This is a genomic window from Pseudomonas sp. GW821-FHT01D09 (genome assembly GCF_059422465.1).
Genome location: NZ_JBWKWY010000005.1, coordinates 1 through 115,343, shown reverse-complemented (window position 1 = coordinate 115,343; position 115,343 = coordinate 1). Strand labels below are relative to the sequence as shown.

Genomic DNA, 115,343 nt, shown 5'->3' with positions numbered 1-115,343 from the left:
GCGCCATTCTCAATAGCGCGCTGCAATACCCCGCGCGCCGCATCACCCTTAACCTGGCGCCCGCCGACCTGCCCAAGGACGGTGGGCGTTTTGACTTGGCGATTGCCCTGGGGATTCTCGCGGCCAGCGTGCAGGTGCCCGCGCTGGCGCTCGATGACGTGGAATGCCTTGGCGAACTGGCCCTGTCTGGCGAGGTGCGCGCGGTCAAAGGGGTGTTGCCGGCCGCGCTGGCGGCACGCAAGGCCGGGCGCAGCATGATCGTGCCCAGGGCCAATGCCGAGGAAGCGTGCCTGGCCTGCGGGTTGAAGGTGATTGCGGCGGATCATCTGCTGCAAGTGGTGGCGCACCTCAATGGCCTGGTGCCGATCGAGCCTTACACGTCCGACGGGTTGCTGTACCTGAACAAGCCTTACCCGGACCTGAGCGAGGTGCAGGGCCAGCTTGCCGCCAAGCGCGCCCTGCTGATTGCGGCAGCGGGTGCCCACAACTTACTGTTCAGCGGGCCACCCGGCACCGGCAAGACCTTGCTCGCCAGCCGCCTGCCCGGGCTGCTGCCGCCCTTGAGCGAACAGGAGGCACTGGAAGTGGCGGCGATCCAGTCGGTGGTCAGCCTCGCCCCCTTGAGCCACTGGCCCCAGCGGCCCTTTCGCCAGCCGCACCATTCGGCATCCGGGCCGGCGCTGGTGGGTGGCGGCTCGAAACCACAGCCAGGGGAAATCACCCTGGCCCATCACGGGGTGCTGTTTCTCGATGAGCTGCCGGAATTTGATCGCAAGGTGCTGGAGGTGCTGCGCGAACCGTTGGAGTCCGGCCATATCGTGATTTCCCGCGCCCGCGACCGCGTAAGTTTCCCGGCACGCTTTCAACTAGTGGCGGCGATGAACCCCTGCCCCTGCGGCTATATGGGCGAACCCAGCGGGCGCTGTCGGTGCACGCCGGAACAGATCCAGCGCTACCGCAACAAGCTCTCGGGGCCGTTGCTGGACCGGATTGATCTGCACCTGACTGTGGCCCGGGAAAGCACCGCACTGAACCCGGCCAAACAAACCGGCAATGACACGGCCAGCGCATCGACCCTCGTCGCCAACGCACGGGATCGCCAGCAACAACGCCAGGGCTGTGCAAATGCATTCCTCGATCTACCTGGATTGCGGCGCCACTGCGGGCTATCAAAAGCCGATGAAGGCTGGCTGGAAACCGCCTGCGAGCGCCTGACCTTGTCGTTGCGCGCCGCTCATCGGCTACTCAAGGTCGCACGCACCCTGGCAGACCTGGAACAAGCAGACGCCATCGCTCGCCATCATTTGGCCGAAGCCTTGCAGTACCGGCCAGCCGCCGTGAGTTAGAGATCCCTGGGCAAATCCAGCAGCAGCCCCGCCACCTCCATCACCTCATCCAGCACCGCTTGCGCCGATTCGACGGAGGGTTTGAGCAGCAGGTCATCGGTATACCCCATCGTCACGGCAAAGATCTGTCGAGCCGCGCGGCTGGATGAGTCACAGCGGAACACCCCGGCGGCGATCCCTCGCTCGATCACTTCGGCGAGCATGGCTTGCCACTGGGCATTGACCAGCAGATACGCCTGGGCCAGTTCCGCGTCGTGCATCGCTTCATCCCAGGCGTCCAGCCAGAGCGCCCAGCCGGCATCGGCGGTACAGGGCAAGCACCCCCTCAGGAAGCCCACCAAGGCCTCAAGCGGCGGCGCTTCTGCCAATGGTGCGCGCACTTCGTCCAATTGCTCATTGGCAAAGCAGACAAAGGCTTCGCGGCGCAGTTCTTTCCAGTCGCTGAAGTAGTGATACACGTGGCTGCGGGACAAGCCGGCATGCTCCGCCAGATCGCGGGTGGATACATCGGCAAACCCCTTGCTGCGAAACAGCTCCAAGGCAGCGGCGATGATCTGGTCTTTACGGTCGATACGCGACATGGGCCATTCCTTACGGGCACCACCAGATAAGTGGCGCTTGCTTTTTGAGCGACTGCTCAAAGATACTTGAGCGGTCGCTCAATAGTAGCGCCTATTACTCCTTTGGTGCACCCATGCCATCCACAACGCCACACATCCTGATCGAAGAAAGCAAGAAAATCGGCCAGCAATCGGCCAGCCAAACCCTCAAGGCAATTGCCAAGGCTTATCCCGGCAAGCTGTTCTGCACACTGTCATTGGTCGCACTGGAAAACGCACTGCTGCTGGCCTATCCCCTGTTTGCCGGTTTCGCCGTGGACTCGATCCTGCGTGGCGATGCCGGCAGTGCCTTGTTATATGCGGCCGTGGTGATGGCTTTCTGGGTAGTCGGCGCCGCACGCCGGGCGCTGGATACCCGCACCTTCACGCGGATCTACGCCGATCTTGCCGTACCGGTGATTCTCAACCAGCGCCTACAGAACCACAGCACATCAAAGGCCGCCGCGCGGGTGGTGCTGGCGCGGGACTTTGTCGATTTTTTCGAGAAGCATGTGCCGGTGATCGCAACGGCCCTGGTCTCCATCGTTGGCGCGGCAGTGATGCTACTGGTGATTGAACCTTGGGTTGGCCTGGCCTGCTTCGCCGCACTGCTGCTGTGCATCACCCTGCTGCCGCGCTTTGCCCGTCGTAACGAGCAATTGCACGAACGGTTGAATAACCGCCTGGAGAAAGAGATTGGCCTGGTGGAAAAGGTTGGCGCCCAGACGTTGCGACGCCATTACCAACTGCTGTCACACCTGCGCATCTGGCTGTCGGACCGCGAAGCTGCCGCCTATCTGTTTCTCGGCGCGCTGGCAGCGCTGCTGTTCATCGTTGCGATCAGCCAACTGGCCTTGTCGCCAGCGGTCAAGGCAGGCCATGTCTACGCGGTGATGACGTACCTGTGGACCTTCGTCGGCAGCCTCGACGAAGCGCCAGGGATGGTCGATCAACTGGCGCGGCTCAAGGACATCGGCAAACGGGTGGACCCGGGGCTCGGGACTTGATCAGCCTTGCCGAAACCGATCCACCTCCTGCCGTAACCCCGCCGCCAACGTCTCCAGTTCCCTGGCGGTAATCGCCAGGTTCGACACCACTTCACGCTGCTCGCTATTGGCCAGGGCAATGCTCTGCAGGTTGCTGCTGAGCAAGGTCGCTGTGCTGCTCTGCTCCTGGGTCGCGGTGGTAATCGCGGCAAATTGCTGCCCCGCCGAACGGCTTTGTTCGTCGATGCGCGCCAGGGCCGCAGCCACGTCGGCGTTGCGCGACAAGCCTTCCTGCATCAGTTCATTGCCCTGCTCCATGGTGCTGATGGCATTGCCGGTTTCCAGCTGGATGCTCTGGATCATCCCGGAAATCTCGTCGGTGGCCTGGCGGGTGCGCGAGGCCAGGTTGCGCACTTCATCGGCGACTACGGCAAACCCACGCCCCTGTTCCCCGGCCCGTGCCGCCTCGATGGCGGCATTGAGCGCCAGCAGGTTGGTCTGCTCGGCAATCGCGGTGATCACGCCGACGATGCCGCCGATTTCCTGGGAGCGCTGGCCCAGGGTATTGATCACCGTGGCCGTGCTGTTGAGTGCCGTGGCGATATGCTCCAGGGACGACGACGCCTCCTGCATCGAGTGGCGGCCGATGCGGGTCTGCTGGGCATTTTCCTGGGCCAGGCGTTCGGTATTGCCCATGTTGTCGGCAATGTTCAACGAGGTGGCGCTGAACTCCTCCACCGCGCCGGCCATGCTGGTGATCTCGCCGGATTGCTGCTCCATGCCCTCATAAGCGCCTCCCGACAGGCCCGACAGTGCCTGGGCGCGGCTGTTGACCTCCTCGGCCGCCTTGCGGATGTGCGACACCATGGTCGACAGGGCTTCGCCCATCTGGTTGAAACTGCGCGCCAATTGACCGATTTCGTCATGGCTGGACACGTTCAACCGCGCACTCAAATCACCGGCACCCAGGGCCTGCGCCTGGCGCACCAGATCGCCCAGGGGCTGGAGTTTGCTGCGCAGCAACCAGACCGCCGCGCCCACCGCCAACAACATCGCCAGCACACTGCCGATCACCAGGCGGATGCCCACCGCCCAGGTCACCGCACGGATCTCGGCCTTGGGCATGCTCGCCACTACCGACCACGGGCCACCGTCAAACGGCACGGCAACGCTGTAGAAGTCTTCGCCCTGGTCGCTCCAGAAACGTCCCTGGCCGGGCGTCTGCGCCAGCGCCAGGATCAGCGGGACCGCCTGCTCCAGGGCCTGTACGCCGGCGGGCGGCACCAGCCAGTGTTTTTGCTCGTCCAGCAGCGCCAGCGAGCCGGTCTGGCCAATGCGGAAACGCTTGAGGTTGGCGAACTGGGCATTCTGCGCATCGGTGTAGTCAAAACCGATAAACAGCACCGCAATCACCTGGCCGCTGGCATCGCGCACCGGGCTGTATTGGGTCATGTAGGAACGCTCGAACAGCACCGCACGGCCAATGTAGCTCTGCCCGGCAAGCAGACGCTGGTAGGCCGGGCCTTGGCGATCCAGCACGGTGCCGATGGCGCGGTTGCCGTCTTGCTTGGTCAGGGAGGTGCTGATGCGAATAAAGTCTTCGCCGCTGCGCACAAACACCGTGGCCACGCCACCGGACATCTGCTTGAACTCATCGACCTCCTCGAAGTTGTTGTTCAGCACTTGATCGCCCAGGTACAGGCTTGGCGTCTGCACCCCGGCCACACTCACCCGTTGCTCGGGACGCACGCGCAACCCGGCGGCGAAGCGCTGTTCAAACAGCCCGCTCAAACGCTGGGTGCTCTCGCGCAAGGTGCTGTGGAAGGTATTGAGTTGGTCGGCGAGCAAGCGCGCTTCGCTGGCCAGGTGTTCTTCACGGGTCTGCAGGTTGGCTGAATCCAGGGAGCGCAGGGCAAACACGGTACTGCCGCTGATCACGACAGCCAAGATGACCGCCAGGGCAATGCCCAGCTGCGAAGCGATGCGGGCGCGGGGTTGAGACATGACAGCTCCTGGCCGAGGCCCGGATCGTCCTGATCCCATAGCACTAATCGGCGGATTTCTTGGATTGGAGGGCACGCTGAGCCACAACGAATGGCCACTGCGACACACCTACTTCGGCGGCCAGAATCAATACTTGAGCAAATCACAGAGGTATTACTCAAGTGCATTGTTTGCGCAGGCTGCATCGATTCAGTCGAGCTGTTCAACCGCCGGCAAGGCCATGGCCCGGACCTCACTTTGCAAAAAGTCCGACAGCCTGCGCAGGCGCTCGCCGCCGGGGCGAGTCTTGGGCCAGACCAGGTAATAGCTGTCGCCACTGGCCACCGCCGTCGGCCACGGCAGGCTCAAGCGCCCCTGGGCCACATCCTCGGCCACCATCAGCAGGTCGCCCATGGACACACCATAGCCCCGCGCGGCGGCAATCATGCCCAGCTCCAGCGTATCGAACACCTGCCCGCCCTTGATGGCGACGCGGGAGGCCAGCCCAGTGCGCTGCAACCAGCGGCGCCAGTCGCGGCGATCCGGCGTGGGGTGCAGCAGTTCAGCACTGGCCAGGCGTTCCACATCCCAGGGGCCATCATTGAGCAGGTTCGGCGCGCCCACCGGGATCAGCAGTTCAGGGAACAGGTAACTGGCCTCCCAATCCGCAGGAAAATGCCCGTCACTGAGCAGGACCGCGCAATCGAACGGTTCCTGATTGAAATCCACCTCATCGATGCTCATCCAGGCGCTGGTCAACTGCACCTCGTTGCCCGGCTGCAAGTGCCGGAACCGGCTCAGGCGTGCCAGCAACCAGCGCATGGTCAGGGTCGACGGGGCCTTCATGCGCAAGATGTCATCTTCGGCATTCAGGGTATGGCAGGCACGCTCCAGGGCGGCAAAACCCTCGCGCACCCCAGGCAACAGCAACCGCGCCGACTCGGTGAGCTGCAAGGTACGCCCACTGCGCTGGAACAGGCGGCAGGCGAAATGCTCTTCCAGGGTGCGGATATGCCGGCTGACCGCACTTTGGGTAATGGACAGCTCTTCAGCCGCGCGGGTGAACGAGTTGTGCCGCGAGGCGGCTTCAAATGCCCGCAAGGCATACAGCGGAGGAAGGCGACGAGACATGAGGAAAACTCCGACGGCACGATCCCGGAACCCTACCAGAATCATCCTTGTATGAGTTTTAATCATGCAAATGATCGCATTTATCCCTTTGTGCAAAGCGCTGAGAGCGCCGAGAATCAACCCCTCTACCCTTCGTGTAATTATTGAGCGTGATGATCATGCAGCATCCGGCGCGTACCGAACTCTGGGCCATTCTGCGGCTGTCAGGGCCGTTGATTGCCTCACAGTTGGCGCACATGTTGATGGTGCTGACCGACACCCTGATGATGGCTCGCCTGAGCCCCGAAGCCCTGGCCGGCGGCGGGCTGGGCGCGGCAAGCTATTCGTTTGTGTCGATTTTTTGCATCGGCGTGATTGCCGCCGTGGGCACCCTGGTCGCCATTCGCCAGGGCGCCGGCGATATCGAAGGCGCCACCCGCCTGACCCAGGCCGGGCTCTGGCTGGCCTGGCTGATGGCCCTGGTGGCGGGCCTGCTGCTGTGGAACCTCAAGCCGGTGCTGCTGATGTTCGGCCAGACCGAAACCAACGTGCAGTCGGCCGGCCAGTTCCTGATGATCCTGCCGTTCGCCCTGCCCGGCTACCTGACATTCATGGCCCTGCGCGGCTTCACCAGCGCCATCGGCAAGGCCACCCCGGTGATGGTGATCAGCCTGTGCGGCACGGTGGTCAACTACCTGCTCAACCATGCGTTGATCGAGGGCATGTTCGGCCTGCCCAAGCTGGGCCTGATGGGCATCGGCCTGGTCACGGCGATTGTCGCCAACTGCATGGCCCTGGCGCTGTTGTGGTACATCAAATACAACCGCGCCTACGCCGCCTACCCATTGGGCAAGGGCCTGTTGCGGCCCAACCTGCATTACTTGCGCGAGCTGTGGCGCCTGGGCCTGCCGATTGGCGGCACCTATGCGGTGGAAGTCGGCTTGTTTGCCTTCGCGGCGCTGTGCATGGGCACCATGGGCAGCACGCAGTTGGCGGCCCACCAGATCGCCCTGCAAATCGTCTCGGTGGCGTTCATGGTGCCGGCGGGCATGTCCTATGCCGTCACCATGCGCATCGGCTTGCACTACGGCGGCGGGCAACTGCTCGATGCGCGGCTGGCCGGGCGCGTGGGCATTGCCTTCGGCGCGACGGTGATGCTGGGGTTTGCCATGGTGTTCTGGCTGTTCTCCGACCCGCTGATCGGCCTGTTCCTCGACCATGACGACCCGGCCTTTGCCCAGGTGATCAGCCTGGCGGTCAGCCTGTTGGCCGTGGCGGCGTGGTTCGAGCTGTTCGACGGCGTGCAGACCATCGCCATGGGCTGCATCCGCGGGCTCAAGGATGCCAAGACCACGTTCCTCGTCGGCCTGGGTTGCTACTGGCTGATTGGCGCACCGGCGGCCTGGTTGATGGCGTTTACCCTCGACTGGGGGCCAACCGGGGTGTGGTGGGGCTTGGCGCTGGGGCTGGCGTGTGCAGCGATTACCCTGACATGGGCGTTTGAGGCAAAGATGAAGCGGATGATTGCCCAGGAACCGCAAGTCGATGCGCTCCCACAGCCGAACTGAAGCCAGCTCCCACCTTTTTGATTGGGTTTACAGGGCTAGATCACCTCACCCAACAACGCCTGCTGGCTGCTGCCAAATGTCAGGTACTCCACCAGTTCCGCCAGCGGCAGCGGCTTGCTGATCAGGTAACCCTGGGCCTGGTCGCAGCCAAACAGACGCAACAATGCCAGTTGCTCGGGCGTTTCCACGCCTTCGGCCACCACTTCCAGGTTGAGGTTGTGGGCCAGGTTGATCATGGCGTGCACCAGCTTGCGGTTTTCCTCGCGCTCTTCCATGCCGCCGACAAAGCTCTTGTCGATCTTGAGCAAGGCAATCGGCAGGCTGTTGAGGTGCACGAAAGACGAGAAGCCGGTGCCAAAGTCATCCAGGGAGAAGCGCACGCCCAGGCGGCCCAGGGCATCCATGGTCTGCTTGACCAGGTCACTGCGGCGCATCACGGCGGTTTCGGTGAGTTCAAACTCCAGCCATTGCGCCTCCACCCCGCGCTCGGCAATCAGGCGGCTGAGGGTCGACAGCAACTGGCTGTCCTGGAACTGGCGGAACGACAGGTTGACCGCCATGTGCAGCGGCGGCAGGCCGCGTTCGCGCAGGTCCTGCATATCGCGCAGGGCCCGGGAAATCACCCAGTAGCCCAACGGCACGATCAGGCCGCTCTGCTCGGCCAGGGGCACGAACTCGCTCGGCGGCAACAGGCCACGTTCGCCGTGGCGCCAGCGCACCAGGGCTTCGAGGCCGACGATATGCCCATCGTCCAGGTCCAGCCGCGGCTGGTAATGCAGTTCCAGTTCGTCACGGCGCAGCGCCCGGCGCAGTTCGCTTTCCAGGTCGGCGAGGCTGCGGGCGTTGCGGTTGATGCGTTCATTGAAGATATGAAAGGTACAGCCCTGGGTGCTCTTGGCCTGTTGCATGGCGATATGCGCGTGCCACATCAACGGGTCGGCGCCGGCCTTGGCGCGGGCATGGGCTACACCGAGGCTGCAGCCGATCAGCAGGCTCTCGCCATCAACCCAATAGGGCTCGGCCATGGCCTCGGTAATGCGTTCGGCCATCCACTCGGCGCGTTGCGGCGCACGGCGGGTGTCGATCAGCAAGGCGAACTCGTCACTGCCCAGGCGCGCCAGTTGGTCGCCGACCTCCAGCTGGCTCTTGAGCCGCGAGACCACTTGCAGGATCAGCCGGTCGCCCGCCTGGTGGCCAAGGGCATCGTTGGCGTGGCGGAAGTTGTCCAGGTCCAGGTGGCCGAGGGCCAGGCCACGCCCGTCGTTTTCCGCCAGGCGCGCGGCCAGCAGGGTCTGGAAACCCTGGCGGTTGGCGATACCGGTCAGTGGGTCCTGTTCGGCCAGGCGTTGCAGGGTGTTTTCCAGCAGGCCACGCTCGCGCACATGGCGCAGGCAGCGGCGCAGCGTATCCACATTAAACGCGCCGCAGATCAACCAGTCGCTGACGCCCAACGGCGCCACCAGCGGCTCCTGCTCCAACAGCAAGACGGTGGGCAGGCGACAACGCCCAGGGCCGGGTTGCAGGCTGGGGGTGGTCAGCAAGACGGCCGTGCGGTCGTCGTCGAACAGGCTGCTCACCGACTCCCAGTTTGGCGCACTGATCAGCACAGCCCCATCGCCCATCGGCGCCAGGCACTCGCGCAACAACGCTGCCCACATAGGCGTATCGGCCAGTAGCAGCAAACGCAAGGGTTCGACAGGCGTAGACAAGCTAGCTCCCTAGACTTTGCAAAATTTCGTTGGCGGCGGGCATTATGACGTGCAGCCTGATAATGACCAATGATATTGGTTATCAAATACGCGCAGTGCGGCTCTAGATCGAACAATAGACCCAAAAACCCCGCACATCCTGCGGCAAAGTAACAAAACCGGCAAATTTAGATCGAGCGGTACGTCACACTGTCGTTCAGAGGCGGCAGAATCTTGCCAGCCTGTTAAAATGCCCGCCCTTTTCGCTCAAAGACTCCCAAAACCCTGTATGTCCCGACTCAATCCCCGGCAGCAAGAAGCCGTGAACTACGTCGGCGGCCCTCTATTGGTGCTCGCCGGTGCTGGCTCCGGCAAGACCAGCGTGATCACCCGCAAGATCGCGCACCTGATCCAGAACTGCGGCATCCGTGCCCAGTACATTGTCGCCATGACCTTTACCAACAAGGCGGCGCGGGAAATGAAAGAGCGCGTCGGCACCCTGCTCAAGGGTGGCGAAGGCCGTGGCCTCACCGTGTGTACCTTCCACAACCTGGGGCTGAACATCATCCGCAAGGAGCATGTGCGGCTGGGCTACAAGCCGGGCTTCTCGATCTTCGACGAGACCGACGTCAAGGCCCTGATGACCGACATCATGCAGAAGGAATATGCCGGCGACGACGGGGTCGACGAGATCAAGAACATGATCGGCTCGTGGAAAAACGACCTGATCCTGCCGCCCGAGGCCCTGGAAAACGCGCGCAACCCCAAGGAACAGACCGCCGCCATCGTCTACACCCACTACCAGCGCACGCTCAAGGCGTTCAACGCGGTGGACTTCGACGACCTGATCCTGCTGCCGGTCAAGCTGTTCCAGGAACACGCCGATATCCTCGAAAAGTGGCAGAACAAGGTGCGCTACCTGCTGGTGGACGAATACCAGGACACTAACGCCAGCCAATACCTGCTGGTGAAGCTGCTGATCGGCACGCGCAACCAGTTCACCGTGGTCGGCGACGATGACCAGTCGATCTACGCCTGGCGCGGTGCGCGCCCGGAAAACCTGATGCTGCTCAAGGACGACTACCCGTCCCTGAAAGTGGTGATGCTGGAGCAGAACTACCGCTCCACCAGCCGCATCCTGCGCTGTGCCAACGTGCTGATCTCCAACAACCCCCACGAGTTCGAGAAACAACTGTGGAGCGAGATGGGCCATGGCGATGAGATCCGCGTGATCCGCTGCCGCAACGAAGACGCCGAAGCCGAGCGCGTGGCCGTGGAAATCCTCAGCCTGCACTTGCGCACCGACCGGCCCTACAGCGACTTTGCGATCCTGTATCGCGGCAACTACCAGGCCAAGTTGATCGAGCTGAAGTTGCAGCATCACCAGGTGCCGTATCGCCTGTCGGGCGGCAACAGCTTTTTCGGACGCCAGGAAGTAAAGGATCTGATGGCCTACTTCCGGCTGATCGTAAACCCGGACGATGACAACGCCTTCCTGCGCGTGATCAACGTACCGCGCCGGGAAATCGGCTCCACCACTCTGGAAAAGCTCGGCAACTACGCCACCGAACGCAAGATTTCGATGTACGCCGCCACCGACGAAATCGGCCTGGGCGAGCACCTCGACACACGCTTCACCGATCGCCTGTCGCGCTTCAAGCGCTTTATGGACAAGGTGCGCGAGCAATGCGCCGGCGAAGACCCGATCAGCGCCCTGCGCAGCATGGTCATGGATATCGACTATGAAAACTGGCTGCGCACCAACAGCTCCAGCGACAAGGCCGCGGACTACCGCATGGGCAACGTCTGGTTCCTGATCGAGGCGCTGAAGAACACCCTGGAAAAAGACGAAGACGGCGAAATGACCGTCGAGGACGCCATCGGCAAGCTGGTGCTGCGCGACATGCTCGAACGCCAGCAGGAAGAGGAAGATGGCGCCGAAGGTGTGCAGATGATGACCTTGCATGCGTCCAAGGGCCTGGAATTCCCCTACGTGTTCATCATGGGCATGGAAGAGGAAATCCTCCCACATCGTTCCAGTATCGAAGCCGACACCATCGAAGAAGAACGGCGCCTGGCCTACGTGGGCATTACCCGCGCGCGCCAGACCCTGGCCTTCACCTTTGCGGCCAAGCGCAAACAGTACGGCGAGATCATCGACTGCGCCCCGAGCCGGTTCCTCGATGAGCTGCCACCGGACGATCTGGCCTGGGAAGGCAACGACGACACCCCAACTGAAGTCAAGGCGGTACGCGGCAACACCGCCCTGGCGGATATACGCGCGATGCTAAAGCGCTAGAATCGACTACTTTTTAATCTACTTTCGGCGCCCCTTGCGCCACCAGAGGAAGCTTTTGTGGAAGCACTGCACAAGAAAATTCGCGAAGAAGGCATCGTGCTTTCCGACCAGGTACTCAAGGTCGACGCCTTTCTGAACCATCAGATCGACCCGGCGCTGATGAAGCTGATCGGCGACGAGTTCGCCGCGTTGTTCAAGGATTCGGGGATCACCAAGATCGTCACCATCGAAGCCTCGGGCATCGCGCCGGCGATCATGACCGGCCTGAACCTGGGCGTGCCGGTGATCTTCGCCCGCAAGCAACAGTCCCTGACCCTGACGGAAAACCTGCTGTCGGCCACGGTGTATTCCTTCACCAAGAAAGTCGAAAGCACCGTGGCGATCTCCCCGCGCCACCTGACCAGCAGCGACCGCGTGCTGGTCATCGATGACTTCCTGGCCAACGGCAAGGCGTCCCAAGCGCTGATTTCGATCATCAAACAGGCCGGCGCCACCGTGGCGGGCCTGGGGATTGTGATCGAGAAGTCGTTCCAGGGCGGCCGTGCGGAACTGGATGCCCAGGGTTACCGGGTTGAGTCGCTGGCGCGGGTCAAGTCCCTGGCGGGTGGCGTCGTGACCTTCATCGACTGAAGGTGAGCGAGCACAGTTAAAAATGTGGGAGCTGGCTTGCCTGCGATAGCGCAGTGTCAGGCGACAGAGATGTCGACTGTCAGGCCCTCATCGCAGGCAAGCCAGCTCCCACATTTGCCTTGTGTTACCTGTCAGCGTGCGGTGGCCTGTAGGCCAGCAAGCAATAGCCGCTGATACAAATCCTCTTTAAACCCCTCCGGCTTATCCAGGCGCATGCGCACCAGGTGCTCGGCAAACGCCTCAGGCTCCGGGGCATCCAGCGCCGCCTTGCCCAACTCCAGAATCTCCGTCAGCTTGAATTTGCTCTTGAGCCAGTTCAGCGCACGCAACAAATCGCGCTCTTCATCGCTGAAGTCACTGCCCAGCGGGTACTCCGGGAACAGCCTTGTATGCCGCGCCTGCACCGCCTGCAAACGCTCGGGCGTATTGTCGGCAAAACGCTGGGCGAGCTGGAAGTCCTTGGGCAACTTGCCGGCTTTTTGCGCCTGCTCGACCAAGCCGGCCTGGAACCGCGAGTCGGTGATATTGAGCAGCGCCTCGATCACCTTGGCGTCGGTCTGACCGCGCAAGTCAGCGATGCCGTATTCGGTGATCACGATATCGCGCAGGTGCCGGGGAATCGTGCAGTGGCCGTATTCCCAAACGATATTGGAGCTGACCTCACCGCCCGACTCGCGCCAACTGCGTAGGATCAGGATCGAGCGCGCGCCCTCCAGTGCATGGCCCTGGGCCACAAAGTTGTATTGCCCACCCACCCCACTGAGCACACGGCCGTCTTCCAGTTGGTCGGCAACCCCGGCGCCCAACAGCGTCACCATGATCGCGCTGTTGATAAAGCGCGCATCCAGGCGCTGCAAACGCTTGAGTTCTTCCTGCCCGTACAGCTCGTTGATATAGCTGATGCGGGTCATGTTGAATTCCAGGCGCTTGGCGTGGGGCATTTCCTGCAAGCGCTGGTAAAAACTGCGTGGCCCAAGGAAGAAGCCACCGTGGATCGACACGCCATCGGGCTGTGCCCCATCGTCCAGCAGGCCCGCGTTGGCCTGCTGCTGCGTCGCCACATCCGGGTATACCTTGCGCCTCACAATCCCGGCATCGGCCAGCACCAGCAGGCCGTTGACGAACATCTCGCTGCAACCGTAGAGGCCCCGGACGAAGGGCTCGACCCCACCCTCGCGGCTGATCAATGGTGCCCATTGGTACACATCCAGGTCGCTGAGCAACTGCCGGTAGCCTTCGTTATCGGCCTGGCGCGCCAGCAGCGCGGCGGTCAGGGCGTCGCCCATCGAACCGATGCCGATCTGCAAGGTGCCGCCATCACGCACCAGGGTACTGGCGTGCAAACCGATGAAATGGTCCTGCAAACCCACCGGCATATTCGGCGTGGAGAACAGCGTAGTGCGGTCCTTTTCGTCGATCAGGAAATCGAACTGATCCATACCCAGCTCGGCATCCCCGGGCATGTAGGGCAAATCTTCATGCACCTGGCCCACCACCAGGATGGTCTCCCCGGCCGCGCGGCGCTTGGCAATCATCGGTAGCAGGTCGAGGGTGATATCGGGGTTGCAGCTCAAGCTCAGGCGATCCGGGTGTTCGCTGCTGCTGGCCACCAACTGCGCGACCAGGTTCAGGCCGGCGGCGTTGATATCGCGGGCGGCATGGCTGTAGTTGCTGCTGACGTAGTCCTGCTGGGCCGAGGCGCTGTGCAGCAGGCTGCCGGGCTGCATAAAGAACTGCTGCACGTGGATATTGGCCGGCAGGCTGTCCTTGCGCAGAGCGGCGAGGAAATCCAGCTCGGGGTAATCGCCGAACACCCGCTCGATAAACGGTTCCAGAAAGCGCTTTTGCAAACCATCGCCCAACGGCGGGCGGCCCAGGCTCAGGGCGGTGTAGATCGTCAGCGCCCGCTCGGGCAGCTTGGCGATACGCCGGTACAAGGCATTGGCAAACAGATTCGGCTTGCCCAGGCCCAGGGGCATACCCATGTGGATATGCGCAGGCAAGCGCTCCAGTACGTCATCGACCGCTTGTTCGATTGAACACAACTGCACCATCCGACCCTCCTGAACATTCCGTGATTAGGGGTTGGACCGAGCTTGCCGGGTCTTTGCTGCAATGAACAGCCTTGGCCACCAAATTACACCCACAAAAAAGCCGCTGGTCAGCGGCTTTTTGGCGAAGATCGGTTTATTTCAAACCCGACATCTTCTCGATCGCACCCTTGAGGTCGGCATCCGAGCAATCGGCGCAGGTGCCTTTAGGCGGCATGGCGTTGACCCCGGTGATGGCCTTGGCCAGGATGCCGTCGAGGCCGCCCTGGTGGTCGGCGCGCTCTTTCCAGGCGGCGGTATCACCGATTTTCGGTGCGCCCAACAGGCCAGTGCTGTGGCAAGCATTACAGTGTTTGGCGATGATCTCGTCCGGCGTTTTCGCGCCGCCGCCGCCCGCGGCTACCGCGACTTCCATCCCCTTGCATTCTTCGCCCTGGACACAGACTTTCCCCACAGGCTCCAGACGCTCGGCAATGGCATCACTGCTCGTCTTGCTGACAGGGGGCTCAGCTTTCTGCCCACAACCCGCTAGGGCCAATACTATTGCTGGTACGGCCAGCATTTTCATAATTAGGTTCACGCGTTCACCCTCATGGTGGCTATTCACGCCTGCGGCCACGGTTTCGCAGGCGGCGAAAGTATAACGGTTAGGCCGCCTCACTGAAACAACCCTATTATCCAAGGGGGGATTCAGCAGGGCGAAATACAACGATGGGCACCTCTGCAAGGTAGGCAGGGCGCCTCTTCTGTTAAAAGTTCGCGGGTGTGGCTGCGCTGATTAGTCGCGCCGGCACATCGAACGGATTGCGAAAGCGGTGCGGCTTGGTGCTTTCAAAGTAGTAGCTATCGCCGGCTTCGAGCACAAAAGTTTCGACGCCCACGACCAATTCCAGACGACCTTCCAGCAAGATCCCGGTTTCCTCGCCATCATGGGTCAGCATTTCCTCGCCCGTATCGGCGCCCGGCGGGTAGATTTCGTTGAGAAACGCAATCGCCCGGCTGGGATGCGCCCGGCCCACCAGCTTCATGGTCACCGCCCCATCGGAGATGTCGATCAGCTCATTGGCTTTATAGACGATCTGCGTCGGTTTTTCCTGGAGGATCTCCTCGGAAAAGAACTCGACCATCGACATGGGGATGCCGCCCAGCACCTTGCGCAAGGAGCTGATGGAGGGGCTGACACTGTTTTTCTCGATCATCGAAATGGTGCTGTTGGTGACGCCCGCACGCTTGGCGAGTTCACGCTGGGAAAGACCTTTCAGTTTACGGATGGATTGCAGTCGTTCGCCGACGTCCAATGCAGGAGCCTCCTAGGATTCAGGCTTTGTTGTAATTGAGCGTTATCATGGCGACAGCGTTCAGTATTTACAACACTTTGGTCTGAATCCCGCAGGACGTCGTCGACGACCGGCGGCTAGGCGCCGGAATAGAGCCGTGGCACGCGGCGCAGGTTGCAAAAAATCTGGTAGGGGATAGTGTCAGCGGCGGTCGCCACATCGCTGGCGAGGATGTTTTTGCCCCACAACTCGACGGTCGAGCCCAGGCCGGCCTGGGGCACATCGGTCAGGTCGATGCACAGCATGTCCATCGACACCCGCCCCAGCAACTGGCTGCGCTGGCCGGCGACCAGCACCGGCGTGCCGGTCGGCGCGTGGCGTGGATAACCGTCGGCATAGCCCATGGCGACCACGCCGATACGCATCGGTTTGGGCGTCACGAAGCGCGCGCCATAACCCACGGGCTCGCCCGCCGGCAGTTCGCGCACGCAGATGACTTTCGATTCCAGGGTCATCACCGGCTGCAAACGCGCGGCAACCGCCTGGTCTTCGCCAAAAGGCGTCGCGCCGTAGAGCATGATGCCGGGCCGTACCCAATCACTGGAGACGCTCGGCCAGCCCATCACCGACGGCGAGTTGCGTAGGCTGACCTGGGCCGCCAGGCCCTGGCGCGCCGCGTCGAATACTGCGACCTGTTCATCGCTGCTGGTGCAGTCCAGCTCATCGGCACGAGCGAAGTGGCTCATCAGGACGATCTTCGCCACTTTGCCACTGGCCAGCAGGCGCTGGTAGGCGTCGTGATAATCCTTAGGATGCAACCCGACCCGGTGCATGCCCGAATCCAGCTTCAACCACACCGTCAGCGGCTGGCTCAGGCGCGCCTGCTCAATCGCCTCCAGTTGCCACAGCGAATGCACCACGCACCAGAAATCGTGCTCGATGATCAGCGGTAGCTCGTCGGCCTCGAAAAACCCTTCAAGCAACAACACTGGCCCACGCACTCCGGCGGCGCGCAGCTCCAGCGCTTCCTCGATACAGGCCACGGCAAAACCATCGGCCTGGTCTTCCAGGGCCTGGGCCACGCGCACGGCACCATGGCCATAGGCGTCGGCCTTGATCACGGCAAGGGCCTTGGCTCCGGTCAGTTCGCGGGCCAATTGGTAGTTGTGGCGCAGGGCTTGTAGGTCGATCAGGGCACGGGCAGGACGCATGGCGGCAGGCTTCTAGGCGGCGGTGGAAAAAACCGGTACCGGCCAAGAGCGCCGGCACCGCAAGAGGGATCGTCTAAGGCAGAGCGGCCACGACAGACAGCTCGACCAGGATTTCTGGTTCACACAGTTTCGACTCGACCGTGGCACGGGCCGGGGCCACGCCTTTTGGCAGCCACTTGTCCCAGACCGCGTTCATGCCGGCAAAGTCGGCGTCGATGTCCTTGAGGTAGATCGTCACCGACAGCAGCTTGGTTTTGTCGGTGCCGGCCAGATCCAGCAAGCGCTCGATATTGGCCAGGGTTTCACGGGTCTGCTGTTCAATCCCGGCACTCATGTCGTCGCCGACTTGCCCTGCCAGATACACGGTACCGCTGTGGACGACGATCTGGCTCATGCGCTCATTGGTGAGCTGGCGCTGGACTGACATGTTTGGTGGACTCCTGAGGGTTGCCATAACGGGAAATATCGAGGCCGGCGGCACTGATCTGCGGGGTTTTCCTGGCCATCAGGTCCGCCAGCAGGCGACCAGAGCCACAGGCCATGGTCCAGCCGAGGGTGCCGTGGCCGGTGTTCAAGAACAGGTTTTTGAACGGGGTGGCGCCGACGATCGGCGTACCGTCCGGGGTGGTCGGGCGCAGGCCGGTCCAGAAGGTGGCTTCGCTCAAGTCACCGCCCTGAGGATAAAGGTCGTTGACGATCATCTCCAGGGTTTCGCGCCGCCGTGGGTTCAGCGACAGGTCAAAACCGGCTATTTCAGCCATGCCACCGACCCGGATGCGGTTGTCGAAACGGGTGATCGCGACCTTGTAGGTCTCGTCGAGAATGGTCGAGGTCGGGGCCATCGCCGGGTTGGTGATCGGCACGGTCAGGGAGTAGCCCTTGAGCGGATACACCGGCGCCTTGATCCCCAGCGGCTTGAGCAACTGCGGCGAGTAACTGCCCAGGGCCAGCACGTAGTGGTCGGCGGTTTCCAACTGGCCGTCGATCCACACGCCGTTGATGCGGTCGCCGGCGTGGTCCAGACGCTGAATGTCCTGCTCGAAACGGAATTCCACCCCCAACTGCTTGCACATATCGGCCAGGCGGGTGGTGAACATCTGGCAGTCGCCGGTCTGGTCATTGGGCAGGCGCAGGGCACCGGCCAGGATATCCGTGACGCTGGCCAGGGCCGGCTCGACGCGGGCAATGCCGGCGCGGTCGAGCAGCTCGAACGGAACCCCGGACTCCTTCAGCACGGCGATATCCTTGGCCGCACCATCCAGTTGCGCCTGGGTACGGAACAATTGCGTAGTCCCCAGGCTGCGGCCTTCGTAGGCAATGCCGGTTTCGGCGCGCAGTTCGTCGAGGCAGTCGCGGCTGTACTCAGACAGGCGCACCATGCGCTCCTTGTTCACCGCATAACGGTTGGCCGTGCAGTTGCGCAGCATCTGCGCCATCCACAGGTATTGGTCGAGATCGGCGGTGGCCTTGATCGCCAGCGGCGCATGGCGCTGCAGCAGCCACTTGATGGCCTTGAGCGGCACACCCGGCGCGGCCCATGGCGACGCATAGCCGGGCGAGACCTGGCCGGCGTTGGCGAAGCTGGTCTCCATTGCAACGGCCGGCTGACGGTCGACCACGACCACCTCAAACCCGGCACGCGCCAAATAGTAGGCACTGGCCACACCAATGACACCGCTACCCAAGACCAAAACGCGCATTTTTATATCCTCATCGCGGCCTGACCGCTGACGTTTGTTGTTCAGCACAAAGATGCGGGCAGTATAAAAAGCAATGACCAGTGCATTTCACTATATAAGTGCCTATATTTGGCGACAATTCTCGGCAAAAACCCTTTTCACGGAGGAGCATCCCCTATGCGGACCAACACCCAGACCAAGCGGGAGCTGGACAAGATCGACCGCAACATCCTGCGCATCCTGCAGGCCGACGGGCGGATTTCGTTTACCGAGCTGGGGGAGAAGGTCGGGCTGTCGACCACGCCCTGCACCGAACGGGTCCGACGCCTGGAGCGCGAGGGGATCATCATGGGCTACAACGCCCGCCTCAATCCGCAGCACTTGAAGGGTAGCCTACTGGTGTTTGTCGAGATCAGCCTCGACTACAAATCCGGCGACACCTTTGAAGAATTCCGACGTGCCGTGCTGAAACTGCCCCATGTGCTGGAGTGCCACCTGGTCTCAGGGGACTTCGACTACCTGGTGAAGGCGCGAATTTCCGAGATGGCGTCGTACCGCAAACTGCTGGGCGATATCCTGCTCAAGCTGCCCCATGTGCGCGAGTCCAAGAGCTATATCGTGATGGAAGAGGTGAAGGAGAGCCTGAACCTGCCGATCCCGGATTGATCCTGTGGGAGCTGGCTTGCCTGCGATAGCGATCAACCCGCCGCCATTTTCATTGCCTGGCACACCGTCATCGCAGGCAAGCCAGCTCCCACCTTTTGACCGAGTACATCTGTCAGACCAGCACCTGCCGCGTCGTCGCCATGTACTCGTGAATCTGCTTCTCCACCCGAGGGTGAATCAGCTCCACCGGGCCACGGTTGTTGGGGCATGGCAGGCTGGGTGTAGTCCCAAACAGCCTACAGATCAACGGGCGCTCGTCGTACACCGTGCAACCGTTGGGCCCCAGGTGCACGCAGTTCAGCTCATCCATGGCCGCTTCCTGCTCGGCCGCCGTCTTGCGCGGCAGGCGCGACATTTCCTCGGTGGAGGTCGTCACCGGCCCACAGCAATCATGGCAACCCGGCACACACTCGAACGAGGGGATCTGCCGGCGCAGCGCGTTGACTTTCTGGCTGTTGCAACTCATTGAAACCCATACCGAACGGCGAATAGGCGTGGATTTTGCCCTAAAAGCCCCGAGTGAGACAGCTTCACCCGACCGCTGTATCCTGCGTCAAATTTTCCAAACACGGATGCTCCCCATGACCGCCAGCGCCCGGCACACCGCTTCCTACTACGCCGCCAGCAGCCTGCCGCAACCCGATTACCCGGCACTGGCGGGCGAAGTCGTCGCCGATGTGTGCGTGGTGGGCGGCGGGTTTTCCGGGCTGAACACGGCGCTGGAACTGGCCGAGCGCGGCTTTAGCGTGGTGTTGCTGGAGGCGCGCAAGATCGCCTGGGGCGCCAGCGGGCGTAACGGCGGGCAATTGATTCGTGGCGTCGGCCATGGCCTCGATCAGTTTGCCCATGTGGTCGGCACCGAAGGCGTGCGGCAGATGAAGCTGATGGGCCTGGAAGCCGTGGAAATCGTGCGCCAGCGGGTCGAGCGCTTACAGATTGATTGCGACCTGACCTGGGGCTACTGCGACCTGGCCAACAAACCCCGCGACCTGCAAGGCCTGGCCGCCGATGCCGAAGAACTGCGCGAGCTGGGCTATCGCCATGAACTGCGCCTGCTGCAAGCCGGAGAGATGGGCAGCGTGATCGGCTCCGACCGCTATGTGGGCGGCATGATCGACATGGGCTCCGGCCACCTGCACCCGCTGAACCTGGCCCTCGGCGAAGCCGCCGCCGCGCAGCAACTGGGGGTGAGGTTGTTTGAGCAATCGCAAGCGCTACGCATCGACTACGGCCCTGAAGTCAACGTCCACACCGCCCACGGCAACGTGCGCGCCAAGACCCTGGTACTGGGTTGCAATGCCTATCTCAACGACCTCAACCCCCACCTGAGTGGCAAGGTGCTGCCGGCCGGCAGCTACATCATCGCCACCGAACCCTTGAGCCCGGCCCAGGCCGCCGAGCTGCTGCCGCAAAATATGGCGGTGTGCGACCAGCGGGTCACCGTGGACTACTTCCGCCTGTCGGCCGACCGGCGCCTGCTGTTCGGCGGTGCCTGCCACTATTCCGGGCGCGATCCCCAGGACATCGGTGCCTATATGCGGCCGAAGATGCTCAAGGTCTTCCCGCAGTTGGCCGAGGTGAAGATCGACTATCAATGGGGCGGCATGATCGGCATCGGCGCCAACCGCCTGCCGCAAATTGGCCGGCTGGCCGACCAGCCCAATGTGTACTTTGCCCAGGCCTATGCCGGCCATGGCCTGAACGCCACCCACCTGGCCGGCAAGCTGTTGGCCGAAGCCATCAGCGGCCAGCACAGTGGGCGCTTCGATCTGTTTGCCCAGGTGCCACATATCACCTTCCCCGGCGGCAAGCACCTGCGCTCACCGCTGTTGGCCCTGGGCATGCTCTGGCACCGGATGAAAGAACTGCTCTGACTCAACCGCGCCAGAACGGCTTCAAGCCTTCCTGGCGCGCCTGCTCGGCACTCAGGCCGATATCGCGCAGTTGCTCCGGGGTCAGGTCCAGCAGGGCCTGGCGCGTGTGGCAACGACGCCAGAACAGTTCCCAACGGCCTGGGTTGCCAGGCGCCAGCCCGGCCATCTCGCGCCCCTGCCCTGCTTCCAGTTCCTGACTGTGTAACGCCAGCCGCACATCGCTCAAGCCACTCATTGTCTTGCCCCTCATTTGCCTGTTGCCATGAGTGACTAGAATGGACGGCGCGGCAAAACCATTACAGATTCAACCCATCTTTATTAAATCCATACAGATACTGCCAAGCGCGGGCTGAATCCTGTATTTTCCTCCCATCTGTACTGGTCCCCGGGGAGCGACCGCCATGACCCTCTACGTCAACCTTGCCGAACTGCTGGGCACCCGCATCGAACAGGGCTTCTATCGCCCCGGCGACCGCCTGCCCTCGGTACGCGCCCTGAGCGTGGAACACGGGGTCAGCCTGAGCACTGTGCAACAGGCTTACCGGTTACTGGAAGATAACGGCCTGGCAACGCCCAAGCCGAAATCCGGCTACTTCGTGCCCGTCGGGCGCGAGCTGCCGGCGCTGCCCGCCGTGGGTCGACCGGCCCAGCGCCCAGTGGAGATATCCCAGTGGGACCAGGTGCTGGAACTGGTGCGCGCGGTGCCGCGCAAAGATGTCATACAGATGGGCCGCGGCATGCCGGATGTACTGTCACCGACCATCAAGCCGCTGCTGCGCAGCCTGGCCCGGGTCAGCCGGCGCCAGGACCTGCCAGGCCTGTATTACGACAATATCTACGGCTGTATGGAGCTGCGCGAACAAGTCGCCCGTCTGTCATTGGATTCCGGCTGCCAGCTCGACGCCCAGGATATTGTGATCACCACCGGCTGCCATGAGGCACTGTCCGCCAGCATCCGCGCCATATGCGAGCCCGGCGATATCGTCGCCGTCGACTCGCCAAGCTTCCATGGCGCCATGCAAACCCTCAAGGGCCTGGGCATGAAAGCCCTGGAAATCCCCACCGACCCGCTGACCGGCATCAGCCTCGAAGCCCTGGAACTGGCCCTGGAACAATGGCCGATCAAAGTCATCCAGTTGACCCCCAACTGCAACAACCCCCTGGGCTACATCATGCCCGAGGCGCGCAAGCGGGCGCTGCTGACCCTGGCCCAGCGCTTTGACGTGGCAATCATCGAAGACGATGTGTATGGAGAACTGGCCTACAGCTACCCGCGACCACGCACCATCAAATCCTTCGACGAAGATGGCCGCGTCCTGCTCTGCAGTTCCTTCTCCAAGACCCTGGCCCCCGGCCTGCGGATCGGCTGGGTAGCACCTGGCCGCTACCTGGAGCGGGTGCTGCACATGAAATACATCAGCACCGGCTCCACCGCCACCCAACCGCAGATTGCCATTGCCGAGTTCCTCAAGAACGGGCACTTCGAGCCGCACTTGCGGCGCATGCGCAGCCAATACCAGCGCAACCGCGACCTGATGCTCGATTGGGTCAGCCGCTATTTCCCCGCCGGCACCCGCGCCAGCCGGCCCCAGGGCAGCTTTATGCTGTGGGTGGAGCTGCCCGAGGGCTTCGACACCCTCAAGCTCAACCGGGCCCTGGTCGAACAAGGGGTGCAGATTGCCGTGGGCAGCATCTTTTCCGCCTCGGGCAAATACCGTAATTGCCTGCGGATGAACTACGCTGCCAAGCCAACACCCCAGATTGAAGAGGCGGTGCGCAAGGTCGGGGCAACGGCGATCAAGATGCTCGCCGAAGCCGAACAGCATGTGGACTGACCTTTTGCCAGCAATCACCGTCCTATTGCCCACCACCGCCCTGATTCGGAACCTGCCTCTTTGATGAGCCCACGGCTGTTAGCGTTTTTCCTGCTGGGGTTCCTGGGCCTGGGCGGTTGCGCCACCCTGGACCTGCCCCGGGTGCCCAGCGAGGCACTGCCGGCGGCGCAGTCCGCCTTCGGTCGTTCGATCCAGGCCCAGGCTGCGCCCTACCAGGGCCGCTCCGGGTTCCGCCTGCTGCCCAACAGCAGCGAAGCGTTCATGGCCCGCGCCGAATTGATCCGCAATGCCCAGGCCAGCCTCGACCTGCAGTACTACATCGTCCATGACGGCATCAGCACGCGCATGCTGGTGGACGAGCTGCTCACCGCGGCCGACCGTGGCGTGCGGGTCCGCATCCTGCTGGACGACACCACCAGCGACGGCCTGGACCAGATCATCGCCACCCTGGCCGCGCACCCGCAGATCCAGATCCGCCTGTTCAACCCGCTGCACCTGGGCCGCAGTACCGGGGTGACGCGGGCCATGGGGCGGCTGTTCAACCTGTCGCTGCAACACCGGCGCATGCACAACAAGCTGTGGCTCGCGGACAACAGCGTGGCGATTGTCGGCGGGCGCAACCTGGGGGATGAGTATTTCGATGCCGAGCCCAACCTGAACTTCACCGATATCGACATGCTCAGCGTGGGACCGGTGGCCGAACAACTGGGCCACAGCTTTGACCAGTACTGGAACAGTGCGTTGAGCAAACCCATTGCCGACTTCATCTCCAGCGCGCCGTCCTCCCGCGACCTGGCCACGGCGCGCGGGTACCTGGAAACCTCCCTGGCCGAGTCCCGCCAGCAGAACCACGCCCTGTATAACCGCCTGCGGACCTACAAGACCCAGCCGCGCATGGATATCTGGCGCCGGGAACTGATCTGGGCCTGGAACCAGGCACTGTGGGATGCGCCGAGCAAGGTCCTGGCCAGGGGTGATCCCGATCCACGGCTGCTGCTCACCACCCAACTGGCCCCGGAGCTCGAAGGGGTGCACCGCGAACTGATGATGATCTCGGCCTATTTCGTCCCCGGCCAGCACGGCCTGGCGTACCTGACCAGCCGGGCGGATGCGGGCGTGGCGGTGAGCCTCTTGACCAACGCCCTGGAAGCCACTGACGTACCGGCGGTACATGGCGGCTACGCGCCCTATCGCAAGGCGCTGCTGGAGCACGGGGTGAAGTTGTATGAACTGCGCCGCCAACCGGGCGACGGCGGCGGCGGCAGTGGCCCGCACCTGCTGGGCAGCCGCTCGTTGTATGGATCCGATTCCAGCCTGCACAGCAAGGCGATGATCTTCGATCGGCAAAAATCGTTTACCGGCTCGTTCAACTCCGACCAGCGCTCGGTACTGTGGAACACCGAGGTCGGCGTACTGGTGGACAGCCCGGAACTGGCCGAGCATGTGCGCAACCTGGCCCTGCAAGGGATGGCGCCAGCCCTGAGCTATGAGGCGAAACTGCAGGATGGCCAGGTGGTATGGGTCACGGAGGATAACGGCCAGATACACACCCTGACCCGCGAGCCAGGCAGCTGGTGGCGCCGGTTCAATGCCTGGTTCGCCACCACCGTGGGCCTGGAGCGCATGCTCTAAGCACCACCAGCGCCCACAGCTTGGATGCCATTTCCAAGTCAGGCCGGTTGCTCAACGCCAAACGCCCCTTGGCGCAACAACAGAATCACCAGCCCCAAGGCCCCCACCGCCATCAGCAAGGGCAAGGCATGCCCGCTAATCCACTGGCTGCCCGCCCCCGCCACCAGTGGGCCGATCAGGCAACCAATCCCCCACAACTGCGCAATATGGGCATTGGCCCGCACCAGCGCATCGTCCCGGTAGCGCTCGCCGATCAGGATCAACGACAGGGTAAACAACCCCCCGGCGCTGGCACCGAACAGCACCCAGATCGGCCAGATCAGCCAGGTATCGAGTAATGGCGCAATGGCCAGGCTCGACAGCAGCAGCAACACGGCGCAACCGAGAAACAGGGTGCGCCTGGGCAGGTAGTCGGCCAGCGCGCCAATCGGCAATTGCAGCAAGGCATCGCCTACCACCACGGTGCTGACCATCGCCAGCGCCACCTCGGCGGTGAAGCCCTGTTGCAGGCAATACACCGGCAACAGCGTGAGGATCATCGCCTCGAACGCGGCAAACAGCGCCACCGCCCAGGCAATCGCCGGCAGGCCCCGGCAAAAGCCCCACAAGTCGCCGAAGGTCACGCTGAAGGCCTCCGCCGTCGGCGCTCCGCTGCGCCCCAGCAGCAGGAACGGCGCCACGAGCAACAGGCCGACGCCAACCCAGAAGCCATAGTCATGACCGGTGCCCAGCACGCCGAGCAATAACGGCCCCGACAGCTGGCTCAAGGCGTAGGTACAGCCATACAGCGCCACCAGCCGGCCCCGCCATTGCTCTACCACCAGTTGGTTGATCCAGCTTTCGCCGAGGATAAACACGATGGTCAGGATCACCCCGATCATCAACCGCAGCACCAGCCACACCGGGTAGCTGGGCCATACCGCGAGCAAACCGATGGAAACCGCCCCGGCCCACAGGCACAGGCGCATCAGGTTCGCCGTGCCCAGCCAGGAGGCCAGGCGACTGGACACCTTGGCGCCCAACAACACACCGAACGCCGGCATGGCCGCCATAAGGCCGATGGCAAAGTTGCCATAACCCCAGCTTTCCAGGCGCAGGGACACCAGCGGCATGCTCACACCCAGGGCGAGGCCGACGCTGAGTACCGAGGCCAGGACGGCGAAGTAAGTCGCCCAACGCATTGCCACGCTCCTGTGGATTATTTCCAGATCACACAAAACAGTGTGGGAGCGGGCTTGCTCGCGATTGCGCTGGGTCAGTCAATACATGTACCGACTGAAACTCCGCCATCGCGGGCAAGCCCGCTCCCACATTTGGATCTACTGTAGCTGGAGCCCGGGGTTACAGCTTGATCCAGGTCGCCTTCAGCTCGGTGTACTTGTCGAACGCATGCAGCGATTTGTCGCGACCGTTGCCCGACTGCTTGAACCCACCAAACGGTGCAGTCATGTCGCCGCCATCGTATTGGTTGACCCACACGCTACCGGCACGCAGGGCCTTGGCGGTCAGGTGCGCCTTGGAAATATCCGAGGTCCATACCGCAGCGGCCAGGCCATAAGGCGTGTCGTTGGCGATGGCCACGGCTTCTTCAGCGCTGTCGAAGGTCAGCACCGACAACACCGGGCCAAAGATCTCTTCCTGGGCAATCTTCATGGCGTTGGTCACGCCGTCGAAAATCGTCGGCTCGACGTAGGTGCCGCCGGTCTCCTGCAGGGTACGCTTGCCACCGGCCACCAGCTTGGCGCCATCGGCATGCCCGGCTTCGATGTACGACAGCACGGTGTTCATCTGCTGGGTATCCACCAGCGCACCGACATTGGTCGCCGGGTCCAGCGGGTTGCCCGGCTTCCAGCCCTTGAGGGCCTCGATCACCATCGGCAGGAACTTGTCCTTGATCGAACGCTCCACCAGCAGGCGCGAGCCGGCAGTGCAGACTTCGCCCTGGTTGAAGGCGATGGCGCCCGCGGCGGATTCGGCAGCGGCTTGCAGGTCCGGGGCATCAGCAAACACGATGTTCGGGCTCTTGCCGCCCGCTTCCAGCCAGACGCGCTTCATGTTCGATTCGCCGGAGTAGATCATCAGTTGCTTGGCGATCTTGGTCGAACCGGTGAACACCAGGGTGTCGACGTCCATATGCAGCGCCAGGGCCTTGCCCACGGTGTGGCCGTAGCCCGGCAGCACGTTGAGCACGCCTTTGGGGATGCCGGCTTCAACGGCCAGGGCCGCGATGCGGATGGCCGTCAGCGGCGATTTTTCCGATGGCTTGAGCACGACCGAGTTACCGGTGGACAGCGCCGGCCCCAGCTTCCAGCAGGCCATCATCAGCGGGAAGTTCCACGGCACAATGGCCGCCACTACGCCGACGGGCTCGCGGGTCACCAGGCCCAGTTGGTCATGGGGGGTGGCGGCGACTTCGTCGTAAATCTTGTCGATGGCCTCGCCGCTCCAGCTCAGGGCTTGCGCCGCGCCAGGGATGTCGATGCCCAGGGAATCGCCGATGGGCTTGCCCATGTCCAGGGTTTCGAGCAGGGCCAGTTCTTCGGCATTGGCCTTGAGCAGCGCGGCGAAGCGGATCATGGTGGCTTTGCGCTTGGCCGGGGCCAGGCGTGACCAGGCACCGGTGTTGAAGGTGGCGCGGGCGTTTTCCACGGCGCGCTGGGCGTCTGCGACGTCACAGCTGGCAACCGTGCTCAGCAGGCGGCCATCGACCGGGCTGAGGCATTCAAACGTGGCGCCGGAAACTGCGGCGGTGTATTCGCCATTAATGTAGGCGCGACCTTCGATCTTCAGGTCCTTGGCGCGTTGTTCCCAGTCGGCACGGGTCAGGGTGGTCATGCGAGTGTCCTCCTCTTATTAAATATAAGGGCCCGGCGTTATAACCGTTCCCTTCCAAATGCTTGCCCGGCCAGCCAGCTATTCGGTCCGAGGCACCCGCCACCCTAAACCAGCCACAAGGGATGTTTCAATATATTTGACATAACGGCAGCAAACGCCCTTGCGATGTTCATTTTAATAAACATAGACTTTGGCTCTCCAACCCCAGGCCTAGACGGGATACGTGCATGAACATTCAGGATGTCGTCGATTTCAGCCAGGCGAACACCGCCGCCGAACGCTACCGCCCCGCCACAGAAAAAGTCCTCAAGGGCGACCCCCAGCAGACGCTCTACAACCACTACAACAGCCCGTGCGGCCAGATGAACGCCGGAGTGTGGGAAGGTGAAGTCGGGCAATGGAAGGTGAACTACACCGAACACGAGTACTGCGAGATCGTGCAGGGCGTTTCAGTGCTGCGCGATGCCGAGGGCAACGCCAAGACCTTGCGCGCCGGTGATCGCTTCGTCATCCCCGCCGACTTCAGTGGCACCTGGGAGGTGCTGGAGCCGTGCCGCAAGATCTACGTGGTATTTGAAGAAAAGGCCTGATCGGTCGAGCGCGACTTTTTCCAAGGCAAAAAAAACCCGCATCGTGAGATACGGGTTTTTTTCACAAGAAAGAAAACCAATTACTTGATTTTGCCTTCTTTGTAGATCACGTGCTTGCGAACGCGCGGGTCGAACATTTTCTTTTCGAGCTTGTCCGGGGTAGTACGCTTGTTCTTGTCGGTAGTGTAGAAGTGACCAGTACCGGCGCTAGAGATCATTCGAATCAATTCACGCATGATTTAGCTCCTTAGATTTTGCCGTCGCGGCGCAGTTCAGCGAGCACGACAGTGATGCCACGCTTGTCGATGATGCGCATGCCTTTGGCAGATACGCGCAGACGGACAAAACGTTTCTCTTCTTCAACCCAGAAGCGGTGATGCTGCAGGTTTGGCAGGAAACGACGACGGGTTTTGTTGTTTGCGTGGGAAATGTTATTCCCAGTCACCGGACCCTTACCGGTAACTTGACAGACTCTCGACATGCCTCAGCCCTCTAAAACCACATGCCCAACCCGGCATGGGTTGGCCGCTTAATCTCTCAGTCATTTGGCGCCAGGCGCCGCGTTTCTTTAAGGGTCTTACCGGCTACACCTACAGTGAAGGAACCGGGCCCCTAGAAAAGAGCGCTGCTTTATACCAGAAAGACCCATGCGCAACAACAGCCGGTGTGTTTTTCCCGCTGTAAATCTCGCCCGAACAGGGCGCAAGCACTGCCAGGGTGGGCCGCCGTGCTGGCGGACCGCTCGTCGCACCGAATGATTTATCGCCGCAGCCTGTAGGCCACAGGCGCCGGGCAAAATGACCTGAAGTGCCATCAAAACAGTATTTGCCCTAAATGCACAGGCAAAAATGGGCTAGTCATTTGTGAATCAGGCCACTACGGTAGGCGTTTTCCAGACTGCACTCGCAGATGGGCCTCCGATCTGCAAAGGAAACCGACCATGCGCTTCGCTGCCCTGCCGCTCTTGCTCACCCCGCTCTTCTTCACTTCGCTGGCCCAGGCGGCTTCCACGCTGAGCGTCTGCACCGAGGCCAGCCCCGAAGGGTTCGATGTGGTGCAATACAACTCGCTGACCACCACCAACGCCTCGGCGGATGTGCTGATGAACCGCCTGGTGGACTTCGACGCCGCGAGCGGCAAACTGGTGCCGAGCCTGGCCGACAGCTGGGACGTCTCGCCGGACGGCCTGACCTACACCTTTAAATTGCACCCGGACGTCAAGTTCCACCGCACCGCGTATTTCAACCCAAGCCGCAGCCTCACCGCCGAAGACGTGCGCTTTAGCTTCGAGCGCATGCTCGACCCGGCCAACCCCTGGCACCAGGTCGCCCAGAGCGGCTTCCCCCACGCCCAGTCCCTGCAACTGCCGGCGCTGATCAAGAAGATCGACGCCCTGGACCCGCTGACCGTGCGCTTTACCCTGAACCACGCCGACTCCACGTTCCTCGCCGCACTGAGCATGGGCTTTGCCTCGATCTACCCGGCCGAATACGCAGGCAACCTGCTCAAGGCCGGCACCCCGGAAAAGCTCAACAGCCAACCCATCGGCACCGGACCGTTCGTTTTCGGGCGCTTCCAGAAAGATGCGGCCATTCGCTACAAGGCCAACCCGGACTATTTTGCCGGTAAACCTGCTGTGGATAACTTGATCTTTGCCATCACCCCGGACGCCAATGTGCGCCTGCAGAAACTACGCCGCAATGAATGCCAGATCGCCTTGTCCCCCAAGCCTCTGGATATCGGCGAGGCGCAACAGGATCCTGCGCTCAAGGTGGAAAAAACCGCAGCCTTCATGACCGCCTTTGTGGCCATCAACAGCCAGCACCCACCGCTGGACAAGCCGCAAGTGCGCCAGGCGATCAACCTGGCTTTCGACAAGGCCAGCTACCTCAAGGCCGTGTTTGAAGGCACCGCCGAAGCCGCCAGCGGCCCCTACCCGTCCAATACCTGGGGTTTTGCCAAGGAGTTGCCGGGTTATCCACAGGACATCGCCAAGGCCAAGGGGCTGCTGGATCGCGCCGGACTCAAGGACGGTTTCAAGACCACTATCTGGACCCGGCCATCAGGTAGCCTGCTCAACCCCAACCCGAGCCTGGGCGCCCAGCTGTTGCAGGCCGACCTGGCCAAGGTCGGCATCCAGGCCGAGATCCGCGTGATCGAATGGGGCGAACTGATCCGCCGCGCCAAGGCGGGCGAGCACGACCTGCTGTTCATGGGCTGGGCCGGCGACAATGGCGACCCGGATAACTTCCTGACCCCGCAGTTTTCCTGCGCGGCGGTCAAGTCCGGCACCAACTTCGCCCGCTACTGCGACCCGGCGCTGGACAAGCTGATCAGTGCCGGCAAGACCACCCACGAGCAAGGCGTGCGCAGCAAGCTGTACCAGCAGGCGCAGGCGCAGATCCAGCAGCAGGCGCTGTGGTTGCCGCTGGCCCACCCGACGGCCTTTGCCCTGACGCGCAAGAATGTCGAGGGGTATCAGGTTAGTCCGTTTGGGCGGCAGGATTTTTCCAAGGTTGGTGTAAGGCCGTAAGCTGCCCCTCCTATATCCACCCATATTCGGCCATCGACAGCGGGTCTCCCTCACCGACAATGATGTGGTCCAACACCCGCACATCCACCAGCTCCAGGGCCTTTTGCAGCACCTTGGTCAATTTTCGATCAGCGAGGCTGGGTTCGGCATTCCCGGAAGGGTGGTTGTGGCACAGGATCAATGCCGCCGCGTTGTAGTCCAGGGCGCGTTTGACCACATGTCGCGGATACACCGTGGCGTTGTCGATGGTGCCCTGGAACAGTGCCTCAAACCCCAGCACCCGGTGCCTTGAGTCGAGAAACAGGCAGCCGAATATCTCGTGGGGCTCATGGCGCAGCAGTGCCTTGAGGTAGTCACGCACGGCAATCGGGCTGTCCAGCACCGAATCGTGGCGCACCCGTTCGGCCAGGTGGCGCCGGCCCATTTCCAGTACGGCCTGCAACTGGGCGAACTTGGCCGGCCCCAGGCCCAGATGCTGGATAAACACCCCCTGCCGGGCCTCCAGCAGCGCACGCAGGCTGCCAAATTGCCCCAGCAGGTGGCGCGCCAGGTCCACCGCGCTTTTGCCCGAGACACCGGTACGCAGGAAAATCGCCAGCAACTCGGCATCCGAGAGACTCGCCGCCCCCAACTCCAAAAGCTTCTCCCGCGGACGCTCCGCCGCAGGCCAATTGCGAATACTCATGGCACCTCCGTGTGCATGTGCGCCGCTGTTGCATGGCGGACGCTGTGTTATCTTAGCCGCTCTTTTTTGCGCGCGATTTCACCTGGGGAGGGGGGATCGCAACGCCATCACTGAACTGGAAAGGCAAACCAATGCAGCGTCTGTATCGGAAACGCATCGTTCTCGGCGTCGGCGGCGGCATTGCCGCCTACAAGAGCGCAGAGTTGGTTCGCAGGCTCCTGGACCAGGGCGCCGAAGTGCGCGTGGTCATGACCCGTGGCGGCAGTGAATTCATTACCCCGTTGACCATGCAGGCCCTGTCCGGCCACCCGGTGCACCTGGACCTGCTGGACCCGGCGGCCGAAGCCGCCATGGGCCATATCGAACTGGCCAAATGGGCCGACCTGGTGCTGATCGCCCCCGCCACCGCCGACCTTATCGCGCGCCTCGCCCAAGGCATTGCCGACGACCTGCTGACCACACTGGTGCTGGCCACCGACGCCACTGTCGCCATCGCCCCGGCAATGAACCAGGCCATGTGGCGCGACCCGGCCACCCAGGCCAACACCCAACTCCTGCAAAGCCGTGGCCTCAAGGTCTTCGGCCCGGCCTCCGGCAGCCAGGCCTGTGGCGATGTCGGCCTGGGCCGCATGCTCGAAGCCACCGACCTGGCGCTGTGCGCCGCCGAGTGTTTCCAGCACCTGGCCCTGACCGGCAAGCACGTACTGATTACGGCCGGCCCAACCCAGGAAAACATCGACCCGGTGCGCTACATCACCAACCATAGCTCAGGGAAAATGGGCTTTGCCCTGGCTGAAGCGGCGGTTGAGGCAGGCGCACGCGTGACCCTGATCACCGGCCCGGTGCATCTGCCGACCCCCGACCGGGTCACCCGCATCGACGTCGTCAGCGCCCGCGACATGCTCGCTGCCTGTGAGGCGGCGATTCCCTGCGATGTGTTTATCGCTTCGGCGGCGGTTGCAGACTACCGCCCGGAAGTGGTTGCGCCGCAAAAACTCAAGAAAGACCCTACAAGCGGTGACGGCCTGCTCCTGCAAATGGTGCGCAACCCGGACATTCTGGCCACCATCGCCAGCCGCGCCGATCGTCCGTTCAGCGTCGGTTTCGCCGCCGAGACCGAAAACCTGCTGGACTACGCCGCCCGCAAACTGAAAGACAAAAACCTCGACCTGATCGTTGCCAATGATGTCGCCAACCCGAGCATCGGCTTCAACAGCGAGGAAAACGCCTGCAGCGTGATTGACCGCGAGCTGCACGCCACCCTTTTCGCCCAGACCAGCAAGGGCAAGATTGCCCGCCAACTGATCTCTTTTATCGCCCAACGGCTGAACCAGGTTTAATGTCCATGCACGCTTTGCAAGCCAAGATCCTCGACCCCCGCCTCGGCAGTGAATTCCCATTGCCGGCCTACGCCACACCCGGCTCCGCCGGCCTGGACCTGCGCGCCATGCTCAAGCAGGACACCGTCCTTGAGCCGGGCCAGACCCTGCTGATCCCCACCGGCCTGTCGATCTACGTCGGCGACCCCGGCCTGGCCGCGCTGATCCTGCCGCGCTCGGGCCTGGGCCACAAACACGGGATCGTGCTGGGCAACCTGGTGGGCCTGATCGACTCCGACTACCAGGGCGAACTGATGGTCTCGTGCTGGAACCGTGGCCAGACCGCCTTCAACATCGCCGTCGGCGAGCGTATCGCCCAACTGGTGCTGGTGCCGGTGGTGCAGGCGCATTTTGAACTGGTCACCGAGTTCGACGAAACCCAGCGCGGCGCTGGCGGTTTCGGGCATTCCGGCAGCCACTGACTACGCTCAGGCATGCCGGGCCCTGCGTCCGGCATGCCCCGATGGCATTTTCGCACCACGAACTCTAGGGCAAAAACGCCGTCTTACCCTTCAGTTTGAACCTGCCGGTCGCCACATTCAGGCCTGTCCGCCCCGTATCGATGGAGTTTCCCCAGTGATGAGCAACGCAGCCCCAGTCGCACCGACGTTTCCCGACAGCATTTTCCGCGCCTACGACATCCGTGGTGTCGTCCCGAAAACCCTGACCGCCGAAACCGCCTACTGGATCGGCCGTGCCATCGGTTCGCAAAGCCTGGCCCAGGGCGAGCCCCACGTGTCGGTGGGGCGTGACGGTCGCCTGTCCGGCCCCGAACTGGTGGAGCGCCTGATCCAGGGCCTGGCCGACAGTGGCTGCCATGTCAGCGACGTCGGCCTGGTGCCGACCCCGGCGCTGTACTACGCGGCCAACGTACTGGCCGGCAAATCCGGCGTGATGCTCACCGGCAGCCACAACCCATCGGACTACAACGGCTTCAAGATCGTGATTGCTGGCGACACCCTGGCCAACGAACAGATCCAGGCCCTGCACACGCGCCTGAAAACCAATGACCTGACCAGCGGCCAGGGCAGCATCACCCAGGTCGATATCCTCCAGCGCTATTCGGACGAAATCACCCGCGACGTCAAGCTCGCGCGGCGCCTGAAAGTCGTGGTGGACTGCGGCAACGGCGCCGCCGGCGTGATCGCCCCGCAATTGCTCCAAGCCTTGAACTGCGAAGTGATCCCGCTGTTCTGCGAGGTCGACGGCAACTTCCCCAACCATCACCCCGACCCGGGCAAGCCTGAAAACCTGGTGGACCTGATCGCCAAGGTCGCCGAAGTGGGCGCCGATCTGGGCCTGGCCTTCGACGGCGACGGCGACCGCGTGGGCGTGGTGACCAACACCGGCAGCATCGTGTTCCCGGACCGCCTGCTGATGCTGTTCGCCCGCGACGTGGTGGCGCGCAACCCGGGCGCCGAGATCATCTTCGACGTCAAATGCACCCGACGCCTGACGCCGCTGATCAAGGAATACGGCGGCCGCCCACTGATGTGGAAGACCGGCCACTCGTTGATCAAAAAGAAAATGAAAGAAACCGGTGCCCTGCTGGCCGGCGAAATGAGCGGCCATGTGTTCTTCAAGGAACGCTGGTTCGGTTTTGACGACGGCATCTACAGCGCCGCCCGCCTGCTGGAAATCCTCAGCAAGGAGCAATCCAGTGCCGAGGAACTGTTCGAGACCTTCCCGAACGATATTTCGACGCCGGAAATCAATATCCATGTGACCGAAGAGAGCAAATTCAGCATCATTGACGCATTGCACGATGCGCAATGGGGGGCAGGCGCCAACCTGACCACCATTGATGGTGTGCGAGTCGACTATGCCGAAGGCTGGGGCCTGGTTCGCGCGTCCAACACCACGCCGGTGCTGGTCCTGCGTTTCGAGGCGGATACCGAGGCCGAGCTGCAGCGCATCAAGGACGTGTTCCACGCCCAGTTGAAACGTGTTGCCCCTGATCTCCAACTACCGTTCTGATTATTTGCCCCGGAGCCCTGAATGACCCTCGAACGCGACGCCGCCGCCAACACCGCCAAGGTCCTTTCCGAAGCGCTGCCTTACATTCGACGCTACGTCGGCAAGACGCTGGTGATCAAGTACGGCGGCAATGCCATGGAAAGCGACGAGCTGAAAACCGGCTTTGCCCGCGATATCGTGCTGATGAAAGCCGTCGGGATCAACCCGGTGGTGGTGCACGGCGGCGGCCCGCAGATCGGTGACCTGCTCAAGCGCCTGTCCATCGAGAGTCATTTTATCGACGGCATGCGCGTCACCGATGCGCAGACCATGGACGTGGTGGAGATGGTCCTTGGCGGCCAGGTGAACAAAGACATCGTCAACCTGATCAACCGCCACGGCGGCAGCGCCATCGGCCTGACCGGCAAGGACGCCGAGCTGATCCGGGCGAAGAAACTCACCGTGACCCGCAAGACCCCGGAGATGACCCAGCCGGAAATCATCGACATCGGCCAGGTGGGCGAAGTGATCGGCATCAACACCGATTTGCTCAACCTGCTGGTCAAGGGCGACTTCATCCCGGTGATCGCGCCGATCGGCGTGGGGGCCAATGGCGAGTCCTACAACATCAACGCCGACCTGGTGGCCGGCAAGGTGGCCGAGGCCCTGAAGGCCGAGAAGCTGATGCTGCTGACCAACATCGCCGGCCTGATGGACAAGGAAGGCAAGGTCCTGACCGGCCTGACCACCCAGCAGGTCGACGACCTGATCGCCGACGGCACTATCTACGGCGGCATGCTGCCGAAGATCCGCTGCGCACTGGAAGCCGTGCAGGGCGGCGTAGGCAGCTCGCTGATCATCGATGGCCGGGTGCCCAATGCGGTGCTGCTGGAGATCTTCACCGATACCGGCATGGGCACGCTGATCAGCAACCGCAAGCGCCCTTAACAAACAACGCCACAACAAACCCCGCAAACCCTGGCTCGTTGCCAGGGGCGCGGGGTTTTTTATGCCTGCGGCGGCAAGAGTCGCGTCGAGCGCCAGCAAAGGGAGATTGCGCACCTGAAGCCTTGCCGGCCCACCCACGAATGGCAGGGGCTCGTCGCTCGCGGTAGTCTTGTTTCCATAGATAAGAGGATCGAACTGTGGATCTGAATGCCGTAAACATGTTTGTCAGCGTGGTGCAAGCCGGGAGCTTGTCAGCTGCGGCCGACCGCCTGGGGGTGCCGCTGCCTACCCTGAGTCGGCGCGTACGCGAACTGGAGCGGCAGTTAAAGGTGCAGTTGCTGGAGCGCTCCGTCCGCGGCACCCGGCTCACCGACGCCGGGACACGCCTGTACGAACATGCCAGCCGCGGCGTCGAAGCCCTGGCCGAGGGTGAACAAGCCGTCATAAGCGACCAGGCACAACTCAAAGGACGCCTAAGGCTATCGCTGCCCCCGGCGTTCGAGCCGTGGTGGGAATTGCTGGCGGCCTTCCAGCGGCGCTACCCCGATATCCGCGTGCACGCCTACACCACCGAGCGACGGGTCGACCTGGTGGAGGATGGCATTGACGTGGCATTGCGCGTGGGCACCATCACCCACGAAACCATGGTGGCGCGACAACTGCTGAGCTATCGCCACGTACTCGTGGCCAGCCCGTTACTGGTTGAACGATTGGGGATGCCTGATACACCCGAGGCCCTGTACCGGTTTCCCTGTGCAACCTGGAGCACGGGAGCCACCAGCGGGATATGGCGCCTGGGTGGGCAGGTGTTGGAGCCCAAGGCGCTGCTGACCACCAATGACTACGCGCACCTGCGAAGCCGTGCACTGGCGGGGGAAGCCGTCACCGAATTGCCGCCGTTTCTTGCCGCCAAAGCCATTGGCGAGGGGCGGTTGGTCAAACTGTTGCCGGAGCATCCGATGCCAGAACAGCAGATCAACCTGCTTTATCCCTCACATCGTCATCCCTCGGCGATCGTGCGGGCTTACCTGGATTTTTGCCAGAAACATATCACGCAGCTGATGGATACCTAGGCATCGGCTTGTACAGCCCGCGCAACGGGCTGCACAACCGCCCCCATCAGACGCCGAACTGCTCGCGATAGGCCTTGACTGCCGGCAGATGCTGCTTGAGCGCCGGATCATCTTCCAGGAACTGCAACACCTGGCTCAGCGACACGATGCTCACCACGGGAATCCCGAAGTCACGCTCCACTTCCTGGATTGCCGACAATTCACCGTTGCCGCGCTCCTGGCGGTTCAACGCGATCAGCACGCCAGCGGCCTTGGCGCCGTCCTGGGACGCAATGATCTGCATCACTTCACGAATCGCGGTGCCGGCGGTGATCACGTCATCGATGATCAGCACATCGCCGGTCAGCGGCGCGCCGACCAGGCTGCCGCCTTCGCCGTGGGCCTTGGCTTCCTTGCGGTTGAAGCACCATGGCAGATCCCGCCCGTGATGTTCCGCCAGGGCCACGGCAGTGGCGGCGGCCAACGGGATGCCTTTGTAGGCCGGGCCAAACAGCACGTCGAAGGCAATACCGCTTTCAACGATGGCTGCCGCGTAGAAACGACCCAGTTGCGCCAGGGCAGAACCCGAGTTGAACAGGCCGGCATTGAAGAAGTATGGGCTGGTACGCCCGGACTTGAGGGTGAACTCACCGAAGCGCAAAACCCCGCGATCGATGGCAAAACGAATGAAATCGCGTTGATACGCCTGCATGAAAAAAGCCTCAGATACCACGGATTTAGCTAAATAGGTAGACGGCGTGTATCATACACGCACGCGATTTTTGGGGCCATTTATGCGGATCATCAGTGTGAACGTTAATGGTATTCAGGCTGCAGTCGAGCGTGGTTTGCTCAGTTGGCTGCAAGCCCAGAATGCCGACGTCATCTGCCTGCAGGACACCCGCGCCTCCGCCTTTGAACTGGACGACCCAGCCTTCCAACTGGATGGCTACTTCCTTTATGCCTGTGATGCCGAAGTCCCCGCCCAAGGTGGCGTGGCTCTGTACTCACGGTTGCAACCCAAGGCGGTCATCAGCGGCCTCGGCTTCGAGACAGCCGATCGCTACGGGCGCTACCTGCAAGCCGATTTCGACAAAGTCAGTATTGCTACCTTGTTGCTCCCTTCGGGGATGAACGGCGACGAAGACTTGAACCAGAAGTTCAAGCTAATGGACGATTTCGCCCGTTATCTGGATAAACAGCGGCGCAAACGTCGCGAGTACATTTATTGTGGCTCGTTGTACGTGGCGCAACAGAAGCTGGATATCAAGAACTGGCGCGACAGCCAGCAATCCCCGGGTTTCCTGGCGCCGGAACGGGCCTGGATGGACGAGATTGTCGGCAACATGGGTTATGTAGATGCCCTGCGTGAAGTCAGCCGTGAAGGCGACCAGTACAGCTGGTGGCCGGACAACGAACAGGCCGAGATGCTCAACCTGGGCTGGCGTTTTGACTACCAGTTGCTGACCCCCGGCCTGCGCCGGTTTGTCCGCAGCGCACGCTTGCCGCGTCAACCGCGCTTCTCGCAACACGCGCCGTTGATCGTGGACTACGACTGGACCTTGACCATCTGAGGTCAATATCCAGGTACAAAAAAACCGACATCGCTGTCGGTTTTTTTGTGGGCGATCATTATTTGATCAATCGCCAGGTGAACGGGTAACGGTAGGCAATGCCTTTGTTGGCCTTGATCCCGCCGATGATGGTCAACACCAGCGCGGCAATCACCAACACCACCATCAGCAGGAAGCCGATCACCACGAACCCCAGGACAAAACAGACCAGCCAGGCAATGGCCACGGTCAGCTGGAAGTTCAGCGCTTCCTTGCCCTGGTCATCGATCAGCGGGTCCATGTCTTTCTTCACCTGCCATAGGATCAACGGCCCCAGCACACTGCCAAAGGGGAACACCAGGCCCAGGAACGCCGCAAAGTGACAGAGCATGGCCCACTGGCGCACTTCCTTGTTCTGGGCTGACACGGGAAGCTGGTTGTCACTCATGGCGTTGCTCCTTGAGGTCGGTTTCAGTCAGCCAGTGCGGCGTTCTGCAGATCGAAGATTTCGCTCATGCCTTTCTGGGCCAGGGCCAGCATGGCGTTCAGGTCTGCCGGCTGGAATGGCGCGCCTTCGGCGGTGCCCTGCACTTCGATGAACCCACCGGTGCTGGTCATGACCACGTTCAGGTCGGTCTCGGCCGCCGAGTCTTCCAGGTAGTCCAGGTCCAGCACCGGCTCGCCCTGGTACATGCCCACCGATACGGCGGCAATCATCTGCTTGAGCGGGTCGCCGCCTTTCAGGCCGCCGCGTTTCTTGATCACCTTCAGCGCATCGACCAGCGCCACCATGGCGCCGGTGATGGAGGCGGTGCGGGTGCCGCCGTCGGCCTGGATCACATCGCAGTCGACGTACAGGGTCACATCGCCCAGCTTGGACATGTCCAGCGCCGCGCGCAGGGAACGGCCGATCAGGCGCTGGATCTCCAGGGTGCGACCGCCCTGCTTGCCACGGCTGGCTTCACGCTGGTTACGCTCGCCAGTGGCGCGCGGCAACATGCCGTATTCGGCGGTCAACCAGCCCTGGCCCTGGCCCTTGAGGAAACGCGGCACGCCGTTTTCGACGCTGACGGTGCAGATGACCTTGGTATCGCCAAACTCGACCAGTACAGATCCCTCGGCGTGTTTGGTGTAGTTGCGGGTGATGCGGATCGAGCGGAGCTGATCGGCAGCGCGACCACTTGGACGTTTCATAGGGGATACCTGTACTGAGGACGAAAAACTGCCGAGCATTATAGAGCCGCAGGCCGCTTCTCGGCACTGCTAATAAATTCGGTAACGAATGGACAAGCCCTGGCACCCTTTGTCACAGCCCGCATTTGGGGGCGCCCGCCCCGTTGCGCTACAATCCTGCGCCTTCGCAGCCAGTCGGCTTCAATCTACCCACCAGCCCGCCCGTTTGCGGGACTGTATCGCGAGGTACCCCCATGGTGCACAGCATGACCGCCTTCGCCCGCGTCGAAAAAGCCGGGGCCCAGGGCACCCTGAGCTGGGAATTGCGCTCGGTCAACAGCCGCTACCTGGAGCCGCACCTGCGCTTGCCCGAGTCCTTTCGCGACCTGGAGGGCGCCGTACGCGAAGCCCTGCGCGCCGGTATCTCCCGCGGCAAACTGGAGTGCACCCTGCGCTTTACCGAGGAAACCACCGGCAAGCCGCTGCAGGTTGACCGCGAGCGCGCCGCGCAACTGGTCGCCGCCGCCGAGACCATCGCCAGCCTGATCAAGCAGCCAGCGGCCCTGAACCCGCTGGAAGTGTTGGCCTGGCCTGGCGTGCTGGTGGCCGACGCCACTGACCCGCAGGCGCTGAATGCCGAGGCCCTGGCCCTGTTCAACCAGGGCCTCAAGGAGCTCAAGGCCGGCCGCGAGCGCGAAGGCGCCGAGCTGGCCCGGCTGATCAACGAGCGCCTGAACGCCATCGAGGCCGACGTCGTGACCCTGCGCGAGCTGGTGCCGCAAATGCTGGCCACCCAGCGCCAGAAAGTCCTCGACCGCTTCGCCGACATGAAGGCCGACCTCGATCCGCTGCGCCTGGAACAAGAAATGGTCCTGCTCGCGCAAAAAAGCGACGTCGCCGAAGAACTCGACCGCCTGAGCACCCACATTCTGGAAGTGCGCCGCGTGCTCAAGTCGGCGGGTGCCGCTGGTCGGCGCCTGGACTTCCTGATGCAGGAACTCAACCGCGAAGCCAATACACTGGGCTCCAAAGCCTTCGACCCGCGCAGCACCACGGCTGCGGTCAACCTCAAAGTGTTGATCGAGCAAATGCGCGAACAAGTACAGAATATTGAGTAAGGCAACTCCCATGACCCACAGCACCGGCACCCTGTACATCATTTCCGCGCCCTCGGGCGCGGGCAAAAGCAGCCTGGTCAAAGCCCTGACCGACACCAACCCGCAAATCCGCGTCTCGGTCTCCCACACCACCCGCGCCATGCGCCCCGGTGAGGTGAACGGCGTGAACTATCACTTCGTCGAGCGCAGCGAGTTCGTGAAGATGATCGAACACGGTGACTTCCTGGAGCGCGCCGAGGTGTTCGGCAACCTCTACGGCACGTCCCAGAGCCATTTGCAGCAGACCCTCGACGAAGGCCACGACCTGATCCTGGAAATCGACTGGCAGGGCGCCGAACAGGTGCGCCGATTGATGCCCAAGGCACGCTCAGTCTTCATCCTGCCGCCGTCCCTGGAAGCCTTGCACCAGCGCCTGACCAACCGCGGCCAGGACAGCGACGAGATCATCGACGGGCGCATGCGCGAAGCGGTCAGCGAAATGAGCCACTATGTGGACTATGACTACCTGATCATCAACGACGATTTTGCCCACGCCCTGGACGACCTGAAGGCGATTTTCCGCGCCAATCAGCTCCAGCAAAAGCGCCAACAGCAGCGTTTTGGCAAATTGTTGGCCGAACTGCTCGGTTGAATGGCTCTTCCCAAAACCGCTGCAAGGGCCTTACATTGGCCCTTGTAGCGTGTTTGCCGGGGCCTGCGGAAAATCAGCGCTTCCCTAAACGCTGGTGATTTTTTAAACTGTTGAGTCCGCTCGCCCAACCGGGCAGCGCGCATCTTGCATTCGCTCCGAGGAATACCATGGCCCGCGTAACCGTTGAAGACTGCCTAGAACACGTGGATAACCGCTTTGAGCTGGTCATGCTCTCTACCAAGCGTGCCCGTCAATTGGCCACTGGCGGCAAAGAGCCACTGCTCAATTGGGAAAATGACAAGCCTACCGTGATGGCCCTGCGCGAAATCGCGGCCGGCGTGATGAGCTATGACTACATTGCCAGCGCTGAAATCGTTGAAGACGAACCGCTGTTTGCAGCGTTCGAGGACGAGTCCAACGAGGCCGTCTAAGCCTATGCCTGGTCGACGTAGCACGGCGCGGGGTCACAGCCTTCGGCAGGAGTTAATACCTTGCCGAGCATAGACGCCCTCGCCGATCGCTTATCGACCTACCTCGGCACCGACCAGGTCAACCTGGTCCGCCGAGCGTATTTCTACGCCGAACAAGCCCACGACGGCCAACGCCGCCGCAGCGGCGAGGCGTATGTCACCCATCCTCTTGCGGTGGCCAATATTCTTGCCGACATGCACATGGACCATCAGAGCCTGATGGCCGCGATGCTGCATGACGTGATCGAAGACACCGGCATTGCCAAGGAAGCGCTCAGCGCGCAATTTGGCGAAACCGTGGCCGACCTGGTCGACGGGGTCAGCAAGCTGACCCAGATGAACTTCGAGACCAAGGCCGAGGCCCAGGCGGAAAACTTCCAGAAAATGGCCATGGCCATGGCCCGGGATATCCGGGTGATCCTGGTCAAGCTGGCCGACCGGCTGCACAACATGCGCACGCTGGAAGTGCTGTCCGGTGAAAAACGCCGGCGCATCGCCAAGGAAACCCTGGAAATCTACGCGCCCATTGCCAACCGGCTGGGCATGCATGCCATTCGTATCGAATTCGAGGACCTTGGCTTCAAGGCGATGCACCCGATGCGCTCGGCGCGCATCTACCAGGCGGTCAAGCGCGCCCGGGGCAATCGCAAGGAAATCGTCAACAAGATCGAAGAGTCCCTGAGCCATTGCCTGGCAATCGACGAGATTGAAGGCGAGGTCAGCGGCCGGCAGAAGCATATCTACGGCATCTACAAGAAGATGCGCGGCAAGCGCCGGGCCTTCAACGAGATCATGGACGTGTATGCGTTCCGAATCATCGTCGACAAGGTCGATACCTGCTACCGCGTGCTGGGCGCTGTACACAATTTGTACAAACCCCTGCCAGGCCGCTTCAAAGACTACATTGCCATTCCCAAGGCCAACGGCTATCAGTCGCTGCATACCACGCTGTTCGGTATGCATGGGGTGCCGATCGAGATCCAGATCCGCACCCGGGAAATGGAAGAGATGGCCAATAACGGCATCGCCGCCCACTGGCTGTACAAATCCAGTGGCGACGAGCAGCCCAAAGGCACCCATGCCCGCGCCCGCCAATGGGTCAAGGGCGTGCTGGAAATGCAGCAACGTGCCGGCAACTCCCTGGAATTTATCGAAAGCGTGAAGATCGACCTGTTCCCGGACGAGGTCTACGTGTTCACGCCCAAAGGCCGGATCATGGAGCTGCCCAAGGGCTCTACGGCGGTCGACTTTGCCTACGCGGTGCACACCGACGTCGGCAACAGCTGCATCGCCTGCCGGATCAACCGTCGCCTGGCCCCGCTGTCGGAGCCGCTGCAAAGCGGCTCCACCGTGGAGATCGTCAGCGCCCCGGGGGCCCGACCAAACCCGGCCTGGCTCAACTTCGTGGTCACCGGCAAGGCCCGCACCCATATCCGTCATGCCCTGAAGCTGCAACGCCGCTCCGAGTCCATCAGCCTGGGCGAACGCCTGCTGAACAAGGTGCTCAACGGTTTCGACAGCTCCCTGGAGAAAATTCCCAGCGAGCGCGTCCAGGCCATACTCCTTGAGTACCGCCAGGAAGCCATCGAGGACTTGCTCGAAGATATCGGCCTGGGCAACCGCATGGCCTACGTGGTCGCCCGCCGCCTGCTCGGCGAAGGCGAGCAACTGCCGAGCCCTGAAGGCCCGCTGGCCATTCGCGGCACCGAAGGCCTGGTCCTGAGCTACGCCAAGTGCTGCACGCCGATCCCGGGCGACCCGATTGTCGGGCACCTGTCCGCCGGCAAAGGCATGGTGGTGCACCTGGACAACTGCCGCAATATCAGCGAAATCCGCCACAACCCGGAAAAATGCATCCAGCTGTCCTGGGCCAAGGATGTGACCGGCGAATTCAATGTCGAGCTGCGGGTCGAGCTGGAGCACCAGCGTGGCCTGATCGCCCTGCTGGCCAGCAGTGTCAACGCCGCCGACGGCAATATCGAAAAAATCAGCATGGACGAGCGCGATGGTCGCATCAGCGTGGTTCAACTGGTGGTCAGCGTACACGACCGTGTACACCTGGCCCGCGTGATCAAGAAACTGCGTGCCCTGACCGGGGTTATCCGCATCACTCGCATGCGCGCATAACGCCCTCCCTATAGCCCGGACATTACAAGGAGTCATTCATGACCAAGACTGTTATCACCAGCGACAAGGCACCTGCCGCCATCGGTACTTATTCCCAGGCGATCAAGGCGGGCAACACCGTCTACATGTCCGGCCAGATCCCCCTGGACCCAAAGACCATGGAACTGGTTGAAGGCTTTGAAGCCCAGACCGTGCAAGTCTTTGAAAACCTCAAGTCGGTAGCCGAAGCCGCGGGCGGTTCGTTCAAGGACATCGTCAAGCTGAACATCTTCCTTACCGACCTGAGCCACTTCGCCAAGGTCAACGAGATCATGGGCAAGTACTTTGAACAGCCCTACCCAGCCCGTGCCGCCATTGGCGTTGCCGCCCTGCCAAAGGGTTCGCAGGTTGAGATGGACGCGATTCTGGTCATCGAGTAATACATTCGGCGCAACCCACGGGGTTGCGCCGACTTCGTTTTAAAAGGATTTCGTAATGCGCAAAGCGCTCGTTGCCTCCACGCTGCTCGCCCTGCTCCTCGGCGGCTGCGCCAGCAATCCTGCCGCCCGGGATGTGAGCGGCACCTGGATCAACCAGGTCGCCATCGATGCGGCCTCCAAGGGCGGTCCTTTGCGTGAGGCCCTGCAGGCTTATGGCCCGAACCTCGAATGGGAGGTCAACACCCGGGCCAACCAGGCGCGCTACTTCAATGGCTTCGAGCGCCCTGAAGGCAAGTTGGCCGGCGAAAAGTCCGGCACCTGGAACGTTGATTTCTACGGCAGTTCGACCACCGAGCTCAAGCGCAAGGGCAGGCAGCTGCTGCAAGTGGCCAACGACAACGAGCCCGAACAGCTCTTTGGCCGCCCCAAGGACCCTGCCCCCGAAGGTGCGCCCCTGGGTGCCAACTTTGAACGGGCGCTGTACTCGGCCTATATGGGCGGCAGCTGGAAAATCACCAGCGGCAGTGGCCAGGGCGCGACCGTACAGTTCCAGGCCAACGGCCAAGTCACCGGCCTGCCCGGCGCCGACCAGTATTCACTGTGCCTGGCGGGCGACTGCGCCTCCATGAGCGGTGGCTACGACAGCATCTGGTTGCAACAAGGCGGCCAGGGCAACCCATGGATCTTCAGCCGCAATGGCAAGCAACTGGAGATTTTCCAGGCGATCAATACGTCCCAGGCCGACGAAGTGCCTTCGTTTACCCCCGGGCCGCGCCAGTGGTTGCTGGAAAAACAGTAACCTAAATGTGGGAGCAAGCCCGCTCCCACATTTTTGACCGCGTTTCAGCCCTTGAGGATCGCGGTATAGCCTTCGCGATAACTCGGATAGGTTGGTGTCCACCCCAGCGCCCTGGCCCGCGCATTGCTGCACTGCTTACTGCCGGAGCGCCGCACACTGGCGTCTTCGGCCCACTCGGTCACCCCGAGGTATTCACGCAGCCAGCCCACGACTTCAGCCAGCGGTGCCGGCGCATCATCGACGCCGATATAGACCTTGTCCAACACACCGCCCTGCTCCACATGCAGCAACAAAAAGGCCAGCAGCCCCGCGGCATCATCGACATGGATACGGTTGCCATATAAAGGTGGCTCGACCGCCACGCGATAGCCCTGGCGCACCTGGCTCAACAACCACTCACGCCCAGGCCCGTAGATACCGGTCAAGCGCACGGTCGTGGCCGGGATACCGCTGTCGAAAGCCACTTGCTCGGCTTCCAGCATCACCTGCCCGGAATAGCCAATGGCCTGGGTAGGCGACGTCTCATCGACCCATTCGCCGTTTTGCTGCCCATAGACGCTGCTGCTGGACACAAATAGCAACTGCTTGGGCTGCTGGCCGTAGTCATCGAGCCACTCCAACACATGTTGCAAACCTTCGACATAGGCTTTGCGATAGCCCGCTTCGTCATGATCGGTGGCGGCTGCGCAGTACACCAGGTAGTCCACGCCGCCGATCGGCCAGGTGTCGGGGCAGTCCTTTTTGAACAGGTCGCCGGCAATCCCGATCACCCCTTGCGGCAGGCGCGAGACATTGCGTCGCAGGCCATGCACCTCCCATCCGGCAGCCAGCAATTGACTTGCCAGCCGACTACCTACATCACCACAACCGGCAATCACCACAGAAGGCGCAGACATCACAAAACTCCGTTCTCAAAGGTCTAGATTAGCCCTCGCAGGTGACCAGCGGCCAGAAAAAGCACAAATAAAGTTACTGTATTACTTCTGTTAACAAGAATTACTTGCAATAATAACCGCCCATTTGTCCTCGACCCTCTCGCGGTCTGGCAGGACAAGCCCTTATTTTTTCCTCTCAGGTCCGGCCAGCATGACACGCAATAACCTCCCCGCTTCGCCAACCAAGCCTCACAGCCCGTCCCGCGTCTGGCGCGCGATCACTGCGTTGCTGTTCAGCGTCCTGCTGGCTCCGACCGCCGCATTCGCCGATGCCACGGCACCGGCCACCCCGCCTGCCGCTACGGCCCCGGCTGCCGCCGCACCTGAGCAAACCGGCGCAGTACCAGGCGCTCCGGCGGCCGTACCTGCCGCCACCGACCCGGCCGCTGCCGAGGGCGTAGCCCCGACAGATGAAACCGGCCTGGTCCTGGAGGAAGACAACACCCTGGGCATGGCCCACGACCTGTCGCCGTGGGGCATGTACCAAAACGCCGACATCATCGTGAAGATCGTGATGATCGGCCTGGCCATCGCCTCGATCATCACCTGGACCATCTGGATCGCCAAAGGCTTTGAGCTGCTGGGCGCCAAACGCCGCCTGCGCACTGAAATCACCAACCTGAAAAAAGCCACCACCCTCAAGGAAGCCAGCGAAAGCGCGGCCATCAAGGGCACCCTGGCGCACCTGCTGGTACACGACGCGCTGGAAGAAATGCGCCTGTCGGCCAACACCCGGGAAAAGGAAGGCATCAAGGAGCGTGTGAGCTTCCGCCTGGAACGCCTGGTAGCAGCCTGCGGCCGCAACATGAGCAGCGGCACCGGCGTGCTGGCAACCATCGGTTCCACCGCACCATTCGTCGGCCTGTTCGGCACCGTGTGGGGCATCATGAACAGCTTCATCGGCATCGCCAAGACCCAGACCACCAACCTCGCCGTGGTTGCTCCCGGCATCGCCGAAGCCCTGCTGGCAACCGCCCTGGGCCTGGTCGCCGCGATTCCGGCGGTGGTGATCTACAACGTGTTCGCCCGTTCGATCGCCGGCTACAAGGCCCAGGTGTCGGATGCTTCGGCAGAAGTCCTGCTACTGGTCAGCCGTGACCTCGATCACCTGCCTACCGAGCGCAGCTCGCAACCGCACATGGTGAAAGTGGGGTAATCGGCCATGGGCCTGCATTTGAATCAAGGCGACGACGAGCTCGTCGAGAACCACGAAATCAACGTCACGCCGTTTATCGACGTGATGCTGGTGCTGCTGATCATCTTCATGGTGGCAGCCCCCCTGGCCACGGTGGACATCAAGGTCGACCTCCCCGCCTCCAGCGCGAAACCCGCGCCCCGGCCGGAGAAACCGGTGTTCCTCAGCGTCAAGGCTGACCAGCGTCTGTTCCTGGGCGAAGAAGAAGTCAAATCCGAAACCCTCGGTGCGGTGCTCGATGCCCGCACCCAGGGCAAGAAAGACACGACGATCTTCTTCCAGGCCGACAAGGGCGTGGACTATGGCGACCTGATGAGCGTGATGGATGCCCTGCGGGCAGCCGGCTACCTCAAGGTCGGCTTGGTCGGACTTGAGACGGCAGCCAAGAAATGATCACGACGCGCCACAAACTGACGCGTTATGGCACCAGCCTCGCCGTCGTGCTGGGCGTCCACGCCGTCGCGATCATCCTCGCGCTCCAGTGGTCGGCGCCACAGATGGTGCAGTTGCCACCGGCTGCCATGGTCATCGACCTGGCGCCGATGCCGGCACCACCGCCTCCGGCCCCGCCGAAGGTGGTGACGCCACCGCAACCGCCGGCACCGGTGGAAGAGTTGCCCTTGCCGAAACTGGCCGAGGCACCCAAACCCACGATTTCCGTGCCCAAGCCGGTCAAGCCAAAACCCAAGCCGCAGCCGCCCAAGCCTGAGAAAAAGGTCGAGCCGCCCAAGGAGAAACCTTCCGAGGACCCGCCGAGCGAAAGCCCTCAGAACAACGCGCCTTCGGAAAAGTCCGCGCAGCCGCAACCCGGCCCGTCGCCGGCGCAGGTCGCGGCCAAGGCCACCTGGGAAAGCACGCTGCTCGGCCACCTGGCGAAGTACAAGAAATACCCGCCAGGCGCCCAGGCCCGTGGCAAGGAAGGCTTGAACCGCTTGCGGTTCGTGGTGGATGCCGAAGGCAAGGTGCTGTCCTATGAACTGGTGGGCCGCTCCGGCAACGCCGACCTGGACCGCGCCACCCTGGAGATGATCCGTCGCGCCCAGCCGCTGCCCAAGCCACCGGCCGATATGTTGAAAAACGGCAGCATTGAAATCGTTGCGCCGTTTGTCTACAACATCGAGAAGCGCCGCCGCTGATCCCTGTAGGAGCGGGCTTGTGTGGGAGCGGGCTTGCCCGCGATAACGGTGTAACAGTCAACATCCACAGTGACTGACACACCGCCATCGCGAGCAAGCCCACCCACACACACAAAGCTGCCAACGCCATTAAGCAAAATCCCCCGCACAAACCCCTCAATCCTCAATCTAGTTCTGATAACGTGCGCCTCTCGATTGCAGCCGGTATGCTTGGCCCGCAACCTCATGGACGCCCGCTATGACTCTTACAGAATTACGCTACATCGTGACCCTCGCCCAAGAGCAACACTTCGGCCATGCCGCCGAACGTTGCCATGTCAGCCAGCCGACGCTGTCGGTGGGTGTGAAGAAGCTTGAAGACGAACTCGGTGTGCTGATTTTCGAGCGCAGCAAAAGCGCCGTGCGCCTCACCCCGGTCGGCGAAGGCATTGTGGCCCAGGCCCAGAAGGTGCTGGAGCAGGCCCAGAGCATTCGTGAACTGGCCCAGGCCGGCAAGAACCAGCTGACCGCCCCGCTGAAAGTCGGCGCGATCTACACCGTCGGCCCGTACCTGTTCCCGCACCTGATCCCGCAACTGCACCGCGTCGCGCCGCAGATGCCGTTGTATATCGAAGAAAACTTCACCCACGTCCTGCGCGACAAGCTGCGCAACGGTGAGTTGGACGCGATCATCATCGCCCTGCCGTTCAACGAAGCCGACGTGCTGACATTGCCGCTCTACGACGAGCCGTTCTACGTGCTGATGCCCGCCTCCCACCCGTGGACGCAAAAAGACACCATCGACGCCAGCCTGCTCAACGACAAGAGCCTGCTGCTGCTCGGCGAAGGCCACTGCTTCCGCGACCAGGTACTGGAAGCCTGCCCGACCCTGACCAAGGGCAACGACGGCGCCAAGCACACCACCGTGGAATCCAGCTCCCTGGAGACCATCCGCCATATGGTCGCGTCCGGCCTGGGCATCTCGATCCTGCCGCTGTCGGCCGTGGACAGCCATCACTACGCCGCCGGCGTGATCGAAGTGCGTCCGCTCACCCCACCCGTGCCGTTCCGCACCGTGGCGATTGCCTGGCGCGCCAGCTTCCCACGCCCGAAAGCCATTGAGATCCTCGCCGACTCGATCCGCCTGTGCTCGGTGGCCAAGCCGCCTGCCGCGAGCTAAGTGCGTGTATGACTGAGCTGTCGCAGGTGTCGGTGACTGCACTCAAGGGTGTCGGTGAAGCCATGGCCGAGAAACTGGCCAAGGTCGGCCTGGAAAACCTCCAGGACGTGCTCTTTCACCTGCCCCTGCGCTACCAGGACCGCACCCGCGTGGTGCCCATCGGCCATCTACGCCCTGGGCAGGATGCCGTGGTCGAAGGCACTGTCAGCGGTGCCGATGTGGTGATGGGCAAGCGTCGCAGCCTGGTGGTACGCCTGCAGGACGGCACCGGTGGCCTGAGCCTGCGTTTCTACCATTTCAGCAATGCGCAAAAGGAAGGCCTCAAGCGCGGCACTCGCGTGCGTTGCTACGGTGAAGCGCGGCCAGGGGCATCGGGCCTGGAAATCTACCACCCGGAATACCGCGCCATTACCGGCGACGAGCCGCCGCCGGTAGACACCACCCTCACCCCGATCTACCCGCTCACCGAAGGCCTGACGCAACAGCGCCTGCGCCAGCTGTGCATGCAGACCCTGACCCTGCTCGGCCCGCAAAGCCTGCCCGACTGGCTGCCGCAGGAGCTGGCCCGCGACTACCAGCTGGCGCCCCTGGCGGACGCGATCCGCTACCTGCACCATCCACCGGCCGATGCCGATGTCGACGAACTGGCCCTGGGTCATCACTGGGCCCAGCATCGCCTGGCCTTTGAAGAACTGCTGACCCATCAACTGTCCCAGCAACGCCTGCGCGAAAGCATGCGTTCCCTGCGCGCCCCGGCGATGCCCAAGGCCACGCGCCTGCCCGCGCAATACCTGGCCAACCTCGGCTTTGCGCCGACCGGCGCGCAGCAGCGCGTCGGCAATGAAATCGCCTACGACTTGAGCCAGAAAGAGCCCATGCTGCGCCTGATCCAGGGCGATGTCGGCGCTGGCAAGACCGTGGTCGCCGCCCTGGCCGCGCTGCAGGCCCTGGAGGCCGGTTACCAGGTGGCGTTGATGGCGCCGACCGAGATCCTCGCCGAGCAGCACTTCATCACCTTCAAGCGCTGGCTCGAACCCCTGGGCCTGGAAGTCGCGTGGCTGGCGGGCAAGCTCAAGGGCAAGAACCGCACGGCCGCCCTGGAGCAGATCGCCGCCGGCGCCCCGATGGTGGTGGGCACCCATGCGCTGTTCCAGGACGAGGTTAAATTCAAGAACCTGGCCCTGGTGATCATCGACGAACAGCACCGCTTCGGCGTGCAACAACGCCTGGCCCTGCGCGAAAAAGGCGTGGGCGGGCGGATGAACCCGCACCAGTTGATCATGACCGCTACCCCGATCCCGCGCACGCTGGCCATGAGTGCCTACGCCGACCTCGACACCTCGATCCTCGACGAGCTGCCACCGGGCCGAACCCCGGTCAATACGGTGCTGGTCACCGACACCCGGCGGATCGAAGTGATCGAGCGGGTGCGCGGCGCCTGTGCCGAAGGGCGCCAGGCGTATTGGGTGTGCACGCTGATCGAAGAGTCCGAAGAGCTGACCTGCCAGGCCGCCGAAACCACCTATGAAGACCTCACCAGCGCCCTGGGCGAGCTCAAGGTCGGGCTGATCCACGGGCGCATGAAGCCTGCGGAAAAAGCCGCGGTGATGGCCGAATTCAAGGCCGGCCACCTGCAATTGCTGGTGGCCACCACCGTGATCGAGGTCGGCGTGGACGTGCCCAACGCCAGCCTGATGATCATCGAAAACCCCGAGCGCCTGGGCCTGGCACAGTTGCACCAACTACGCGGGCGGGTCGGCCGGGGCAGTGCCGCCAGCCACTGCGTGCTGCTCTACCATCCGCCGCTGTCGCAGATTGGCCGCCAGCGCCTGGGGATCATGCGCGAGACCAACGACGGCTTCGTGATCGCCGAAAAAGACCTGGAACTGCGCGGCCCCGGCGAGATGCTCGGCACCCGCCAGACCGGCCTGCTGCAATTCAAGGTGGCTGACCTGATGCGCGATGCCGACCTGCTGCCCGCCGTGCGCGATGCGGCCCAGGCCCTGCTGGAACGCTGGCCGCACCACGTCAGCCCGCTGCTGGATCGCTGGCTGCGCCACGGCCAACAATACGGCCAGGTCTGACCCGCCCCCATCACAAACCGCAGTTAGACCCCCTCAGCCGGACCAAGCTGGTTATACTCCAAGCAAATGTAGGAAATTGGATCCGGCCATGTCAGAAGTTGCCCACGCCACAGCCCCACCGACCGCACCCTCGGTCATTCGGGACCTGCTCGCAAAACTCGCCGTCAACTACACGGAAGTCACCGACCACCCAGGCCTGAACCCGGCCCGAAAGGTTCAGGCGGTACTGGTCGATGACGCGGTGGGCGCCCTGATGGTGCTGTTCCCCCAGAGCCAGTTGCTGGACCTCAACCGCCTTACCGAGCTGACCGGCCGCAACCTGACCGCCGTGGCACCGGAGCGCCTGGAGCGCATGCTCGGCAAACACCGCCTGAGCCTGCTGCCCGGCCTGCCGCCGCTGACCAGCTCGCCGTGCCTGTACGAAGAAAGCCTGCTGCGCGAGCCGACCCTGCTGGTGCACTCGGGCGAAGCCAGCGTGTTGCTGGAAATCGCCAGCGATGACTTCAAGCGCATGTTGAGCAAAGCCAGTGCCGCCCACTTCGGCGAGCCCCTGAGCAGCATCCGCCCCAACTTCGACCGCCCTGCCGACGACCGTGATGAGATCACCCAGGCGATGCAGGCGTTTACCGCGCGCCGTATCCAGCAACGCCTGGAAGCCACCATCGAGATCCCGCCGCTGGCCGACACCGCGCAAAAGATCATCAAGCTGCGGGTCGATCCCAACGCGACCATCGACGACATCACCGGCGTGGTTGAAACCGACCCGGCCCTGGCCGCGCAAGTGGTGAGCTGGGCGGCCTCGCCGTACTACGCCTCGCCGGGCAAGATCCGCTCGGTGGAAGATGCGATTGTGCGTGTGCTGGGCTTCGACCTGGTGATCAACCTGGCCCTGGGCCTGGCGCTGGGCAAGACCTTGAGCCTGCCCAAGGACCATCCGCAACAGGCCACGCCCTACTGGCACCAGTCGATCTACACGGCGGCGGTGATCGAAGGCCTGACCCGCGCCATGCCCCGCGCCCAGCGCCCGGAAGCCGGCCTGACCTACCTGGCGGGCCTGCTGCACAACTTTGGCTACCTGTTGCTGGCCCACGTCTTCCCGCCGCACTTCTCACTGATCTGCCGGCACCTGGAGGTCAACCCGCACTTGTGCCACAGCTATGTCGAGCAACACTTGCTGGGCATCAGCCGCGAGCAGATCGGCGCCTGGCTGATGCGTTACTGGGATATGCCGCAAGAGCTGTCCACGGCCCTGCGCTTCCAGCATGACCCGAGCTACGACGGCCAATACGCCGAATACCCGAACCTGGTGTGCCTGGCCGTGCGCTTGCTGCGCGGGCGGGGGATTGGCTCCGGGCCTGAAGCCGAGATTCCGGACGAGTTGCTGGAGCGCCTGGGCCTGAGCCGCGACAAGGCCGAGGACGTGGTGAGCAAGGTGCTGGATGCCGAGGTGTTGTTGCGGGAATTGGCATCGCAGTTCAGCCAGGGGTAAATTCGGCGCCTGTTGCACCGCTATCGCAGGCAAGCCAGCTCCCACATTCGACTGCATTCCAACGTTGGAACTCGGTCAAATGTGGGAGCGGGCTTGCTCGCGATGAATTCAACTCGGTCTGACTGAACAGCCTCAGGCCTTCTTTTTCTTCGGCTTCAAATACTTGGTCAAGCCCTGGAACCACATCACCAGGGCCGGGTTGCCCTTGATCTGGATCGACTTGTCCTGAATCCCCGTCATGAACGCCAGTTGCTTGTTCTTCGCCTGCATCGTGGCGAAGCCATAGGCGGCGTCTTTAAAAGCGATGGCAAACGCCGGCTCCGGGTGCACACCCGAGTGGCTGGTGATGCGCTGGTCTTTGACGATGAAGTGACGGGCAACCTTGCCGTCGAGGGTCTGCAACTGGAACGCCAGGTCCTTGTCACCCAACTGTTGCTGGAACGCGGGGTTGTTGCGGCTGGCTTTGGCCATCATCAGGCCCAGCACCCACAGGAGAAAACGAAATTTCATGCACACGGCCTCAGTGTAATTATTGGGTGGCCGCAGCAGTTTAACGATTTGTGCGCAGAACGCTACCGATCTCCCGCGTTAGCAGGAGATCGGCTGGCGTTTACCGCTTATAGCAACAACTTGGCTTAAACGTTAGGGCAAGGCACCGGTGCCCAGTCGGCCAGGTTCGGATCGCGGCAAGTGCCTTCGATCTGTGCTTTGCCGGCATTGGCCACTTGATTGCTTTCAGTCTGCTTGACCTTGGCGGTGCGGATGCTCCTTTCGGTGCTCACCGCTTCTGACGGCACCTTGGGCAGTGGCGGACGCTTGGTCACGACTTTGCTCTTCTTGTCTTTTTTCGCCGCAGCCGCAGCCGAGGTGGTCTCAGCAGTAGCCACAGTCACCACATCGTTACGCTGTACGCCCACTTGTTGCAGGTCTTTCTCGTAGGCCTGGGTGTAGTTGTTCAGGTCTTCGCTGGCCTTGCCGTTGACCGCGACGATCAGGTCGTTGGATTCCTTCAGGCCCGCAACGATTTCCGCCAGGCGCTTGCGACCTTCGGTGTCATTGACGGTCTTGGCCTTGCGGTCGGCCACCAGCTTGGTGAATGCGCTCTGGTAGCACTGCTGGGACGCCTTGGCGTACGCGGTGCTGCGGTCGATGTCGGAGGCGCTTTTATTGAAGTCGGTGGCGTAGGAGGCGATGCGCTGGTTGTCATCGCTGATCTGCTTCTGGCGCTCGGTGTAGTAACCCGCCGCGCCGCCCGCCAGGGCACCGCCCGCCGCACCAATCGCCGCATTGCGCCCGCGCTTGTCCGAGTCACCGGTCAGGGCGCCCAGCAGCGCGCCACCGGCCGCGCCAAGGGCGGCGCCGGTAACGACCGACTTGGTCATGTCCGAATCGGTGGCACGCAGGTGCTGCACCGGCTCGTAGCAATTAGGGTAGTACTCGACCTTGGTGCTCGACGCGACCTTGGAGGCCGGCGACGTGGCGCAACCGGTCAGCACAGTGCTGAAACCAGCCGCAATCAGCAGCAAGTGACGCTTGGAAACCGCCTTACGGGAAAAAAGCATAGGTGTGTTCTCTTTTAAGTTTGACTTGCCCAGCACGGCCCATGCCGCCTGAGTCCCTTCCAAGCTCGCCAGCCTGCGAGCGATCAAGACCGCTGACCGCTTGCTGCGAGCAATTCCTTCAAAATCGTTGCCGGGTCGGCTCGCTGTTGTTTGCGATAGTTGCCGACATGGCGAACGAATAACGTCGCGCGCGTCACCAGGCTCTTGCCCAGCACCGGCTTGCGCTCCAACTCTTGCTGGATCCGTTGAAACTGCGCCTGGATCACCGCATCGGTGTAGCGCGTGCCGGTGGCCAGGTTGTCGATATAGATCGCCACTGCGCCGTCCAGCGCGCTGCGGCCATTGGCGATGGCCGTGGCGAACAACTGCGCGCTGGCCTCGTCCTTGGCGTCCAGGGACTGCTGGCGACTCTTGTGCAGATTGATCAGGCGGATGTTGTAGTTATTGATGGTCTCGGCCACCAGGGCGGCAGACTGGATCAGGTTGCCGGCCGCTTCCTCGCGCTGCTGGGCGATCAGCGATACGTTGCGCTTGAGCTCTTCATTGACCAGTCCCAACTCGGCTTGCAGCCGTGGGTCGACGCTGGCGGCGATGATGCTGTCCAGGCGCTTGGTCGGGTCCTGGGCATCGTCGATGGCATCGGTCAACGCGGCCAGGCGCCCCTCTTTCTGCCACTGCGCGAACAGTTCGTTGTAGCGCGAACGCGGTGCCGACAGCGCGCCAATCGCCACCCTGAAGCCTGTGGTCTCGTTGCTTTGCTCGGTGCCGTCGGCGCCGAACAGCGGGTATTCCCGGCGCATGCCGCTAAACAACGTGCCCTCGCCCTCCAGGTAGTTGCCGCCCTTGACGATAAAGCCGCCATAGGTGCCCTGGCGGCGGCCGGCGTGGACCAGCTGGAATGACTCCTGGACCATCTCGGCAGCGTTGCCGATCACATCGAACAGGCCGATGGGGTTCGGCAACTTGGTGCCGATAGGCATCAGCCGCGCCGCCTGGCCAGTGCCGCCGGCGACCTGGTTAAACACCGCCCAATCGCCCAGCGGGCCGTCGCTGTCGCTGCCCTCGATACGCCGGGGGAACAAGCGGCCTTCCAGATCCTGGCGGCTCACTGCCTGGCCGCCGCGCGCGGCGAACTCCCATTCCACTTCGGTAGGCAGCCGCACAAACCCCAGGCCGCCATCTTGCGCCGAAGCACCGCGGCCACTGACCGGCAGCAAGTCGCGGTGATATTTCATCAACCAGGCGCTGTAGACCGCCGAGAAACGCTCGGCTTCAAAGCGCGACAGCTTGACCTTGGGCAAGCGCCCGGCCATGCCCTCAGGCACCTCGCACGCTGGCGCCGGCTCACCACTGGCCAGGGACTGGGCCTGGGACATGACCTGGGCGTATTGGCGCGCGGTGACTTCGTACTTGCCGATAAAGTAGAGCATCGGCTTGAGCGGGGTCTTGGCGTCGGTCTTGGGCATCAGCGGCGCAATCACCTTGTTCCAGCCCTTGGGCAAATCCTTAAGAGTGAATTGGCCGTTGATAAAGTCGCGGCGATAGCCGGAGATAAACGACTGCTTGTAGCCCGCCTCACCTTCGCTGAACGGGTAGCCGAGGCTGACCTCCCGGTCGTCCAGGGTGCCCTGGGCCAGGACATAGGCGTAGCGAAACACCATGTTGCCCTCGCACGGCAGCGGCAGGCTGACGTCATCGGCCAACGGCTTGGGGTTGTCCAGCTTATCGCTGGCCTCGTCGGCCCAGGCCGCAGTGGCCAGGCTCAGCGCCACGGCGGCGCCCAATAATCTATACATCTCTGATGCCCTCAGAAGCCTGGATACGCGCCACCCGCCACCCCCCGCACGCGGCCGCCACGGCGCTGACGCCGAGCACCGCGACCAGGGCCAGGGCGTAATGCCGCGCCAGCAGGTGGCTGGCGTATTCGCCCGGCACCTGCACGAATAATTGATTCAAGCCCGCCTCGGCCAGGCCATACAGCCCGGCGCTGAGCACGGCGGCGAAACCCGCGCTGTAGAGCGCCTGCATCACCACAAACAGCAGCAGCGCGCCAGTGGAAAACCCCAGCAGGCGCAATACCGACAACTCCCGGCGCTTGCGCGCCACAGCGGCCAACGCGCCGGCGAAGATCGCCGCAAACGCCCCCGCCAAGGCCAGGCCAGCGATGATCCAGAACACGATCGACAAATTGCGGCTCAACGACTGCACCTGGGCGATGCTCAGCGCCTGGGTCGAGACCAACAGGTTCTGCCCGGCGAAATACACCCGCAGCGGCTCTACATCGGTAAGGCTGCGCGCATATAGACGAAACGCCGGGTACACCCGCTGCTCGCTCCCCCCCACTGCATCACCGTCCCAACCCAGCGCCGGTACTGCCCGGCCATCGCGGTAATCTTCCGCCGCTTCCAGCAGGCTCAAGCCGGCAAACAAACCGTCCCGGGCGAACGCCTCCAGGGGCAGCACTGCCAGCACCTGCAAGCGCGTACCCTGGGCCTCGACACGCCCGGCCACTTGCCGCGCAAAGCGGGTTTGCAACCAATCCCCCGGTCGCGCCGCCAGCTTCTCGGCAGCGGTGTGGCTCAGCACGATCTGGTCCAGGCCCACCGGAATAGGCAGGCCGCCCAGCAATGGGTCACCCGGTGCGGTGGGCAACATTTCCAGGCTCAATGCCCCCACCTGGGCCGTGGCCGCGATCTGCCGCGTACGTGGGATGGCAAACGCCACATCGCTGCGCTGGCCGAGATGCTCGACAAACGCACGGCTGAATCGCCCCCCGCCCAACGGGATGATTTCCCGAGTCGCCGGGTCATTCTCCAGGCGCTCGGTCAAACTGCCGACCAGGCCGAATTTCAGGCCGAACAACACCAGCAACGGCGCGATCACCGCCACCAGCGCCAGCACCGCACAGGCCGACAGCCAGCCATCGTTGCGGTAGTCCTGCCACGCGAGGGAAGCCACCAGGGGGATGCGCATCAGCACGCCTCCCCAAGGGTCGCCGTAACGCCACCGTCGCTGTCGCGCCGGCAACTGATGCGCCGCACCTGCAAGCCACTGGCGCGGGCCAGGGGCTCGTCATGGGTGGCGATCACGCAGGCGGCGCGGTACTCACGGGCCTGGGCCAGCAGCGCCTGCATCACACGCTCGGCGTTAAGCGGGTCCAGGGACGCGGTCGGCTCATCGGCCAGCACCAATTGCGGGGCATGGGCCAGGGCACGGGCGCAACTGACGCGCTGGCGCTGACCCACCGACAACGCGCCAGGCTTCTTGGCCAACTGGTCGCTGATGTGCAACTGCGCAGCCAGCCGCGCAACGCTGCCATCGTCCTTCAAGCCCAGCAGTTGCCGGGACAGCGCGATATTGCTGCGCACATCGAGAAAGCCCAGCAGGCCGCCGGTTTGCAGCACGTAACCCAGATGCCGGCTACGCAACCCGGCCAAGGTGGATTGCTGATGGGCACGCCACAGCCCGTCGATATCCAGCTGGTTGAATTCAAACCGGCCGACCTGGTCCGGTGCCAGGACCAACGCCAACAGGTCGAGCAAGGTACTTTTGCCGCAGCCACTGGGCCCGACAATCGCCAACTGCTCACCCGCGCCCACGTGCAGCGCCGGGATCACCAGGCTATAGCGCTGGCTACCGAGGCCCCGGCTCTTGTGCACCGCGCTCAGGTTCAGCATCAGGGCAGCGTCGACAGCGGCACGCGGTACAACGCATCGCCCGGTTCGGCATCACCGAAACGGACCCAGTTGGCCACATCGTTATGGAAGGTTTCATACAGGCGGATCTTCGAGTCCAGCTCGTCGATAAAGTCTTCCTGTTCAGCCACGCTCAACGACAACCACAGGTCCTGGGTCATGTTCAGCGACTTGCTGCGGTACGGCAGGCCTTCCAGGTATTCACCGAGAATGCCGCCGTCGGCGAGGTTGCCACCCTTGCGCAGGGCCTGTGGGTCGCGGCTCATATAGGCCGAGGCGCTGGCGATTTCCTGGAAGAAATCCCCGGGCGACGTCTGGGTCTTGCGTGCCGCATCGACGATCAGTTTCAGCGATTGCTGCAAGTCGTTGAGCTGCAACTTGGTCAGCATCACGCACACCTGGAACGCCGGCAGTGCCGGGTTGGTCAGGTCGCGGTCGGCGGTCCAGGCGCTGACCAGTTGCGGTGCCTGGCTCGCGCTTTTATGGCCGAGGAAGTCCATGTGCATGGCATAGCCGACGGCAGCGGATTTGTCCGCCAGGCTCGGCGCGCTGCTGAGCAACGGCACCGACTGCGGGGTGTTGCTGCGCACCTGGTGCACCAGGTTGGCGAACACCGTGCCGATCTCATCGACCCGCTCGCCCAGCTTGCGCACATCACCGCCCGGCACCGCCGTATACAGGTCGCCGATCCGCGGGTTGGCGTCGGCGGTCAGGATGCGGTACTGGGATTCGGCGCCGCCGTGGGTTTTCTTGCCGGCGTCGGTGCGCAGGTGCAGGGCATAGATCTTGATCTGCTTACCCAGGGCGGCCTGGCGCACTTCGGCTTCGTTCATCTGGGTCGCGGCGAACGGGTCGTTCTTGCGCAGGGCCCCGGCATCGGTCACCAGCAGGATCAGGCGCCCGCCGTAGCCGGACCAGTCCATGCCTTCCACCGCCTGCATCACCCCGGCAAACGCGTCTTCGTTGAACGAATGGCTGGAAACACTGGAGGCCTTGACCTGCCGCGCCATGTCGAGAAACCGCTGGGGGTCGCGGCCCTGGTCGAGGGTGATCAGGGTCTTGGCCACGTATTCCAGGCCAGGGGTTTTCTTGACGCTGCTGCGAAAGCCGACCATGCCGAAACTGACGCTGTCCAACTCGCCACGTTCGGCAATGCGGGTTTGCAGCTCGTGGACCACGTCGCGCACCTGGTCGATATAGGGCTGCATCGACACCGTGGTATCCACCACCAACACCACGGCGGTACGGAATGCATCGGCGTTAGCGCTGATCAGCGGGGTCGCCGGCTTGGCAGCGGCGCTGCCGGGGTCGATGGACGCCACATTGAGCAACTGCACCGGCTGGCCATTCTCGTCGAAGCTCTCTTTGGCGTCGAAAATCGGCAACAGGTAGAACTGGTTCTGCGGCACGGCACTGGCGGCGGGTTCCAGGGCCAGGACCTGTTGATTGTCGTCGGGGTTTTTCTGCGCCTTGAGCAGCAGGTTTTTCGCCGCTGCCGGGTCAGCCAGGAGTTTTTCCACCTCGCCGGGCTGGCGCAGGAACATCACCGGCGCACGCCCCGAACGTTCGGTGAACTTGAGCACCAGGCTCTGCTTCCAGTCGCTGACTTGCGCGGCCGGCAACCAACCGTCGCTGCGGCCGTCGCTGGCAGTGCCAATGCGCAGCCATGGGCTGCCATCGACATCCTTGCGCTGGTACACATAAAGCACCGAAAACGCGGGCAAGGCCTCGCCCGGTGCACCACCCGCCGCGCTGGAGAGCTTGGCGCCGGGCTTGCTCAAGACACGCTGGAACAGGGTTTTCTTGCCCGCCATCAGCAAGGGGCGCTGGCCGCCGTCGCTATCAGCGGCCACCGGTTTAACCCCAGCCGGTGTAACGGGCACAACCGCAGCAGGCGGCGGCGCAGGGGCATCGTCACTCAGCCACCAGTAACTGGCGCCACCGATGGCCAGCGCAACCGCCACGGCCACGGCGGCCAATGCCAGGACCGGGCCACGCCGCTGCTCGGAAACGGCGTGAGGCTGCGTAGGGCTCACCACCGGCTGGCGCACCGCTTGTGGCTGCGGTGTGGCAGTGGGGATTTCGATGGACACCGGGGTCAGCCCGGCCAGGTCACTACCGGCCGGCGTCACGGCGGGGCGAATCAAGGTCGCTTCCAACGCGTCTTTTGGCGCCTCCAGTGGCAGCCGATCCAGGGCCAGCAACAGCGCAGCGGCATCCGGGAAACGCTCTGCGGGGTCCTTGGCCAGGAGTTTTTTCAGCACCTCTTGATAACGGCCATGGTGCAGCGGCAATTCCGGCAAAGGCTCGGTCAGGTGCGCCAGGGCAGTGGAAAGTGCATCGGTGCCGTTGTAAGGCAGCTTGCCGACGAGGATTTCGTAGAGCACCACCCCCAGGGCGTACAGGTCGGCGCGGCCGTCGATTTCCTGGCCGCGCGCCTGTTCCGGGCTCATGTAGCTGGGGGTGCCCACGGCAAACCCGGCCTGGGTGAACTGGGTGCGGTCATCCAGGGACTTGGCGATCCCGAAATCCGACAGCACCGCCGTGCCATCGGCGCGAAACAGGATGTTCGCCGGCTTAACGTCGCGGTGCACCAGGCCCTGGGCATGGGCGTAACCCAGGGCCGAGGCGATCTGGCGGATATACACCAGCCCCTGCTCCGGCGTCAGGCCGGCGGCGATGCGCTCCTTGAGCGTGCCGTTGGGCAGGTACTCCATGGCCATGTAATACAGCTCGCCGACATTGCCGATGTCGTGGATGGTCACCGTGTGCGGGTGCGACAGCCGCGCCAGGGTCTTGCCCTCGCGCAGGAAACGTTCGCAAAAGCTTGGGTCGGCGGCCAGCGCAGCGGCCATGACTTTCAGCGCCACCTTGCGCTCCAGCGAACGCTGGGTTGCCAGGTACACGCTGGCCATGGCGCCTTCGCCGATTTCGCCGTCGATGTCGTAGCCGGGGATGATCAGGCTCATGGCGACACCTTCACGACGAGGGTGGTGATATTGTCGGGCGCTCCACGGTTGAGCCCCAGGTGCACCAGGCTGCGGGCGATTTCGTCAGGCTCGGCATGGCTCAGCACATCGCGGATCTCGTGGTCTTCGACGGTCTTGTTCAGGCCATCGCTGCACAGCAGGTAGCTGTCACCGGGGGCGATCAACAGGTCGACCACCGACAGCTCCAATTGCGCCTCCACGCCAATGGCGCGGGTGACGATATTGGCCCGTGGATGCACCCGCGCGTCGGCCTCGCTGAGCAGGCCACTGTCTTGCAGGTCCTGGACGTAGCTGTGGTCGCGGGAGATACGTTCCAGCTCGCCGTCGCGCAGGCGATACAAGCGGCTGTCGCCGGCCCACAGGCATACACCGCGCAGGCCACGAGCCGCCAGCAGCACCACGGTGCTGCCCATCATGGTCACGCCACGGTTGGCGGTTTCTTCACGTACGGCGGCGTTGACCCGGGTCAGTTCAGTGCGCAGCGCCGCCGTGTATTCGTCCAGGGACCGCCCCACGGGCAGGCTGCGCAGGCTGTCGACGATCAAGCTGCTGACATAGTCGCCGGCCGCATGCCCGCCCATGCCATCGGCCACCACCCACAGGCGGTTTTCCGGGAGGTCCAGGCACGCGTCTTCATTGACCTGGCGCACCATGCCCACATGGGTTTTGCTCGCGGATTTGTACGTCGACCCCATCTACACCACACCTTCTTGTCCGAGCAAAAATTGCGCAAAATCGCCGGCGGCAGGCAAGCCCTGGCACCGCAATAAACCGGGGGAAATACGTTGCGAACCACGGCCCCACCACAGGCTCGCCCCTTCGCAGGCCTGTTCGGCGAGGGCGGTCATGCGCCCATGGGGCACGGTGGCGGCGACCCGCTGCAGGCCGGCGAAACGGCTGTCCAGCGCACGCGGTTCACTCGCCGGCACACCCAGGCGCTCAAGGCCATCGCTGAACCCCTCGAACGTGGCGCCGGCATCCAAGGTGCCAAGCAGTAACTCCTCGGCCTGCTCGAACCAGGCGTCCGGGCCACCCACCAGAGACGCTGGGTTGGTGTCGTGATCCAACAACGCGACCACCGCCAGCGGGAAATACCGCCCGACCCGATCAATGCTCGGCATCACCACCCCCGCCGCCGCATCCGGCCCGCACACCCCCGGCGCCAGTACAAAACGCCACAGCGGGCTGACCAGGTACACGTTGAGCCAGTTGTCGCCCAGGCTGTGCTGGCTGGCGAGCAAGCCAGCGGCCAGCCAACTGTCCCAGGGCCCGATAAAGCTCTGGGGCAAGGCGCGGCTGACAAAGTCCCCGCGGCTGGCCAACTTGCCGTAGAACCCCAGGGTGGTCATAACCGCTCCGGCAGGCTGAACCCACTGAGCACGCGGCTCTTGAAGGGGTTGAAGGCGCTGTTGGCGCGCAACTCATAGGCGATGCTCGCGCCATCGACCCGCAGGCGCAGGTTGAAACGGTCCGGCGAATTGCCGGCAGACAGCTCCGACTGCTCCAGCAGGCGGAACCACGCCCATGGGCCATCCAGGGTGACCCCGGAGCGCCCGCTGGCCGCTGGCGGCATGATCGAGATGCGCACCCCGCCACTGCTGCCGGGGTTCGGCCATTGCATTGCCACTGGGCGGCTCGGGCCATGGTCGTAGCTCAGTTGCTGGCCGTCCAGGTCCAGCAGGAACTGGGTGATGGTCGCGTCCATCGCCACCGGCTTGAGCTCGAAACGCACGATGGGCTGGGTCCCACCGGCACGGAAGAACGCATCCCGAATAGTCGCCGCGCGCTGGAAGGTTTGCAGCACGCCCGGCGCGATGCCGAGCTTCTGCGCTGCCCCCGGCTGCCAGCGCCAGGTCTGCGCCGACGTATCGACGTAGGGCTGCAGGTATTTGCGGAAGTAGTTGTCCATCACCCCGCCCACCCCGAAGAACTGGCCGAAGTCATCCAGGGTGGCGTCGCGAGCGCTGCCCGGGGACATCGGATAACGCCCGGCCAGGGACTGGCGATACACATTGACCACCTCACTGACCCAGGCTGCATTCAGCTGATTGCGCACCCCGCCCATCATGCTGTTGGTGGTGGAGTTGACCACCGACTTGACCATGCCCTGCACCAGCGGCGGCTGGCGTTCGGCATTCAGGCTGACCCGGGTGGCCGCCGCCGCGGCCTGGTTCTTGGCTTCGCCGAGCAAGGCATCGCCACTGGCGCCGACCATGGCGCTGACCTGCACATACAGCGCATTCATGTCCGCCAACAGGCCGTCGATGGCCGCCGGCTCGCCTTCGTTCTTGGCAACGATGCTGTTGAGTTCGGCAAAGTGCGCAGTCACCGGGTCTTCCGTGAGGGCCGGGGCGCTGGCCGTCGGCTGGGCCTCGCCGAGCAGGCTGCCGAGGCGTTCCTTGAGCTTGTCCACACCGCCTTCCACCGGCACGCCCTTGGCCGCCAGTTGGCGTTCTTCAGCTTGCAGGTCGGTTTCCTTGGCCACCGCCACCAGCAGCTTTTTCAGCGGCGAGGTCGGGCCGGAGATCACGCGCAACACATCCGCCGCCTGGGCCACGCTGGTGATGGGCACAAAGTCGATATCCGCCAGCAAGGCATCCCACTGGCGCTGATAGTCCTGGAAGTACAGGCGCCGCACATCGGCAGCAAGGCTGGCGACATTCTGCTGATCCGCCGGTGCATGGCCCAAGACCCACTGCTCTTCGGCCAGGGTGCCGGCCTGGTTCAGGCTGGTCAGCAAAAAGCCCTGGCGATAGCCCTTGGCGGTAAACAAGCCACTCAACGGCTCGCCCAGCGGCTTGCCACTTTTGCGGCTGAACACCAGGGCGGCATCCCGCCCGGCAGCTTCGTTGATACGGAAATCGGTCACCCCATCGGGCAGCTTCTGGCGCTTGACCCGGTCGTACACGCGCTGGGCCACCGGCAGTTGTTGCAATTGTCGGCGCAAGTCATCGATCAGCCGTGGGTCGAGGCGCGCATTCGGCGGATGGCGGTCGAACAGCGCCTGCAAGTGACCGGTCAGCGCCTGGCGCTGGTCGGCGGGCAGGTCGCGCGGCAGGTTGCGGTCCCAGTCCAGGGCGATCCAGGCCTTGATAAAGTCCGGGTCGTAATGCTCGCTGTCCGCCAGCATCAGGTAGGCCTTCAAGCCTTCGTAGAGGAAGTCGGAATTGCCGCCACCGTGCAGTTGCTCTTCGATGCGCGTTACCAGGCGCGGGGCGAATACCGCGATCAGCAGCTTGCGGTAGACACTGGCGGACTCGGCTTCGAGCATGTCGCCCTGATACAGGCCCAGGCCCTCGGACCAGCCTGGCGAATCGCCCGCCAGGTTTTTCACCGCGTTGAGCAGCGGCAACACCGCCAGCACATCGCGCTGCGCCGGGCTCAGGCTCTGCACGGCCTGGCCCAGGGGCGCGACCTTGTGGTCGACCTGGGCGATATACGCCTGGTTGGCGCGGTAACTCAGCCACCACAGGCTGCTGACCACCAGCACCAGCGCGACCGTCGCCGCGAGTACGCCACGGGCCAGCCATTTACGGCGGCGCTCGACCTTCGGGTTGACCCCCACCAGGCCACGCTCGGCAAAAGCCACGGCACTGAACAGTTTTTCGATGAAGTAACTGCGCCCGGTGCCGCTCTGGCGCGCCAGGTGCTGGCGGTCAAGGTTCATGCTCTGGGCCATGGCGCCGATCAGTCGATCAATCGGGCTGCCTTCCTGGGTGCCGCTAGTGAAATACACGCCGCGCAGCAGCACACGCTCTTCAAACGCATTGGGCTTGAATACGCCTTCGAGGAAGCCTTGCAGGCAATCCTTCAGCGCTCCGAACTGCTGCGGGAAACCGTAGATCAGATCGCGCCGCGCCGGGTCGCGTTCCTGTTGCAGGCGTTCCACCAACCGTTCGTTGAGGCGCTGCTCCAGGCCGGCGAATTCGCTTTGCAGATGGGCCAGCGGGCTGTCGCTGTGTTTGCCGTCGTCCAGGGCAAAGGTCATGCCCCACACCTGGGCGCGGTCTTCCTTGCTCAGGTTGTCGAAAAACTCCATGAAGCCCGGCACCAGGTCGAGCTTGGTGAGCATCAGGTAGATCGGGAAACGCACCCCCAGCTGGGTGTACAACTCCTGGATGCGCAAGCGGATCGCCGCCGCATGGGCAGCACGCTCGGCGTCAGTGCCCAGCAGCAGGTCCGACAGGCTGATGGCGATAAAGGCGCCGTCAATCGGGCGGCGCGCGCGCTGTTTTTTCAGCAGGTCGAGAAAGCCCAGCCAAGCGGCTTTATCCACCGTGGAGTTGCTGTCCTGGGTGGTGTAGCGCCCGGCGGTGTCCAGCAGCACGGCTTGATCGGTAAACCACCAATCGCAATTGCGCGTACCGCCCACGCCACGCACCGCGCCGGCACCCAACTGGGCAGCCAGGGGGAAATGCAGCCCGGAGTTGACCAGCGCGGTGGTCTTGCCCGAACCCGGCGGGCCGATGATCACATACCACGGCAACTCGTAGAGGTTACGCCGCTCGTCACCGCCCAGCCTGGCCTTTTTCAGCAGCGTCAGGGCTTCGTCCATGCGCTGGCGCAGGGTGGCCAGCTCTTCGGCAGTGGCGACACTGTTGGGGTCGGCCGGGGTTTCGGCGGCCAGGCTGCGCATCACTTCGGCGGCCTGGCGGCTGGCCTGGATAATGCGAAACACGCGGTAGGCGATCCACACTGCGAACACCAGGATAATCAGGGCCCAGCGCCGACCTTCCGGCACCAGCACGTCGAGCAATGGCCCGACGAACCAGATGATCAGGCCCAGGGCGATCAGGCCCAGCACGGGGATCACCCAGCGAATCATAAAACTGAAAAACGCCTTCACTCGACGCCCTCCGCCAATACGGTGATTTCAACCCGACGATTGCGGGCACGGCCTTCGGCTGTGGCGTTAGTCGCCACTGGCTCGGTGTCGCTGCGGCCCTCGGCGCTGAAGCGCTCGCCCTGGCCGGTCTTGGCCGCGAGAATTTCCAGCACCGACTTGGCCCGCGCTTCGGACAAGGCCCAGTTGGACGGGAAGCGCAGGGTGGCAATCGGGCGGTTGTCGCTGTGCCCGGTCACCCGCACCTGGCCCTTGACCTTGCGGATGGCGTCGGCGATGCGCAGCATCAGGGGCTGGTAGTCATCGACAATGCTGGAGCTGGCCGAGGCGAACAGCTCATCGCCCCGGATCGTCACCACGGAACGGTCAACGGCATCTTCCACCGCCACCCGGCCCGCCTTGATGTCTTCGACCAAAAAGCCCGCCAGGCGTGGACGCTCGATGATTTTCGGCTGCGCCACCGGACGGTCGATCGCCTGCACCGGGATTTCACCCAGGGCATGGATGTTCTTGAACACCGGCTCGGCATCCGACGCCAGCTTCATCCGCAAGCCAAGCAGCAGGGCCAGCAACAAGGCCAGGCCGATGGCCACGGCGATCCACGGCGGCATGAATTGCGCCAGGCGATCGCGGGCCACGGTCACGCCGCGCCAATGGGGCGACAGCTCGCGCTCATGCTCGCCACGGGCACTGCGGATCGCCGCTGCCGTGCGCTCGCGCAGGGTTTCCAACTGGCTGCGGCCGTCGTTCATCACGCGGTAGCGGCCCTCGAAACCCAGGCACATGCACAGGTACAACAGCTCCAGCAGGTACAGGCGTTCACGCGGGCTTTGCAGGCAATGGTCCAGCAGTTGGAAGACCTTTTCCCCACCCCAGGCTTCGTTGTGCACGGTGATCAGCAGGCTCTGCTTGCCCCAGTCACTGGCGCTGCCCCAGGGCGTGCTCAGCACCGCTTCGTCGAGGGCGGTGCACAGTGCGTAGCGCGCCAGCAGCACCTCGTTACGGGCCACGCCGGCGGCCTCGGCGCGCTCTTCAAACTGGCGCAGGTAGGCCAGCAACTGCGCACGTAGGCTTGCGGGCGCGGGATGGGCGATGGTGTTGCGCAAGCGCGTCAACAGCGCCAACAACGGGCCGGCAGCACTTTCCAGGGGGTTGAGGCCCTGGCTTTTGCCGGTGAGGATCGGCGCCGCCGGCATCGACAAAGGCGCCGGTTCCGCGCGGGCAGGCTCCGGCGCACGGCCACCCGGGCGCGGCATGAACTGGGTGCGGTCGTCATCATTGGGGTGCATCGCGGATTATCCTCGGATCGCCCAGAAGGCCAGGTTCAAGCCCGGGAACTGCCCGGCGATATGGAAGGCAAAGCCGCCGGAGTGGATCAACTGCTGCCAGTGCTCGCTGCCGCGGTCCAGCTCGTAGTAGGTGGAGCCGGCGTGATACGGGATCTGCCGTGGCGCCACCGGCAACGGCAGCAGGCCGATGCCCGGCAGTTGCAGGTTGACCAGGTCGCGGATGTGCTCCACCGAGCCGACCTTGCTCTGCTGGCCGAAGCGCGCGCGCAGGGTTTCGCCCGGTACATCGGCACGCACCACGAGGATGAAGCTGGCGCTGTCGATCAGGGTTTTATCCGCCAGCATCGCCACATGCACGCCGTAGGCTTTCTCGACAATCGGGATCGGCGTGGCCTTGCTGTCGATCAGCATCGACAGCGCTTCACGCAGGGCCTGCATCACCGGGGCGAAGCTCAGCGCCAGGTCGTCGTGCTGGTAGCGCGGGTATTCTTCGGGGCGCCGGCCCGAGGTGGAGAAGGTTGAGAACTCGCCGGCCAGGCTGACCAGTTCACTGAACAAGCGCTCCGGGTGCAGCGGGCTCAACTGGCTCAGGTGCTGGATCAGCGGCTGGGCGCGGTTGACCAGTTGCAGCAGCATGAAGTCGGCGATCTCCGAGGCGCCCCCGGCGCCCGAGGCCACCACCCGCCCGGCCAGGGCTTCGCCACGCTGGTGCAGCAGGCCCAGCAGTTCACTGCGAAACGCCGTCAGCGGCTTGCTCGCCGCCACATCGAGCACCGGCGGGATGTAGCTGTCATCCAGCACCAGGGCGCGGTCGGCGCGTTTTTCCTTGATGCGCACCAGGCCGATGGCGGCGTAGTCGCTGACGCCATCGGCGGCAGTCAGCAAGCGCAAGGCCCGGGAGCCGACGGCCACCGGCGCGCGGTTCTCGAAGGGTGCGTTGTCATCCCGCACCTCGCGCACCTGGCTCAGGTAACGCGCAGCGCCCAGGGGCTCGCCTTCGTCCACCGTATCGCGGGCACCGGCACGCTTGAGGGGCAAGGCCAGGTACACCAGGCCGTCACGCAGGTTGTCGTCGATATTCAGCGGGCTCGGCGCCAGGTCGTCCTGGGGAATATTGAACGGGGTGCCATCGGGCAACAAGCCACGGGCCGAGACAATGGCCAGCTTGCCCTGGGCCAGCAGGCCCTGGTCGAGCAGCAGTTCGCAAAACCCCCAGGCACCGGCCGCCAGCGGGCGGCTGCGGGCATCGATCAGGTTTTCCAGGTAACGGTCATGCTGCTGGAAGTGCTGCGTTCCGATGAACATGCCTTCCGACCAGACCACGCGATTGTTCCAGGACATGGGGGCTCCGATTGCTTCTTATTGGGCAGGGCTGGATGGGGAAACGCTGAGGTGCGCACGTACGGCGCGCACATCAAGGCTGATCTGGTATTGGCTGGCCTGGCGCGGCGTCACGCTGAACACCGTGCGCCATTGCGCGCGGTCCAGTTCGCGATAGCCCACCAGCAAGCCGATCTGCCGGGTGGCCGGGTCAAGGTCGCGCTGGATGCTCAGTTGCTGGCCAGGCTGGATCACCACTTCATCCTGGTCCAGCAGGTCCAGGCCGAGGGTCGGCTGGGCGCGATCGGCCAGGGCGAAGTAGTCGGCACGGCTGAAGGCTGCGGCGTTTTTCAGCTCGAAAATCCGTACCCGCACCGGGGCTGGCTGGCCCGTGGTGCCGGGGTTGAGCCCAGCGATGGCATGGAAGTGCAGTTCGACGCGGGTGCTGTCGATGTGTGCCTCTGGCGCCTGGGGCGGCGCGACATCCTTGGCACAGGCCGTCAGCAGCAACAGGCTGGCGGCTGCGAGTAAAAACCTGGAAATCATCCTGCGTCCTCAATGACGTATGTGGCTGTCCGTTGTTCCAGTTTCAGCGCCGCTGTCGTGCGCTGTGTGCTTCATAGGCCCGGCTGAATTCACGGCCGAACAGGTCCTGGAAGTCCTCCTGGGCCTCACGGGAAATACTGTTGTAGAGCTCGGTGAACTGTTGCCAGTACTGGGCCTGGCGCGAACCGTTGAACAGGCTCGACAGCCCGCCGGGCTTGCCCATGCGCGTTTCCAACTGCGCGGGCTCAAAGCGCGTCAGCAGATGTTGGATGGCCGCCTCGACACCGGCCATTACCGCCAGTTGGTGGGCACGCAGGTCGTCGAAACTGTCGCGCACCGCCAGGTCCGGCGCCATAAACGCCTGGTTGCCGTGACGAAGCAGCAGCAGTAACGCTTCGTCGGCATTCGGTGCGAATTTCAACGGGTTGTTTTCCACCGGCTGGATCGTCGTCTGCTGCATGCGGAACTCGCCCTTGAGGCTGCTGCGCGCACGCAATACGTCGATCAGGCCTTCGACCATCAGCCGGTAGCTGCGGCCAATGCTTTCCATCTGCGCCTCGGCCTGGGCCTTGTCCAGGCGCAGTTGATCCAGACCGGCACCGCGCAGGAAGGCTTGTAGCAAATCGGTTGGGTTGGCATCTGCCACGGGGAGCGGGGGCTCGACCACAGGTGGCGCGGGGGGAGGCTCAGGCGGTGCGCTGATTGGCGGCGCGGGTGTTGTCCCCAACAGATCCCAGTCTTCTGGAATCACCGAACCCGCAGTCACCGGCTGCTCGGGCGCAGGCACGCTAACGGCGATGGGCGGGCGAAAATCATGCTGTTCAGCCGGCACATGGTCAGGCTGGGTGGCCGGTGGCACGGCCGTGGGCGCGAGGAAATCGAACAGGTCCGGCAGCGTGTCCATCGACGACGCGCCCTGGAACTGCGGGGCAATCACCGGGGTCGGCAGCGGCGTGGCCACGGCTCCACTGTGTCGCCCCATCAGCGCTTCAAAACTGTTGGAGGCGTCACCGGCGAAAGGCAGGCTGCCTGTCACATTCACGCCGGAATCAATCCGTGCCTGGATTTCGTAATCGCCGATCCGAATCAACTCACCGTCTTGCAATGGCTCGCTATTTCCCCGGCGCAGACGAATACCGGCATTAACCAATTCCACACCGTTGGTACTGTTATCGGTCAGGTAGTAACGACCATCTTTGTATTGAATAACGCAATGTTGCGCGGAGACCAATCGCTCGGGATCGGGCAATATCCAGTCGTTTTCACTGGAGCGGCCAATTGCCATCACTCCATTATCCATGGACTTTTCCGGGCATTGACCTGGGGTGATCTTGTGATAACTAGTGATAGTCAAACACAGCGACATCTTGCCTCCTTGCTGAACCTCGCGCACGGCCGACCCAAGGGAAACACCTTCCCAAGCACCACCCGCCAAATCCTTGAAACAACCTATAAAAGCCATCTTTATCAGCATGATCACTGATTTTAACTGGCTCTTGTGACAAAAAACCTCCAGCGGTGCCTGTATTGACTCATGGGTCGCACAGGTTGTTAAGCACCGCACATCTGTCACATGGGACGAATAGCTTACCTTGACAACGCCTAACTACTACACCAAAAATGCACAACTTCTTGAAGATAAGTAGTGGCACATTGAAATCAATGCGCTGAGCCGACCAAGAAACCATGCCGATAAAGTGCGCAACTAGCTGCGCAACTAACGCATGAACTGCCCGAGACTAACTGGGCGATATGGAGATCGAATTTAGTGGATGTGCCGTTGCTGCTCGCCGCTGTTTGCGCGACTTCGCCGTGTGGCGAAGACTTGGAATATGACGCGGATTTCCTGCAATTGGAACGTGCTGCCCAGGGTCAACCCGAGCGCAGCATGGGCGATGCCATTTTGCCCGCCGAGCCACCCGAGTGGCGTAGTATCCAGCAACAAAGCCTGGACCTGCTGCAACGCAGCAAAGACCTGCGCATCACCCATTTCCTGCTGCAAAGCTCCCTCGCCCTGCAAGGCGTCGGCGGGCTGGCCAGCGCCCTGACCCTGATCAGCGAACTGCTCCAGCAGTACTGGGCCGAGCTGCATCCGCGCCTGGATGCCGATGACGACAACGACCCCACCGTGCGCATCAACGCCCTCGCCGGCTTGACCTGCGACACGAACATCCGCCTGCTGCGCGAAAGCGTCCTCACGCGCTCGCGAGCGTTCGGCCCCGTGAGCCTGCGTGGTGCCCTGAACGCCAGCGGCCTGCAAGGGTTTCCCGGCGAAAGCCTCGGTGCCGAGCAACTGGCCGGGGCCTTTCTCGACAGCGACCCAGAGCAGCTGCAAGCCACCCACGCCGCCCTCGTCGAGGCCCGTGCGGCCTGTGAAACCATTGAAAAATATGTCAGCGAGCAAGTCGGTTCCGCCCAGGGCGTGGACCTCGGCCCGCTCAAGCAGTTGCTCAAGCAGGCCCTGCAGATTTTCAGCCAGTTCGCAGCGCAAAGCGGCGACAGCCGTGAACCCGAGGTGGTCAGTGACGACAGCCACGCCTCGGTCGGACACGCTGGCGCCCCTGCCGCACCCCGCAATACTGGCGAGATCGCCAGCCGCGACGAGGTGCTGCGCGAGCTGGACCGGATCCTGGCGTACTACACCCGGCACGAGCCTTCCAGCCCGCTGCCGGTGCTGTTGAACCGGGCGAAAAACCTGGTGCACGCCGATTTTGCGGCCATCGTGCGCAATCTGATTCCCGACGGCATGTCCCAATTTGAAAACCTGCGCGGCCCGGACGGCGAGTAAGTCGCCAGGCTTTGCAGTAACAACACCGTCGCTCAAGCGACCAGGAGCAGCAACGTGGCGAAGCAAAGTTCTCAGAAATTCATCGCGCGCAACCGCGCGCCTCGAGTGCAGATCGAGTACGACGTCGAGCTTTACGGCGCCGAGAAAAAGGTCCAGCTGCCCTTCGTGATGGGTGTGATGGCCGACCTCGCCGGCAAGCCCGCCGAGCCTCTGGCTCCGGTGGCAGACCGCAAGTTCCTTGAAGTGGACGTCGACAACTTCGACTCACGCCTCAAGGCCATGCAGCCGCGCGTGGCATTCCACGTACCCAACGAACTGACCGGCGAAGGCAACCTGAGCCTGGACATCACCTTTGAAAGCATGGACGACTTCAGCCCGGCTGCCGTAGCGCGCAAGGTCGACTCGCTGAACAAGCTGCTCGAAGCCCGTACCCAGCTGGCCAACCTGCTGACCTACATGGACGGCAAGACTGGCGCTGAAGAAATCATCATGAAGGCGATCAAGGACCCGGCATTGCTGCAGGCCCTTGCGAGCGCGCCCAAACCTGCTGGGGACCAGTAATCATGAGCGAGAATACCGCCCGCGAAGGCGCACAGAACCTGGGCGCCACCGAAGAAACCAGCGAGTTCGCCTCGCTGTTGCTGCAAGAATTCAAGCCCAAGACCGAGCGTGCCCGCGAAGCCGTCGAGACCGCCGTGCGCACCCTGGCCGAGCAGGCCCTGGCGCAGACGGACCTGGTGTCCAACGACGCGATCAAGTCGATTGAATCGATCATCGCCGCCATCGACGCCAAGCTCACCGCCCAGGTCAACCAGGTCATCCATCACCCGGATTTCCAACAGCTGGAAAGCGCCTGGCGCGGCCTGCACTACCTGGTCAACAACACCGAGAGCGATGAGCAACTGAAGATTCGCGTGCTCAATATCTCCAAGACCGACCTGCACAAGACCCTGAAGAAATTCAAGGGCACCGCGTGGGACCAGAGCCCGATCTTCAAGAAGATGTACGAGGAAGAGTACGGCCAGTTCGGCGGCGAACCATACGGTTGCCTGGTGGGCGATTACTACTTCGACCAGTCGCCACCCGATGTGGAACTGCTGGGCGAGCTGTCGAAAGTCTGCGCCGCCATGCACTCGCCGTTCATCGCCGCCGCGTCGCCGACCGTGATGGGCATGGGCTCGTGGCAGGAACTGTCGAACCCGCGCGACCTGACCAAGATCTTCACCACCCCGGAATACGCCGGCTGGCGCTCGCTGCGTGAGTCGGAAGACGCGCGCTATATCGGCCTGACCATGCCGCGCTTCCTTGCGCGCCTGCCGTATGGCGCCAAGACCGACCCGGTGGAAGCCTTCGCCTTTGAAGAAAACACCGACGGTGCCGACAGCTCCAAGTACACCTGGGCCAACGCCGCGTACGCGATGGCGGTGAACATCAACCGTTCGTTCAAACACTTCGGCTGGTGCTCGCGCATTCGTGGCGTGGAGTCCGGCGGTGAAGTGGAAAACCTGCCGGCCCACACCTTCCCTACCGATGACGGTGGTGTGGACATGAAGTGCCCGACCGAAATCGCCATCAGCGACCGCCGTGAAGCGGAACTGGCGAAGAACGGTTTCATGCCGCTGCTGCACAAGAAAAACACCGACTTCGCCGCGTTCATCGGCGCCCAGTCGTTGCAGAAACCGGCCGAATACGACGACCCGGACGCCACCGCCAACGCCAACCTGGCCGCGCGCCTGCCGTACCTGTTCGCCACCTGCCGTTTCGCTCACTACTTGAAGTGCATCGTGCGCGACAAGATCGGTTCCTTCAAAGAGAAGGACGAGATGCAGCGCTGGTTGCAGGACTGGATCCTCAACTACGTCGACGGGGATCCTGCGCACTCCACCGAAACCACCAAGGCCCAGCACCCGTTGGCCGCCGCCGAGGTGATCGTGGAAGACGTCGAGGGCAACCCGGGGTATTACAACTCCAAGTTCTACCTGCGCCCGCACTACCAGCTCGAAGGGCTGACCGTGTCGTTGCGCCTGGTATCGAAACTGCCTTCGGCAAAAAGCGCGTAAGCAATTCGCTCGTTCCCACGCTCCGCGTGGGAATGCCGCCCGGGATGCTCTGCGTCCCAGTGACGCAGAGCGTCACAGGATGCGTTACCACGCAGAGCGTGGGAACGATCACCCAATCAAGTGGCATCGGCCACACAGGGAGAAAACATGGCTGTTGATATTTTCATCAAGATCGGCGACATCAAGGGCGAGTCCATGGACAAGGCCCACAAGGACGAAATCGACGTGCTGAACTGGAGCTGGGGCATGGCCCAGTCCGGCAACATGCACGTTGGCAGTGGCGGCGGCGCGGGCAAGGTGAATATCCAGGACCTGTCGCTGACCAAGTACGTGGACAAGGCTTCGCCCAACCTGATGATGCATTGCGCCAGCGGCAAGCACATCGACAAGGTCAAGCTGACCGTGCGCAAGGCCGGCGGCGAAAGCCAGGTCGAGTACATGATCATCAACCTCGAAGAAGTGCTGATCACGTCCCTGAGCACCGGCGGTTCGGGCAGCGATGATCGCCTGACCGAAAACGTCACCCTGAACTTTGCCCAGGTGATGGTCGACTACCAGCCGCAGAAAGCCGACGGCACCAAGGACGGCGGCCCGATCAAGTTCGGCTGGAATATCCGTTCCAACACCAAGCGTTGATACGAAGACCCCCGGCGCCACACGCCGGGGGTTTTTGGTGCTTGCTCGAATTTCGACCTTCCTCTTTTCGGTATCTGAGTCATGGCCAAACCTTCGTTTATTAATTTGTGGAAGGCGTATTCCGATATTTTGGTAGCGCATCCAGACGCCAAACCTTGCGACGGTCCTTGGGACAACCAATGCGCCATCCGCATGAGTATTACCCTCAACGCAGAGCTGACTATCAAGGTCAACAAATCCACCTATACCGAACCCAAATGCTCCCATGGACACGCGCGAGGTGCTGAGTCCCTGGCAAACTGGTTGTGGAAGCATCACTTGGGGCGCCCAACTATCCTTGGAGGCAGCTCAGAAGAACGCCGCAAGTTGATGGATAAAAAAGGCCTGGTTTTCTTCAAGGATTGCTTCCAACAACTGGGCGAGTCTCCCGACAGCCGCACTGGCGATCACATCGACCTTTGGAACCGTGGCATCACCGCTAGCCGGTATGACGATCCCGCCTACCGATCAAGAGCCATCTGGTTCTGGGAGCTCGTATGATCAGAGTTCATCATTTTGCGTTTATTGGCTGCTTATTAAGCCTCTCTGCATGTGCCGAGCCCCAAGATCAAACAGCGACGCCATCCGTTGCCGCGGACCAGGTCGTCTCAATGGGCGGGCAACTCCTGACCCTGGAAAACGACCAGCAGCGCTGCGTATTGCGCAAACCAGACCAAAGCATGTTGCCACTCGACATGCCATGGCCCTGCCAATTTACGGTCGACCGACAAGGCAAATCGCATGTCGAGACCTTCGGCAAGGTTCCCATTGTGATCGTTATTCATACAGCGAAAGATCCTGAGAACACTGACCAGTGTCGCTCTGAGTACCGCGCCATACGCCAGATCAATGGCCAACTCGAACCGTCAATAATTGCTCGTGGCGGTAGTTGTATGGTTGGCACAGGTGATCAGAAAAATTACACGGGCCTATTCATTTGGTAACCGAAATCGCCACCCGCGACCGCCTGCAACCGTCCCTATTGGACCGGTTGACCGACGACGAGCCGAGCAATCCCAAGGAAAGCGCGGACAAGCGCGTGCTGTCCCTGACCCAGCTCAAAGCCTCGGTGCTGCGGGACCTGGCGTGGCTGCTCAATACCACCTCGCTGCTCAACGCCGATGCCACGCTGCACACCCCGGCCGGGACGTCAGTGGTCAATTACGGGCTGCCGGCGCTGGCGGGCAACAGTGCGTCGAGCGTCGATATCAATGCCCTGGAAGCTCTGATCTACCAGGCGATTGCCACCTTTGAGCCGCGCATCCTGCGCCACACCCTGCGGGTCAAGGCGCGGGTGGCCCATGGCGAGATGAATCACAACGCCCTGAGTTTCGAGATCGAAGGCGACCTGTGGGCGCAGCCGGTGCCCTTGCGCCTGTTGCTGCAAACCGATCTGGACCTGGAGTCCGGCCATGTGCGCGTGGTCAACGCCGACCAGCGGAGGCGCCCATGAACCCGCGCCTGCTGGAGCTGTATAACCAGGAACTGCACCACGTGCGCGAGAGCGCGGCGGAGTTCGCCAAGGAATACCCGAAGATCGCCAGTCGGCTGACCCTGTCCGGCATGGACTGTGCCGACCCGTACGTCGAGCGTTTGCTCGAAGGCTTCGCTTATCTCACCGCCCGGGTGCAGCTCAAGCTCGATGCCGAGTACCCGACCTTCACCCACAATCTGCTGGAAATCGCCTACCCGCACTACCTGGCGCCGACCCCGTCGATGACCGTGGTGCAATTGCAGGCCGATCCCGATGAGGGCTCGCTGGCCAGCGGTTTCCCATTGCCCCGCGATACCGTGCTGCGCGCCGCCCTGGGCCGCGAAACCCAGACCTGCTGCGAGTACCGCACCGCGCACCCGGTGATGTTGTGGCCGTTGCAGGTCAGCCAGGCCGATTACTTCGGCAACCCATCCGCCGTGCTCGGGCGCCTGGCCGCCAGCGAACCCAAAGCCAAGGCCGGTTTGCGCCTGACCCTGCGCACCGGCGCCGAGCTGCCCTTCAACAGCCTGGCCCTGGACAACCTGCCGCTGTACCTGAGCGGCGCCGATGAGCAGCCGTTCCGCCTCTACGAGCAATTGCTGGGCAATGTGTGCGCGGTGTTTGCGCGCCAGCCCGGCGGTGACTGGGTGGAGCGCCTGCCGCAGGACGCCCTGCGTCCGCGTGGGTTCGACGACGCCGAGGCGGCGATGCCAGTGGTATCGCGGGCGTTCCAGGGTTATCGCCTGTTGCAGGAATACTTCGCCCTGCCCCATCGCTATCTGTTCGTCGAATTCGCCGAGCTGAGCCGCGCCGTACAGCGCTGCGATGGCCAGGAGCTGGAGTTGGTCGTGCTGTTCGACCGCCACGACCCAAGCCTGGAAGGCAGTGTGGGCGCCGCGCAATTTGTGCCGTTCTGTACCCCGGCGATCAACCTGTTCCCCAAGCGCGTGGACCGGATTCACTTGTCCGAACGGGTCAACGAACACCATGTGATTGCCGACCGCACCCGGCCCATGGACTTCGAGATCCACTCCCTGAGCGGCATCACCGGCCATGGCAGCGGGCCGGAACAAGCCTTTTTGCCGTTCTATGCCGTGCGTGATCCATCGCGCTACGGTCGCGACCAGTCTTACTACAGCGTGCGCCGCGAGCCACGGGTGCTGTCCAGCGACCAGCGGCGCAATGGCCCGCGCTCCACCTATGTGGGCAGCGAGACCTTTGTCAGCCTGGTGGACAGCCAGCAGGCGCCTTACCGTCACGACCTGCGCCAATTGGGCGTGACTGCGCTGTGCACCAACCGCGACCTGCCACTGTTCATGAGCGTGGGCAACGGCAAGACCGACTTCACCCTGGCCGACAGCGCCCCGGTGCTGGCAGTGCGTTGCGTCGCCGGGCCCAGCCGCCCGCGCGCCAGCCACGCCCATGATGCCAAGGCCTGGCGCCTGATCAGCCAGTTGTCGCTCAACTACCTGTCCCTCAGCGAGGGCCAGGGTGCCGCCGCGCTGCGTGAACTGCTGCGCCTGTACGGCGACAGCAACGACGCCGCCCTGCAATTGCAGATCGAAGGCCTGCGCGAGGTCAGCAGCAAAGCGGTGACCCGCCGTCTGCCGATGCCCGGCCCGATCGTGTTTGGTCGTGGCCTGGAGATCACCCTGGAATTTGATGAAAACGCGTTTCGCGGCACCGGGGTGTTCCTGCTCGGTGCGGTGCTGGAACGGTTCCTGGCGCGTTACGTGTCGATCAACAGTTTTACCGAGACGGTGATCCGTACCACCGAACGCGGCGAGATCATGCGATGGAAAGCCAAGCCCGGACGACGTCCGACCCTGTGAGTACCCTGGAAGCGATGCACCAGGAGCCCTGGGAATATGACTTCTTCCAGGCGCTGCGCCGTATCGAGTGCGAATCGCCCCACCTGCCGCGCCTGGGGCATTCCCTACGTCTGGCCGATGACCCGTTGCGCCTCGGGCAACAGGCTGACTGCACGTTCGCCCCGGCCACCCTGGCCTCGGTGAGCCCTGGCGGCGACGGCACACCTGCGCGCCTGGAGCAGTTCTTTTTCGGCCTCGGCGGCCCCAACGGCCCGCTGCCGCTGCACATCACCGAGTACGTGCGCGAACGCCAGCGCAACAACGCCGACAGCACCAGCAAGCGCTTCCTGGATGTGTTCCACCACCGCCTGCTGACCCTGTTCTACCGGGCCTGGGCCGAAGCGCGGCCAACCGTCAGCCATGACCGGCCCGACGATGACTACTGGTCCGCGCGCCTCGCCGCCTTGAGTGGCCGGGGTATGCCCAGCCTGCTTGAGCAGGGCCTGATCCCGGACACGGCGAAGCTGCACTACAGCGGCCATCTCTCGGCGCAAACCCGCTACCCGGACGGCCTGAAGGCGATTCTCGGCGAGTATTTCGGCCTGCCGGTGGAGATTGAAGAGTACGTCGGCCAATGGCTGGAGCTGCCCGAACGCAGCCGGGTCAGCGTCAGCGCCAATCAGTTGGGGGTGGACTTTTGCCTGGGCAGCCATGTGTGGGACCGCCAGCACAAATTCCGCATCCGCCTGGGCCCGCTCACGCTGGATGACTACATGGGCATGTTGCCCGGCAGCCAGCCGTTCAATGAGCTGGTGGCCTGGGTAGCCGAGTACCTGGGCCATGAACTGGACTGGGACCTGAACCTGATTCTTCAACAACCGCAAGTGCCGTCGTTGCAACTCAACGGGCAGTTCCGGTTGGGTTTCAACACCTGGCTCGGCCAACCCGGGCAGGACGCCAACGACCTAATCCTGGCCCGGCATTACGCCGATCAGGCCACCACCTCAAGGAATCCAGAGCATGGGTGAAATCAGTCGCGCCGCACTGTTCGGCAAACTCAACAGCGTGGCCTACAAGGCCATCGAAGCCGCCACGGTGTTCTGCAAATTGCGCGGTAACCCCTACGTGGAGCTGGCCCACTGGTTTCACCAGTTGCTGCAACTGCAGGACTCGGACCTGCATCGCCTCATCCGCCAGTTCAACCTCGAGCCGGCGCGCCTGGCCCGTGACCTGACTGAGGCCCTGGACCGCCTGCCCCGGGGCTCGACCTCGATCACCGACCTGTCGTCCCACGTGGAAGAAGCCGTAGAGCGTGGCTGGGTGTACGGCAGCCTGATGTTTGGCGAAAGCCAGGTGCGCACCGGCTACCTGGTGCTGGGCATTTTGAAGACGCCAAGCCTGCGGCATGCGCTGCTGGGTTTGTCGTCCGAGTTCGACAAGATCAAGGCCGAGGCCCTGAGCGAGCGTTTTGACGAATACGTCGGCGATTCGCCGGAAAATGCCCTGAGTGCCAGCGACGGTTTCAACGCCGGAGCCGTGCCGGGCGAAGCCAGCGGCGCCATGGCCCCGAGTGCCATGGGCAAGCAGGAAGCCCTCAAGCGTTTCACCGTGGACCTGACCGAGCAGGCGCGCAGCGGCAAGCTCGACCCGATCGTGGGCCGTGATGAAGAGATCCGCCAACTGGTGGATATCCTGATGCGTCGGCGCCAGAACAACCCAATCCTCACCGGCGAGGCCGGGGTGGGCAAGACAGCGGTGGTCGAAGGCTTTGCCCTGCGCATCGTCGCCGGCGACGTGCCGCCAGCCCTGAAAGATGTAGAACTGCGCAGCCTGGATGTGGGCCTGCTGCAAGCCGGCGCCAGCATGAAAGGCGAATTTGAACAGCGCCTGCGCCAGGTCATCGAAGACGTCCAGGCCTCGCCAAAACCGATCATCCTGTTTATCGACGAGGCCCACACCCTGGTGGGTGCCGGTGGCGCCGCCGGCACCGGTGATGCGGCCAACCTGCTCAAGCCGGCCCTGGCCCGTGGCACCTTGCGCACGGTGGCGGCCACCACCTGGGCCGAGTACAAGAAGCACATCGAGAAAGACCCGGCCCTGACCCGCCGCTTCCAGGTGGTGCAGGTGGCCGAGCCGTCGGAAGACAAGGCGCTGCTGATGATGCGCGGCGTGGCCTCGACCATGGAAAAACACCACCAGGTGCAGATCCTTGATGAAGCCCTGGAAGCCTCGGTGAAGCTGTCCCACCGCTATATTCCGGCGCGCCAGTTGCCGGATAAATCCGTGAGCCTGCTGGACACCGCCTGCGCCCGCGTCGCCATCAGCCTGCACGCGGTGCCGGCCGAGGTGGACGACAGTCGCCGCCGTATCGAAGCCCTGGAAACCGAGCTGCAAATCATCGCCCGCGAGCATGCCATCGGTATTGCCATTGGCACTCGTCAAACCCACAGCGAAGCCTTGCTGACGGCCGAGCGCGAGCGCCTGGCAACCCTGGAAAGCCGCTGGGCCGACGAGAAAACCCTGGTGGACGAGCTGCTCGCCACCCGGGCGACCCTGCGCGAGAAGGCTGGCGTTGTCGACAGCGGCAACGACGCCTTACGCGCACAACTGGTGGACCTGCAACAACGCCTCAGCGCCCTGCAAGGTGAAACTCCGTTGATCCTGCCGACCGTGGATTACCAGGCCGTGGCCTCGGTGGTTGCCGACTGGACCGGCATCCCGGTGGGCCGTATGGCACGCAATGAACTGGAGACGGTGCTCAACCTCGACCAGCACCTGAAAAAGCGCATCATCGGCCAGGACCATGCGTTGCAGATGATCGCCAAGCGCATCCAGACCTCCCGCGCCGGCCTCGACAACCCGAGCAAGCCGATTGGCGTGTTCATGCTGGCCGGCACCTCGGGCGTGGGCAAGACCGAAACCGCCCTGGCCCTGGCCGAAGCCATGTACGGCGGCGAGCAGAACGTGATCACCATCAACATGAGCGAGTTCCAGGAAGCCCATACCGTGTCCACCCTCAAGGGCGCGCCACCGGGCTATATCGGCTATGGCGAAGGCGGCGTGCTGACCGAAGCCGTGCGGCGCAAACCCTACAGCGTGGTGCTGCTGGACGAGGTGGAAAAAGCCCACCCGGACGTGCATGAGATTTTCTTCCAGGTGTTCGACAAGGGCGTGATGGAGGACGGCGAAGGCCGGGTGATCGACTTCAAGAACACCTTGATCCTGCTGACCACCAACGCCGGCACCGAGCTGATTTCCCACGTCTGCAAAGACCCGGCAAACGTGCCCGACCCGGAAGACATCGCCAAGGCCCTGCGCCAGCCGCTGCTGAAGATCTTCCCGCCGGCCCTGCTCGGGCGCCTGGTGACGATTCCGTATTACCCGCTCAGCGACGTGATGCTCAAGGCGATCACCCGCCTGCAACTGGACCGCATCAAGAAGCGTGTAGAGAACACCCACAAAGTCGCGTTCGACTACGACGACGGGGTGATCGACCTGATCGTCTCGCGCTGCACCGAAACCGAAAGCGGCGGACGGATGATCGACACCATCCTCACCAACAGCCTGCTGCCGGACATGAGCCGCGAGTTCCTTACGCGCATGCTCGAAGGCAAGGCGCTGGCGGGGGTGCGGATCGGCACGCGGGATAACGAATTGCACTACACCTTCAGCGACGCCGGATAACGACTGCTGGAATGTGCTCAATGTGGGAGCTGGCTTGCCTGCTCCCACATAGAACCAGCTCCTACAGTTGATTCGGTTTCGTCAGTAAAGACGACACTTACGGGACAACCGATGCTTTTCAACCAAGCCTCACGCCTGGCCAAGATCACCAGCCCCCTGGGGCCGGATGTGCTGCTGCTCAATGAAATGGGCGGCGGCGAAGAGTTGGGACGGCTGTTCAACTACGAGCTGCAACTCAACTCGCTGGACGCCAACATCGACCTCAACCAGCTGCTGGGCAAACCGATGAGCGTCAGCCTGCAACTGGCGGACGGCGGCGAGCGGTATTTCCATGGGCTCGTCGCCCGTTGCAGCCAGAACATCGACCAGGGCCAGTTCGCCAGTTACCAGGTGACATTGCGCCCATGGCTGTGGCTGCTGAGCCGTACCTCCGACTGCCGGATTTTCCAGAACCTGAGCATCCCGCAGATCATCAAGCAGGTGTTCCGCGACCTGGGCTTTTCCGACTTTGAAGACGCCCTGAGCCGGCCGTATCGCGAGTGGGAATACTGCGTGCAGTACCGCGAGACCAGCTTCGATTTCGTCAGCCGCCTGATGGAACAGGAAGGCATCTACTACTTCTTCCGCCACGAGCAGGACCGCCATGTGCTGGTGCTGGCCGACGCCTATGGCGCCCACGCCACGGTGCCCGGCTACACCTCGGTGCCTTACTACCCCAAGGACGAGCAGCAGCGCGAACGCGACCATATGCACAACTGGCACCTGGCGCAGGAAGTGCAGCCCGGCTCCCTGGAGCTCAACGACTACGATTTCCAGCGCCCCAGCGCCAGCATCGACGTGCGCTCGGCCATGCCACGCCCGCACACCGCCGGCGACTACCCGCTGTACGACTACCCCGGCACCTACGTCAAAAGCGAAGACGGCGAACACTACGCACGCACCCGCATCGAAGCCCTGCAAACCCTGCACGAACAAGTGGAGTTCAGCGGTAACGCACGGGGCCTGGGCTCCGGCCATCTGTTCAGCCTCACCGGCTTCAGCCGCCGCGACCAGAACCGCGAATACTTGATCCTCGGCGCCCGCTACTACATCACCCAGGAACGCCTGGAGTCCGGTGGCGGCGCGGCGTCGGCGCAGTTCGACAGCAGCCTGACCTGCATCGACGCGCAACAGAGCTTCCGCCCACTGGCCAATACCCATCGCCCCATCGTCAAAGGCCCGCAGACCGCGCTGGTGGTCGGGCCCAAGGGCGAGGAAATCTGGACCGACCAATATGGCCGGGTGAAGGTGCATTTTTATTGGGACCGCCACGACCAGTCCAATGAAAACAGCTCCTGCTGGATTCGCGTCTCGCAGTCCTGGGCCGGCAAGAACTGGGGCTCGATGCAGATCCCACGCATTGGCCAGGAAGTGATTGTGAGCTTCCTGGAAGGCGACCCGGACCGGCCGATCATTACCGGGCGGGTGTACAACGCCGAACAGACGGTGCCCTACGACCTGCCGGAAAACGCCACCCAGAGCGGGATGAAAAGCCGTTCCAGCAAGGGTGGCAGCCCGGCGAACTTCAATGAAATCCGCATGGAAGACAAGAAGGGCCTGGAGCAGTTGTACATCCATGCCGAGCGCAATCAGGACATCGTGGTGGAAGTGGATGAAAGCCACTCGGTGGGGCATGACCGCAACAAGAGCATTGGGCATAACGAGACGGTGACCATCGGCAACAACCGCCTGCGCATCGTCAAGCAGGAAGACATCCTCTCCGTTGGCCAGAAAAAAACCGACAGCATCAGCCAGAGCTATGTCATCGAGGTCGGCGAAAACCTGCGCCTGGTGTGCGGGGAAAGCATCCTCGAATTGAACGCCAGCGGGCAGATCAACCTCACGGGCGTGCAAATCAGCTTCTACGCCAGCGGCGACGCCGAATTCAACACCGGCGGCGTGCTGCACCTGAACAACGGCGGCGGGCCTGGCGCCACACCGGATGGCCAAGGCATAAAAACCAGCATCGACGCCAATATCAAAGCCGCATTCCCCGCGCCTAAAAGCTCCTGACGAGACCTGTTTGCCATGACGTACCGCATCAACGAATTCCAGTTTCAACTGCCCGCCGGCGAGCTGCAGGACGCGACGATCAATATCCTCAAGTTCCCGGAACTGGGGACCTCCCTGATCGTCAGCCGCAGCCTGCTGGCAGAAGGCGAAACCTTGCACAGCAACTTCGACGACCAGCTCAAGCGCCTGGAAAAACAAGTGCAGGACCTGCGCTGCCTGCCCAGCGTGCCGGTACGCCTGGGTGCCGCCCAGGAGGTCGAAGGGATCGAGCTGCGTAGCCAGTTCAACAAGGGCAACGACAAGGTGTTCCAGTACCAGTTGGCCCTGGTGCTGCCGGGGACGCGCAAGATGCTCGCCTTGAGTTATGTGAAGGCGGACAAGCTGGGTGATGCCGAGGCGGCGCATTGGGCGACCATCAAGAACTCGTTGTCGTTCGACGTGCCTGCGTGATGGGCCTCCTGCATGTCTGACACGTTATGGGCCGCTCGCCTGGGCGATGCCATGGACCACACGTCGATGATGGCCGATATTCTCGGCGGCGTGCTGGAGGTGGCGGCGAATATCGCGATTACGGCGCTGGCCACCGCTGCAGTAGTCGCCGCCACCGGGATCACGGTGGTCACGGGCGGACTGGGGTGCTTCCTCCTCGGCGCGGTGGTGGGCGTGGTCGTGGGCCTTGCAATGAGCAAGAGCGGGGCCGACAAGGGCCTGAGCAATTTATGCGAGGGCATCGGCAACGCGCTGTTCCCACCCACGGTGCAGGCCAATATCCTCACCGGTTCCTTCGACACGTTTACCAATAACATCCCCTCGGCCCGTGCGGCCGGGGCGGTTGTTTCCCATGTGGCACCGGCCGGCACCGAGCTGGAAATGCAGGCGCCGGAAGAAGAAGCCAGCTACCTGGACATGGCAGGCGAGTTCTTCTCACAGATGTGGCGCCCCACCGTGGCTTCGCCTGCGCCAGGCACAGAGACCAAGCCCGAAGACCTGGTGCTTTGCATGAAGCACCCACCGATGCCGCCGCAGTTCATGGCCGAAGGCTCGGCCAAGGTGACCATCAACGGCCAGCCCGCCGTGCGCAGCGGTGACCGCAGCACCTGCGATGCGAAGGTGGTGTCCTCCGGGCTGATCTCCCCCGACGTCACCATCGGCGGCGGTTCAGTGGTGGTGCGCGAAATTCGCAGCGGCAAGACCCCGGGGGTTGGGCTGGCCGTGACGGTGCTGTTGATGCTCAAGGGCGGCAAGGGCAAGTTCTTCAGCAAATTGCCGTGCATGCTGGTTGGCGGGGCGGCGTCGATGGCCGTCAGCAGTGCCATGGGCGCGGCGGCCAACGCCGCCATGGGCTCGTCGAACCCGGTCCATGCGGCCACCGGGGCCAAGGTGCTCGGCGGCGATGATGATCTGGATTTCGTCCTGCCCGGCCTGTTGCCGATTGACTGGCAGCGCGTCTACAACAGCCGCGACGAACGCCGTGGCAGCCTGTTCGGCACTGGCTGGAGCGTGCCGTATGAGGTGTGTGTCGAGATCCAGCCTCATCCCGAGGGCGGCGACACCCTGATCTACACCGACGAACAGGGCAGGCCCATCGACATGGGCACCATCCCCTTGGGCGGCGCGGTGTTCAGTGCCGGTGAAGGGCTTGCTGTACGACGCCACCGCGATGGGCCGTTGCTGATTGAAAGCGACGATGGTGTGTACCGCTTGTTCGAGCCCACCCCGGCAAACCCGTCGCGGCTGCGCCTGAGCCAGCTCGGTGATCGCAATGACAACCGCATCCATCTCGACTACGACGATGCCGGATGCCTGGTTCGTCTGCGCGATACGTTTGATCTCGTGCAGGTTGAGCTGATCCGTGATCAAGGCCATCTGACCCACATCGAACGCTTGTACCCGGATCAACGCCGTGAAGTGCTGGTCAGCTATGACTATGACGCTGCGGGTAACCTGGCGCAGGTGCGCGACGCAACCGGCCAGGTACAACGGCGCTTTGCCTATGATTCCGGGCGCCGTATGGTCGAGCACCAGCTGCCGACAGGATTACGCTGCTTCTATGACTGGGCGTTGATTGAAGACCTGGAATGGCGAGTGGTGAGGCACTGGACCGATGAAGGCGATGCATACCAGTTCGACTATGACCTGCAGGCCGGCACCACACGCATTACCGACAGCTTGCAGCGTGTCAGCATCCGGCACTGGAACAGCCAGTACCAGATCACCCGCTACAGCGACAACCTCGGCCAGACCTGGCTGTTCGACTGGAACGACGAACGCCAATTGCTCAACGCCACCGACCCGCAGGGCGGCCGCTATGAATACAGCTACGACGAGGCCGGCAACCTCATCGGCGAAACCGACCCCCTAGGGCGCAGCGACTCGACGTTGTGGCTGGAACACTGGGCCCTGCCGTTGGTGCAAACCGACGCCGCCGGCAACAGCTGGCGCTACCGATATGATCAGCGCGGCAACTGCACCGTCGCCATTGACCCACTGGGCCATGTCACCCGCTATCGCTATGACGCCCATGGCCAAGTCGTCGAGATCATCGACGCCACGGGCAAAAGCAAAAAACTGCGCTGGAACCCGTTTGGGCAACTGCTCGAACACATCGACTGCTCGGGTTACCCGACACGGTTCAGCTACAACGAGCGGGGCTATTTACAGGTCATCACCGATGCCCTCGGTGAACGCACGCAGTTCAGTTATGACGCACAGGGGCGCCTGCTCAGCAGCCAATTACCCGACGGCCGTAGCGAGCAGTACCAGCGAGATATCAGCGGCCAACTGACGGCTTACACCGACCCGGCCGGCCACACCACACGCTATCAACACAACCGTCGCGGCCAGGTGCGCCAGCGCACCGATGCCCATGGCCGGCAGGTGCAGTTCGGGTATGACAGCTTTGGTCGGCTGCAGGCGCTGATCAACGAGAACGGCGAACGTTATCGGTTTGCCTGGGATGATGGGGATCGGTTGACGGAGCAGTGCAACCTTGATGGCAGCGCGAAACGTTATACATACGATGCCCTAGATAACGTAAACCGCGTCGAGACCCACGTAGCGATACGAAGTGGTCAGCAGGCCAACGAAAAAACTATCGTCCAGCATCTACAACGGGATGCTATGGGCCGACTGACAACCCGAACCACACCTGATGGACAGTTCTGCTTCCACTACAGCCCGTTGAACCAATTGATCGAAGCTATCGCTATCGATAACGACGGCAACCAACAACGAGTGGGCTTTGCGTATGACGCACGCGGTTATCTCACTGAAGAAAAGAGCGCCGCCGGGACTCTGAGGCATCATTATGATGAGCTCGGCAATTTGATCCAGACGGAACTGCCGGATGGCCGCTGGCTCAATCGCTTGTATTACGGTAGCGACCATCTGCATCAGATCAACCTCAACGGCCATGTGATAAGCGACTTCGAGCATGATCGACTGTATCGAGAAGTCATTCGGACACAAGGCCACATTAGTACGCGAAGCGAATATGACCGCAGCGGCCGCCTACGCACTCGCCAACACCGGCATGCCAGCCTTCCGGTTTTGATGCCTGCGCCTGAAAAAATACATTTTGAGTTCGATCCCAGTGATCATCTTGTGGGGCGTTCCGAACGGAACCCACAAGGACAACAACACCAACTGCTCCACTACGATATGACAGGACGGATCCGTGCAACCCAGGGAGGTCGCCAAGGGCAGAACGAATCATTTTGCTTCGATGCCGCAGCCAATCTTCTCGACATCTCATCCGGTTCTACAGGGCAGGTGACGCATAACCAACTGATGACTTATCAGGATAAGCGGTACCGCTACGACGGTTTTGGGAGAGTGATTGAAAAATCCAGCAAACGACATGGTTTGCAGCATTTTCGCTATGACACTGATCACCGATTGATCGAAGTCCGCACACAAAAGGCGCAGGGAGAAAGCGTAGTCAGAATGCGCTATGACCCGCTGGGACGACGGATTGAGAAAACCGAACATGACGGCAAAGGACAGCTCATCGGACACACCCGCTTCGACTGGGATGGCCTGCAATTACTCAAAGAGCATAAAAATAGCCAAACCAGCCTGTATCTCTACCTCAATAATGGTCACGAGCCCCTGGCAAGAGTCGATGGTCTTGGTGAAACTCAACGAATTCGTTACTACCACAATGATCCCAATGGGCTGCCCCATGCCTTAACGGAAAGTGACGGTAACCTTCTATGGCATGCAGAGTTTCAGGTGTGGGGCAACACGATTAATGAGACCCGCGAGCCCTACTTTATTGAGGAACAGAACCTGCGTTTCCAGGGACAGTACCTGGACCGGGAAACAGGCTTGCATTACAACACTTTTCGTTTCTATGACCCAGATATAGGACGCTTCACCAGCCCTGACCCATTGGGATTGACGGGAAGCCTCAATCTTTACCGCTACGCACCAAATCCATTCACTTGGATAGATCCGCTGGGGCTGAAAGAAGACGAGATCATTCGCTACATGGGCAAGAGTGAAACTGTCGCCTCTAAGGCTGCCAACGGCGGTAAAGGCGGCTTGGTTCCGAATATTAGGGGTGAAAAAGCCATCTGGGTCAATCATGACAGCAACCCCGGCTTCAACCCTGGAAAGGAACAGTATCGGGTAGTGGCCACAGTCAACAATGAAGGGGTCAGCATGCTCAACAATCATAAGGATATTTCTGACGTTGACTATAAAGAGACAGGGCTGAAAGATGGCGTGCTGTCAAAAACGAATGAACCCAAGGCAAAAGGAATCGGTAACCGATTGCTCGACAAATTCAATAAAACCATTACCTCCTTTCGAGTCGAGAAAAAAGGCCCGAACGGAAAGTGGAAGACATGCGGATAGCGGAAAATGGACCTGTTCAATCTCCTTTCATACAAGCTTGAAAATTTCCTGAACATCCGGCCATGCCCGACAGAGTTCGGTGATGTTTTTTACCAAGAAGATGAGCCTTCTCTACTCTCTGTCGCCGCCAGAAAGCTCAATGGGACTACGCTTTATGTGAGCCGCTGGCATGACCTGTTTTCCATCAGTACCTTCGAAAAAGCCATGTCGAAGCTCGGCTTCACAGAACCGGACTGTTATGCCCTCCTGTCAGTCCTATCACGCTTCGGTTATTTACTTGAAATAGACAACCGTCAACGGACCAATAAAGACTACTTTATCTTCTTCTATATAATTCAATTGATCACTTTGAAAAACAATCAGATCGATGCGAATGAACAATTCAGAAACCACATACTCAAATTCCTGCTTTTCGAACTGAGCATTGAAGACGAAACTTATAAGCGCTTCAGCATCGAAAACAATAAACTGATAATAAATGCAGATATTTTAGGGCCAACCCCCCTACTGGATGTTATTGACCTGATTTATCAGGCAATCAAGGCCGATGACCGAAAAGAAAATGTACTTTTTAGCGTCTTAAAAGACTACCAAAAAAGTATCGTTACACTACTGACAAAGCCCAACGATACGAATTATCGTTTCCGCTTTAATGATTGCCACAGCGAATTCATGTATCCAGATGTATTTCTGCATGCTTACGCTAACGACAGGAAACCGTTATTTGACGCTATCGTTGATACGGTCAACCCACTTCAATCCACACATAATCTTTTTGTTTCCAACATCATCCTGATGAACTACGCTTTTTATATTATTAAAAACAAACCTCGAGAAATACTGAGACTTAAAAAGCATACCCGTGATAAAGCCGTGTTTGAAAAACTGGTGCAAGCAATCGTCTCTCGCCGAATGTCTGTCAAAAAAGAATGCTTCAGGAATATCCTGACAGATCACGATCTTTCCTCGATAAACGATAGCCCAACCGAGTTCTACAACATTTTATATTCGCTATAGCCGCTACGCCGTCAAGGCCATTGGATTGTCTGGGCGATCCTATCCTGATCAAGCGCCTGAGGACCGCATTGACCTGTATGCCTTAAAACACAAGGATCCTGTGACTATGGAAGGTAACCTGCTAAACACCGACTGGCCCAGCAGAGCAGTCTATGTCTGACGCGTTATGGGCCGCCCGCATGGGCGATGCCATGGACCACACCTCGATGATGGCCGACATTCTCGGCGGCGTGCTGGAGGTGGCGGCGAATATCGCGATTACGGCGCTGGCCACCGCTGCGGTCGTTGCCGCCACCGGGATCACGGTGGTCACGGGCGGACTGGGGTGCTTCCTCCTCGGCGCAGTCGTGGGCGTGGTTGTGGGGCTTGCGATGAGCAAGAGCGGGGCCGACAAGGGCCTGAGCAATTTATGCGAGGGCATCGGCAACGCGCTGTTCCCACCCACGGTGCAGGCCAATATCCTCACTGGTTCCTTCGACACGTTTACCAATAACATCCCCTCGGCCCGTGCGGCCGGGGCGGTTGTTTCCCATGTGGCACCGGCCGGCACCGAGCTGGAAATGCAGGCGCCGGAAGAAGAAGCCAGCTACCTGGACATGGCAGGCGAGTTCTTCTCACAGATGTGGCGCCCCACCGTGGCTTCGCCTGCGCCAGGCACAGAGACCAAGCCCGAAGACCTGGTGCTTTGCATGAAGCACCCACCGATGCCGCCGCAGTTCATGGCCGAAGGCTCGGCTAAGGTGACCATCAATGGCCAGCCCGCCGTGCGCAGCGGTGACCGCAGCACCTGTGATGCGAAGGTGGTGTCCTCCGGGCTGATCTCCCCCGACGTCACCATCGGCGGCGGTTCAGTGGTGGTGCGCGAGATTCGCAGCGGCAAGACCCCGGGGGTCGGGCTGGCCGTGACGGTGCTGCTGATGCTCAAGGGCGGCAAGGGCAAGTTCTTCAGCAAATTGCCGTGCATGCTGGTTGGCGGGGCGGCGTCGATGGCCGTCAGCAGTGCCATGGGCGCTGCAGCCAACGCGGCGATGGGCTCGTCGAACCCGGTCCATGCGGCCACCGGGGCCAAGGTGCTCGGCGGCGATGATGATCTGGATTTCGTCCTGCCCGGCCTGCTGCCGATTGACTGGCAGCGCGTCTACAACAGCCGCGACGAACGCCGTGGCAGCCTGTTCGGCGCTGGCTGGAGCGTGCCGTATGAGGTGTCTGTCGAGATCCAGCCTCATCCCGAGGGCGGCGACACCCTGATCTACACCGACGAACAGGGCCGCCCCATCGACATGGGCACCATCCCCTTGGGCGGCGCGGTGTTCAGTGCCGGTGAAGGGCTTGCTGTACGACGCCACCGCGATGGACCGTTACTGATTGAAAGCGACGATGGTGTGTACCGCTTGTTCGAGCCCACCCCAGCAAACCCGTCGCGGCTGCGCCTGAGCCAGCTCGGTGATCGCAATGACAACCGCATCCATCTCGACTACGACGATGCCGGATGCCTGGTTCGTCTGCGCGATACGTTTGATCTCGTGCAGGTTGAGCTGATCCGTGATCAAGGCCATCTGACCCACATCGAACGCTTGTACCCGGATCAACGCCGTGAAGTGCTGGTCAGCTATGACTATGACGCTGCGGGTAACCTGGCGCAGGTGCGCGACGCAACCGGCCAGGTACAACGGCGCTTCGCTTACGACGCTGGGCGCCGCATGGTGGAACACCAGTTGCCCACCGGCTTGCACTGCTTTTACGAGTGGGCCCTGATGGATGGCCAGGAATGGCGGGTGATCAAGCACTGGACCAACGAAGGCGATGCTTACCAGTTCGACTATGACCTGCAGGCCGGCACCACACGCATTACCGACAGCTTGCAGCGTGTCAGCATCCGGCACTGGAACAGCCAGTACCAGATCACCCGCTACAGCGACAACCTCGGCCAGACCTGGCTGTTCGACTGGAACGACGAACGCCAATTGCTCAACGCCACCGACCCGCAGGGCGGCCGCTATGAATACAGCTACGACGAGGCCGGCAACCTCATCGGCGAAACCGACCCGCTGGGGCGCAGCGACTCGACGTTATGGCTCGAGCACTGGGCCCTGCCGTTGGTGCAAACCGACGCCGCCGGCAACAGCTGGCGCTACCGCTATGATCAGCGCGGCAACTGCACCGTCGCCATTGACCCGCTGGGCCATGTCACCCGTTATCGCTATGACGCCCATGGCCAGGTCGTCGAGATCATCGACGCCACGGGCAAAAGCAAAAAACTGCGCTGGAACCCGTTCGGGCAGTTAGTCGAGCATATCGACTGCTCGGGTTACCCGACGCGGTTCAGCTACAACGAGCGGGGCTATTTACAGGTCATCACCGATGCCCTCGGTGAACGCACGCAGTTCAGTTATGACGCACAGGGGCGCCTGCTCAGCAACCAATTGCCGGATGGCCGCACCGAGCAATACCAGCGCGATGCCAGTGGGCAGTTGGTAGGCTATACCGATCCCGCCGGGCACACCACGCTCTATCAAAACAACCGGCGGGGCCAGGTGCGCCAGCGCACAGACGCCCATGGTCGGCAGGTGCAGTTCGGCTACGACAGCTACGGGCGGCTGCAAGCGCTGGTCAATGAGAACGGTGAAAGCTATCGGTTTGCGTGGGACGCAGGGGATCGGCTGACTGAACAGCAAGACCTCGATGGCAGCGCTAAGCGCTACGACTACGACTTGCTCGACAACATCACGGCGGTGACTGCGATTCCAGCGCCTTACGGCAATGGCCTGGCGGTGGTCCCGAAGACGCTGCCGACGCCCATCGTTCACCGACTGGAGCGCGATGCGGTCGGCCGACTGGTCGCCAAAACCACCGACGATGGCCGCACCGACTACAGCTACGATGCAGTCGATCAGCTCACAGCCGTCACCTTCACCGACTTGCAGGGCAAAGCCCAGGCCTTGGCTTTCGCCTACGACGCTGTCGGCCAGTTGCTTGCCGAACAGAGTGCCAGTGGCAACCTGCAACACCATTACGACGAACTCGGCAACCTGATCCAGACCCAACTACCGGACGGCCGCTGGCTCAACCGCCTGTACTACGGCAGCGGCCACCTGCATCAGATCAACCTCGACGGCCAGGTCATCAGCGACTTCGAGCGTGACCGCCTGCACCGCGAAGTGCTGCGCACCCAAGGCCAGATCAGCACCCGCAGCGAATACGACCGCAGCGGTCGATTGCGCTCACGCCAACGCCGCCTTAACAGCCAGCCATCGTTGATGCCCGCAGCTGCGCAAAAGCAGTTCGAGTACGACCCCGCCGACAACCTGATCGGCAAACTCGACCAGCAGCCCTCCACGCAGCATCGCCAACTGCTGCACTACGACGCCACCGGCCGCATTATCGCCAGCCAAGACAGCCTGCACGGCCAGCGCGAAACTTTCGCCTACGACGCCGCCGCCAACCTGCTGGACGGCCCACAGGCAGGCGCCGGGCTGGTGGTGCATAACAAGCTGCTGACCTATCAGGACAAACGCTACCGCTACGATGCCTTTGGCCGGATGATCGAAAAGCGTAGCGGCGCCCGTGGCGTACAACACTTTGCGTACGACGCCGAAAGCCGGCTGATTGAAGTGCGCAATGCAGGCGGCAGCGTGGTGCGCATGGCCTACGACCCGCTGGGCCGACGCATCGCCAAGACCGAACATGGCAGCAATGGCTATCCACTGGGCGAAACCCAATTCATGTGGGACGGTTTACGCCTGTTACAGGAGCAAAAGCACAGCCAGACCAGCCTCTACCTCTATGAAGACGAAGGCTACCAACCCCTGGCCCGCGTCGATGGCATCGGGGCGCTGCAAAAAATTCGCTACTACCACAACAACCTCAACGGCCTGCCAGAGCAACTGACCGAGGCTGATGGGCACACCCTGTGGCAGGCGACTTATCGGGTGTGGGGCAATACCCTGGAGGAGGTGCGAGAGCCTTACTTTATTGAAGAGCAGAACCTGCGGTTTCAGGGACAGTACCTGGATCGGGAGACGGGGCTGCATTTTAATACGTTCAGGTTTTATGATCCGGATGTGGGGCGGTTTACTACGCCGGATCCGATTGGGTTACTAGGAGGATTTAACCTCTATCAATACGCTGAAAATCCATTTGGCTGGATAGATCCGCTCGGACTCAAAACCTGTGGCAACGGACCGAAATGGACGAAAAAAGGTTGGAAACATGTTTACGAACGGCACTATAGGTCCCCAGGTGCACGCTGGTCACACAAAAGTAAATTTAACGTCGGTAACGAGCAGACGCTAAGAAAAATGGTGAACAAAACGGTTACAAAAGGTACTGCCACTTATCAAAAAGATAAGCAAGGCAACACCAAATATGAGTACGATTTTGGCAAGCCTGTAGGTTCTCGGACCAATAAACAAACAGGCGTTGTAGAGCACCAAAACAAAATGACTGTTATCCTTAACAAGCACGGAGAGGTTGTGACAGCCTTTCCGTCCTGACATGGAAATTTTTATGCCTCTTGACTTTATGGCAGCAGAAAATCAGAAAGACATTAATGAAAACACTCCCGTTTTTTGCTTGAGTGAATCTACCCATGGCGCTCTTATGGACGCATCAGCACCAGGAAAAGATTTCCCAAAGACGCACAAATTTTCTGATTATTACGCCGACACAAGTATTCTATTCGGCGAAATTCTACCTTTAGTGACTGAAATCGAAAAAGCGATAAAATTAAAAAAATTAAACTCCAGCGAATTGAAAGATCTAGTCAAGTTTCTTCAAAGTGCTTATAGCAAAAAACTGAATGTTTTTATTTATTGCGACTAACCCAATTCATGACGGCTCTGACAGCACCCAAGCCCGGCGATTTATTTTATATCCCGGCTCTCAATGCTAACGATGAACCCGGCTTCGTGCTCGCACGCTACATTGAGCTCATACCACCTGCGCTCGGCCATTTGATCGAGGTGTTCGCCCATTTTTATACAAAGATCCCCGCCTCTATCGAGGAAGTAGACACATCGCGCCGATTATTCAGGCCGATATTCTGCAGCATGCGTTTTTCGGGTATTCCACGCTGGAAAGTACTTTTCAGTGACCCGGGGTATAAAAAATCCGACTCCCATTACGACAAAATCCAATTCGCCTTTGAAAGGCGAATCTGGATGGGTGGTACCAGCCATCCAGCGACCACAGAACAACTTTCGGGGATAGAGCCGTCCATTTGCTGGCGAATGGACCATGTTGTTTTTCGCGTTATTGCTCATCTACGAGGAGCCATCGGGGAAAACGAATGCATGGGGCACTTTGATTTACCGGAAGACTTGCGAGTTGATAGCAACATTGCACTTGACCGTGTAAACAAGGCAGCGCACAGCATGCAGTTGCTGTTTAAGAGTAAATAACAATGGGCGACTGGAATGTACAACCATGGGCCAACGATGAAGCCGCAGACTGGTTTCACAGTTTTTGGGAGAACCATGATTTCGCTGTTCTGATTGATGAAATCAATGATTTTGATCCCAACGAAGAACGTTACGACAGTGTCAGGGCCGCCAGCTATCTTTTACAAACCCTGGGGATCGCCTATGTGTGGCCGTCCGCACATCTGGAGACCCTCAAACCACTGCTGGTGAAAGCCATATCGATCCTGTCCAACATGATAAATCCCCCTGATGAGACCTGGGGCTTCCTAGATATGTGGGGTAATTCCCCTGACGTGATTGAGAGCGTGAGAATGCAAATAGAAGCGCTTGAGGCCCGTCTGGGGGCCTTGGCTACATAAAAAAGAGGCACGGACTACTTTAATCGCCAAGAACCTGCCCCAACAAAAATGGGCACCCAACCCAATTGGCGTGCCCATTTTTCATACCTCCCCGCCTCCCTTCGAGACGGTATCGCGTTTACGGGTTGACGCTATCTTTGAGCGACTTGCCCGGCTTGAACGCCACGGTGTTGCTCGCCTTGATTTTCACCGGCTCGCCGGTTTGCGGGTTTTTGCCGGTGCGGGCGCCGCGGTGGCGTTGCAGGAAGGTGCCGAAGCCAACCAGGGTGACGCTGTCCTTGCGGTGCAAGGCGCCAGTGATTTCTTCAAGAACGGCGTTGAGGACGCGGTTGGCCTGTTCTTTGGTCAGGTCTGCTTTTTCTGCAATGGCGGCTGCGAGTTCTGGTTTACGCATAGGTGAAGCCTCTTTGACGGTTTTTTGTTGTTATGTCCGTGCTGCTCTCTGCTGGAGCAGCGCCAAGGCGCCGCAGGCTCTACTCTGCGGCAGACGGGAGTGAGGATGGCATGCCATTGGTGCCTGCGCCAGTCTCGTGGCGACCTTTCTAGGGGGAAAAAGGTGCTTATTCCGACAGAACGACCAGTATTTACGCCAGCAGTGGCGGAAGTTCCTTATTCAAGGCCAGTTTTTCCATGACCGCCGTGCCCGTCAGCGCATAGCCCAGCAGGCGCCCGCTGGGATCGCGGCACAAAGCCTTGATGTCGGCGCCCTGCCCTTCGACGCTCCACACGCCTTCAGTGCCCCGTGGCGGTGGCGAAACCACCAGCGGGCACGCCGGGGTTTTCACCGTGACCGGCATCGGCCCGTAGTTGACCGCCGTGGCGTTGCCCGCCAGGGTCTGGGCCAGGGCGCGGGCGCTGCTCATCAGGGGCATGACATACAGCAGGTTCAGGCCATCGACCTCGGCGCAGTCGCCCAGGGCGTAGATATTGGCATGGGAGGTCTTGAGGTGGCGGTCAACCATGATTCCACGGTTGGTTTGCAGGCCGGCCGCAGCCGCCAGGTCCACCCGTGGGCGCAAGCCAATGGCGGAGACCACCAGGTCGCATTCGATCACGGTGCCATCGGACAAGTGGGCTTCCAGGCCTTCAGCCGTGCGTTGCAGGCGGTTGAGCACCGGGCCCAGGTGGAAACGTGCCCCCAGGCCTTCCAGCCCGGCCTGCACCGCTGCAGCCGCTGCCGGGTGCAGCAGGGTCGGCATGACTTGCTCGCACGGTGCCACCAGGTCGACAGTGTAGCCGCCCAGGATCAGGTCGTTGGCAAACTCACAGCCGATCAGGCCCACGCCCAACAGCAGCACACGGCGCTTGCCGGCCGCGGCGTGGCGAAAGCGCGCGTAGTCTTCCAGGTCGTTGATCGGAAAAATCAGTTCAGCGGCATCGCCCTCGACCGGGACCTGTACCGTCTGGGCGCCCCAGGCCAGAATCAGGTCGCGATAGGCCAGCGCTTCCTCGCCGATCCACAGGCGCTTGTGGCCAGGGTCGATGCCACTGACTCGGGTATGGGTGCGCACCTCGGCCTTGAGTTGCTCGGCCATGGTGCCCGGGGTCGCCATGCTCAGGCCATCGGCATTCTTGTTCTTGCCAAAACCGGTGGAGAGCATGGGCTTGGAGTAGGAACGCCCGTCATCCGCAGTGATCAGCAACAGCGGGGTTTCGCTGTCGAGCTTGCGAAACTCCCGAGCCAGGTTGTAACCGGCCAAGCCTGTACCGATGATCACGACAGGTGCGCTCATTCCATTCTCCTTGTAGTACGTTTCTTAAATTCAGCGAATCAACCGATTTCGATCATTTCAAAATCCATTTTGCCGACGCCGCAGTCCGGGCACAGCCAGTCTTCCGGGACGTCCTGCCACAGGGTGCCGGGGGCGATCCCGTCATCCGGCCATCCGTCCGCTTCGTTGTAGATCAGGCCACAGACTACACATTGCCACTTCTTCATTACTTGCTTCCTCAGGGTCCAGGCGTACTGGCCGACAGTCGATAGATCCAGCATTGCCGTGCGGCTCAGGGCGTTTTGTACTGATCGGGGCGCCCAGATGCAAGCACGTTCGCCCCAATGTCCCGCCGCACCCCGGCAACAATCCAGGCGGCCATGGTAAGCTCGGCGCCTCATTAACTGCCAATAATGACTCCCCGTGCCGCATTCGATTGCTGTTCCCGATGCCTGCCAATGGCTGAACCAGAGCCTTCTGCACCCTTTGCCCGCGCCTCCTACCCTCGACTGGCTGTTCGATGAGGGGTCACTGACCCGCCGTCTGACGCACCTGTCCCACGATGGTTTCAGTGTCACGCCGTTGTACGAAGGCTGGCAGCCCCTGCGAGACGACGAATGCGCCGCCCTCGACCTGCCAGTCGCCAGTATTGGCTGGGTGCGCGAGGTGTATTTGCGCGGTCACGGCCAGGCCTGGGTGTTTGCCCGCAGCGTCGCGGCGCGCAGTGCCTTGCAGGGCGATGGCTTGCATATGGATGAGTTGGGCAGCCGTTCCCTGGGCGAACTGCTGTTTTGTGACCAGGCCTTCACCCGCCAGGCCATCGAAGTCTGCCATTACCCACGCGCCTGGCTGCCGAAGGCGGATCAGGCCCATGGCTTGTGGGCGCGGCGCTCGCGCTTTGATCGCGGCGCGTTGAGCGTCTTGGTGGCAGAGGTGTTCCTGCCGAGCCTGTGGCAAGCCGTGCACCCATCTGCGGAGAACTGCTGATGTACCAGCGCCTGCTCCACTCCCTGAACCGCCTGCACCCACGGGCCTGGGACTTCGTACAACTGACGCGGATGGACAAGCCCATCGGCATCTATCTGCTGCTGTGGCCCACCTTGTGGGCACTATGGATTGCCGGCAAGGGCTCGCCGTCGTTGAGCAATATCGTGATTTTTGTCCTCGGCGTGACCCTGACCCGGGCCGCCGGTTGCGTGATCAATGACTGGGCGGACCGCAAGGTCGACGGTCATGTGAAGCGTACCGCGCAACGCCCGTTGGCGAACGGCAAGATCAGCTCCAAAGAGGCTCTGGTGTTCTTTGCGGTGCTGATGGCCATCAGTTTCCTGCTGGTGCTGCTGACCAACGCCGCCACCATCTGGCTGTCCCTGGGCGGCCTGGCGCTGGCGGTCAGTTACCCCTTTATGAAGCGCTACACCTATTACCCGCAGGTGGTGCTGGGCGCGGCGTTTTCCTGGGGCATACCCATGACGTTTACCGCCGAGACCGGCAGCCTGCCGGCCATTGCGTGGTTGCTGTATATCGCCAACCTGCTGTGGACGGTGGCCTACGACACCTATTACGCGATGACCGACCGCGATGACGATTTGAAAATCGGCGTCAAATCCACCGCAATCCTGTTTGGCGATGCCGACCGGATCATCATCCTTACCTTGCAGGGGTTGGCGCTGCTGTGCCTGCTGCTGGCGGGCTCGCGCTTTGAGCTGGGCGGCTGGTTCCACCTGGGGTTGGTGGCAGCTGCGGGTTGCTTTGCCTGGGAGTTCTGGTACACCCGGGATCGGGACCGGATGAAGTGCTTCAAGGCGTTTTTGCACAACCATTGGGCGGGGTTGGCGATTTTTGTCGGGATTGTGGCGGACTACGCCTTTCGATAAGACGGGATGAGAGGGCTTGCCACAACAAGCCCCCATCACAGTAGTGGCCTAGGGCTTGGCGACCTTCCAGGCGCCATCCATTTTGCCATCACCCGTCGCAACGCCGCCCTTCTTGTCGGCAATGAAGGTGTACAACGGCTTACCGTCATAAGCCCACTGACTGGTGTTGTCGTCACGGGTGATGACGGTCCACTTGCCCATCGGCTTATCGGTGGACTCGGCCTTCAACGGCGGCCAGTTGGTCGCGCACTTGTCATTGCACATAGACTTGCCGTCGGCATCCTTGGCAAAGGTATAAAGCGCCATGCCCTTGTGGTCCACCAACATCCCGTCTTTAGTCATGGCGGGGTCTGCCGCGACAGCCAGTGCTGGCAGCGTCAACGCCACCGTGACCAGCAGGGCTTTCCAGGAAAAAGTACGTTGACTCATCGGAACCTTCCTTTTGCGGTTGCCAGGATTCGGACCCAAAGCGTAGTTCAGGACCCGGCCGATTGCGCAGGCCAGTAAAATACTGTCACACGACTGCAATAATTCCGTTATCTAATGCGGCGCAAGACAGTTAAATGACAAGAGGACTTAGCATGGTTGGCAGGAGCATTCTGATCGTTGACGACGAAGCGCCCATTCGCGAAATGATCGCCGTTGCGTTGGAAATGGCCGGCTATGACTGCCTGGAGGCAGAGAACTCCCAGCAGGCCCACGCCATTATCGTCGACCGCAAGCCGGACCTGATCCTGCTGGACTGGATGCTGCCCGGCACCTCCGGTATCGAATTGGCCCGACGCCTCAAGCGCGATGAGCTGACCGGGGATATCCCGATCATCATGCTCACCGCCAAGGGCGAAGAGGACAACAAGATCCAGGGCCTGGAAGTCGGTGCCGATGACTACATCACCAAGCCATTTTCCCCACGGGAACTGGTTGCACGCCTGAAGGCCGTATTGCGCCGCGCCGGCCCGACCGATGGCGAGGCCCCGATTGAAGTCGGCGGCCTGGTGCTGGACCCCATCAGCCACCGCGTGACCATCGACGGCACGCCGGCCGAGATGGGCCCCACCGAATACCGCCTGTTGCAGTTTTTCATGACCCACCAGGAACGCGCCTATACCCGTGGGCAATTACTGGACCAAGTGTGGGGCGGCAACGTGTATGTCGAGGAGCGCACCGTGGACGTGCATATCCGCCGCCTGCGCAAAGCCTTGGGCGATGCCTATGAGAACCTGGTACAAACCGTGCGCGGCACCGGGTATCGGTTTTCAACCAAAGGTTGAGCCAACCCTACCCAGACTTAACAGCCGACAAGGACGCATGTTCAAGTGAACCAAAACTGGCATGGCACCCTGATCCGCCACATGCTCCTGCTGGTCACCGGCTGCCTGTTGGTGGGCCTGATCAGCGGCTATTACGGCTGGAGCCTGGCCATTGGCCTGGGCCTCTACCTGGGCTGGACCCTCAAGCAATTGCTGCGCCTGCACGACTGGCTGCGCCAGCATAAACCCGATGAAGCGCCACCCGACGGCTATGGCCTGTGGGGCGAGGTGTTCGACAGCATCTATCACCTGCAACGCCGCGACCAGCGGGTGCGTGGCCGCCTGCAGGCGGTGATCGACCGGGTCCAGGAGTCGACCGCCGCGCTCAAGGACGCGGTGATCATGCTCGACAGCGACGGCAACCTGGAATGGTGGAACCGCGCCGCCGAGACCCTGCTGGGCCTCAAGACGCCCCAGGACAGCGGCCAGCCGGTGACCAACCTGGTACGCCATCCGCGCTTCAAGGAATACTTCGAGCAGGACAACTACGAGGAAGCCCTGGAAATCCCGTCGCCCACCAATGACCGGGTGCGCATCCAGCTGTACCTCACGCGCTATGGCAACAACGAACACTTGATGCTGGTGCGCGACGTGACCCGCATCCATCAGTTGGAACAGATGCGCAAGGATTTCGTCGCCAACGTCTCTCACGAGTTGCGCACGCCCTTGACGGTGATCTGCGGCTACCTGGAAACGCTGCTGGACAACGTCGAAGAGGTCAACCCGCGCTGGAGCCGTGCCTTGCAGCAGATGCAGCAACAAGGCTCACGCATGCAGACCCTGCTCAACGACCTGCTGCTGCTGGCCAAGCTGGAAGCCACCGACTACCCCTCGGACAACCACCCCGTGGCCGTACAGAGCCTGCTGCAGACCATCAAGAACGATGCCCAGGCCCTGTCCGGCGAGCGCGGCCAGCACATCACCCTGGAAGCCGACCCGACGGTGCTGCTTAAGGGCAGCGAGGGCGAGTTGCGCAGCGCCTTTTCCAACCTGGTGTTCAACGCCGTGAAGTACACCCAGGACAAAGGCACGATCCGCATCCGCTGGTGGGCCGACCAGCAGGGCGCGCACCTGAGCGTGCAGGATTCGGGGATGGGTATCGACAGCAAGCACTTGCCGCGCCTTACCGAGCGTTTCTACCGCGTCGACTCCAGCCGCAACTCCAACACCGGCGGCACCGGGCTGGGCCTGGCGATCGTCAAGCATGTGCTGTTGCGCCACCGGGCCCGCCTGGAAATCAGCAGCGTACTGGGCCACGGCAGCACCTTTACCTGCCACTTTGCGCCGATCCAGGTCAGCCGTTCGCAAGCCATTGCGGTGAAGGATTAATCTGAAAATACCCCCCCACCTCCTGTGGGAGCTGGCTTGCCTGCGATAGCATCACCTCGGTGCATCTGTAAGACCTAGGCGCCTGCATCGCAGGCAAGCCAGCTCCCACATAAGCCCAATGCAGCAGGCATTCACGGATCCACCCGGCAGCCGCCACTAGGCAAGCGCCCCGTCAGCCGCTACATTGCCTGACTTGTGCCCGCCCTTGAGGCACTGCCATCACCCCTTTTTGAACACACGGAACCCGCAAAACCCCATCATGGACCCTTCCCCTGGTATCACCCTCGCGACACTCTTCGCCGATTTCGGCATGATTCTTTTTGCACTGATCCTGGTACTGCTCAACGGTTTCTTCGTTGCGGCGGAATTTGCCATGGTCAAACTGCGCGCCACCCGGGTCGAGGCGATCGCCCACACCAATGGCTGGCGCGGGCAGATCCTGCGCACCGTCCACAGCCAGCTCGACGCCTACCTGTCGGCGTGCCAGCTGGGTATCACCCTCGCCTCCCTGGGCCTGGGCTGGGTCGGTGAGCCGGCCTTCGCGCACATCCTGGAGCCGCTGCTGGGCGCCATGGGCGTCGAATCGGCCGAAGTGATCAAGGGCGTGTCGTTCTTTGCCGCCTTCTTCGTGATTTCCTACCTGCACATCGTGGTCGGCGAGCTGGCGCCCAAGTCCTGGGCCATTCGCAAGCCCGAGTTGCTGTCGCTGTGGACGGCGGTGCCGCTGTACCTGTTCTACTGGGCCATGTACCCGGCGATCTACCTGCTCAACGCCAGCGCCAACGCGATCCTGCGCATCGCCGGCCAGGGCGAGCCCGGCCCGCACCACGAGCACCATTACAGCCGCGAAGAACTCAAGCTGATCCTGCACTCCAGCCGTGGCCAGGACCCCAGCGACCAAGGCATGCGCGTGCTGGCCTCGGCCGTGGAAATGGGCGAGCTGGAAGTGGTGGACTGGGCCAACTCCCGGGAAGACCTGGTGACCCTGGACTTCAACGCCCCGCTCAAGGAAATCCTCGCGCTGTTCCGCCGCCACAAATTTAGCCGCTACCCGGTGTACGACGCCGTGCGCGGTGAGTTTGTCGGCCTGCTGCATATCAAGGATTTGCTGCTGGAACTGGCGGCCCTGGACCATATCCCCGAGTCGTTCAACCTGGCCGAGCTGACCCGCCCGCTGGAGCGCGTGTCACGGCACATGCCGCTGTCGCAATTGCTGGAGCAGTTCCGCAAGGGCGGCGCGCACTTTGCCCTGGTGGAGGAAGCCGACGGCAATATCATCGGCTACCTGACCATGGAAGACGTGCTGGAAGTGCTGGTGGGCGATATCCAGGACGAACACCGCAAGGCCGAACGCGGCATCCTCGCCTACCAGCCGGGCAAGCTGCTGGTGCGTGGCGACACGCCGCTGTTCAAGATCGAGCGCCTGCTGGGCATCGACCTGGACCACATCGAGGCCGAAACCCTCGCCGGCTTGATCTACGACACCCTGAACCGGGTGCCGGAAGAGGAAGAAGTCCTGGAAGTCGAAGGCCTGCGGATCATCATCAAGAAGATGAAAGGCCCGAAAATCGTGCTGGCCAAGGTGCTGATGCTCGACTAAGCCCTTTGTAGGCGTCGGCTTGCCGGCGCCTACAGGCCCGACGCAAAGTTGGGCAAGGCCTGTACCGGCTGCGTGAACTCATACGGAATCGATACCCACCCCGCCCCCGTATCGCGCTGCACCACAAAATGCAGGTGTGGCCCGCTGCTGTTGCCGGTATTGCCCGACAGCGCCAGCGGGCTGCCCACGCCCACCCGCTGCCCGTCCCTGACGCTGACCGAACCCTGCTTGAGGTGCAGATACACGCCCTGGGTGCCGTCATCGTGCAGCACCCGCACAAAGTTGCCCGACGGGTCACTGCCACGTCCCGATTGGCTGTTCTCGGTCTTCACCACCACCCCGCCCCGTGCCGCGATGATCGGCGTGCCCTCGGGCATGGCAATGTCCATGGCGTAGCGGCTCTTGACGTCAGAATGACTGAACGTGCCGCCAGGGCCCTGGGTCAGGCGGAACGGACCGCCGCGCCAGGGCAAGGGATAGCTCTGGAACTGCAGATGACGGGCAGGCTGGGGATCAAGCCCCTGGCGCTTCTGCGGCGCGACCCGGCGCTCCTGGAACACAAACGCCTGGGCGCCGGGGGTCTTCTGGTCACTGAAAAACACCACGCCACGGGCATCGGTGGAACGATAGAGGGTCATGGCCAGGGTCGATGAGGCGACCGTACACAGGCCACAAAACAGCAAAAAACGCACAAGCATGGGAGAAACCTGCCGGGTATGACTGAACGGCAGACTAGCAAGGGTTCATGACAATGTTGTGTGGACCGGCTTCTACAGTTGATCGTGGTGTGCTGCGCTACGCACCCGGCACAAAATGCTTCTGCGCCGTACCCCGGGCGATCAGGCGGGAGATGTAGTCGAGCTTCTGCGCATCCTGGTCGACAAAGCGGAAGGTCAGTTGCAGCCAGTCGCTGTCGGGGCGTGGTTCATAGGCGACAATGGCATGCAGGTAGCCATTGAGGCGGGCGGTCTCGGCGTTCTCGCCTTGCTCAAGGTCCAGCACCGCGCTTTCCAGCACCTGGGGCAGGACGTCGCCACGGCGCACCACCAGCAACGCCTCCTTGATGCTCAGGGCCTTGATCACACATTGCTGGGTGCCACTGGACAGGCGCAACTGGCCCTGGCCCCGACCGCTGGTGGCCGAGGGGGCTGCCGCAGCCTGCACAGGCGGGGTGCTGAGCAAGCCTTTGCTCGGCGCGGCCACCGGGGCCGGCTTGACCGCTTCGGGCTTGCCGCCGGTCAGGGCGCTGAGGGAGTCGTTGCCAAAGGCCGAGTTCATCTTGGTCGGCGCGCTGGCCAGCAAGGCGTCGAGGCGACCGATCTTGTTCAGGGCCTGCTTGACCTTGTTCAGCAACTGTTCGTTGGTGAAAGGCTTGCTGACGTAGCCGGAAACGCCGGCCTGGATGGCCTGGACTACGTTTTCCTTGTCGCCGCGGCTGGTGACCATGACAAACGGCATGGTTTTGAGTTGCGGTTGCTCACGGCACCAGGTCAACAATTCCAGGCCGGACATTTCCGGCATTTCCCAGTCGCACAGCACCATGTCGAAGGTTTCGCGCATCAGGATGGCCTGGGCCTTTTTGCCGTTTACCGCATCTTCAATCCTGATGCCGGGGAAGTAGTTACGCAGGCACTTCTTCACCAGGTCGCGAATAAACGAGGCGTCATCCACCACCAATACACTGACTTTACTCATCGACCCTTCATCCTCTCAAAACCCCGGCAAGCAAAATGCTTAACTGATGGCATCTTGCCAAAAACTTGTCAGTCACGCCGGGACTTTATGGCAGCCCGCAGCGCAAAACTCTACGCCACAAACGCAAACGCCCGACCAGAGGTCGGGCGTTTATTTCTCGGGCAATCTTACTTATCGTCAGATTCGGCCGGAACATTAGGGATTTGATCGGCCGTGCCTTCAACTTCGGCCTTCATGCGCTTGAGGCCCATGTGCCGTACGTCGGTGCCGCGCACCAGGTAAATCACCAATTCCGAGATATTGCGTGCGTGGTCGCCGATCCGCTCCAGGGAGCGCAGCACCCAGATGATGCTCAAGACCCGCGAGATAGAGCGCGGGTCTTCCATCATGTAGGTCGCCAGCTCACGCAGGGCGGTCTTGTACTCGCGGTCGATGATCTTGTCGTACTGGGCCACCGACAACGCCAGGTCGGCGTCGAAGCGCGCAAAGGCATCCAGCGCGTCGCGCACCATGTTGCGCACCTGGTCGCCGATGTGGCGCACTTCGACATAACCGCGCGGCGCTTCGCCTTCTTCGCACAACTGGATGGCGCGACGGGCGATCTTGGTGGCTTCGTCGCCGATACGCTCCAAATCGATCACCGACTTGGAAATGCTGATGATCAAACGCAGGTCGGACGCCGCCGGCTGGCGACGGGCGAGGATGCGCAGGCATTCCTCGTCGATATTGCGTTCCATCTGGTTGATCTGCTCATCGATCTCGCGCACTTGCTGGGCCAGGCCCGAGTCGGCCTCGATCAGCGCGGTCACCGCATCGTTGACTTGCTTCTCCACCAGCCCGCCCATGGCCAGGAGGTGGCTGCGCACTTCCTCAAGCTCGGCGTTGAACTGCGCGGAGATGTGGTGGGTAAGGCCTTCTTTGCTAATCATGTTGGCGTCCTTGGAGCGTCCGGTAAGGTGCGGAGAACCGCAGCGTCAGTGCAATCAGAACCACAGCTTCCTAGCCGTAGCGACCGGTGATGTAGTCTTCGGTCTGCTTCTTCGCCGGATTGGTGAACAGGGTGTCGGTATCGCCGAACTCCACCAGTTTGCCCATGTACATGAACGCGGTGTAGTCGGAAACCCGCGCCGCCTGTTGCATGTTGTGGGTCACGATGACGATGGTGAACTTGGACTTGAGTTCGTAGATCAGCTCTTCGACTTTCAGCGTCGAGATCGGGTCGAGTGCCGAGCACGGTTCGTCGAGCAGCAGCACTTCCGGCTCCACGGCGATGGTCCGGGCAATCACCAGACGCTGCTGCTGGCCGCCGGACAGGCCGAGGGCCGACTCGTGCAGGCGGTCCTTGACCTCGTCCCACAGCGCCGCGCCTTTAAGGGCCCACTCGACCGCTTCGTCGAGGATGCGCTTTTTGTTGATGCCCTGGATGCGCAGGCCATAGACCACGTTTTCGTAGATGGTCTTGGGGAACGGGTTGGGCTTCTGGAACACCATGCCCACCCGGCGACGCAGCTCGGCCACGTCTTCGCCCTTGCGGTAGATGTTGCTGCCGTAGAGGTTGATCGCGCCTTCCACACGGCAACCGTCCACCAGGTCGTTCATGCGGTTGAAGGTGCGCAGCAGCGTGGACTTGCCGCAGCCCGACGGGCCGATAAAGGCGGTCACGCGTTGCTTGGGGATGTTCATGCTGACGTCGAACAGTGCCTGTTTCTCACCGTAGTACAGGCTCAGGCCCGGGACTTCGATGGCCACGGTTTCTTCAGCCAGGCTCAGGCTCTGCTTGTCGCGACCCAGGGCTGACATGTTGATGCCGTGGGAATGGGTTTCATGTTGCATGGGATGCTCCCTGTGCTACCAATTCGTTGTGTGGGAGGGGGCTTGCTCCCGATAGCGGTGTATCAGAAACACATGTGCTGGCTGGCACACCGCTATCGGGAGCAAGCCCCCTCCCACATTTAATCCGCGTTCACTTCAATTAACTGTCCAGTGCCTTGTACTTTTCGCGCAGGTGGTTACGAATCCATACCGCCGACAGGTTCAGCGTGGCGATCACCAGCACCAGCAGGAACGCGGTGGCGTACACCAGCGGACGTGCCGCCTCGACGTTGGGGCTCTGGAAGCCGACGTCGTAGATATGGAAGCCCAGGTGCATGATCTTCTGGTCCAGGTGCAAGTACGGGTAGTTGCCGTCCAGCGGCAGCGACGGCGCCAGTTTCACCACACCCACCAGCATCAGCGGCGCCACTTCACCGGCGGCGCGGGCCACGGCCAGGATCATGCCGGTCATCATCGCCGGGCTGGCCATGGGCAGGACGATTTTCCACAGCGTTTCCGCCTTGGTCGCACCCAGGGCCAGGGAACCTTCACGCACGGTGCGTGGGATGCGCGCCAGGCCTTCTTCGGTGGCCACGATCACCACCGGCACCGCCAGTAGCGCCAGGGTCAGCGAGGCCCACAACAGACCCGGCGTACCGAAGGTCGGTGCCGGCAGGGCTTCGGGGAAGAACAGGCGGTCCACCGAACCACCCAGCACGTACACAAAGAAGCCCAGGCCGAACACGCCGTAGACAATCGCCGGGACGCCCGCCAGGTTGTTCACCGCGATACGGATGACACGGGTCAACGTGTTCTGCTTGGCGTATTCACGCAGGTAGACCGCCGCCAGCACGCCGAACGGGGTCACGATCATCGCCATGATCAGGGTCATCATCACGGTGCCGAAGATCGCCGGGAAGATCCCGCCTTCGGTGTTGGCTTCCCGTGGGTCGTCGCTGAGGAACTCCCAGACCTTGCTGACATAGAACCCCATCTTGGTCAGGGTGCCCATGGCGTTCGGCTGGTAGGCGTGCACCACATGGCCGATATTGATCTCAAGCTCTTTGCCGTTGGCATCGCGGGCCGTGAGGCTGTCGCGGTTGAACTGGGCATGCAGGTCGGTCAGGCGCGCCTCGACGGCCTGGTAACGCGCATTCAGCTCGGCGCGCTCGGCATCCATATCGGCCTGGGCGGCGGCGTCGAGCTGGCCGCTGAGTTCCAGTTTGCGGCCGTGCAGGCGGATCCGCTCAAGGCCCGCGTTGATCGCGCCAATATCGCGCTTCTCAAGAGTCTTGAGATCGGCCGCCAGCCTGTTCACCCGCTCAACCCGCGCCTGCAGCTCCGGCCAGGCCGCCTCGCCTTCGGCGATGACCTTGCCGTCCTGCTTGACGTTGACCAGGGTGCCGTAGAAGTTGCCCCACTCACGACGCTCAATGGCCATCAGCTCAGCAGGCGTGGTCTGGTTGGTCAGCCATTCGCCGACGATCCACGTGAAGTCATTGCCGTTCAAGTCACGGTTGCCGACCTTGATCAGCTCGCGGGTCATGAACTCCGGGCCAGCCTCCGGCACTGGCAGGCCTGCGCTTTTCAGGCGCTCGCGTGGCACTTGTTCTTTCTGTACCACTTCGCCGATGACGATGTGGTTGGCCTGGCCCGGCACGTTGTAGTTGGCTTGGATCAGGTCGGCCGGCCAGAAGTGACCCAGGCCACGCACGGCAATCACAGCCAGCAAACCAATGGTCATGATGACCGCGATGGCCACCGCGCCACCGCTGATCCAGACGCCAGGGGCGCCGCTCTTGAACCATCCATTCAGGGAGTTCTGTTTCACAGACTTCTACCTTTCTTAAAGCGACGAGTATTTCTTGCGCAGACGCTGACGGATCAGCTCGGCGAGGGTGTTCATGATGAAGGTGAACAGCAGCAGCACCAGCGCCGAGAGGAACAACACCCGGTAATGACTGCCGCCCACTTCCGACTCGGGCATTTCCACCGCGACGTTGGCTGCCAGGGTGCGCAGGCCTTCAAACAGGTTCATTTCCATGACCGGGGTGTTACCCGTGGCCATCAGCACGATCATGGTCTCGCCCACCGCACGGCCCATGCCGATCATCAGCGCCGAGAAAATCCCGGGGCTGGCAGTCAGCAACACCACGCGGGTCATGGTCTGCCATGGCGTAGCACCCAGGGCCAGGGAGCCCAGGGTCAGGCCACGGGGCACGCTGAACACGGCGTCTTCGGCGATGGAGTAGATGTTCGGGATCACCGCAAAACCCATGGCCAGGCCGACGACCAGGGCGTTGCGCTGGTCATAGGTGATGCCCAGGTCGTGGGAGATCCACATGCGCATGTCACCACCGAAGAACCAGGTTTCCAGGTACGGGCTCATGTACAGCGAGAGCCAGCCCACAAACAGGATCACCGGGATCAGGATCGCGCTTTCCCAGCCATCCGGCACCCGCAGGCGGATCGACTCAGGCAGGCGGCTGAAGACAAAGCCGGCGACGAGGATGCCAATCGGCAACAGCATCAGCAGGCTGAAAATCCCCGGCAGGTGCCCTTCGACATACGGCGCCAGGAACAGGCCGGCGAAGAAGCCGAGGATCACCGTCGGCATCGCTTCCATCAGCTCGATCACCGGCTTGACCTTGCGGCGCAGGCTCGGGGCCATGAAGTAGGCGGTGTAGATCGCCGCGGCAATGGCCAGGGGGGCGGCCAGCAGCATGGCGTAGAACGCGGCCTTGAGCGTACCGAAGGTCAGTGGCGCCAGGCTCATCTTGGGTTCAAAGTCGCTGTTGGCAGCGGTCGATTGCCAGACGTATTTAGGCTCGTCGTAGTTTTCGTACCAGACCTTGCTCCACAACGCGCTCCAGGACACTTCCGGGTGCGGGTTGTCGAGGGTCAAGGGCTGCAGCTTGCCGCCGGCTTCGACGATCACACGGTTGGCCCGTGGCGACATGCCGAAGAGGCCCTGGCCTTCGACCACCGGGTCCACCAGCAGGGTGCGGTGCGCGGTGCTGTGGAACACCCCGAACTGGCCAGCGGCATCCAGGGCGGTAAAGCCTTTGCGCCGCTCTTCCGCGGTGATTTCCACCACCGGCGTGGTGCCCATCTGGAAGGTACGGATCTGCTTGAGGTGTTGCTCGCCATCCGGGTCGCGGGCCATGAACCACTGGGCCAGGCCACCCTTGGAGTCACCGACGATCAGCGAAATACCGCCCACCAGCTGGGTGCTGGCGGTGATTTCGGCGCTGCCATCTTCCAACAATTTGTATCGACCGTTGAGGCTGTTGTCCCGCAGGCTGAACACATCGGCCAGGGCGCGACCGTTGATCACATACAGCCATTGCTGGCGCGGATCGACAAAGATCGCTTTAACAGGCTCGGTCATCTGCGGCAGGTCGATGCGCTTCTGCTCGCTGACCACTTCGCCGGTCATCATGTTTTCTTCGCGGCTCACCGACAGCACGTTCAGGTGCGAGCCGGCGGAACCGGCAACGATCAGCGAGGTGTCGGTGGCATTGAGGGCCACGTGCTCCAGCGGCCGACCGGCTTCATCGAGCACCATCGGCGCTTCGCCGTAAGGGTATTCGATCTCGGGCGAAATGGTCTTCTTGCCGTCCGGGTAGGACACTTTATAAGAGTGGCGGAACACCAGGGACTGGCCATTGGACAGGCCAAGGATCACCAGCGGGCTGCCTGGCTGGTCTTTACCGATGGACACCACGCTGGCGCCGGCCGGCAGGGCCAGGTCGACACGCTTGAGTTCCACGCCGCTGTCGACACTGAAGAACAACGCCTGACCTTTGTCGGAAACCCGCATGGCGACCTGGTTCTGTTCTTCCAGGGAGATCAGCAACGGCTTGCCGGCATCCTGCATCCAGGCTGGGGTCAGGGCGTCGTCCTTGGTCAGGCTGGCACCCTGGAACAGCGGCGCGACCACATAGGCCAGGAAGAAAAAAATCAGCGTGATAGCGCCGAGGACGGCAAGACCGCCGACCAGTACGTACCAACGGGTCAGGCGGTCCTTGAGCGCGCGGATGCGGCGCTTGCGTTGCAGCTCAGGCGTATTGAAGTCAATGCGCTTGGGAGGAGAAGTCGTCGTCATGGTGGAATTGGCCAGATCATTCATGCGCACACCCTAGCGATCCTGTATGACAGAAAGATGACAATGCAGTGACGCAAAAAATCCGCCGCGTAGCAGAGCTGGCAGCGGACCGAAAAATTAGCGGTGTAGGCCGCTTGTTGTGGAAGCGGGCTGGCCCGCGATGGCATCAACGCGATTTCAATTTAAACCGTGTCGCCAGCATCGCGGGCCAGCCCGCTCCCACACAAGAGCATGCCTCTACACCAGGTAGTGCAGGCTTATTTGCCTTCTTTCAGACCCAGGTCAGCCAGTGCCTTGGCGGCAACTTTGGCTGGCAGTGGGATGTAGCCATCCTTGACGACAACTTCCTGGCCCTGTTTGGACAGAACCAGCTTCACGAACTCGGCTTCCAGCGGGGCCAGAGGCTTGTTCGGGGCTTTGTTGATGTACACGTAGAGGAAGCGCGACAGCGGGTACTTGCCGTTCAGGGCGTTCTCTTCGGTGTCTTCGACGAACTCGCCGCCTTCTTTCTTGGCCAGGGCCACGGTTTTCACGCTGGCGGTCTTGTAGCCGATGCCCGAGTAACCAATGCCGTTCAGCGAAGAGCTGATGGACTGCACGACCGAAGCCGAGCCTGGTTGTTCGTTGACGTTTGGCTTGAAGTCACCTTTGCACAGGGCTTCTTCCTTGAAGTAGCCGTAGGTGCCGGATACCGAGTTACGACCGAACAGTTGCACTGGCTTGTTGGCCAGGTCGCCGGTCACGCCCAGGTCGCCCCAGGTCTTGGCATCAGCCTTGGCGCCGCACAGGCGAGTCGACGAGAACACGGCGTCGACCTGGGCCATGGTCAGGTGCTTGATCGGGTTGTCTTTGTGCACGAACACCGCCAGGGCGTCTACGGCCACCGGGATAGCTGTCGGCTTGTAGCCGTACTTCTGCTCGAAAGCCTGCAGTTCGTTGTCCTTCATCTTGCGGCTCATCGGGCCCAGGTTGGCAGTGCCTTCGGTGAGTGCAGGCGGCGCGGTGGAGGAACCGGCGGCTTGAATCTGGATGTTTACGTTCGGGTATTCTTTCTTGTAGTTCTCGGCCCACAAGGTCATCAGGTTGGCCAGGGTATCGGAACCGACGCTGGACAAGTTGCCCGATACACCAGTGGTCTTGGTATAGGCCGGAATTGCCGGGTCAACACCAGCGGCCACCGCGTGGGCAGTCGCAACGCCAGCAGCGACAAAAGTCATTGCCGCCATCAAACGCTTCAGTTTCATGCCTTACTCCTAGCAGATAGGGATAGTTGGATCGGGGCCAAGTATCGGTAGGCCGTGTGAACACTCTATGTCTGGAATATGACAATTAGATGAAAGGCCAGTATTGGCAGAAAAAGCAGATGCGCAAGAGAAGCTGAGTAAATGCGGGGCGAAACGAGGAGTTGCGGTCATTCAGAAATACTCTGTAAACGTTGTAGGAACCGGCAAGCCGGTTCCTACAGGGGACTTAGCAGGTTCAGCGCCCCCGCTTCCACAGGTAGGCACCCACCAACATCCCCATGGTGCAGATCACCGCCACGTAGTACGCCGGGCCCATCGGGCTTTCTTTCATCAGCAGCGAGACCACCAGCGGCGTCAAGCCACCGAACACCGCGTAGGCGACGTTGTAGGAGAACGACAGGCCACTGAAACGCACCACCGGCGGGAAGGCCTTGACCATCACGTAGGGCACCACACCGACCACGCCGACGAACAGGCCGGTGAGGGTGTACAGCGGGAACAGCCAGCCCGGGTGGTCCAGCAGGCTGTGATACAGCGTCCATGAGGTCGCGAGCAGCAACGCGCAACCGGCGATCAGCACGCGCCCGGCACCGAAGCGGTCAGCCAGTGCGCCAGAGAGGATGCAGCCCAGGCTCAGGGTGACGATCGCCAGGCTGTTGGCCTGCAACGAGACGGTCGGGCTGAAGTGGTAGATGGTCTGCAACACGGTCGGGGTCATCAGGATCACCACGACAATGCCGGCCGACAGCAGCCAGGTCAGCAGCATCGACAGCACGATGGCGCCACGGTGATCCCGCAGGACCGCACGCAATGGCAGCTCGGCGGCCAGGGTCTTGCGCTGCTGCATTTCGGCAAAGATCGGGGTTTCGTGCAGCCAACGGCGCAGGTACACCGAGAACAGGCCGAACACACCGCCCAGCAGGAACGGGATCCGCCAGGCGTAATCCGAGACCTGCTCCGGGGTGTAGATCGTATTGATCGCGGTGGCCACCAGCGAACCCAGGAGGATCCCGGCGGTCAGGCCGCTGGTCAGGGTGCCGCAGGCGTAGCCGATATGGCGTGGCGGTACATGCTCTGAAACAAAAACCCACGCCCCCGGCACTTCGCCACCAATCGCCGCGCCCTGGATCACGCGCATCAGCAGCAACAGGATCGGGGCCCACAGGCCGATCTGCGCATAGGTCGGCAACAGGCCCATGATCAGGGTCGGCACGGCCATCATGAAGATGCTCAGGGTGAACATCTTCTTGCGCCCCAGCAGGTCGCCGAAATGCGCCATGATGATCCCGCCCAGTGGCCGCGCCAGGTAGCCGGCGGCGAAGATGCCGAAGGTCTGCATCAGGCGCAGCCATTCGGGCATATCAGCAGGGAAGAACAGCTTGCCGACCACCGTGGCGAAGAACACGAAGATGATGAAGTCGTAGAACTCCAGCGCGCCACCCAGGGCGGACAGCGACAGGGTTTTGTAGTCGTTGCGGTTCAGCGGGCGGGCGGGCGGCGCAATGCTTGAAGGCACTGTGGTCATGGCAAGGCTTCTCTTATTAGGTCAGATCAGGAATCCGCAACGGCGTGGGTTTGGCCTGGCAGGTCGGGCAAGATAACAAATTGCCCGCAAAAGCACAGTCTAAACACCTGTACAGCGGTGGGCGCCGCCCCGCAGGCAGGCTGCCTGGCGAGGTCCGCCCTTCCCTCTTTGAATTATTATCGGGGACCAGAAACACCCGCAAATACTGGGGTGCCGGGTTCAAAAGAAACAATGGTCAAACCCCTCAAGTTGCATGACTGTTTTGGCCATTTCCCTGGCGCCTGTAACGCGGTGTAGATAGATGTACAAATATAGGAAACCGAAGGTCGTCGTGCAGGCTATCGACCGATATACTGCCCAGCTTGCACCTGCTTATCAGTGGAAGTTGCGCGAAAACGTCGTTGGCACCGGCCAGCCGATTTCGCAGAGTTTCCCTCAAGGCGCCTTTCGAAAAACGTGACGAACGTAGTATGTTCGGGGCTGAATCGTTTTTCCAAGACGGCTATTCACCGATTACATAGTCCAAGAGTCACGGGTCAGAGGCACCCCCGGCATGATCGAACTCGAACAAGAAGATCCTATCCCGCAAGGCGATCTCGCCCTGCAAATCACCGCGCTGCCCCGTGAGACCAACGGTTTTGGCGATATTTTCGGCGGCTGGCTGGTCGCGCAGATGGACCTGGCCGGCACGGCAATGGCCAGCAAGGTCGCCGGTGGCCGCGTGGCCACCGTAGCGATCGATCGCATGGCCTTCCTGGTTCCGGTGGCGGTGGGCGCGCAGTTGTCCTTCTACACCCAGGCCCTGGAAATCGGCCGCAGCTCGATCCAGATGATGGTCGAAGTGTGGAGCGATGACCCGCTGTCCAGCGAATGGCGCAAAGTCACCGAGGCGGTGTTTGTATTCGTCGCCATTGATGGCAGCGGGCGCACCCGGTCGGTTCCGTCGCGAGCGCGTTAAACCTCGCGGCGGTTTGGCGGTCCATTGCCCCATTGCCTGTGATTCAAGAGAGCCTTGTATGCCTACGCCCCACGTTGAAACCGTGAAAATGGATGAGCTGGACTGCTGGCGCATCCGCCACAACGGCGCCCAAGTGCTGGTGGCCCAACAGGGGGCGCACCTGTTCAGTTACCAGCCCGCTGGCGCAAAACCGGTGATCTGGCCCAATGACCAGGCGGTGTTCAAGGCCGGCAAAGGCATCCGCACTGGCGTACCCGTATGCTGGCCGTGGTTTGGCGTGTTCGAGCGCAACCCGCAAAGCGTCAAGGCGATGCGCCAGAGCGACCAGCCAGCGGGCGCCCATGGTTTCGCGCGCACGGCCATCTGGACCTTGGCCGGCGCCGAAGACAACCGGGTTGAGCTGGTGCTACCGGCACCGGCGGGCGGTTTCCCGGGCTGGCCGCACCAGGTCGATCTGAAAATGAGCATCCTGTTGGATGAGCAACTGCATATCAGCCTGAGCAGCCACAACCGTGGCGCCGACACGGTGACGATCAGCCAGGCGCTGCACAGCTACTTCGCCGTCAGCGACGTGCGCAAGGTGCAGGTCGCAGGCCTGGATGGGCTGGACTACATCGATACCGCCGACGGCTGGGCGACCAAAAAGCAAGCCGGCCTCCTGCACTTTACTGCCGAGACGGACCGCATCTACCTCGACACCCCGGCACAATTGAACATCGTTGATAACGACTGGCAACGCCGGATCCAGCTCACCAGCCAAGGATCAAAATCGACGGTGATCTGGAACCCCTGGACTGAACGCGCCAAGGCGTTCGATGACATGGCCGACGATGGCTGGCAGGGCATGCTGTGCATCGAAACGGCCAATGTGCTGGACGATGTGGTGGTGCTGGCACCGGGCGCAAGCCATACCATGGGTGTGAGCATGGCCAGCCTGCCCCTGTAGACCTAACCAAAATGTGGGAGCGGGCTTGCCCGCGATGGCGGTGTTTCAGCCGATACATTCGGCGACTGATACACCGCCATCG

The 115,343-nt window shown here is 62.1% G+C and carries 99 protein-coding genes and 2 pseudogenes (1 of these 101 running past the window's edge); 54 read left to right on the top strand and 47 right to left on the bottom strand.

The annotated features are described in order from the left end of the window. On the top strand, positions 1–1,346 hold the 3' portion of the coding sequence (locus AC07W7_RS07670; protein ID WP_495039038.1) for a YifB family Mg chelatase-like AAA ATPase. It extends 151 nt beyond the left edge of the window; 1,346 of the gene's 1,497 nt are visible here — the last part of the coding sequence; the start codon falls outside the window, past its left edge; it ends in the stop codon at positions 1,344–1,346. Here AC07W7_RS07670 and AC07W7_RS07665 read toward each other — a convergent pair. Beyond that, positions 1,343–1,927, bottom strand: coding sequence for a TetR/AcrR family transcriptional regulator (locus tag AC07W7_RS07665; RefSeq protein WP_076963411.1), 585 nt, complete (start codon positions 1,925–1,927; stop codon positions 1,343–1,345). The genes AC07W7_RS07670 and AC07W7_RS07665 overlap by 4 nt on opposite strands. Positions 1,928–2,040: 113 nt before the next feature. Here AC07W7_RS07665 and AC07W7_RS07660 point away from each other — a divergent pair, with 113 nt between their 5' ends. Then, entirely contained in the window at positions 2,041–2,952 is a 912-nt protein-coding gene (locus AC07W7_RS07660) for an ABC transporter six-transmembrane domain-containing protein (protein WP_169866298.1), read from the top strand. Here the strand turns inward: AC07W7_RS07660 and AC07W7_RS07655 are convergent, their stop codons facing one another. From AC07W7_RS07655 to AC07W7_RS07645, 3 genes and pseudogenes are all read right to left on the bottom strand, one after another. After that, entirely contained in the window at positions 2,953–3,681 is a 729-nt protein-coding gene (locus AC07W7_RS07655) for a methyl-accepting chemotaxis protein (protein ID WP_373562131.1), read from the bottom strand. A 180-nt stretch (positions 3,682–3,861) separates the two neighbouring features. Beyond that, positions 3,862–4,935, bottom strand: a pseudogene (locus AC07W7_RS07650) (Cache 3/Cache 2 fusion domain-containing protein); the annotation flags it as partial. A gap of 189 nt (positions 4,936–5,124) precedes the next feature. Further along, positions 5,125–6,045, bottom strand: a complete 921-nt coding sequence (locus AC07W7_RS07645) for a LysR substrate-binding domain-containing protein (protein ID WP_076963414.1) — start codon at positions 6,043–6,045, stop codon at positions 5,125–5,127. Positions 6,046–6,197: 152 nt separating this feature from the next. Between AC07W7_RS07645 and AC07W7_RS07640 the strand changes: the two genes are divergently transcribed. Then, on the top strand, positions 6,198–7,592 hold the full coding sequence (locus tag AC07W7_RS07640) for a NorM family multidrug efflux MATE transporter (RefSeq protein WP_495039037.1): 1,395 nt from the start codon (positions 6,198–6,200) through the stop codon (positions 7,590–7,592). 35 nt (positions 7,593–7,627) lie between these two features. Here the strand turns inward: AC07W7_RS07640 and AC07W7_RS07635 are convergent, their stop codons facing one another. Beyond that, a complete protein-coding gene (locus tag AC07W7_RS07635) occupies positions 7,628–9,301 on the bottom strand; it encodes a putative bifunctional diguanylate cyclase/phosphodiesterase (RefSeq protein WP_495039036.1) in 1,674 nt (557 codons plus the stop codon). Positions 9,302–9,569: 268 nt separating this feature from the next. Between AC07W7_RS07635 and rep the strand changes: the two genes are divergently transcribed. Both rep and AC07W7_RS07625 read left to right on the top strand, forming a co-directional pair. Further along, positions 9,570–11,579, top strand: a complete 2,010-nt coding sequence (gene rep / locus AC07W7_RS07630; protein ID WP_076963417.1) for a DNA helicase Rep — start codon at positions 9,570–9,572, stop codon at positions 11,577–11,579. A 57-nt stretch (positions 11,580–11,636) separates the two neighbouring features. Further along, a complete protein-coding gene (locus AC07W7_RS07625) occupies positions 11,637–12,209 on the top strand; it encodes a xanthine phosphoribosyltransferase (RefSeq protein ID WP_029289761.1) in 573 nt (190 codons plus the stop codon). A gap of 131 nt (positions 12,210–12,340) precedes the next feature. On the opposite strand, the gene AC07W7_RS07620 is transcribed toward AC07W7_RS07625, so the two are convergent. From AC07W7_RS07620 to dadA, 6 genes are all read right to left on the bottom strand, one after another. After that, positions 12,341–14,263, bottom strand: coding sequence for an acetyl-CoA hydrolase/transferase C-terminal domain-containing protein (locus AC07W7_RS07620; protein WP_495039035.1), 1,923 nt, complete (start codon positions 14,261–14,263; stop codon positions 12,341–12,343). A gap of 133 nt (positions 14,264–14,396) precedes the next feature. Further along, a complete protein-coding gene (locus AC07W7_RS07615; RefSeq protein WP_076963474.1) occupies positions 14,397–14,828 on the bottom strand; it encodes a c-type cytochrome in 432 nt (143 codons plus the stop codon). 181 nt (positions 14,829–15,009) lie between these two features. After that, positions 15,010–15,558 (bottom strand): cupin domain-containing protein, encoded by a 549-nt coding sequence (locus AC07W7_RS07610; RefSeq protein WP_029289768.1) that lies wholly within the window; start codon positions 15,556–15,558, stop codon positions 15,010–15,012. Positions 15,559–15,674: 116 nt separating this feature from the next. Next, positions 15,675–16,748: an alanine racemase gene (gene alr, locus AC07W7_RS07605; RefSeq protein ID WP_076963421.1), complete on the bottom strand. Its 1,074-nt coding sequence runs from the start codon at positions 16,746–16,748 to the stop codon at positions 15,675–15,677. Between the two features lie 73 nt (positions 16,749–16,821). Beyond that, entirely contained in the window at positions 16,822–17,175 is a 354-nt protein-coding gene (locus AC07W7_RS07600; RefSeq protein WP_236309362.1) for a RidA family protein, read from the bottom strand. After that, positions 17,147–18,448 carry a D-amino acid dehydrogenase gene (gene dadA, locus AC07W7_RS07595; RefSeq protein ID WP_236309361.1) on the bottom strand — a complete coding sequence of 434 codons (1,302 nt, stop codon included), beginning with the start codon at positions 18,446–18,448 and terminating at the stop codon, positions 17,147–17,149. Before dadA ends, AC07W7_RS07600 begins: the two co-directional genes overlap by 29 nt. Before the next feature lie 156 nt (positions 18,449–18,604). Here dadA and AC07W7_RS07590 point away from each other — a divergent pair, with 156 nt between their 5' ends. Further along, entirely contained in the window at positions 18,605–19,093 is a 489-nt protein-coding gene (locus AC07W7_RS07590; RefSeq protein ID WP_003206849.1) for an Lrp/AsnC ligand binding domain-containing protein, read from the top strand. A gap of 112 nt (positions 19,094–19,205) precedes the next feature. Here AC07W7_RS07590 and AC07W7_RS07585 read toward each other — a convergent pair whose 3' ends face one another. Then, entirely contained in the window at positions 19,206–19,559 is a 354-nt protein-coding gene (locus AC07W7_RS07585) for a YkgJ family cysteine cluster protein (RefSeq protein WP_029289779.1), read from the bottom strand. 115 nt (positions 19,560–19,674) lie between these two features. Here AC07W7_RS07585 and AC07W7_RS07580 point away from each other — a divergent pair, with 115 nt between their 5' ends. Next, a complete protein-coding gene (locus AC07W7_RS07580; protein ID WP_495039034.1) occupies positions 19,675–20,967 on the top strand; it encodes an NAD(P)/FAD-dependent oxidoreductase in 1,293 nt (430 codons plus the stop codon). Between the two features lies 1 nt (position 20,968). Here the strand turns inward: AC07W7_RS07580 and AC07W7_RS07575 are convergent, their stop codons facing one another. Further along, complete coding sequence (locus tag AC07W7_RS07575) at positions 20,969–21,202, bottom strand: DUF1127 domain-containing protein (protein ID WP_495039033.1); 234 nt, start codon at positions 21,200–21,202, stop codon at positions 20,969–20,971. A 166-nt stretch (positions 21,203–21,368) separates the two neighbouring features. On the opposite strand from AC07W7_RS07575, the gene AC07W7_RS07570 reads away from it, so the two are divergent. Beyond that, entirely contained in the window at positions 21,369–22,802 is a 1,434-nt protein-coding gene (locus AC07W7_RS07570) for an aminotransferase-like domain-containing protein (RefSeq protein WP_495039032.1), read from the top strand. Between the two features lie 63 nt (positions 22,803–22,865). Beyond that, a complete protein-coding gene (locus AC07W7_RS07565; protein ID WP_495039031.1) occupies positions 22,866–24,434 on the top strand; it encodes a phospholipase D family protein in 1,569 nt (522 codons plus the stop codon). Between the two features lie 38 nt (positions 24,435–24,472). Here the strand turns inward: AC07W7_RS07565 and AC07W7_RS07560 are convergent, their stop codons facing one another. Both AC07W7_RS07560 and AC07W7_RS07555 read right to left on the bottom strand, forming a co-directional pair. Beyond that, a complete protein-coding gene (locus tag AC07W7_RS07560) occupies positions 24,473–25,615 on the bottom strand; it encodes an MFS transporter (protein WP_076963427.1) in 1,143 nt (380 codons plus the stop codon). A gap of 160 nt (positions 25,616–25,775) precedes the next feature. Beyond that, positions 25,776–27,269, bottom strand: a complete 1,494-nt coding sequence (locus AC07W7_RS07555; protein ID WP_495039030.1) for an aldehyde dehydrogenase — start codon at positions 27,267–27,269, stop codon at positions 25,776–25,778. Positions 27,270–27,496: 227 nt separating this feature from the next. Between AC07W7_RS07555 and AC07W7_RS07550 the strand changes: the two genes are divergently transcribed. Next, positions 27,497–27,859 carry a cupin domain-containing protein gene (locus tag AC07W7_RS07550; RefSeq protein WP_495039029.1) on the top strand — a complete coding sequence of 121 codons (363 nt, stop codon included), beginning with the start codon at positions 27,497–27,499 and terminating at the stop codon, positions 27,857–27,859. A gap of 80 nt (positions 27,860–27,939) precedes the next feature. On the opposite strand, the gene rpmG is transcribed toward AC07W7_RS07550, so the two are convergent. Further along, the gene (rpmG, locus tag AC07W7_RS07545; protein ID WP_003176906.1) at positions 27,940–28,095 is read right to left on the bottom strand and encodes a 50S ribosomal protein L33; all 156 of its coding nucleotides are present in this window, start codon (positions 28,093–28,095) and stop codon (positions 27,940–27,942) included. 11 nt (positions 28,096–28,106) lie between these two features. Then, complete coding sequence (gene rpmB / locus AC07W7_RS07540; protein WP_007920377.1) at positions 28,107–28,340, bottom strand: 50S ribosomal protein L28; 234 nt, start codon at positions 28,338–28,340, stop codon at positions 28,107–28,109. 459 nt (positions 28,341–28,799) lie between these two features. On the opposite strand from rpmB, the gene AC07W7_RS07535 reads away from it, so the two are divergent. After that, complete coding sequence (locus AC07W7_RS07535; RefSeq protein ID WP_495039028.1) at positions 28,800–30,392, top strand: ABC transporter substrate-binding protein; 1,593 nt, start codon at positions 28,800–28,802, stop codon at positions 30,390–30,392. Between the two features lie 10 nt (positions 30,393–30,402). Here the strand turns inward: AC07W7_RS07535 and radC are convergent, their stop codons facing one another. Next, entirely contained in the window at positions 30,403–31,077 is a 675-nt protein-coding gene (radC, locus tag AC07W7_RS07530; protein WP_076963431.1) for a RadC family protein, read from the bottom strand. 131 nt (positions 31,078–31,208) lie between these two features. Here radC and coaBC point away from each other — a divergent pair, with 131 nt between their 5' ends. From coaBC to AC07W7_RS07505, 5 genes and pseudogenes are all read left to right on the top strand, one after another. Beyond that, positions 31,209–32,417: a bifunctional phosphopantothenoylcysteine decarboxylase/phosphopantothenate--cysteine ligase CoaBC gene (gene coaBC, locus AC07W7_RS07525; RefSeq protein ID WP_076963432.1), complete on the top strand. Its 1,209-nt coding sequence runs from the start codon at positions 31,209–31,211 to the stop codon at positions 32,415–32,417. A gap of 5 nt (positions 32,418–32,422) precedes the next feature. Then, complete coding sequence (gene dut, locus AC07W7_RS07520) at positions 32,423–32,878, top strand: dUTP diphosphatase (RefSeq protein WP_076963475.1); 456 nt, start codon at positions 32,423–32,425, stop codon at positions 32,876–32,878. 148 nt (positions 32,879–33,026) lie between these two features. Further along, positions 33,027–34,433, top strand: a pseudogene (locus AC07W7_RS07515) (phosphomannomutase/phosphoglucomutase); the annotation flags it as partial. 21 nt (positions 34,434–34,454) lie between these two features. Then, the gene (gene argB, locus AC07W7_RS07510; RefSeq protein WP_076963434.1) at positions 34,455–35,360 is read left to right on the top strand and encodes an acetylglutamate kinase; all 906 of its coding nucleotides are present in this window, start codon (positions 34,455–34,457) and stop codon (positions 35,358–35,360) included. A gap of 197 nt (positions 35,361–35,557) precedes the next feature. Then, positions 35,558–36,433, top strand: a complete 876-nt coding sequence (locus AC07W7_RS07505) for a LysR family transcriptional regulator (protein WP_495039027.1) — start codon at positions 35,558–35,560, stop codon at positions 36,431–36,433. 46 nt (positions 36,434–36,479) lie between these two features. On the opposite strand, the gene pyrE is transcribed toward AC07W7_RS07505, so the two are convergent. Then, on the bottom strand, positions 36,480–37,124 hold the full coding sequence (gene pyrE, locus AC07W7_RS07500) for an orotate phosphoribosyltransferase (RefSeq protein WP_076963436.1): 645 nt from the start codon (positions 37,122–37,124) through the stop codon (positions 36,480–36,482). Positions 37,125–37,206: 82 nt separating this feature from the next. Here pyrE and crc point away from each other — a divergent pair, with 82 nt between their 5' ends. After that, positions 37,207–37,986, top strand: a complete 780-nt coding sequence (gene crc / locus AC07W7_RS07495) for a catabolite repression control protein Crc (RefSeq protein ID WP_029289816.1) — start codon at positions 37,207–37,209, stop codon at positions 37,984–37,986. A 58-nt stretch (positions 37,987–38,044) separates the two neighbouring features. Here the strand turns inward: crc and AC07W7_RS07490 are convergent, their stop codons facing one another. After that, on the bottom strand, positions 38,045–38,413 hold the full coding sequence (locus AC07W7_RS07490; protein WP_169866288.1) for a DUF4870 domain-containing protein: 369 nt from the start codon (positions 38,411–38,413) through the stop codon (positions 38,045–38,047). A gap of 23 nt (positions 38,414–38,436) precedes the next feature. After that, entirely contained in the window at positions 38,437–39,159 is a 723-nt protein-coding gene (gene rph, locus AC07W7_RS07485; protein WP_076963438.1) for a ribonuclease PH, read from the bottom strand. Positions 39,160–39,392: 233 nt separating this feature from the next. On the opposite strand from rph, the gene AC07W7_RS07480 reads away from it, so the two are divergent. From AC07W7_RS07480 to AC07W7_RS07455, 6 genes are all read left to right on the top strand, one after another. Continuing rightward, positions 39,393–40,256 (top strand): YicC/YloC family endoribonuclease, encoded by an 864-nt coding sequence (locus tag AC07W7_RS07480; protein ID WP_169897400.1) that lies wholly within the window; start codon positions 39,393–39,395, stop codon positions 40,254–40,256. Between the two features lie 10 nt (positions 40,257–40,266). Next, the gene (gmk, locus tag AC07W7_RS07475; RefSeq protein WP_076963440.1) at positions 40,267–40,887 is read left to right on the top strand and encodes a guanylate kinase; all 621 of its coding nucleotides are present in this window, start codon (positions 40,267–40,269) and stop codon (positions 40,885–40,887) included. Between the two features lie 167 nt (positions 40,888–41,054). Then, positions 41,055–41,318 (top strand): DNA-directed RNA polymerase subunit omega, encoded by a 264-nt coding sequence (rpoZ, locus tag AC07W7_RS07470; protein WP_032856811.1) that lies wholly within the window; start codon positions 41,055–41,057, stop codon positions 41,316–41,318. Between the two features lie 60 nt (positions 41,319–41,378). Continuing rightward, on the top strand, positions 41,379–43,484 hold the full coding sequence (gene spoT / locus AC07W7_RS07465) for a bifunctional GTP diphosphokinase/guanosine-3',5'-bis pyrophosphate 3'-pyrophosphohydrolase (RefSeq protein ID WP_076963441.1): 2,106 nt from the start codon (positions 41,379–41,381) through the stop codon (positions 43,482–43,484). A 38-nt stretch (positions 43,485–43,522) separates the two neighbouring features. Then, positions 43,523–43,903 carry a RidA family protein gene (locus AC07W7_RS07460; protein WP_025130815.1) on the top strand — a complete coding sequence of 127 codons (381 nt, stop codon included), beginning with the start codon at positions 43,523–43,525 and terminating at the stop codon, positions 43,901–43,903. Between the two features lie 55 nt (positions 43,904–43,958). Further along, positions 43,959–44,702, top strand: coding sequence for a hypothetical protein (locus AC07W7_RS07455; RefSeq protein WP_076963442.1), 744 nt, complete (start codon positions 43,959–43,961; stop codon positions 44,700–44,702). Positions 44,703–44,746: 44 nt separating this feature from the next. Here AC07W7_RS07455 and AC07W7_RS07450 read toward each other — a convergent pair whose 3' ends face one another. Continuing rightward, the gene (locus AC07W7_RS07450) at positions 44,747–45,598 is read right to left on the bottom strand and encodes an NAD-dependent epimerase/dehydratase family protein (protein WP_495039026.1); all 852 of its coding nucleotides are present in this window, start codon (positions 45,596–45,598) and stop codon (positions 44,747–44,749) included. Between the two features lie 190 nt (positions 45,599–45,788). Between AC07W7_RS07450 and exbB the strand changes: the two genes are divergently transcribed. The 6 genes from exbB to AC07W7_RS07420 all read left to right on the top strand — a co-directional run bounded on the left by exbB (position 45,789) and on the right by AC07W7_RS07420 (position 52,700). Further along, positions 45,789–46,793 (top strand): tonB-system energizer ExbB, encoded by a 1,005-nt coding sequence (gene exbB / locus AC07W7_RS07445; protein ID WP_076963444.1) that lies wholly within the window; start codon positions 45,789–45,791, stop codon positions 46,791–46,793. 6 nt (positions 46,794–46,799) lie between these two features. After that, positions 46,800–47,225 carry a TonB system transport protein ExbD gene (exbD, locus tag AC07W7_RS07440; RefSeq protein ID WP_029289838.1) on the top strand — a complete coding sequence of 142 codons (426 nt, stop codon included), beginning with the start codon at positions 46,800–46,802 and terminating at the stop codon, positions 47,223–47,225. After that, entirely contained in the window at positions 47,222–47,968 is a 747-nt protein-coding gene (locus AC07W7_RS07435; RefSeq protein ID WP_495039025.1) for a TonB family protein, read from the top strand. Before exbD ends, AC07W7_RS07435 begins: the two co-directional genes overlap by 4 nt. Before the next feature lie 238 nt (positions 47,969–48,206). After that, positions 48,207–49,127, top strand: a complete 921-nt coding sequence (locus tag AC07W7_RS07430; protein WP_076963446.1) for a hydrogen peroxide-inducible genes activator — start codon at positions 48,207–48,209, stop codon at positions 49,125–49,127. 8 nt (positions 49,128–49,135) lie between these two features. Next, positions 49,136–51,211: an ATP-dependent DNA helicase RecG gene (gene recG / locus AC07W7_RS07425; protein ID WP_495039024.1), complete on the top strand. Its 2,076-nt coding sequence runs from the start codon at positions 49,136–49,138 to the stop codon at positions 51,209–51,211. Positions 51,212–51,299: 88 nt separating this feature from the next. Next, on the top strand, positions 51,300–52,700 hold the full coding sequence (locus AC07W7_RS07420; protein WP_495039023.1) for an aminoacyl-tRNA deacylase and HDOD domain-containing protein: 1,401 nt from the start codon (positions 51,300–51,302) through the stop codon (positions 52,698–52,700). Positions 52,701–52,832: 132 nt separating this feature from the next. Here AC07W7_RS07420 and AC07W7_RS07415 read toward each other — a convergent pair whose 3' ends face one another. The 13 genes from AC07W7_RS07415 to tagH form a co-directional block, all read right to left on the bottom strand. Next, a complete protein-coding gene (locus tag AC07W7_RS07415; protein WP_057961011.1) occupies positions 52,833–53,210 on the bottom strand; it encodes an SCP2 sterol-binding domain-containing protein in 378 nt (125 codons plus the stop codon). A gap of 125 nt (positions 53,211–53,335) precedes the next feature. Next, a complete protein-coding gene (tagQ, locus tag AC07W7_RS07410; RefSeq protein ID WP_076963449.1) occupies positions 53,336–54,262 on the bottom strand; it encodes a type VI secretion system-associated lipoprotein TagQ in 927 nt (308 codons plus the stop codon). A gap of 83 nt (positions 54,263–54,345) precedes the next feature. Then, positions 54,346–56,058 carry a formylglycine-generating enzyme family protein gene (locus AC07W7_RS07405; RefSeq protein ID WP_495039022.1) on the bottom strand — a complete coding sequence of 571 codons (1,713 nt, stop codon included), beginning with the start codon at positions 56,056–56,058 and terminating at the stop codon, positions 54,346–54,348. Beyond that, positions 56,051–57,235, bottom strand: a complete 1,185-nt coding sequence (locus AC07W7_RS07400) for an ABC transporter permease family protein (RefSeq protein WP_495039021.1) — start codon at positions 57,233–57,235, stop codon at positions 56,051–56,053. The genes AC07W7_RS07405 and AC07W7_RS07400 overlap by 8 nt, the downstream gene beginning before the upstream one ends. Then, positions 57,235–57,939 carry an ABC transporter ATP-binding protein gene (locus AC07W7_RS07395; RefSeq protein ID WP_495039020.1) on the bottom strand — a complete coding sequence of 235 codons (705 nt, stop codon included), beginning with the start codon at positions 57,937–57,939 and terminating at the stop codon, positions 57,235–57,237. The genes AC07W7_RS07400 and AC07W7_RS07395 overlap by 1 nt, the downstream gene beginning before the upstream one ends. Further along, positions 57,939–60,926, bottom strand: a complete 2,988-nt coding sequence (locus tag AC07W7_RS07390; protein ID WP_495039019.1) for a serine/threonine-protein kinase — start codon at positions 60,924–60,926, stop codon at positions 57,939–57,941. Before AC07W7_RS07390 ends, AC07W7_RS07395 begins: the two co-directional genes overlap by 1 nt. After that, positions 60,923–61,642: a PP2C family protein-serine/threonine phosphatase gene (locus tag AC07W7_RS07385; protein WP_076963454.1), complete on the bottom strand. Its 720-nt coding sequence runs from the start codon at positions 61,640–61,642 to the stop codon at positions 60,923–60,925. The genes AC07W7_RS07390 and AC07W7_RS07385 overlap by 4 nt, the downstream gene beginning before the upstream one ends. Continuing rightward, a complete protein-coding gene (tagF, locus tag AC07W7_RS07380) occupies positions 61,643–62,296 on the bottom strand; it encodes a type VI secretion system-associated protein TagF (protein WP_495039018.1) in 654 nt (217 codons plus the stop codon). Then, positions 62,293–65,793, bottom strand: a complete 3,501-nt coding sequence (gene tssM, locus AC07W7_RS07375; RefSeq protein WP_495039017.1) for a type VI secretion system membrane subunit TssM — start codon at positions 65,791–65,793, stop codon at positions 62,293–62,295. The genes tagF and tssM overlap by 4 nt, the downstream gene beginning before the upstream one ends. Beyond that, positions 65,790–67,079 (bottom strand): DotU family type VI secretion system protein, encoded by a 1,290-nt coding sequence (locus AC07W7_RS07370; RefSeq protein ID WP_495039016.1) that lies wholly within the window; start codon positions 67,077–67,079, stop codon positions 65,790–65,792. The genes tssM and AC07W7_RS07370 overlap by 4 nt, the downstream gene beginning before the upstream one ends. Positions 67,080–67,085: 6 nt before the next feature. Further along, positions 67,086–68,420, bottom strand: a complete 1,335-nt coding sequence (gene tssK, locus AC07W7_RS07365; protein WP_099169063.1) for a type VI secretion system baseplate subunit TssK — start codon at positions 68,418–68,420, stop codon at positions 67,086–67,088. Positions 68,421–68,438: 18 nt separating this feature from the next. Beyond that, complete coding sequence (tssJ, locus tag AC07W7_RS07360; protein WP_495039015.1) at positions 68,439–68,945, bottom strand: type VI secretion system lipoprotein TssJ; 507 nt, start codon at positions 68,943–68,945, stop codon at positions 68,439–68,441. Positions 68,946–68,988: 43 nt separating this feature from the next. Continuing rightward, the gene (gene tagH, locus AC07W7_RS07355) at positions 68,989–70,311 is read right to left on the bottom strand and encodes a type VI secretion system-associated FHA domain protein TagH (protein ID WP_495039014.1); all 1,323 of its coding nucleotides are present in this window, start codon (positions 70,309–70,311) and stop codon (positions 68,989–68,991) included. A 402-nt stretch (positions 70,312–70,713) separates the two neighbouring features. On the opposite strand from tagH, the gene tssA reads away from it, so the two are divergent. The 18 genes from tssA to AC07W7_RS07265 all read left to right on the top strand — a co-directional run bounded on the left by tssA (position 70,714) and on the right by AC07W7_RS07265 (position 95,145). Continuing rightward, a complete protein-coding gene (gene tssA / locus AC07W7_RS07350) occupies positions 70,714–71,733 on the top strand; it encodes a type VI secretion system protein TssA (RefSeq protein WP_169897410.1) in 1,020 nt (339 codons plus the stop codon). Between the two features lie 54 nt (positions 71,734–71,787). Continuing rightward, a complete protein-coding gene (tssB, locus tag AC07W7_RS07345; protein WP_010168268.1) occupies positions 71,788–72,294 on the top strand; it encodes a type VI secretion system contractile sheath small subunit in 507 nt (168 codons plus the stop codon). A 2-nt stretch (positions 72,295–72,296) separates the two neighbouring features. Next, positions 72,297–73,793, top strand: coding sequence for a type VI secretion system contractile sheath large subunit (tssC, locus tag AC07W7_RS07340; RefSeq protein WP_169866524.1), 1,497 nt, complete (start codon positions 72,297–72,299; stop codon positions 73,791–73,793). Between the two features lie 147 nt (positions 73,794–73,940). Continuing rightward, entirely contained in the window at positions 73,941–74,429 is a 489-nt protein-coding gene (locus tag AC07W7_RS07335) for an Hcp family type VI secretion system effector (protein ID WP_029289879.1), read from the top strand. 81 nt (positions 74,430–74,510) lie between these two features. Continuing rightward, entirely contained in the window at positions 74,511–74,969 is a 459-nt protein-coding gene (locus tag AC07W7_RS07330) for a type VI secretion system amidase effector protein Tae4 (protein ID WP_495039013.1), read from the top strand. Next, the gene (locus tag AC07W7_RS07325) at positions 74,966–75,412 is read left to right on the top strand and encodes a hypothetical protein (protein ID WP_495039012.1); all 447 of its coding nucleotides are present in this window, start codon (positions 74,966–74,968) and stop codon (positions 75,410–75,412) included. Before AC07W7_RS07330 ends, AC07W7_RS07325 begins: the two co-directional genes overlap by 4 nt. Then, entirely contained in the window at positions 75,406–75,921 is a 516-nt protein-coding gene (tssE, locus tag AC07W7_RS07320) for a type VI secretion system baseplate subunit TssE (RefSeq protein ID WP_032856764.1), read from the top strand. The genes AC07W7_RS07325 and tssE overlap by 7 nt, the downstream gene beginning before the upstream one ends. Continuing rightward, positions 75,918–77,774, top strand: coding sequence for a type VI secretion system baseplate subunit TssF (gene tssF, locus AC07W7_RS07315; protein WP_169866526.1), 1,857 nt, complete (start codon positions 75,918–75,920; stop codon positions 77,772–77,774). The genes tssE and tssF overlap by 4 nt, the downstream gene beginning before the upstream one ends. Then, positions 77,738–78,781: a type VI secretion system baseplate subunit TssG gene (gene tssG / locus AC07W7_RS07310; RefSeq protein WP_495039011.1), complete on the top strand. Its 1,044-nt coding sequence runs from the start codon at positions 77,738–77,740 to the stop codon at positions 78,779–78,781. Before tssF ends, tssG begins: the two co-directional genes overlap by 37 nt. Beyond that, positions 78,774–81,437: a type VI secretion system ATPase TssH gene (tssH, locus tag AC07W7_RS07305; RefSeq protein ID WP_495039010.1), complete on the top strand. Its 2,664-nt coding sequence runs from the start codon at positions 78,774–78,776 to the stop codon at positions 81,435–81,437. Before tssG ends, tssH begins: the two co-directional genes overlap by 8 nt. 111 nt (positions 81,438–81,548) lie before the next feature. Beyond that, positions 81,549–83,489 carry a type VI secretion system Vgr family protein gene (locus AC07W7_RS07300; RefSeq protein WP_495039009.1) on the top strand — a complete coding sequence of 647 codons (1,941 nt, stop codon included), beginning with the start codon at positions 81,549–81,551 and terminating at the stop codon, positions 83,487–83,489. 15 nt (positions 83,490–83,504) lie between these two features. Continuing rightward, entirely contained in the window at positions 83,505–83,939 is a 435-nt protein-coding gene (locus tag AC07W7_RS07295; protein WP_169866530.1) for a DcrB-related protein, read from the top strand. 12 nt (positions 83,940–83,951) lie between these two features. After that, positions 83,952–88,349 (top strand): RHS repeat-associated core domain-containing protein, encoded by a 4,398-nt coding sequence (locus AC07W7_RS07290; protein ID WP_495039008.1) that lies wholly within the window; start codon positions 83,952–83,954, stop codon positions 88,347–88,349. A gap of 6 nt (positions 88,350–88,355) precedes the next feature. Next, positions 88,356–89,366 carry a hypothetical protein gene (locus tag AC07W7_RS07285; RefSeq protein WP_236310287.1) on the top strand — a complete coding sequence of 337 codons (1,011 nt, stop codon included), beginning with the start codon at positions 88,356–88,358 and terminating at the stop codon, positions 89,364–89,366. A gap of 152 nt (positions 89,367–89,518) precedes the next feature. Next, positions 89,519–93,859 carry an RHS repeat-associated core domain-containing protein gene (locus tag AC07W7_RS07280; RefSeq protein ID WP_495039007.1) on the top strand — a complete coding sequence of 1,447 codons (4,341 nt, stop codon included), beginning with the start codon at positions 89,519–89,521 and terminating at the stop codon, positions 93,857–93,859. A 13-nt stretch (positions 93,860–93,872) separates the two neighbouring features. Continuing rightward, the gene (locus AC07W7_RS07275; protein WP_169897417.1) at positions 93,873–94,187 is read left to right on the top strand and encodes a hypothetical protein; all 315 of its coding nucleotides are present in this window, start codon (positions 93,873–93,875) and stop codon (positions 94,185–94,187) included. Positions 94,188–94,195: 8 nt separating this feature from the next. Further along, positions 94,196–94,765, top strand: coding sequence for an Imm26 family immunity protein (locus tag AC07W7_RS07270; RefSeq protein ID WP_495039006.1), 570 nt, complete (start codon positions 94,196–94,198; stop codon positions 94,763–94,765). Positions 94,766–94,767: 2 nt separating this feature from the next. Beyond that, complete coding sequence (locus tag AC07W7_RS07265) at positions 94,768–95,145, top strand: hypothetical protein (protein WP_169866531.1); 378 nt, start codon at positions 94,768–94,770, stop codon at positions 95,143–95,145. Positions 95,146–95,263: 118 nt separating this feature from the next. On the opposite strand, the gene AC07W7_RS07260 is transcribed toward AC07W7_RS07265, so the two are convergent. From AC07W7_RS07260 to AC07W7_RS07250, 3 genes are all read right to left on the bottom strand, one after another. Further along, complete coding sequence (locus AC07W7_RS07260) at positions 95,264–95,539, bottom strand: HU family DNA-binding protein (RefSeq protein WP_003213368.1); 276 nt, start codon at positions 95,537–95,539, stop codon at positions 95,264–95,266. A gap of 190 nt (positions 95,540–95,729) precedes the next feature. Then, the gene (locus tag AC07W7_RS07255; RefSeq protein ID WP_495039005.1) at positions 95,730–96,878 is read right to left on the bottom strand and encodes an NAD(P)/FAD-dependent oxidoreductase; all 1,149 of its coding nucleotides are present in this window, start codon (positions 96,876–96,878) and stop codon (positions 95,730–95,732) included. Between the two features lie 38 nt (positions 96,879–96,916). Beyond that, a complete protein-coding gene (locus tag AC07W7_RS07250) occupies positions 96,917–97,084 on the bottom strand; it encodes a rubredoxin (protein WP_032856748.1) in 168 nt (55 codons plus the stop codon). A 196-nt stretch (positions 97,085–97,280) separates the two neighbouring features. Between AC07W7_RS07250 and AC07W7_RS07245 the strand changes: the two genes are divergently transcribed. After that, on the top strand, positions 97,281–97,844 hold the full coding sequence (locus tag AC07W7_RS07245; RefSeq protein ID WP_197881833.1) for a chorismate--pyruvate lyase family protein: 564 nt from the start codon (positions 97,281–97,283) through the stop codon (positions 97,842–97,844). After that, positions 97,844–98,734 (top strand): 4-hydroxybenzoate octaprenyltransferase, encoded by an 891-nt coding sequence (ubiA, locus tag AC07W7_RS07240; RefSeq protein ID WP_169897420.1) that lies wholly within the window; start codon positions 97,844–97,846, stop codon positions 98,732–98,734. Before AC07W7_RS07245 ends, ubiA begins: the two co-directional genes overlap by 1 nt. Positions 98,735–98,782: 48 nt before the next feature. On the opposite strand, the gene AC07W7_RS07235 is transcribed toward ubiA, so the two are convergent. Continuing rightward, positions 98,783–99,163, bottom strand: coding sequence for a COG4315 family predicted lipoprotein (locus AC07W7_RS07235; RefSeq protein WP_076965075.1), 381 nt, complete (start codon positions 99,161–99,163; stop codon positions 98,783–98,785). 152 nt (positions 99,164–99,315) lie between these two features. Here AC07W7_RS07235 and phoB point away from each other — a divergent pair, with 152 nt between their 5' ends. From phoB to AC07W7_RS07220, 3 genes are all read left to right on the top strand, one after another. Continuing rightward, positions 99,316–100,005: a phosphate regulon transcriptional regulator PhoB gene (gene phoB, locus AC07W7_RS07230; protein ID WP_076965076.1), complete on the top strand. Its 690-nt coding sequence runs from the start codon at positions 99,316–99,318 to the stop codon at positions 100,003–100,005. 81 nt (positions 100,006–100,086) lie between these two features. Continuing rightward, on the top strand, positions 100,087–101,373 hold the full coding sequence (phoR, locus tag AC07W7_RS07225) for a phosphate regulon sensor histidine kinase PhoR (protein ID WP_495039092.1): 1,287 nt from the start codon (positions 100,087–100,089) through the stop codon (positions 101,371–101,373). A gap of 259 nt (positions 101,374–101,632) precedes the next feature. Next, positions 101,633–102,973: a hemolysin family protein gene (locus tag AC07W7_RS07220; protein ID WP_076965078.1), complete on the top strand. Its 1,341-nt coding sequence runs from the start codon at positions 101,633–101,635 to the stop codon at positions 102,971–102,973. Positions 102,974–103,002: 29 nt separating this feature from the next. Here AC07W7_RS07220 and AC07W7_RS07215 read toward each other — a convergent pair whose 3' ends face one another. From AC07W7_RS07215 to AC07W7_RS07180, 8 genes are all read right to left on the bottom strand, one after another. Next, the gene (locus AC07W7_RS07215) at positions 103,003–103,671 is read right to left on the bottom strand and encodes a peptidoglycan DD-metalloendopeptidase family protein (RefSeq protein WP_495039004.1); all 669 of its coding nucleotides are present in this window, start codon (positions 103,669–103,671) and stop codon (positions 103,003–103,005) included. Between the two features lie 97 nt (positions 103,672–103,768). Further along, positions 103,769–104,668 (bottom strand): response regulator, encoded by a 900-nt coding sequence (locus tag AC07W7_RS07210; RefSeq protein ID WP_076965081.1) that lies wholly within the window; start codon positions 104,666–104,668, stop codon positions 103,769–103,771. A gap of 167 nt (positions 104,669–104,835) precedes the next feature. Beyond that, complete coding sequence (phoU, locus tag AC07W7_RS07205) at positions 104,836–105,597, bottom strand: phosphate signaling complex protein PhoU (RefSeq protein ID WP_076965082.1); 762 nt, start codon at positions 105,595–105,597, stop codon at positions 104,836–104,838. Between the two features lie 70 nt (positions 105,598–105,667). Continuing rightward, a complete protein-coding gene (gene pstB / locus AC07W7_RS07200; protein ID WP_029289934.1) occupies positions 105,668–106,501 on the bottom strand; it encodes a phosphate ABC transporter ATP-binding protein PstB in 834 nt (277 codons plus the stop codon). 139 nt (positions 106,502–106,640) lie between these two features. After that, positions 106,641–108,311, bottom strand: a complete 1,671-nt coding sequence (gene pstA / locus AC07W7_RS07195; RefSeq protein ID WP_076965083.1) for a phosphate ABC transporter permease PstA — start codon at positions 108,309–108,311, stop codon at positions 106,641–106,643. A 15-nt stretch (positions 108,312–108,326) separates the two neighbouring features. Then, positions 108,327–110,612 (bottom strand): ABC transporter permease subunit, encoded by a 2,286-nt coding sequence (locus AC07W7_RS07190; protein WP_169897423.1) that lies wholly within the window; start codon positions 110,610–110,612, stop codon positions 108,327–108,329. 233 nt (positions 110,613–110,845) lie between these two features. After that, a complete protein-coding gene (locus AC07W7_RS07185) occupies positions 110,846–111,832 on the bottom strand; it encodes a phosphate ABC transporter substrate-binding protein PstS (RefSeq protein ID WP_038444526.1) in 987 nt (328 codons plus the stop codon). 235 nt (positions 111,833–112,067) lie between these two features. Beyond that, positions 112,068–113,348, bottom strand: coding sequence for an MFS transporter (locus AC07W7_RS07180; protein WP_495039091.1), 1,281 nt, complete (start codon positions 113,346–113,348; stop codon positions 112,068–112,070). Positions 113,349–113,910: 562 nt separating this feature from the next. On the opposite strand from AC07W7_RS07180, the gene AC07W7_RS07175 reads away from it, so the two are divergent. After that, positions 113,911–114,315, top strand: a complete 405-nt coding sequence (locus tag AC07W7_RS07175; protein WP_003176975.1) for an acyl-CoA thioesterase — start codon at positions 113,911–113,913, stop codon at positions 114,313–114,315. 58 nt (positions 114,316–114,373) lie between these two features. Beyond that, positions 114,374–115,261: a D-hexose-6-phosphate mutarotase gene (locus tag AC07W7_RS07170; protein WP_495039003.1), complete on the top strand. Its 888-nt coding sequence runs from the start codon at positions 114,374–114,376 to the stop codon at positions 115,259–115,261. The last annotated feature ends 82 nt before the right edge of the window (positions 115,262–115,343 follow it).

What these genes read in the sequence shown, in the direction of transcription:
- AC07W7_RS07665 (WP_076963411.1), bottom strand. Translation starts at nt 1,927, where the DNA reads ATGTCGCGTATCGACCGTAAAGACCAGATCATCGCCGCTGCCTTGGAG.
- AC07W7_RS07660 (WP_169866298.1), top strand. Translation starts at nt 2,041, where the DNA reads ATGCCATCCACAACGCCACACATCCTGATCGAAGAAAGCAAGAAAATC.
- AC07W7_RS07655 (WP_373562131.1), bottom strand. Translation starts at nt 3,681, where the DNA reads ATGGCCGGCGCGGTGGAGGAGTTCAGCGCCACCTCGTTGAACATTGCC.
- AC07W7_RS07645 (WP_076963414.1), bottom strand. Translation starts at nt 6,045, where the DNA reads ATGTCTCGTCGCCTTCCTCCGCTGTATGCCTTGCGGGCATTTGAAGCC.
- AC07W7_RS07640 (WP_495039037.1), top strand. Translation starts at nt 6,198, where the DNA reads ATGATCATGCAGCATCCGGCGCGTACCGAACTCTGGGCCATTCTGCGG.
- rep (WP_076963417.1), top strand. Translation starts at nt 9,570, where the DNA reads ATGTCCCGACTCAATCCCCGGCAGCAAGAAGCCGTGAACTACGTCGGC.
- AC07W7_RS07620 (WP_495039035.1), bottom strand. Translation starts at nt 14,263, where the DNA reads ATGGTGCAGTTGTGTTCAATCGAACAAGCGGTCGATGACGTACTGGAG.
- AC07W7_RS07615 (WP_076963474.1), bottom strand. Translation starts at nt 14,828, where the DNA reads ATGAAAATGCTGGCCGTACCAGCAATAGTATTGGCCCTAGCGGGTTGT.
- alr (WP_076963421.1), bottom strand. Translation starts at nt 16,748, where the DNA reads ATGCGTCCTGCCCGTGCCCTGATCGACCTACAAGCCCTGCGCCACAAC.
- AC07W7_RS07600 (WP_236309362.1), bottom strand. Translation starts at nt 17,175, where the DNA reads ATGTCAGTCCAGCGCCAGCTCACCAATGAGCGCATGAGCCAGATCGTC.
- dadA (WP_236309361.1), bottom strand. Translation starts at nt 18,448, where the DNA reads ATGCGCGTTTTGGTCTTGGGTAGCGGTGTCATTGGTGTGGCCAGTGCC.
- AC07W7_RS07590 (WP_003206849.1), top strand. Translation starts at nt 18,605, where the DNA reads ATGCGGACCAACACCCAGACCAAGCGGGAGCTGGACAAGATCGACCGC.
- AC07W7_RS07585 (WP_029289779.1), bottom strand. Translation starts at nt 19,559, where the DNA reads ATGAGTTGCAACAGCCAGAAAGTCAACGCGCTGCGCCGGCAGATCCCC.
- AC07W7_RS07580 (WP_495039034.1), top strand. Translation starts at nt 19,675, where the DNA reads ATGACCGCCAGCGCCCGGCACACCGCTTCCTACTACGCCGCCAGCAGC.
- AC07W7_RS07575 (WP_495039033.1), bottom strand. Translation starts at nt 21,202, where the DNA reads ATGAGTGGCTTGAGCGATGTGCGGCTGGCGTTACACAGTCAGGAACTG.
- AC07W7_RS07570 (WP_495039032.1), top strand. Translation starts at nt 21,369, where the DNA reads ATGACCCTCTACGTCAACCTTGCCGAACTGCTGGGCACCCGCATCGAA.
- AC07W7_RS07565 (WP_495039031.1), top strand. Translation starts at nt 22,866, where the DNA reads ATGAGCCCACGGCTGTTAGCGTTTTTCCTGCTGGGGTTCCTGGGCCTG.
- AC07W7_RS07560 (WP_076963427.1), bottom strand. Translation starts at nt 25,615, where the DNA reads ATGCGTTGGGCGACTTACTTCGCCGTCCTGGCCTCGGTACTCAGCGTC.
- AC07W7_RS07555 (WP_495039030.1), bottom strand. Translation starts at nt 27,269, where the DNA reads ATGACCACCCTGACCCGTGCCGACTGGGAACAACGCGCCAAGGACCTG.
- AC07W7_RS07550 (WP_495039029.1), top strand. Translation starts at nt 27,497, where the DNA reads ATGAACATTCAGGATGTCGTCGATTTCAGCCAGGCGAACACCGCCGCC.
- rpmG (WP_003176906.1), bottom strand. Translation starts at nt 28,095, where the DNA reads ATGCGTGAATTGATTCGAATGATCTCTAGCGCCGGTACTGGTCACTTC.
- rpmB (WP_007920377.1), bottom strand. Translation starts at nt 28,340, where the DNA reads ATGTCGAGAGTCTGTCAAGTTACCGGTAAGGGTCCGGTGACTGGGAAT.
- AC07W7_RS07535 (WP_495039028.1), top strand. Translation starts at nt 28,800, where the DNA reads ATGCGCTTCGCTGCCCTGCCGCTCTTGCTCACCCCGCTCTTCTTCACT.
- radC (WP_076963431.1), bottom strand. Translation starts at nt 31,077, where the DNA reads ATGAGTATTCGCAATTGGCCTGCGGCGGAGCGTCCGCGGGAGAAGCTT.
- coaBC (WP_076963432.1), top strand. Translation starts at nt 31,209, where the DNA reads ATGCAGCGTCTGTATCGGAAACGCATCGTTCTCGGCGTCGGCGGCGGC.
- dut (WP_076963475.1), top strand. Translation starts at nt 32,423, where the DNA reads ATGCACGCTTTGCAAGCCAAGATCCTCGACCCCCGCCTCGGCAGTGAA.
- argB (WP_076963434.1), top strand. Translation starts at nt 34,455, where the DNA reads ATGACCCTCGAACGCGACGCCGCCGCCAACACCGCCAAGGTCCTTTCC.
- pyrE (WP_076963436.1), bottom strand. Translation starts at nt 37,124, where the DNA reads ATGCAGGCGTATCAACGCGATTTCATTCGTTTTGCCATCGATCGCGGG.
- crc (WP_029289816.1), top strand. Translation starts at nt 37,207, where the DNA reads ATGCGGATCATCAGTGTGAACGTTAATGGTATTCAGGCTGCAGTCGAG.
- AC07W7_RS07490 (WP_169866288.1), bottom strand. Translation starts at nt 38,413, where the DNA reads ATGAGTGACAACCAGCTTCCCGTGTCAGCCCAGAACAAGGAAGTGCGC.
- rph (WP_076963438.1), bottom strand. Translation starts at nt 39,159, where the DNA reads ATGAAACGTCCAAGTGGTCGCGCTGCCGATCAGCTCCGCTCGATCCGC.
- AC07W7_RS07480 (WP_169897400.1), top strand. Translation starts at nt 39,393, where the DNA reads ATGGTGCACAGCATGACCGCCTTCGCCCGCGTCGAAAAAGCCGGGGCC.
- gmk (WP_076963440.1), top strand. Translation starts at nt 40,267, where the DNA reads ATGACCCACAGCACCGGCACCCTGTACATCATTTCCGCGCCCTCGGGC.
- rpoZ (WP_032856811.1), top strand. Translation starts at nt 41,055, where the DNA reads ATGGCCCGCGTAACCGTTGAAGACTGCCTAGAACACGTGGATAACCGC.
- AC07W7_RS07460 (WP_025130815.1), top strand. Translation starts at nt 43,523, where the DNA reads ATGACCAAGACTGTTATCACCAGCGACAAGGCACCTGCCGCCATCGGT.
- AC07W7_RS07455 (WP_076963442.1), top strand. Translation starts at nt 43,959, where the DNA reads ATGCGCAAAGCGCTCGTTGCCTCCACGCTGCTCGCCCTGCTCCTCGGC.
- AC07W7_RS07450 (WP_495039026.1), bottom strand. Translation starts at nt 45,598, where the DNA reads ATGTCTGCGCCTTCTGTGGTGATTGCCGGTTGTGGTGATGTAGGTAGT.
- exbB (WP_076963444.1), top strand. Translation starts at nt 45,789, where the DNA reads ATGACACGCAATAACCTCCCCGCTTCGCCAACCAAGCCTCACAGCCCG.
- exbD (WP_029289838.1), top strand. Translation starts at nt 46,800, where the DNA reads ATGGGCCTGCATTTGAATCAAGGCGACGACGAGCTCGTCGAGAACCAC.
- AC07W7_RS07435 (WP_495039025.1), top strand. Translation starts at nt 47,222, where the DNA reads ATGATCACGACGCGCCACAAACTGACGCGTTATGGCACCAGCCTCGCC.
- AC07W7_RS07430 (WP_076963446.1), top strand. Translation starts at nt 48,207, where the DNA reads ATGACTCTTACAGAATTACGCTACATCGTGACCCTCGCCCAAGAGCAA.
- recG (WP_495039024.1), top strand. Translation starts at nt 49,136, where the DNA reads ATGACTGAGCTGTCGCAGGTGTCGGTGACTGCACTCAAGGGTGTCGGT.
- AC07W7_RS07420 (WP_495039023.1), top strand. Translation starts at nt 51,300, where the DNA reads ATGTCAGAAGTTGCCCACGCCACAGCCCCACCGACCGCACCCTCGGTC.
- AC07W7_RS07415 (WP_057961011.1), bottom strand. Translation starts at nt 53,210, where the DNA reads ATGAAATTTCGTTTTCTCCTGTGGGTGCTGGGCCTGATGATGGCCAAA.
- tagQ (WP_076963449.1), bottom strand. Translation starts at nt 54,262, where the DNA reads ATGCTTTTTTCCCGTAAGGCGGTTTCCAAGCGTCACTTGCTGCTGATT.
- AC07W7_RS07405 (WP_495039022.1), bottom strand. Translation starts at nt 56,058, where the DNA reads ATGTATAGATTATTGGGCGCCGCCGTGGCGCTGAGCCTGGCCACTGCG.
- AC07W7_RS07400 (WP_495039021.1), bottom strand. Translation starts at nt 57,235, where the DNA reads ATGCGCATCCCCCTGGTGGCTTCCCTCGCGTGGCAGGACTACCGCAAC.
- AC07W7_RS07395 (WP_495039020.1), bottom strand. Translation starts at nt 57,939, where the DNA reads ATGCTGAACCTGAGCGCGGTGCACAAGAGCCGGGGCCTCGGTAGCCAG.
- AC07W7_RS07390 (WP_495039019.1), bottom strand. Translation starts at nt 60,926, where the DNA reads ATGAGCCTGATCATCCCCGGCTACGACATCGACGGCGAAATCGGCGAA.
- AC07W7_RS07385 (WP_076963454.1), bottom strand. Translation starts at nt 61,642, where the DNA reads ATGGGGTCGACGTACAAATCCGCGAGCAAAACCCATGTGGGCATGGTG.
- tagF (WP_495039018.1), bottom strand. Translation starts at nt 62,296, where the DNA reads ATGACCACCCTGGGGTTCTACGGCAAGTTGGCCAGCCGCGGGGACTTT.
- AC07W7_RS07370 (WP_495039016.1), bottom strand. Translation starts at nt 67,079, where the DNA reads ATGCACCCCAATGATGACGACCGCACCCAGTTCATGCCGCGCCCGGGT.
- tssK (WP_099169063.1), bottom strand. Translation starts at nt 68,420, where the DNA reads ATGTCCTGGAACAATCGCGTGGTCTGGTCGGAAGGCATGTTCATCGGA.
- tssJ (WP_495039015.1), bottom strand. Translation starts at nt 68,945, where the DNA reads ATGATTTCCAGGTTTTTACTCGCAGCCGCCAGCCTGTTGCTGCTGACG.
- tagH (WP_495039014.1), bottom strand. Translation starts at nt 70,311, where the DNA reads ATGTCGCTGTGTTTGACTATCACTAGTTATCACAAGATCACCCCAGGT.
- tssC (WP_169866524.1), top strand. Translation starts at nt 72,297, where the DNA reads ATGAGCGAGAATACCGCCCGCGAAGGCGCACAGAACCTGGGCGCCACC.
- AC07W7_RS07335 (WP_029289879.1), top strand. Translation starts at nt 73,941, where the DNA reads ATGGCTGTTGATATTTTCATCAAGATCGGCGACATCAAGGGCGAGTCC.
- AC07W7_RS07330 (WP_495039013.1), top strand. Translation starts at nt 74,511, where the DNA reads ATGGCCAAACCTTCGTTTATTAATTTGTGGAAGGCGTATTCCGATATT.
- AC07W7_RS07325 (WP_495039012.1), top strand. Translation starts at nt 74,966, where the DNA reads ATGATCAGAGTTCATCATTTTGCGTTTATTGGCTGCTTATTAAGCCTC.
- tssF (WP_169866526.1), top strand. Translation starts at nt 75,918, where the DNA reads ATGAACCCGCGCCTGCTGGAGCTGTATAACCAGGAACTGCACCACGTG.
- tssG (WP_495039011.1), top strand. Translation starts at nt 77,738, where the DNA reads ATGGAAAGCCAAGCCCGGACGACGTCCGACCCTGTGAGTACCCTGGAA.
- tssH (WP_495039010.1), top strand. Translation starts at nt 78,774, where the DNA reads ATGGGTGAAATCAGTCGCGCCGCACTGTTCGGCAAACTCAACAGCGTG.
- AC07W7_RS07300 (WP_495039009.1), top strand. Translation starts at nt 81,549, where the DNA reads ATGCTTTTCAACCAAGCCTCACGCCTGGCCAAGATCACCAGCCCCCTG.
- AC07W7_RS07295 (WP_169866530.1), top strand. Translation starts at nt 83,505, where the DNA reads ATGACGTACCGCATCAACGAATTCCAGTTTCAACTGCCCGCCGGCGAG.
- AC07W7_RS07290 (WP_495039008.1), top strand. Translation starts at nt 83,952, where the DNA reads ATGTCTGACACGTTATGGGCCGCTCGCCTGGGCGATGCCATGGACCAC.
- AC07W7_RS07285 (WP_236310287.1), top strand. Translation starts at nt 88,356, where the DNA reads ATGGACCTGTTCAATCTCCTTTCATACAAGCTTGAAAATTTCCTGAAC.
- AC07W7_RS07280 (WP_495039007.1), top strand. Translation starts at nt 89,519, where the DNA reads ATGTCTGACGCGTTATGGGCCGCCCGCATGGGCGATGCCATGGACCAC.
- AC07W7_RS07275 (WP_169897417.1), top strand. Translation starts at nt 93,873, where the DNA reads ATGCCTCTTGACTTTATGGCAGCAGAAAATCAGAAAGACATTAATGAA.
- AC07W7_RS07270 (WP_495039006.1), top strand. Translation starts at nt 94,196, where the DNA reads ATGACGGCTCTGACAGCACCCAAGCCCGGCGATTTATTTTATATCCCG.
- AC07W7_RS07265 (WP_169866531.1), top strand. Translation starts at nt 94,768, where the DNA reads ATGGGCGACTGGAATGTACAACCATGGGCCAACGATGAAGCCGCAGAC.
- AC07W7_RS07260 (WP_003213368.1), bottom strand. Translation starts at nt 95,539, where the DNA reads ATGCGTAAACCAGAACTCGCAGCCGCCATTGCAGAAAAAGCAGACCTG.
- AC07W7_RS07255 (WP_495039005.1), bottom strand. Translation starts at nt 96,878, where the DNA reads ATGAGCGCACCTGTCGTGATCATCGGTACAGGCTTGGCCGGTTACAAC.
- AC07W7_RS07250 (WP_032856748.1), bottom strand. Translation starts at nt 97,084, where the DNA reads ATGAAGAAGTGGCAATGTGTAGTCTGTGGCCTGATCTACAACGAAGCG.
- ubiA (WP_169897420.1), top strand. Translation starts at nt 97,844, where the DNA reads ATGTACCAGCGCCTGCTCCACTCCCTGAACCGCCTGCACCCACGGGCC.
- AC07W7_RS07235 (WP_076965075.1), bottom strand. Translation starts at nt 99,163, where the DNA reads ATGAGTCAACGTACTTTTTCCTGGAAAGCCCTGCTGGTCACGGTGGCG.
- phoB (WP_076965076.1), top strand. Translation starts at nt 99,316, where the DNA reads ATGGTTGGCAGGAGCATTCTGATCGTTGACGACGAAGCGCCCATTCGC.
- phoR (WP_495039092.1), top strand. Translation starts at nt 100,087, where the DNA reads ATGCTCCTGCTGGTCACCGGCTGCCTGTTGGTGGGCCTGATCAGCGGC.
- AC07W7_RS07220 (WP_076965078.1), top strand. Translation starts at nt 101,633, where the DNA reads ATGGACCCTTCCCCTGGTATCACCCTCGCGACACTCTTCGCCGATTTC.
- AC07W7_RS07215 (WP_495039004.1), bottom strand. Translation starts at nt 103,671, where the DNA reads ATGCTTGTGCGTTTTTTGCTGTTTTGTGGCCTGTGTACGGTCGCCTCA.
- AC07W7_RS07210 (WP_076965081.1), bottom strand. Translation starts at nt 104,668, where the DNA reads ATGAGTAAAGTCAGTGTATTGGTGGTGGATGACGCCTCGTTTATTCGC.
- phoU (WP_076965082.1), bottom strand. Translation starts at nt 105,597, where the DNA reads ATGATTAGCAAAGAAGGCCTTACCCACCACATCTCCGCGCAGTTCAAC.
- pstB (WP_029289934.1), bottom strand. Translation starts at nt 106,501, where the DNA reads ATGCAACATGAAACCCATTCCCACGGCATCAACATGTCAGCCCTGGGT.
- AC07W7_RS07190 (WP_169897423.1), bottom strand. Translation starts at nt 110,612, where the DNA reads ATGAATGATCTGGCCAATTCCACCATGACGACGACTTCTCCTCCCAAG.
- AC07W7_RS07185 (WP_038444526.1), bottom strand. Translation starts at nt 111,832, where the DNA reads ATGAAACTGAAGCGTTTGATGGCGGCAATGACTTTTGTCGCTGCTGGC.
- AC07W7_RS07175 (WP_003176975.1), top strand. Translation starts at nt 113,911, where the DNA reads ATGATCGAACTCGAACAAGAAGATCCTATCCCGCAAGGCGATCTCGCC.
- AC07W7_RS07170 (WP_495039003.1), top strand. Translation starts at nt 114,374, where the DNA reads ATGCCTACGCCCCACGTTGAAACCGTGAAAATGGATGAGCTGGACTGC.